This window comes from Nonomuraea sp. NPDC052116 (genome assembly GCF_040680035.1).
GTDB lineage: Bacteria > Actinomycetota > Actinomycetes > Streptosporangiales > Streptosporangiaceae > Nonomuraea > Nonomuraea angiospora_A.
Genome location: NZ_JBFAWA010000041.1, coordinates 1 through 111,763, shown reverse-complemented (window position 1 = coordinate 111,763; position 111,763 = coordinate 1). Strand labels below are relative to the sequence as shown.

107 protein-coding genes, 3 tRNA genes and 1 riboswitch (1 of these 111 cut by a window edge) are annotated in these 111,763 nt (G+C 70.4%); of the genes, 42 read left to right on the top strand and 68 right to left on the bottom strand.

The window, feature by feature from the left end:
- Both AB0L65_RS51625 and AB0L65_RS51620 read right to left on the bottom strand, forming a co-directional pair.
- On the bottom strand, positions 1–2,302 hold the 5' portion of the coding sequence (locus tag AB0L65_RS51625; RefSeq protein WP_364262635.1) for a LuxR C-terminal-related transcriptional regulator. It extends 149 nt beyond the left edge of the window; only the first 2,302 of its 2,451 coding nucleotides appear in the window; the start codon lies at positions 2,300–2,302; its stop codon lies off the left edge, out of view.
- Between the two features lie 52 nt (positions 2,303–2,354).
- Positions 2,355–3,098, bottom strand: a complete 744-nt coding sequence (locus AB0L65_RS51620) for an AMP-binding protein (RefSeq protein ID WP_364262632.1) — start codon at positions 3,096–3,098, stop codon at positions 2,355–2,357.
- A gap of 309 nt (positions 3,099–3,407) precedes the next feature.
- Between AB0L65_RS51620 and typA the strand changes: the two genes are divergently transcribed.
- The gene (gene typA, locus AB0L65_RS51615; RefSeq protein ID WP_364262629.1) at positions 3,408–5,258 is read left to right on the top strand and encodes a translational GTPase TypA; all 1,851 of its coding nucleotides are present in this window, start codon (positions 3,408–3,410) and stop codon (positions 5,256–5,258) included.
- A gap of 184 nt (positions 5,259–5,442) precedes the next feature.
- The gene (locus AB0L65_RS51610; RefSeq protein ID WP_364262626.1) at positions 5,443–7,956 is read left to right on the top strand and encodes a hypothetical protein; all 2,514 of its coding nucleotides are present in this window, start codon (positions 5,443–5,445) and stop codon (positions 7,954–7,956) included.
- 159 nt (positions 7,957–8,115) lie between these two features.
- Here the strand turns inward: AB0L65_RS51610 and AB0L65_RS51605 are convergent, their stop codons facing one another.
- The 3 genes from AB0L65_RS51605 to AB0L65_RS51595 form a co-directional block, all read right to left on the bottom strand.
- Positions 8,116–8,766: a DUF2461 domain-containing protein gene (locus tag AB0L65_RS51605; RefSeq protein ID WP_364262623.1), complete on the bottom strand. Its 651-nt coding sequence runs from the start codon at positions 8,764–8,766 to the stop codon at positions 8,116–8,118.
- Between the two features lie 36 nt (positions 8,767–8,802).
- The gene (locus AB0L65_RS51600) at positions 8,803–9,600 is read right to left on the bottom strand and encodes a polysaccharide deacetylase family protein (protein WP_364262620.1); all 798 of its coding nucleotides are present in this window, start codon (positions 9,598–9,600) and stop codon (positions 8,803–8,805) included.
- 640 nt (positions 9,601–10,240) lie between these two features.
- Positions 10,241–10,816: an XRE family transcriptional regulator gene (locus tag AB0L65_RS51595; RefSeq protein ID WP_350729761.1), complete on the bottom strand. Its 576-nt coding sequence runs from the start codon at positions 10,814–10,816 to the stop codon at positions 10,241–10,243.
- 91 nt (positions 10,817–10,907) lie between these two features.
- Between AB0L65_RS51595 and AB0L65_RS51590 the strand changes: the two genes are divergently transcribed.
- Both AB0L65_RS51590 and AB0L65_RS51585 read left to right on the top strand, forming a co-directional pair.
- Positions 10,908–11,747 (top strand): DMT family transporter, encoded by an 840-nt coding sequence (locus AB0L65_RS51590; protein WP_350729759.1) that lies wholly within the window; start codon positions 10,908–10,910, stop codon positions 11,745–11,747.
- A 19-nt stretch (positions 11,748–11,766) separates the two neighbouring features.
- Positions 11,767–12,711 carry a sensor histidine kinase gene (locus tag AB0L65_RS51585; RefSeq protein ID WP_364262617.1) on the top strand — a complete coding sequence of 315 codons (945 nt, stop codon included), beginning with the start codon at positions 11,767–11,769 and terminating at the stop codon, positions 12,709–12,711.
- Between the two features lie 6 nt (positions 12,712–12,717).
- Here the strand turns inward: AB0L65_RS51585 and AB0L65_RS51580 are convergent, their stop codons facing one another.
- Positions 12,718–13,302 carry a sigma-70 family RNA polymerase sigma factor gene (locus AB0L65_RS51580; RefSeq protein ID WP_350729756.1) on the bottom strand — a complete coding sequence of 195 codons (585 nt, stop codon included), beginning with the start codon at positions 13,300–13,302 and terminating at the stop codon, positions 12,718–12,720.
- Between the two features lie 247 nt (positions 13,303–13,549).
- Here AB0L65_RS51580 and AB0L65_RS51575 point away from each other — a divergent pair, with 247 nt between their 5' ends.
- Entirely contained in the window at positions 13,550–14,623 is a 1,074-nt protein-coding gene (locus tag AB0L65_RS51575; protein WP_357743451.1) for a PLP-dependent cysteine synthase family protein, read from the top strand.
- Positions 14,624–14,629: 6 nt separating this feature from the next.
- On the opposite strand, the gene AB0L65_RS51570 is transcribed toward AB0L65_RS51575, so the two are convergent.
- Positions 14,630–15,604 carry an iron-siderophore ABC transporter substrate-binding protein gene (locus AB0L65_RS51570; protein WP_364262614.1) on the bottom strand — a complete coding sequence of 325 codons (975 nt, stop codon included), beginning with the start codon at positions 15,602–15,604 and terminating at the stop codon, positions 14,630–14,632.
- A 105-nt stretch (positions 15,605–15,709) separates the two neighbouring features.
- Here AB0L65_RS51570 and AB0L65_RS51565 point away from each other — a divergent pair, with 105 nt between their 5' ends.
- Genes AB0L65_RS51565 through AB0L65_RS51555 form a run of 3 tightly spaced genes read left to right on the top strand, consistent with a single transcriptional unit; the run spans position 15,710 to position 18,587 of the window.
- Entirely contained in the window at positions 15,710–16,744 is a 1,035-nt protein-coding gene (locus tag AB0L65_RS51565; protein ID WP_364262611.1) for an iron ABC transporter permease, read from the top strand.
- Entirely contained in the window at positions 16,744–17,787 is a 1,044-nt protein-coding gene (locus AB0L65_RS51560; protein WP_364262608.1) for an iron chelate uptake ABC transporter family permease subunit, read from the top strand. Before AB0L65_RS51565 ends, AB0L65_RS51560 begins: the two co-directional genes overlap by 1 nt.
- Entirely contained in the window at positions 17,784–18,587 is an 804-nt protein-coding gene (locus AB0L65_RS51555) for an ABC transporter ATP-binding protein (RefSeq protein WP_364262605.1), read from the top strand. The genes AB0L65_RS51560 and AB0L65_RS51555 overlap by 4 nt, the downstream gene beginning before the upstream one ends.
- Position 18,588: 1 nt before the next feature.
- Here the strand turns inward: AB0L65_RS51555 and AB0L65_RS51550 are convergent, their stop codons facing one another.
- The 6 genes from AB0L65_RS51550 to AB0L65_RS51525 all read right to left on the bottom strand — a co-directional run bounded on the left by AB0L65_RS51550 (position 18,589) and on the right by AB0L65_RS51525 (position 27,267).
- Complete coding sequence (locus AB0L65_RS51550) at positions 18,589–20,265, bottom strand: tetratricopeptide repeat protein (RefSeq protein WP_364262602.1); 1,677 nt, start codon at positions 20,263–20,265, stop codon at positions 18,589–18,591.
- Positions 20,266–20,523: 258 nt separating this feature from the next.
- Positions 20,524–21,702 carry a signal recognition particle-docking protein FtsY gene (gene ftsY / locus AB0L65_RS51545; protein WP_355208933.1) on the bottom strand — a complete coding sequence of 393 codons (1,179 nt, stop codon included), beginning with the start codon at positions 21,700–21,702 and terminating at the stop codon, positions 20,524–20,526.
- A gap of 120 nt (positions 21,703–21,822) precedes the next feature.
- Entirely contained in the window at positions 21,823–25,503 is a 3,681-nt protein-coding gene (gene smc / locus AB0L65_RS51540) for a chromosome segregation protein SMC (RefSeq protein ID WP_364262599.1), read from the bottom strand.
- A gap of 176 nt (positions 25,504–25,679) precedes the next feature.
- Positions 25,680–25,874, bottom strand: a complete 195-nt coding sequence (locus AB0L65_RS51535) for a hypothetical protein (protein WP_090938435.1) — start codon at positions 25,872–25,874, stop codon at positions 25,680–25,682.
- Positions 25,875–26,065: 191 nt separating this feature from the next.
- Positions 26,066–26,353, bottom strand: coding sequence for an acylphosphatase (locus tag AB0L65_RS51530; protein ID WP_350729740.1), 288 nt, complete (start codon positions 26,351–26,353; stop codon positions 26,066–26,068).
- Positions 26,354–26,364: 11 nt separating this feature from the next.
- Complete coding sequence (locus AB0L65_RS51525) at positions 26,365–27,267, bottom strand: LysR family transcriptional regulator (protein ID WP_364262596.1); 903 nt, start codon at positions 27,265–27,267, stop codon at positions 26,365–26,367.
- A 91-nt stretch (positions 27,268–27,358) separates the two neighbouring features.
- On the opposite strand from AB0L65_RS51525, the gene AB0L65_RS51520 reads away from it, so the two are divergent.
- Positions 27,359–28,522, top strand: a complete 1,164-nt coding sequence (locus tag AB0L65_RS51520) for an MFS transporter (protein ID WP_364262593.1) — start codon at positions 27,359–27,361, stop codon at positions 28,520–28,522.
- On the opposite strand, the gene mutM is transcribed toward AB0L65_RS51520, so the two are convergent.
- The 8 genes from mutM to AB0L65_RS51480 all read right to left on the bottom strand — a co-directional run bounded on the left by mutM (position 28,470) and on the right by AB0L65_RS51480 (position 36,303).
- On the bottom strand, positions 28,470–29,315 hold the full coding sequence (mutM, locus tag AB0L65_RS51515; RefSeq protein WP_364262590.1) for a bifunctional DNA-formamidopyrimidine glycosylase/DNA-(apurinic or apyrimidinic site) lyase: 846 nt from the start codon (positions 29,313–29,315) through the stop codon (positions 28,470–28,472). The two genes, AB0L65_RS51520 and mutM, sit on opposite strands and share 53 nt — an antisense overlap.
- Before the next feature lie 36 nt (positions 29,316–29,351).
- Complete coding sequence (gene rnc, locus AB0L65_RS51510; protein WP_363976698.1) at positions 29,352–30,071, bottom strand: ribonuclease III; 720 nt, start codon at positions 30,069–30,071, stop codon at positions 29,352–29,354.
- Between the two features lie 216 nt (positions 30,072–30,287).
- Positions 30,288–30,467, bottom strand: coding sequence for a 50S ribosomal protein L32 (rpmF, locus tag AB0L65_RS51505; RefSeq protein ID WP_139632166.1), 180 nt, complete (start codon positions 30,465–30,467; stop codon positions 30,288–30,290).
- 1 nt (position 30,468) lies between these two features.
- Positions 30,469–31,020, bottom strand: a complete 552-nt coding sequence (locus AB0L65_RS51500; protein ID WP_364262587.1) for a YceD family protein — start codon at positions 31,018–31,020, stop codon at positions 30,469–30,471.
- A gap of 71 nt (positions 31,021–31,091) precedes the next feature.
- The gene (coaD, locus tag AB0L65_RS51495; RefSeq protein WP_364262584.1) at positions 31,092–31,568 is read right to left on the bottom strand and encodes a pantetheine-phosphate adenylyltransferase; all 477 of its coding nucleotides are present in this window, start codon (positions 31,566–31,568) and stop codon (positions 31,092–31,094) included.
- Positions 31,569–31,582: 14 nt separating this feature from the next.
- Positions 31,583–32,149 carry a 16S rRNA (guanine(966)-N(2))-methyltransferase RsmD gene (gene rsmD, locus AB0L65_RS51490; protein ID WP_350729731.1) on the bottom strand — a complete coding sequence of 189 codons (567 nt, stop codon included), beginning with the start codon at positions 32,147–32,149 and terminating at the stop codon, positions 31,583–31,585.
- 376 nt (positions 32,150–32,525) lie between these two features.
- Entirely contained in the window at positions 32,526–34,706 is a 2,181-nt protein-coding gene (recG, locus tag AB0L65_RS51485) for an ATP-dependent DNA helicase RecG (protein WP_364262581.1), read from the bottom strand.
- Positions 34,707–34,755: 49 nt separating this feature from the next.
- Positions 34,756–36,303, bottom strand: coding sequence for a DAK2 domain-containing protein (locus tag AB0L65_RS51480; RefSeq protein ID WP_364262578.1), 1,548 nt, complete (start codon positions 36,301–36,303; stop codon positions 34,756–34,758).
- Positions 36,304–36,510: 207 nt separating this feature from the next.
- Between AB0L65_RS51480 and rpmB the strand changes: the two genes are divergently transcribed.
- Positions 36,511–36,696, top strand: a complete 186-nt coding sequence (gene rpmB, locus AB0L65_RS51475; RefSeq protein ID WP_043618345.1) for a 50S ribosomal protein L28 — start codon at positions 36,511–36,513, stop codon at positions 36,694–36,696.
- Between the two features lie 79 nt (positions 36,697–36,775).
- Here the strand turns inward: rpmB and thiD are convergent, their stop codons facing one another.
- The 3 genes from thiD to AB0L65_RS51460 all read right to left on the bottom strand — a co-directional run bounded on the left by thiD (position 36,776) and on the right by AB0L65_RS51460 (position 40,433).
- Complete coding sequence (thiD, locus tag AB0L65_RS51470) at positions 36,776–37,579, bottom strand: bifunctional hydroxymethylpyrimidine kinase/phosphomethylpyrimidine kinase (RefSeq protein ID WP_364262575.1); 804 nt, start codon at positions 37,577–37,579, stop codon at positions 36,776–36,778.
- A gap of 8 nt (positions 37,580–37,587) precedes the next feature.
- Complete coding sequence (locus AB0L65_RS51465; RefSeq protein ID WP_364262572.1) at positions 37,588–39,198, bottom strand: hypothetical protein; 1,611 nt, start codon at positions 39,196–39,198, stop codon at positions 37,588–37,590.
- Between the two features lie 269 nt (positions 39,199–39,467).
- Positions 39,468–40,433 carry a thiamine-phosphate kinase gene (locus tag AB0L65_RS51460; protein WP_364262569.1) on the bottom strand — a complete coding sequence of 322 codons (966 nt, stop codon included), beginning with the start codon at positions 40,431–40,433 and terminating at the stop codon, positions 39,468–39,470.
- A gap of 47 nt (positions 40,434–40,480) precedes the next feature.
- Here AB0L65_RS51460 and AB0L65_RS51455 point away from each other — a divergent pair, with 47 nt between their 5' ends.
- Entirely contained in the window at positions 40,481–40,714 is a 234-nt protein-coding gene (locus AB0L65_RS51455) for an Lrp/AsnC ligand binding domain-containing protein (protein WP_106249262.1), read from the top strand.
- A gap of 13 nt (positions 40,715–40,727) precedes the next feature.
- Positions 40,728–41,156 carry a DUF3515 family protein gene (locus tag AB0L65_RS51450; protein WP_364262566.1) on the top strand — a complete coding sequence of 143 codons (429 nt, stop codon included), beginning with the start codon at positions 40,728–40,730 and terminating at the stop codon, positions 41,154–41,156.
- A 10-nt stretch (positions 41,157–41,166) separates the two neighbouring features.
- Here the strand turns inward: AB0L65_RS51450 and AB0L65_RS51445 are convergent, their stop codons facing one another.
- From AB0L65_RS51445 to AB0L65_RS51435, 3 genes are all read right to left on the bottom strand, one after another.
- A complete protein-coding gene (locus AB0L65_RS51445; RefSeq protein ID WP_363976018.1) occupies positions 41,167–42,261 on the bottom strand; it encodes a D-alanine--D-alanine ligase family protein in 1,095 nt (364 codons plus the stop codon).
- A 72-nt stretch (positions 42,262–42,333) separates the two neighbouring features.
- Complete coding sequence (locus AB0L65_RS51440; protein ID WP_350729715.1) at positions 42,334–43,344, bottom strand: NAD(P)H-dependent glycerol-3-phosphate dehydrogenase; 1,011 nt, start codon at positions 43,342–43,344, stop codon at positions 42,334–42,336.
- Between the two features lie 4 nt (positions 43,345–43,348).
- A complete protein-coding gene (locus AB0L65_RS51435) occupies positions 43,349–44,059 on the bottom strand; it encodes a lysophospholipid acyltransferase family protein (RefSeq protein ID WP_364262563.1) in 711 nt (236 codons plus the stop codon).
- An 80-nt stretch (positions 44,060–44,139) separates the two neighbouring features.
- On the opposite strand from AB0L65_RS51435, the gene cofC reads away from it, so the two are divergent.
- A complete protein-coding gene (cofC, locus tag AB0L65_RS51430) occupies positions 44,140–44,775 on the top strand; it encodes a 2-phospho-L-lactate guanylyltransferase (protein WP_364262560.1) in 636 nt (211 codons plus the stop codon).
- Positions 44,776–44,846: 71 nt separating this feature from the next.
- Here cofC and AB0L65_RS51425 read toward each other — a convergent pair whose 3' ends face one another.
- Positions 44,847–46,055, bottom strand: coding sequence for an MFS transporter (locus AB0L65_RS51425; protein WP_364262559.1), 1,209 nt, complete (start codon positions 46,053–46,055; stop codon positions 44,847–44,849).
- A 57-nt stretch (positions 46,056–46,112) separates the two neighbouring features.
- Between AB0L65_RS51425 and AB0L65_RS51420 the strand changes: the two genes are divergently transcribed.
- Complete coding sequence (locus AB0L65_RS51420) at positions 46,113–46,352, top strand: hypothetical protein (RefSeq protein WP_364262556.1); 240 nt, start codon at positions 46,113–46,115, stop codon at positions 46,350–46,352.
- Positions 46,353–46,443: 91 nt separating this feature from the next.
- Here AB0L65_RS51420 and AB0L65_RS51415 read toward each other — a convergent pair whose 3' ends face one another.
- From AB0L65_RS51415 to leuC, 4 genes are all read right to left on the bottom strand, one after another.
- Positions 46,444–46,743 carry an HU family DNA-binding protein gene (locus AB0L65_RS51415; protein WP_350729708.1) on the bottom strand — a complete coding sequence of 100 codons (300 nt, stop codon included), beginning with the start codon at positions 46,741–46,743 and terminating at the stop codon, positions 46,444–46,446.
- Between the two features lie 99 nt (positions 46,744–46,842).
- A complete protein-coding gene (locus tag AB0L65_RS51410) occupies positions 46,843–47,070 on the bottom strand; it encodes a hypothetical protein (RefSeq protein ID WP_355208881.1) in 228 nt (75 codons plus the stop codon).
- The gene (gene leuD, locus AB0L65_RS51405; protein WP_364262553.1) at positions 47,049–47,636 is read right to left on the bottom strand and encodes a 3-isopropylmalate dehydratase small subunit; all 588 of its coding nucleotides are present in this window, start codon (positions 47,634–47,636) and stop codon (positions 47,049–47,051) included. The genes AB0L65_RS51410 and leuD overlap by 22 nt, the downstream gene beginning before the upstream one ends.
- Positions 47,637–47,650: 14 nt before the next feature.
- The gene (gene leuC, locus AB0L65_RS51400; RefSeq protein ID WP_350729703.1) at positions 47,651–49,036 is read right to left on the bottom strand and encodes a 3-isopropylmalate dehydratase large subunit; all 1,386 of its coding nucleotides are present in this window, start codon (positions 49,034–49,036) and stop codon (positions 47,651–47,653) included.
- Positions 49,037–49,300: 264 nt separating this feature from the next.
- Here leuC and AB0L65_RS51395 point away from each other — a divergent pair, with 264 nt between their 5' ends.
- Positions 49,301–50,017, top strand: coding sequence for an IclR family transcriptional regulator (locus AB0L65_RS51395; RefSeq protein ID WP_350729701.1), 717 nt, complete (start codon positions 49,301–49,303; stop codon positions 50,015–50,017).
- Positions 50,018–50,075: 58 nt separating this feature from the next.
- Positions 50,076–51,788 (top strand): hypothetical protein, encoded by a 1,713-nt coding sequence (locus AB0L65_RS51390; protein ID WP_364262550.1) that lies wholly within the window; start codon positions 50,076–50,078, stop codon positions 51,786–51,788.
- Positions 51,789–52,107: 319 nt separating this feature from the next.
- On the opposite strand, the gene AB0L65_RS51385 is transcribed toward AB0L65_RS51390, so the two are convergent.
- The 5 genes from AB0L65_RS51385 to AB0L65_RS51365 form a co-directional block, all read right to left on the bottom strand.
- Positions 52,108–52,180, bottom strand: a tRNA-Glu gene (locus AB0L65_RS51385).
- A gap of 18 nt (positions 52,181–52,198) precedes the next feature.
- Positions 52,199–52,274: transfer RNA gene (locus AB0L65_RS51380), tRNA-Glu, on the bottom strand.
- Between the two features lie 80 nt (positions 52,275–52,354).
- Complete coding sequence (locus AB0L65_RS51375) at positions 52,355–52,936, bottom strand: hypothetical protein (RefSeq protein WP_364262547.1); 582 nt, start codon at positions 52,934–52,936, stop codon at positions 52,355–52,357.
- A 115-nt stretch (positions 52,937–53,051) separates the two neighbouring features.
- The gene (locus tag AB0L65_RS51370) at positions 53,052–53,666 is read right to left on the bottom strand and encodes a response regulator transcription factor (RefSeq protein ID WP_364262544.1); all 615 of its coding nucleotides are present in this window, start codon (positions 53,664–53,666) and stop codon (positions 53,052–53,054) included.
- Positions 53,667–53,850: 184 nt separating this feature from the next.
- On the bottom strand, positions 53,851–55,209 hold the full coding sequence (locus AB0L65_RS51365) for a sensor histidine kinase (RefSeq protein WP_364262541.1): 1,359 nt from the start codon (positions 55,207–55,209) through the stop codon (positions 53,851–53,853).
- 109 nt (positions 55,210–55,318) lie between these two features.
- On the opposite strand from AB0L65_RS51365, the gene AB0L65_RS51360 reads away from it, so the two are divergent.
- Positions 55,319–56,245 (top strand): alpha/beta fold hydrolase, encoded by a 927-nt coding sequence (locus AB0L65_RS51360; protein ID WP_364262538.1) that lies wholly within the window; start codon positions 55,319–55,321, stop codon positions 56,243–56,245.
- 5 nt (positions 56,246–56,250) lie between these two features.
- On the opposite strand, the gene AB0L65_RS51355 is transcribed toward AB0L65_RS51360, so the two are convergent.
- A tRNA-Gln gene (locus AB0L65_RS51355) sits at positions 56,251–56,322 on the bottom strand.
- A gap of 163 nt (positions 56,323–56,485) precedes the next feature.
- Between AB0L65_RS51355 and AB0L65_RS51350 the strand changes: the two genes are divergently transcribed.
- Positions 56,486–58,453 (top strand): M3 family metallopeptidase, encoded by a 1,968-nt coding sequence (locus AB0L65_RS51350; RefSeq protein ID WP_364262535.1) that lies wholly within the window; start codon positions 56,486–56,488, stop codon positions 58,451–58,453.
- 45 nt (positions 58,454–58,498) lie between these two features.
- Here the strand turns inward: AB0L65_RS51350 and gltX are convergent, their stop codons facing one another.
- Positions 58,499–59,872, bottom strand: coding sequence for a glutamate--tRNA ligase (gltX, locus tag AB0L65_RS51345; RefSeq protein ID WP_364262532.1), 1,374 nt, complete (start codon positions 59,870–59,872; stop codon positions 58,499–58,501).
- A complete protein-coding gene (locus AB0L65_RS51340) occupies positions 59,865–60,641 on the bottom strand; it encodes a fumarylacetoacetate hydrolase family protein (protein ID WP_185068095.1) in 777 nt (258 codons plus the stop codon). Before AB0L65_RS51340 ends, gltX begins: the two co-directional genes overlap by 8 nt.
- A 139-nt stretch (positions 60,642–60,780) precedes the next feature.
- Here AB0L65_RS51340 and AB0L65_RS51335 point away from each other — a divergent pair, with 139 nt between their 5' ends.
- Positions 60,781–61,137, top strand: coding sequence for an antibiotic biosynthesis monooxygenase (locus AB0L65_RS51335; protein ID WP_355208858.1), 357 nt, complete (start codon positions 60,781–60,783; stop codon positions 61,135–61,137).
- 30 nt (positions 61,138–61,167) lie between these two features.
- On the opposite strand, the gene AB0L65_RS51330 is transcribed toward AB0L65_RS51335, so the two are convergent.
- Positions 61,168–61,764: an HD domain-containing protein gene (locus AB0L65_RS51330; protein ID WP_350729687.1), complete on the bottom strand. Its 597-nt coding sequence runs from the start codon at positions 61,762–61,764 to the stop codon at positions 61,168–61,170.
- Between the two features lie 225 nt (positions 61,765–61,989).
- Between AB0L65_RS51330 and AB0L65_RS51325 the strand changes: the two genes are divergently transcribed.
- Positions 61,990–63,546, top strand: a complete 1,557-nt coding sequence (locus AB0L65_RS51325) for a heparinase II/III family protein (protein ID WP_364262529.1) — start codon at positions 61,990–61,992, stop codon at positions 63,544–63,546.
- 15 nt (positions 63,547–63,561) lie between these two features.
- Here AB0L65_RS51325 and AB0L65_RS51320 read toward each other — a convergent pair whose 3' ends face one another.
- The gene (locus tag AB0L65_RS51320; protein WP_364262526.1) at positions 63,562–64,317 is read right to left on the bottom strand and encodes an SDR family oxidoreductase; all 756 of its coding nucleotides are present in this window, start codon (positions 64,315–64,317) and stop codon (positions 63,562–63,564) included.
- A 73-nt stretch (positions 64,318–64,390) separates the two neighbouring features.
- Here AB0L65_RS51320 and AB0L65_RS51315 point away from each other — a divergent pair, with 73 nt between their 5' ends.
- Positions 64,391–65,011 (top strand): TetR/AcrR family transcriptional regulator C-terminal domain-containing protein, encoded by a 621-nt coding sequence (locus AB0L65_RS51315; RefSeq protein WP_364262523.1) that lies wholly within the window; start codon positions 64,391–64,393, stop codon positions 65,009–65,011.
- 65 nt (positions 65,012–65,076) lie between these two features.
- Here the strand turns inward: AB0L65_RS51315 and AB0L65_RS51310 are convergent, their stop codons facing one another.
- The 3 genes from AB0L65_RS51310 to AB0L65_RS51300 form a co-directional block, all read right to left on the bottom strand.
- Positions 65,077–65,457, bottom strand: a complete 381-nt coding sequence (locus tag AB0L65_RS51310; protein ID WP_364262520.1) for a nuclear transport factor 2 family protein — start codon at positions 65,455–65,457, stop codon at positions 65,077–65,079.
- A 93-nt stretch (positions 65,458–65,550) separates the two neighbouring features.
- Entirely contained in the window at positions 65,551–65,913 is a 363-nt protein-coding gene (locus AB0L65_RS51305; protein ID WP_364262517.1) for a VOC family protein, read from the bottom strand.
- A 121-nt stretch (positions 65,914–66,034) separates the two neighbouring features.
- Positions 66,035–66,877, bottom strand: a complete 843-nt coding sequence (locus AB0L65_RS51300) for an alpha/beta hydrolase (protein ID WP_364262514.1) — start codon at positions 66,875–66,877, stop codon at positions 66,035–66,037.
- A gap of 77 nt (positions 66,878–66,954) precedes the next feature.
- On the opposite strand from AB0L65_RS51300, the gene AB0L65_RS51295 reads away from it, so the two are divergent.
- Positions 66,955–67,818 carry a helix-turn-helix domain-containing protein gene (locus AB0L65_RS51295; RefSeq protein ID WP_364262512.1) on the top strand — a complete coding sequence of 288 codons (864 nt, stop codon included), beginning with the start codon at positions 66,955–66,957 and terminating at the stop codon, positions 67,816–67,818.
- Between the two features lie 101 nt (positions 67,819–67,919).
- On the opposite strand, the gene AB0L65_RS51290 is transcribed toward AB0L65_RS51295, so the two are convergent.
- Entirely contained in the window at positions 67,920–68,744 is an 825-nt protein-coding gene (locus AB0L65_RS51290; protein ID WP_364262509.1) for a sugar nucleotide-binding protein, read from the bottom strand.
- 78 nt (positions 68,745–68,822) lie between these two features.
- Between AB0L65_RS51290 and AB0L65_RS51285 the strand changes: the two genes are divergently transcribed.
- Together AB0L65_RS51285 and AB0L65_RS51280 are read left to right on the top strand one after the other, a co-directional pair.
- A complete protein-coding gene (locus AB0L65_RS51285; RefSeq protein WP_364262506.1) occupies positions 68,823–69,695 on the top strand; it encodes a helix-turn-helix transcriptional regulator in 873 nt (290 codons plus the stop codon).
- Positions 69,682–71,397, top strand: a complete 1,716-nt coding sequence (locus tag AB0L65_RS51280; protein WP_364262503.1) for an ATP-binding protein — start codon at positions 69,682–69,684, stop codon at positions 71,395–71,397. The genes AB0L65_RS51285 and AB0L65_RS51280 overlap by 14 nt, the downstream gene beginning before the upstream one ends.
- Positions 71,398–71,867: 470 nt before the next feature.
- Here AB0L65_RS51280 and cimA read toward each other — a convergent pair whose 3' ends face one another.
- Both cimA and AB0L65_RS51270 read right to left on the bottom strand, forming a co-directional pair.
- Complete coding sequence (cimA, locus tag AB0L65_RS51275; protein ID WP_364262500.1) at positions 71,868–73,445, bottom strand: citramalate synthase; 1,578 nt, start codon at positions 73,443–73,445, stop codon at positions 71,868–71,870.
- A gap of 192 nt (positions 73,446–73,637) precedes the next feature.
- Positions 73,638–74,282, bottom strand: a complete 645-nt coding sequence (locus AB0L65_RS51270; RefSeq protein WP_364262497.1) for a thioredoxin domain-containing protein — start codon at positions 74,280–74,282, stop codon at positions 73,638–73,640.
- A gap of 59 nt (positions 74,283–74,341) precedes the next feature.
- On the opposite strand from AB0L65_RS51270, the gene AB0L65_RS51265 reads away from it, so the two are divergent.
- On the top strand, positions 74,342–74,986 hold the full coding sequence (locus AB0L65_RS51265) for an O-methyltransferase (RefSeq protein ID WP_364262494.1): 645 nt from the start codon (positions 74,342–74,344) through the stop codon (positions 74,984–74,986).
- Positions 74,987–75,024: 38 nt separating this feature from the next.
- Here AB0L65_RS51265 and AB0L65_RS51260 read toward each other — a convergent pair whose 3' ends face one another.
- Complete coding sequence (locus AB0L65_RS51260) at positions 75,025–76,122, bottom strand: branched-chain amino acid aminotransferase (protein WP_364262491.1); 1,098 nt, start codon at positions 76,120–76,122, stop codon at positions 75,025–75,027.
- Positions 76,123–76,337: 215 nt separating this feature from the next.
- On the bottom strand, positions 76,338–77,384 hold the full coding sequence (locus AB0L65_RS51255) for a 3-isopropylmalate dehydrogenase (RefSeq protein ID WP_350729660.1): 1,047 nt from the start codon (positions 77,382–77,384) through the stop codon (positions 76,338–76,340).
- Between the two features lie 101 nt (positions 77,385–77,485).
- Positions 77,486–77,629: riboswitch (cyclic di-AMP (ydaO/yuaA leader) on the top strand.
- A 48-nt stretch (positions 77,630–77,677) separates the two neighbouring features.
- Here AB0L65_RS51255 and AB0L65_RS51250 point away from each other — a divergent pair.
- The gene (locus tag AB0L65_RS51250; protein ID WP_364262488.1) at positions 77,678–78,208 is read left to right on the top strand and encodes a C40 family peptidase; all 531 of its coding nucleotides are present in this window, start codon (positions 77,678–77,680) and stop codon (positions 78,206–78,208) included.
- 32 nt (positions 78,209–78,240) lie between these two features.
- On the opposite strand, the gene AB0L65_RS51245 is transcribed toward AB0L65_RS51250, so the two are convergent.
- A complete protein-coding gene (locus AB0L65_RS51245; RefSeq protein ID WP_364262485.1) occupies positions 78,241–79,407 on the bottom strand; it encodes an ROK family transcriptional regulator in 1,167 nt (388 codons plus the stop codon).
- Between the two features lie 101 nt (positions 79,408–79,508).
- Between AB0L65_RS51245 and AB0L65_RS51240 the strand changes: the two genes are divergently transcribed.
- From AB0L65_RS51240 to AB0L65_RS51220, 5 genes are read left to right on the top strand one after another with little or no spacing between them, the layout of a single operon-like run.
- Positions 79,509–80,606, top strand: coding sequence for a sugar ABC transporter substrate-binding protein (locus AB0L65_RS51240; RefSeq protein WP_364262482.1), 1,098 nt, complete (start codon positions 79,509–79,511; stop codon positions 80,604–80,606).
- Positions 80,607–81,326 (top strand): ATP-binding cassette domain-containing protein, encoded by a 720-nt coding sequence (locus AB0L65_RS51235; RefSeq protein ID WP_364262479.1) that lies wholly within the window; start codon positions 80,607–80,609, stop codon positions 81,324–81,326.
- Positions 81,323–82,507, top strand: a complete 1,185-nt coding sequence (locus AB0L65_RS51230; RefSeq protein WP_364262476.1) for a sugar ABC transporter permease — start codon at positions 81,323–81,325, stop codon at positions 82,505–82,507. The genes AB0L65_RS51235 and AB0L65_RS51230 overlap by 4 nt, the downstream gene beginning before the upstream one ends.
- Complete coding sequence (locus AB0L65_RS51225; protein WP_364262473.1) at positions 82,504–83,355, top strand: ROK family protein; 852 nt, start codon at positions 82,504–82,506, stop codon at positions 83,353–83,355. Before AB0L65_RS51230 ends, AB0L65_RS51225 begins: the two co-directional genes overlap by 4 nt.
- Positions 83,356–83,359: 4 nt before the next feature.
- Positions 83,360–84,175, top strand: coding sequence for a class I SAM-dependent methyltransferase (locus AB0L65_RS51220; RefSeq protein WP_364262470.1), 816 nt, complete (start codon positions 83,360–83,362; stop codon positions 84,173–84,175).
- 353 nt (positions 84,176–84,528) lie between these two features.
- Here AB0L65_RS51220 and serA read toward each other — a convergent pair whose 3' ends face one another.
- Complete coding sequence (serA, locus tag AB0L65_RS51215) at positions 84,529–86,118, bottom strand: phosphoglycerate dehydrogenase (RefSeq protein WP_355208807.1); 1,590 nt, start codon at positions 86,116–86,118, stop codon at positions 84,529–84,531.
- A 333-nt stretch (positions 86,119–86,451) separates the two neighbouring features.
- Here serA and AB0L65_RS51210 point away from each other — a divergent pair, with 333 nt between their 5' ends.
- Complete coding sequence (locus tag AB0L65_RS51210) at positions 86,452–87,213, top strand: hypothetical protein (protein ID WP_357743582.1); 762 nt, start codon at positions 86,452–86,454, stop codon at positions 87,211–87,213.
- Positions 87,214–87,310: 97 nt separating this feature from the next.
- The gene (locus tag AB0L65_RS51205) at positions 87,311–88,672 is read left to right on the top strand and encodes an MFS transporter (RefSeq protein ID WP_364262467.1); all 1,362 of its coding nucleotides are present in this window, start codon (positions 87,311–87,313) and stop codon (positions 88,670–88,672) included.
- On the opposite strand, the gene AB0L65_RS51200 is transcribed toward AB0L65_RS51205, so the two are convergent.
- The 3 genes from AB0L65_RS51200 to AB0L65_RS51190 are packed head-to-tail and all read right to left on the bottom strand — an operon-like array spanning position 88,632 to position 92,382.
- The gene (locus tag AB0L65_RS51200) at positions 88,632–91,187 is read right to left on the bottom strand and encodes an FtsX-like permease family protein (RefSeq protein ID WP_364262464.1); all 2,556 of its coding nucleotides are present in this window, start codon (positions 91,185–91,187) and stop codon (positions 88,632–88,634) included. The two genes, AB0L65_RS51205 and AB0L65_RS51200, sit on opposite strands and share 41 nt — an antisense overlap.
- Positions 91,184–91,864: an ABC transporter ATP-binding protein gene (locus AB0L65_RS51195; protein ID WP_364262461.1), complete on the bottom strand. Its 681-nt coding sequence runs from the start codon at positions 91,862–91,864 to the stop codon at positions 91,184–91,186. Before AB0L65_RS51195 ends, AB0L65_RS51200 begins: the two co-directional genes overlap by 4 nt.
- The gene (locus AB0L65_RS51190) at positions 91,861–92,382 is read right to left on the bottom strand and encodes a PadR family transcriptional regulator (RefSeq protein ID WP_355208797.1); all 522 of its coding nucleotides are present in this window, start codon (positions 92,380–92,382) and stop codon (positions 91,861–91,863) included. Before AB0L65_RS51190 ends, AB0L65_RS51195 begins: the two co-directional genes overlap by 4 nt.
- A gap of 88 nt (positions 92,383–92,470) precedes the next feature.
- On the opposite strand from AB0L65_RS51190, the gene AB0L65_RS51185 reads away from it, so the two are divergent.
- The 3 genes from AB0L65_RS51185 to AB0L65_RS51175 all read left to right on the top strand — a co-directional run bounded on the left by AB0L65_RS51185 (position 92,471) and on the right by AB0L65_RS51175 (position 95,635).
- Positions 92,471–93,022 carry a DUF1707 and FHA domain-containing protein gene (locus AB0L65_RS51185; protein ID WP_350729636.1) on the top strand — a complete coding sequence of 184 codons (552 nt, stop codon included), beginning with the start codon at positions 92,471–92,473 and terminating at the stop codon, positions 93,020–93,022.
- Between the two features lie 106 nt (positions 93,023–93,128).
- Positions 93,129–94,673: a D-alanyl-D-alanine carboxypeptidase/D-alanyl-D-alanine-endopeptidase gene (gene dacB / locus AB0L65_RS51180; protein ID WP_364262458.1), complete on the top strand. Its 1,545-nt coding sequence runs from the start codon at positions 93,129–93,131 to the stop codon at positions 94,671–94,673.
- A 179-nt stretch (positions 94,674–94,852) separates the two neighbouring features.
- Positions 94,853–95,635 carry a CAP domain-containing protein gene (locus AB0L65_RS51175; protein WP_364262455.1) on the top strand — a complete coding sequence of 261 codons (783 nt, stop codon included), beginning with the start codon at positions 94,853–94,855 and terminating at the stop codon, positions 95,633–95,635.
- A 133-nt stretch (positions 95,636–95,768) separates the two neighbouring features.
- Here AB0L65_RS51175 and AB0L65_RS51170 read toward each other — a convergent pair whose 3' ends face one another.
- The 4 genes from AB0L65_RS51170 to AB0L65_RS51155 are packed head-to-tail and all read right to left on the bottom strand — an operon-like array spanning position 95,769 to position 99,086.
- On the bottom strand, positions 95,769–96,542 hold the full coding sequence (locus tag AB0L65_RS51170; RefSeq protein WP_355208791.1) for an ABC transporter permease subunit: 774 nt from the start codon (positions 96,540–96,542) through the stop codon (positions 95,769–95,771).
- Positions 96,539–97,288: an ABC transporter permease subunit gene (locus tag AB0L65_RS51165; protein WP_350729629.1), complete on the bottom strand. Its 750-nt coding sequence runs from the start codon at positions 97,286–97,288 to the stop codon at positions 96,539–96,541. The genes AB0L65_RS51170 and AB0L65_RS51165 overlap by 4 nt, the downstream gene beginning before the upstream one ends.
- Positions 97,285–98,037 carry an ABC transporter ATP-binding protein gene (locus AB0L65_RS51160; RefSeq protein ID WP_364262452.1) on the bottom strand — a complete coding sequence of 251 codons (753 nt, stop codon included), beginning with the start codon at positions 98,035–98,037 and terminating at the stop codon, positions 97,285–97,287. Before AB0L65_RS51160 ends, AB0L65_RS51165 begins: the two co-directional genes overlap by 4 nt.
- Positions 98,034–99,086: an ABC transporter substrate-binding protein gene (locus AB0L65_RS51155; RefSeq protein WP_355208788.1), complete on the bottom strand. Its 1,053-nt coding sequence runs from the start codon at positions 99,084–99,086 to the stop codon at positions 98,034–98,036. Before AB0L65_RS51155 ends, AB0L65_RS51160 begins: the two co-directional genes overlap by 4 nt.
- 219 nt (positions 99,087–99,305) lie before the next feature.
- Here AB0L65_RS51155 and AB0L65_RS51150 point away from each other — a divergent pair, with 219 nt between their 5' ends.
- On the top strand, positions 99,306–100,499 hold the full coding sequence (locus AB0L65_RS51150; RefSeq protein WP_364262449.1) for an amidohydrolase family protein: 1,194 nt from the start codon (positions 99,306–99,308) through the stop codon (positions 100,497–100,499).
- Here AB0L65_RS51150 and AB0L65_RS51145 read toward each other — a convergent pair.
- The gene (locus tag AB0L65_RS51145) at positions 100,455–101,612 is read right to left on the bottom strand and encodes a helix-turn-helix domain-containing protein (protein ID WP_364262446.1); all 1,158 of its coding nucleotides are present in this window, start codon (positions 101,610–101,612) and stop codon (positions 100,455–100,457) included. The two genes, AB0L65_RS51150 and AB0L65_RS51145, sit on opposite strands and share 45 nt — an antisense overlap.
- A gap of 88 nt (positions 101,613–101,700) precedes the next feature.
- On the opposite strand from AB0L65_RS51145, the gene AB0L65_RS51140 reads away from it, so the two are divergent.
- Positions 101,701–102,627 (top strand): adenosine deaminase, encoded by a 927-nt coding sequence (locus tag AB0L65_RS51140; RefSeq protein WP_350729620.1) that lies wholly within the window; start codon positions 101,701–101,703, stop codon positions 102,625–102,627.
- A gap of 248 nt (positions 102,628–102,875) precedes the next feature.
- Here the strand turns inward: AB0L65_RS51140 and AB0L65_RS51135 are convergent, their stop codons facing one another.
- The 5 genes from AB0L65_RS51135 to AB0L65_RS51115 all read right to left on the bottom strand — a co-directional run bounded on the left by AB0L65_RS51135 (position 102,876) and on the right by AB0L65_RS51115 (position 106,217).
- Positions 102,876–103,139, bottom strand: a complete 264-nt coding sequence (locus AB0L65_RS51135) for a hypothetical protein (RefSeq protein WP_355208778.1) — start codon at positions 103,137–103,139, stop codon at positions 102,876–102,878.
- A gap of 205 nt (positions 103,140–103,344) precedes the next feature.
- Positions 103,345–103,608, bottom strand: coding sequence for a hypothetical protein (locus AB0L65_RS51130; RefSeq protein ID WP_192787646.1), 264 nt, complete (start codon positions 103,606–103,608; stop codon positions 103,345–103,347).
- Between the two features lie 515 nt (positions 103,609–104,123).
- Positions 104,124–104,891, bottom strand: a complete 768-nt coding sequence (gene map / locus AB0L65_RS51125; protein ID WP_363976157.1) for a type I methionyl aminopeptidase — start codon at positions 104,889–104,891, stop codon at positions 104,124–104,126.
- A 73-nt stretch (positions 104,892–104,964) separates the two neighbouring features.
- Entirely contained in the window at positions 104,965–105,687 is a 723-nt protein-coding gene (locus AB0L65_RS51120) for a siderophore-interacting protein (protein WP_364262443.1), read from the bottom strand.
- The gene (locus AB0L65_RS51115) at positions 105,684–106,217 is read right to left on the bottom strand and encodes a PadR family transcriptional regulator (protein ID WP_364262440.1); all 534 of its coding nucleotides are present in this window, start codon (positions 106,215–106,217) and stop codon (positions 105,684–105,686) included. Before AB0L65_RS51115 ends, AB0L65_RS51120 begins: the two co-directional genes overlap by 4 nt.
- Before the next feature lie 405 nt (positions 106,218–106,622).
- Here AB0L65_RS51115 and AB0L65_RS51110 point away from each other — a divergent pair, with 405 nt between their 5' ends.
- Complete coding sequence (locus tag AB0L65_RS51110; RefSeq protein WP_364262438.1) at positions 106,623–107,087, top strand: hypothetical protein; 465 nt, start codon at positions 106,623–106,625, stop codon at positions 107,085–107,087.
- A 129-nt stretch (positions 107,088–107,216) separates the two neighbouring features.
- Here the strand turns inward: AB0L65_RS51110 and AB0L65_RS51105 are convergent, their stop codons facing one another.
- The 3 genes from AB0L65_RS51105 to AB0L65_RS51095 form a co-directional block, all read right to left on the bottom strand.
- Positions 107,217–107,468 carry an HIT domain-containing protein gene (locus AB0L65_RS51105; RefSeq protein WP_364262668.1) on the bottom strand — a complete coding sequence of 84 codons (252 nt, stop codon included), beginning with the start codon at positions 107,466–107,468 and terminating at the stop codon, positions 107,217–107,219.
- A 93-nt stretch (positions 107,469–107,561) separates the two neighbouring features.
- Complete coding sequence (locus tag AB0L65_RS51100) at positions 107,562–108,209, bottom strand: class I SAM-dependent methyltransferase (protein ID WP_364262435.1); 648 nt, start codon at positions 108,207–108,209, stop codon at positions 107,562–107,564.
- Positions 108,210–108,247: 38 nt separating this feature from the next.
- Positions 108,248–109,225 (bottom strand): NAD(P)-dependent alcohol dehydrogenase, encoded by a 978-nt coding sequence (locus AB0L65_RS51095; RefSeq protein WP_364262433.1) that lies wholly within the window; start codon positions 109,223–109,225, stop codon positions 108,248–108,250.
- A 125-nt stretch (positions 109,226–109,350) separates the two neighbouring features.
- Between AB0L65_RS51095 and AB0L65_RS51090 the strand changes: the two genes are divergently transcribed.
- The 3 genes from AB0L65_RS51090 to AB0L65_RS51080 all read left to right on the top strand — a co-directional run.
- Positions 109,351–109,689, top strand: a complete 339-nt coding sequence (locus AB0L65_RS51090; RefSeq protein WP_364262430.1) for a hypothetical protein — start codon at positions 109,351–109,353, stop codon at positions 109,687–109,689.
- A complete protein-coding gene (locus AB0L65_RS51085) occupies positions 109,667–110,122 on the top strand; it encodes an acyl-CoA thioesterase (RefSeq protein ID WP_364262428.1) in 456 nt (151 codons plus the stop codon). The genes AB0L65_RS51090 and AB0L65_RS51085 overlap by 23 nt, the downstream gene beginning before the upstream one ends.
- A 142-nt stretch (positions 110,123–110,264) precedes the next feature.
- A partial coding sequence (locus AB0L65_RS51080) for a DNRLRE domain-containing protein (RefSeq protein WP_364262425.1) occupies positions 110,265–111,763 on the top strand: 1,499 nt, incomplete at its 3' end.

The window sequence follows — 111,763 nt, the reverse complement described above, 5'->3', positions numbered from 1 at the left end:
CCCTGGTGAGCAGGCCCGCGACCTCCTGCTCGCGGGCCGTCAGCAGCGAGTGTCTGACCGGCTTGGTCGCCACCGGCGCCTTCTGCGCGATGCGCTCGCCCTCCAGCACGTGGCGGGCGGCGTCGTCGGGGCTCATGGCCCGGCCCCGCGACCAGATCGAGGTGGTGCGGCCGTCGCCCAGCTTGGTGCGGGCCCGGCCGAGCAGCTCCTCGATCCTGAGCGTGGGCGACTTCTGCCCGATCGACTCGCGCAGCCTGACCGCCGCGCCCGCCGCCAGCACGGCGCCCTCCAGGTCACCCTCGCACTCCGCCAGCATCGACAGCCCGACCAGGCACAGGGCCACCCCGTGGCGTTGCCCGGTCTCCCGGCCCAGGGCGAGGCTGGCGGCCAGCCACTCCCGCGCGGCGGCGAACTCGTGCAGCATCGCCGTCACCCTGCCGACCCTGGCCAGGGCGCGCGACAGGTCGAGGTCGCTGCCCAGCTCGCGCAGCCACGGGACGACCATCTCGTAGTGGGCCTTGGCGGTCACCAGGTCGCCGCGGAACTCGGCCACCGAGCCGAGCTGGGTGGCGGTCCTGGCCATGATCCACCGGTGGCCGTGCTCGCGGGCCCGGGCGAGCGCCTCCTCGCCGTGCCGCTGCGCCTCGCGCAGCCGCCCGCGGGTCAGCGCCACGGCCGACAGCCCGGCCAGCCCCGCCGCCTGGTTCCACGCGTCTCCCGACCGCAGGGCCAGCGCCAGGCCCTCCTCCGCGTGGTGCACCGCGTCCTCGGGCCTGCCCATGCGCAGCAGCACGACGACGATGAGGCTGTGGATGACGCAGCGCGCGAACGTGTTGTCGGTGGTGAGCGCGGCCAGGCTCTCCTCGGCCAGCGCCAGGGAGCGGCTCAGCTCGTCCCTGGCCTCCAGGCCGTAGGCGAGGTATCCCCTGGCCTGCGCGATCTGCTCGACGGGCACCCCGGTCAGGTCGAGCGACAGCAGCCGCTCGATCCAGGTGACGATCTCCGTCAGGTTTCCGCAGAGCGGCAGCAGCCCGCTGCTGGCTGCGCAGAGGCGCAGGCCCAGCGGCACGTTGCCGGACTCCACGGACCAGTCGAGCGCCATCCGCTGGTCGTCGACGAGGCGCTTGCTCATGGTCAGCGCCTCGAGGCGGCGCGCCCACGGCACGCCCGGCTCGACCATCTCGGTGGTGAAGTGGCGCTCCTGCAGCTCGCAGACCACGTGCAGGTGACGCTCGCGCAGGACCTCGCGCTCGCCGGCCTTCTGGAGGCACCCCACCGCGTAGCGCTTGATGGTCTCCAGCAGCCAGTAGCGCCTGCGGCTCTCGTCGCACAGCACGAGGGACTTGTCGACCAGCCCGCCGAGCAGATCGACGATCTCCGACTCCGAGATGGGCCGCTCGGCGCAGACGTGCTCGGCCAGGTCGAGGTCGAAGTCCCCGGCGAACACCGACAGCCTGCGCAGCAGCACCTGCTCCTTCGCCGACAGCAGGTCGTAGCTCCACTCGACGGCCGCGACCAGCGTGCGCTGCCTGGCGGGAGCGGTGCGGCCGCCGGTGGTGAGCAGCGAGAACCGGTCGTCGATGCGGTCGGCGATCTGGCCCGGGCTGAGCAGGCTCGTGCGGGCCGCGGCCAGCTCCAGCGCCAGCGGCAGCCCGTCGAGTGCCCGGCACAGCCGCACCACGTCGGCCAGGCTGCCGGGGCCCAGCCTGGTGCCGGCGGCCGTCGCCCGGTCCAGGAAGAGCTGCACGGACTCCGCCTCGGGACCGCCCTGCTCGTGCTCGGGGCCGCCTTCCCTGGGAGCGCTCTCGTCGGGGAGGTCGAGCGGCGGGACCCGCCAGATCAGCTCGCCGGCGATGCGCAGCGGCTCCCTGCTGGTGGCCAGGACGCTCAGGCGCGGGCAACCCGCGATCAGCTCCGCGGCGACCTCGGCGCACCTGTCGATGAGATGCTCGCAGTTGTCGAGCAGCAGCAGGCAGTGCAGGTCGCGCAGCCGGTCGAGGACGGTGCCGAACACCGGGCGGCCCGCCTCCTCCCGCACGCCGAGCACCCGGCCGATCTCCTGGTCGACCAGCTCGGGGCGGCGCAGCCTGGCCAGCTCGACCAGCCAGACGCCGTCGGGGTACGCCGGCACCAGTCCGGCCGCGACCCGCAGGGCCAGGCGGGTCTTGCCGATGCCGCCCACCCCGCACAACGTGACCACGCGCGTCTCGCGGAACAGCCCGCGCAATTCGTCGAGATCGCGCTCGCGACCAACGAACCGGTTGGGCTCCGCCGGAAGATTGTGCCTGGGGGGCTCTGGCATGTGGTCACCCTGCGTCGCTGAAGGATCACACTCTCCCACAGTGTCGCACTTTTCACAGCCCAAGCGAGCTCACGATCGCCCTTTCGTCGACGACACGCAGGACGGGGTCGCCGAGCAGCCGTCTGGCCAGGTCGTACGGCGCGACGACCATGGTGGCCCGGCGCTCCTGGGCCAGCACGCGGCAGCCCACCAGGCTCGGCTCGTGGGCGATGACGACGTGCGCCCCCACCGTCATCGCCAGATCGATCACCCGCAGCCCCCGGAACGGCTCGCTCACCGCGCTGATCACCACGTCCTCCTTGCCGATCACCAGCCGGCCGGCCAGCCTGCGCAGGTCGCTCGCCAGCGTGTGGTGATCGAACACCCGCCCGCCGTCGACGGTGAGCGCCGGCCCCGCCAGCGGGCCGTACTCGAGGGCGCGGTCGCCGATGAGCGCGGTGAACGGCTTCGCCCCCGGCACGGACTGGAAGGAGAAGACCTGGTCGACCTTCACCGCGGCGGGGTCGTAGCGGCGTTGGGTGATCATGAAGCGCGCCGTCCCCGAGGCCGCGAGCACCGCCACCCCGCCCGCCCAGGCCACGGAGTGGACCGCCAGGGGCAACGACGTGCCGAGCGGGACGTCGACGATCACCTCGTCACCGAAACGCAGGCCCTGGCGCTGCAGACCCGCCGCGGCGCGGGTGACACGCCTGGTGAAAGCGGAGTACGACAGCACCTCGCCGGTCCTGACTTCGCTGACCGCCGGTTGGTCCCCCTGGGTCGGCGCGGCGGCCATAACCAGCTCTGTCCAGGTCATGCCGATAATCTAAGGACGGCGGCCCGGCTTGCCATGCGCACAATTGTGCAACCGGCTATGTACGTCGGGCTTAACGTCAGCTTGACATCGAGGATCGCGCTTGACATCGGGAATCCCTCGCGTCACGCCTGCCACCTGGGGGACTCCCGTATCCACACCCGTCCCCCTCGCGTCGCGCCCGCTTTCAGGGGACCCCATATCCACAACCGCCCCTCTCCTCAGTCGCGCCTGTCATCAGAGGGGATCAACTAGACTTATAAGGCCGCGACTTCGCGCGGCCGCCCCCACGACACAGAGCGAGACGTCATCATGCCTTTGAACAGCCGCGACGACCTGCGGAACATCGCGATCATCGCGCACGTCGACCATGGCAAGACCACGCTTGTGGATGCCATGCTCTGGCAGTCCGGGGCCTTCCGCGCCAACCAGGACGTCGACGACCGCGTCATGGACTCCAACGACCTCGAGCGCGAGAAGGGCATCACCATTCTCGCGAAGAACACCGCGGTCAAGCACGGCGGCATGACCATCAACATCATCGACACTCCCGGCCACGCCGACTTCGGCGGCGAGGTCGAGCGCGGCCTGTCGATGGTCGACGGCGTGGTGCTGCTGGTCGACGCCTCCGAGGGGCCGCTGCCGCAGACCCGCTTCGTGCTGCGCAAGGCGCTGGCCGCGAAGATGCCGGTCATCCTGTGCATCAACAAGGTCGACCGCCCCGACGCCCGCATCAAGGACGTCGTGGACGAGGTCTACGAGCTGTTCATGGACCTCGACGCCACGGAGGAGCAGATCGACTTCCCGATCGTCTACGCCTCCGCCAAGGCCGGCCGGGCCTCCATGGAGCGCCCCGAAGACGGCGGCATGCCCGACTCGACGGACCTCGAGCCGCTGTTCGACATCATCAAGTCGACCATCCCCGCGCCGACGTACGACCCGAGCGCGCCGCTCCAGGCCCACGTCACCAACCTCGACGCCTCCTCCTACCTCGGCCGCATCGCGCTGTGCCGCATCCACCAGGGCGTCATGCGCAAGGGCCAGCAGGTGGCCTGGTGCCGCACCGACGGCACGATCCAGCGCGTCAAGATCACCGAGCTGCTCATGACCGAGGCCCTGGAGCGCAAGCCGGCTGAGGAGGCGGGCCCCGGTGACATCATCGCCATCGCCGGCATCCCCGACATCATGATCGGTGAGACGCTGGCCGACCCCGAGGACCCGCGCCCGCTGCCGCTGATCACGGTGGACGAGCCGGCCATCTCGATGACCATCGGCACCAACACCTCGCCCCTGGTCGGCAAGGTCAAGGGGGCCAAGGTCACCGCCCGCATGGTGAAGGACCGCCTCGAAAAGGAGCTGGTCGGCAACGTGTCGCTGCGCGTGCTGCCCACCGACCGGCCCGACGCCTGGGAGGTGCAGGGCCGCGGCGAGCTGGCGCTGGCCATCCTGGTCGAGCAGATGCGCCGCGAGGGCTACGAGCTGACCGTCGGCAAGCCGCAGGTCGTCACCAAGACCATCGACGGCAAGGTGCACGAGCCGGTCGAGCGCCTGACGGTCGACTGCCCCGAGGAATACCTCGGCGCGGTCACCCAGCTCCTGGCCGTGCGCAAGGGCCGCATGGAGCACATGACCAACCACGGCACCGGCTGGATCCGGATGGAGTTCGTGGTCCCGGCGCGCGGCCTGATCGGCTTCCGCACCGAGTTCCTCACCGAGACGCGCGGCACCGGCCTGGTGCACCACGTGTTCGACTCGTACGAGCCCTGGTTCGGCGAGCTGCGCACCCGCAACAACGGCTCTCTGGTGGCCGACAGGTCCGGCCCGGTGACCGCGTTCGCGATGCTCAACCTGCAGGAGCGCGGCACGCTGTTCGTCTCGCCGACGACCGAGGTCTACGAAGGCATGATCGTCGGCGAGAACTCCCGGTCCGACGACATGGACGTGAACATCACCAAGGAGAAGAAGCTCACCAACATGCGCTCCTCCACCAGCGAGGAGACGGAGAAGGTGATCCCGCCGCGCGTCCTCTCGCTGGAGCAGGCGCTGGAGTTCATCCGCGAGGACGAGTGCGTGGAGATCACTCCGGAGCACGTGCGCATTCGCAAGGTCGTGCTCGACGCCGCCACGCGCGGTCGCGCCGCGGCCCGCGCCAAGCGCGCCTGAGCTTTTCCGTCGCTTTTTTCGGTGTAAGCCCAGCCGGTAAGGCTTCGGGCTTCGCCATGGGCGATGAATGAGCCAGCGGGTCAAGAAAAGGGGTCATGGTGAAAAGCTGTAATCACACCGTGACCCCGTGACATAGAACATTTTGCCATTCCGGAGAATCATCCAATTTGTGGGAACGCTCCGGATGGCAACTGCGTTCGGGCTGGCTCTGGTGTCGTTGGGGGCGATCGTTTGGTGCACCGTCGTAGCCAGACCGGTGGCGGCCCCCGTGCTGCCCAAGAGCACGGCGGTGCCCAACCCGTGGGTGGCGGCCGCCGCCCGCGCCGACCCTCTGGTGGGCTGGGCCCGCAAGGCCATCACCGAGGTGACGCTCACCAGGGCGGCTGAGCGCGACCTGGACCCGGTGCCCAAGGGGCGGATCGATCCCCGCCAGCGGCAGGTCAAGGTGACCGTCGTCCACCGGCTCCAGATGGCGCCCAAGGACCCGCTCACGGAGGCGCTGCGTCAGGGCAGCGGGTTCCCGGGCACACTTCAGCAGGTCACCGACGCCGCGTTCGGCGCGATCAAGGTGGGCGGGCCCGGGCTGGCGCCCACGACGCGCCTGGCGCCGATCCTGACCTCCGATTCCACGGGGACCACGGCCAGGTTCGCCGTGACGTTGCTGCGGCAGGTCAAGGCGGACGAGCTGCTGAAGCTCGACTTCACCGCGCCCAGCGCGGTCCCGCTGATCGTCACCTCGCGCTCGATCGCCGTGCTGCCCGGTGAGTGGACGGTGCTGCGGCTGGCGGGGATCACGCCGGAGCGGGAGCAGGAGGAGCGGCTGGAGTTCACCATCGGGGCGTACCCGGTGAGCATGACGCTGGCGCCGGACTCGTTCGGGTTCGCCGACACGGTCGTGGAGGACGACTTCTCGTGGGCCACCGCGCTCGGCGTGCTCACCGCGATCGCTCTCGTCGCCTTCCTGCTGCGCTCGCTCGGGCGCGGGTGGTGGGCGCGGCTGGCCAACAGGGAGCTGTTCGTCGGGCTCGTCCTGGCGGCGCCCACGCTGCTGATCCCGCTGTTCGCCGAGGACTGGTCGGCGGTCGCGTACGTGATCCTCTTCGTCGCGGTGCCCGCGTTCGCGCTGCGGCACGCGGGACGGGTGCTGCCCACCAGCCCGCCGTGGAACACGCGCGACCTGCTGGTCGTGACCGGGCTGGGCGTGGTGGTCGGGCTCGGCATGCTGGCCTGGTCGTGGCTGCACGGGCAGCTGCCGGGGCAGACGCTGCTGGCCGGAGGGGCGGTGGCGGCCGTGGCCGCGGCCGGCTCCGCCGTGGCGTTCAGCGTGGACCTGGGGGTCAGGCCGGTGATCGTACGGCTGGCCGTGCTGTCGGCCGAGGCCGCGATCGGGCTGCTCGCGCTGGCGCTGTGGCTGCGGGCGCTGCTGACCGGGGTGTACCCGCCGGACAGCGTCCGGTTGGTGCTGGCGCTGGGCTGGGCGATGATCCCGGTCGCCGCCCTCGCCGTGGCCACCAAGCAGTGGACGCGCGGCGCGGTGGCCGGCGCGGTGATCGTGAGCCTGCTGGTCCAGGGCTGGCCGACCGAATGGCTGGACTCGGGGTCGTGGAGCCTGGCGGTGTCGCAACCCGAGCCCCGGATCGGCAGCCTGGTGCTCACCCCGCTCGTGCGCGGGGTGCTCGGACTGCTGCTGCTGGGGTTCCTGATGCTGGTGCTGCGGCTGCGGCGGCTCGGCGACGAGCTCTCCGCGATCGACAACCCGGTCGCCGAGTCGACCATGATCGCCGTACTGATGGTGCTGTACATCACGCCCGGCGGCAGCACGACCCTGGCGGACATCGACGTGCCGCTGCCGCTGCTGGCGATCACCTCGATCGTCGCCTGGGCGAGCGCGCGCTGGCTGCTCTCCGGGCCGCGCCCCGTACTCGCCGAGCCCGCCTCGCAGGAGGAGCACCGCCGGCTCGTCAGGGCCGCCCTGCACAAGCGGCTGCTGCTGGTGGCCGAGCAGGAGCTGTACCGCGTCGGACGCGGCAGCATCGGCTCGGGCGAGATGTCGATGACGGACTTCGACGAGCGGCGGGACGCCCTGGAGGAGGCGCTGCGGCAGCACGGCCGACACCCGGAGACCGCCTTCGCCACGGCCGCCGGCTGCACGCCCTGGCACAACGGCGTGCACGCCTTCGCCGTGAGCCTGCTGCTGAGCCTGCCTTTCGCGATCGTGTACGGGTGGCCGGACGGGGCCGACCTGACCAGCTTCATCTTCGACGCGCGCTACCTGATCACGCTGCCGGCCTTCGGCTTCCTGTTCGGCTACTTCTACCCGCGCCTGCGCGGCACCCAGCCGATGACCAAGGCCCTCCACCTGATCGCCGCGGCCCTGCTCACGGAGCTGTCCGGCTACCTGTCCACCTTGGTGGAGCCGGACATCGGGGCCTTCGACAAGGTGCAGGTGGTGGGAATCGTGGTGGGTCAGGTGACCATGGTCTGCGTCGGGCTGGGGCTGTACTGGGAGTGGCGCCTCATGCACCTGGCCGGGGAACCGTGGGCCCGGGTCCGCAACCTCCGCAGCATCCGCAGCTTGGCGGCCCCCACGCTGGCCATCGTCGTTGCGGCCGGCACCACCGCCGCCACCTCCGCGGCCGGCCAAACCGTCGACCGCATCCTCAAGGGCGACCAGATCACCACCACCGCCCCCCGCTAACCGCATGGCTCCGGGGCCCACACCCCGCCGCCCCCGGGCCAAGGTGCACGCCACTCGCCACGCGACGGCCCGAGTGCCGACCGCATAGCGCCGAACACCACCGCACAACACCCCGCCGACCCGGCACCCGGCGGGGTGGGCGGGCCGGGGGCGGAAGGGTTAGCGGCGGGGGAGTTCGCTGCCGCGGACGTGGGTGCAGAGCCAGTCGACCAGCGGACCGTACGCGCGCCACGTACGAGACACGCGCTCGCGCACCTCCGCCGTGTGCACCCACGGCTCCGGCTCCCAGCGCACCCCCGCGTAGAGCGACTTGTGCCGCAGCAGCTCGATCCGCGGATGGTCCTCCGAGAAGCCCCGCGGCTTGGTCTTGAGGCGCTCCCCGCCCAGCTCGTAACCGGCGGACACCAGCTCCCCCGTCATCGACTCCAGGGGCTTGCCGGCCAGGTCCTCGTCCACCGCGGCCCGGAAGCGGGCCACCTGGTCGGACGCCTGGGTGTAGAAGCCCCCGGCCGTGTAGATCCCGGCCGCGCTCAGCTCCACGTAGAGCCCGATCCCCGGCTGGAGGTCCACGAACGCGCCCTGATGGGTCTTGTACGGCGATTTGTCCTTGGAGAAGCGCACATCACGGTAGGGCCGGAAGAGCTGCGCCGCCCCGAACTCGGCGGCCAGCTCGTCCGTGAGCGCGAGCATCGGCTCCCGCACCGCCTCCTCGTAGAGGTGCTTGTGCCGCGTGAAGTAGGTCTTCGAGTTGTCCGCCTCGAGCCCCTCGTAGAACAGGAAAGCCTCATCAGGGAAGCCGCTGAAACCCATGCTCCCAAGGGTGCCACGCCGCACCGACACCTCGGGTCACCGCTCGGTGTACGTCCGGCCCGGCGACGGCGTCCTGCCGTAGAGCTCCGAAACCGTGACGAACGTGAAGCCCTTCCGGTCAAGGATGTCGAGTATGGCGGGCACGGCCTCCACCGTCGTGCGGTGGATGTCGTGCATGAGGACGATCGATCCGGACTTGGCCTCACCGGCCCGCCGGGCCACGGCCGCGGGGACCCGGTGCAGCCAGTCGAGGGTGTCCACGCTCCAGAGGATCTCCGCCAGCCCCTCGTCGCGCGCCTCCGCGGCGACGGCGGCGTTGGTCGACCCGTACGGCGGCCGCATGAGGTGCATCCGCACCCCGGTCAGCTTGAACACGAGGTCGTTGGTGTGCCGGAGCTGCCGCCGCACGTCGTCGTGCGACAGCCCGGCGAGCGCGGGGTGGCTCCAGGAGTGGTTGCCGAGCTCGTGGCCGTCCTCGACGATGCGCCGGACGAGCCGGCCGCCCTTGTCGGCCGCCACCATCTGCCCGATGACGAAGAACGTGGCCTTGACGTCACGCTTGCGCAGCATGTCGAGCAGCCGCCCGGTGTACTCGCCGGGCCCGTCGTCGAAGGTCAGGGCCACACACTTGAGCTTCGCGCAGTCGAACTTGCGGCTGCGCGGCCAGCCGGACCCGTACTGCATCGACACCAGCCGCTTGGCGAGTACCGCCGGATCGACGACGGCTGCCTTGTACGGCACGATCGGCGCCTCGGTCTGATGGCGGTTCGCCACCGAGCAGGTGGCGCAGACCGCCAGAGCGAGCAGGGCCAGCGGCAAAGCCCATACACGCATGGTTCCCCCCGAAGCGCCGCGCGCGGGGGCTTATGGATAGTCCTGGACCGGTTTCCCCCGCAATTCCCTGGCCAGGTCGTCCCACCAGAGTGGGATATCGGCCTGCAGTTCCTTGTAGCGGCGCGCCACGCGCATGGCACATCCGACCGGATCCGTACCCAGATGCCGACGTTTCACCGGTCCTTCCTGCCAACGGTAAAAACCATCTCTATACCGAACGACCAGGCCTATCCATACCGAGATAGTCGCTCCGTCCCCTACCTCGTACGCGCTGGTGACGCCCAGAGCGCGAAGCTCCGACTGGAGCTTCTCCGTCGCCGCGAGGGCCTCACTCACACGCCACCCCCTGCCCACATTCCGCCACACCAGGGATGTACCCAACAACGGACATCAGCCGTCCAAAGCATGAGGTACTCGTCAACGACCGCTGGGTGAAGCCGGTGGTCTGCTCCGAGGGTCCCGTCCGGCCGTGGGGAGGCCGGTCATCGGACCCGGCCGGCGGGAGGCCACGGCCCGGTCACCGGGCGCGCGTCACAGGGCACCGCCATCGCACGCCTCCTGTCACGTAAGCCTCACCGATCGCAAACATTACTGGCTGTTACCAAGGTTTTCCATGCCGTCCCGGAAGGAGAAGCAGCGGTTATTGATCCTGGGTGTCGCGTGGCTCCGCGACGACCATCACGAACCTGAGGTCCTCGGTGCCCCGGTTGGCATAGCGGTGGGGCCGGTCGGCCGTGAACAGCACCGCGTCGTCCTTGCCGATCACGTGGCTCTTGCCGTACACGGTGAGTGTCAGCTCCCCGTCGAGGACGGTCAGCATCTCGCGGGTGCCCGGCGGGTGGGCGTCGCCGTCGTGGTGCTCGCCGGGCGGCATCCGCCAGTCCCACAGCTCCAGGATCATCGGCACGTCGGCGCCAACCAGCAGCCGCGCCCGCACGTCCCCCTGGTCGAACGTGACCACGTCGGCCTTGCTCACGATCCGCACCGTCGGCACGTCGGCGACCTCGACGAGCCGGGCCACGGTGACGCCCAGGGCGGAGGCGATCCGGGTGAGGGTGGAGACGCTCGGGTTCGTCCTGCCCTGCTCCACCTGGACCAGCATGCCCCTGCTCACCCCCGACCTGGCGGCGAGGGCGTCGAGCGTCAGCCCCCGGTGCGCCCGCTGGGCCCGGACGTTGCTGGCGATGGCCTGGTTGATCAGGTCGGGATCTTCCACGCAGTGCAGTCTAGTGAATCCGATTTGCAATGGAATGTACTCTATGTGTTGTACTGACAGTGCAACCTGTTGAACCAAGGGGGGAATACCGGTGACGGTGATCCTGGCGACCGCCTGCGCGGTGGTGTACGGCACGGCCGACTTCTTCGGCGGCCTGGCCACCCGCCGATCCCAGGTGCTGTCGGTCGTCGTGCTGTCGCAGATCGCGGGCCTGGTGCTGATCCTCGCCCTGCTGCCGGTGCTGCCCGGCACGGCCGGCGCCGCCGCCCTGTCGTGGGGCCTGGCGGCGGGCCTGGCGGGCGCGGCCGGGCTGGTGCTGTTCTACCGGGCGCTGGCCACGGGCGTCATGTCGGTGGTCGCCCCGACGACCGCGGTCACCTCGGCGGCGTTGCCGGTGGTGTTCGGGCTGGCGACGGGCGAGCGGCCGGCGTTCTGGGCGCTGGTGGGCATCGCGCTGGCGCTCTGCTCGGTGCTGCTGGTCAGCCAGGACAGGTCCACGGACCGGCAGGGCTCCCTGGCCTCGGTGCTGACCGCGCTGGCGGCCGGGGCCGGGTTCGGCGGGTTCTTCATCCTGCTGGCCATGGCGCCGGACGATGCCGGGCTGTGGCCGCTGGTCGGCGCCAGAGTGTCGTCGATCACGACAGTGGCGCTGCTGGCCCTGGTCACGCGGCGCGCGCTCAGGCCCGGCCCGGGCTCCCTGCACATCATCGTGGCGGCGGGCGTGCTCGACATGGCGGCCAATGTCCTCTACCTGCTGGCCCAGCAGGACGGCCTGCTCAGCCTGGTCGCCGTGCTGGTGTCGCTGTACCCCGCGAGCACCCTGCTGCTGGCCAGACAGGTGCTGGGAGAGCGGCTGCGGGCCATCCAGGTGGCCGGTGTGGCCTGCGCGCTCGGGGCGGTGGCGCTGATAGCCGTTGCGCAGCACCTCTAGCGCTTGCTACGTTTCGCCCGTGCGCCCTGACCGGGCACCTTCGGACGGCGAGTCGCTACGGCACATCGCGGTGCCGCACGACTCGGACGAGACCTTCGTGAGGCTCGCCACCCCGCGCGTGCGTTCCGCCCTCGACGAGGGCAGGCACGTGCTGGTGATCACGTGCGCGGACAAGCTCGCCCTGCTGCACGACGCCCTCGGCCGCGACGCCGGGCGCATCGACAGCCGGGTCTCGACCGGCTGGTACGGCCACCCGTACCGCACCCTGGCCGCCTATCACGAGTACACCCGTGACCGCCGCACCCTCGTCATCGGCGAGCCCGACTGGGAGGGCAGGAGCGAGCGCGACATCCGGGAGCTGATCCGCTACGAGTCGGTGGTCAACGCCGCGCTCCGCCCGGCGGCGGCGATCATGCTGTGCCTGTACGACGTGCGCCACGCCCCCAGGACCGCGCTCGACTTCGGCCCGGTCAGCCACCCGTTCCTGCTGGGCGCGGACGGCGAGGCGGCCAGCACCCGCTTCGTCGAGCCCCACGAGCTGGTCCTGAACGGCGACCGCGCGCCCCTGCCCGCACCGGCCGACGGCGCCGAGAGCATCCCCTTCACGGCCCGGGAGCTGAAGCGGCTGCGCCAGAGCGTGGGCGACTACGCCAGAGCGGCCGGCATGGACCGCAACCTGATCACCTCGCTCGTGATCAGCGTGTCCGAGATCGCCGCGAACAGCATCGAGCACGGCGCCGGGCACGGCATGATCACGATGTGGGTGAGCGACGGGGAGCTGGTCTGCGAGGTCGCCGACCCGGGCGGCGCCCTGGACGACCCGTTACCCGGCTACATACCACCTGAGCCCGAATCCCCTCGGGGATACGGGCTCTGGATCAGCCGGCAGCTCTGCGATCTCGTGCAGCTGCGCAATGAAGGCGGCGTGTTACGCGTCCGCCTTCATTTCATGATGGGGTCGTAGGGGTCTTCACGCGGCGCGCTGGGCGGGGAGCCGTACGGCGCCTTCCTCGCGGGCGTACTCCTCGAGCATGCCGCGCAGCTGGCGGCGGCCCCGGTGGAGGCGGGACATGACCGTGCCGATGGGCGTGCCCATGCGGTCGGCGATCTCCTTGTACGCGAACCCCTCCACGTCGGCCAGGTAGACGGCCACGCGGAAGTCCTCGGGCAGCGAACGCAGGGCGTTCATCACGACGTTGTCGGGCAGCCGGTCGAGCGCCTCGGTCTCGGCCGAGCGCAGGCCCGTCGAGCTGTGCGACTCGGCGGCGTGCAGCTGCCAGTCCTCGATGTCCTCGGCGGCCGACAACTTGGGCGAACGCTGCTTCTTGCGGTAGTCGTTGATGAAGTTGTTGGTGAGGATCCGGTGCAGCCACGCCTTGAGGTTGGTGCCCTCCCGGAACTGGTGGTAGGAGGTGTACGCCTTGGCCACCGTCTCCTGCACCAGGTCCTCCGCGTCAGCGGCGTTACGGGTGAGGCGCATGGCGGAGGCGAACAGCTGCGACGTCACGGGCACGACATCGCGCTCGAACCAGTCCTGACGCTGCTCATCGGTCATAGTGATCAATTCATTCCCCCTTGCGCTATCCCCCGTTTCGGCACAAGCCGCCTGCGGGCGGTTTCCATCATGGCAAGTCCCAGGTAAGGGACGCGTTAGAGGTTCCGCCTTGGTCAGAGGGGGTTTCCGTCCATCTGCTCGCGGCGTGTGTCGTCACGTCCACGGCCGGACAAGTCTCAGTATCATAACACTACCCACCCAATTTTGCAGTAATAGTGGCAAGAGTCACATGGGATAGCGTATGGGCATGAGTTTTGTGGACCGTCACGACCTTGCTTCGCGCCACTGGGTGACAGACGCCATACGCAAGGTCGAGGCCGATGCCAACCGTAGCTGCGACACACATCTGCACGTCTTTCCGCTTCCCTCGCACTGGGGTGTAAACCTCTACTTGAAAGACGAGTCGGTACACCCAACGGGTTCACTCAAACATCGACTTGCTCGATCCTTGTTCCTGTACGGCCTGGCGAACGGCTGGATCGGGCCCGCCACGACGATCGTGGAGGCGTCGAGCGGATCCACGGCCGTCAGTGAGGCGTACTTCGCCCGGCTGCTGGGCCTGCCGTTCATCGCGGTCATGCCGGCGTCCACGTCGCCGGAGAAGTGTCACCTCATCGAGTTCTACGGCGGGAAGTGTCACCTTGTGACCGACCCTCGCGCGATCTATGACGAATCTCACCGTCTGGCCGCCGAGACCGGCGGCCATTTCATGGACCAGTTCACCTACGCGGAGCGGGCGACCGACTGGCGCGGGAACAATAACATCGCCGAGTCCATCTATTCCCAGATGTCCATGGAGCCCCACCCGGAGCCCTCCTGGATCGTGGTGGGCGCCGGCACCGGCGGCACGTCGTCGACCATCGGCCGCTACATCCGCTACCGCCGCCACCCCACCCGCCTGGCCGTCGTCGACCCGGAGGGCTCGGCCTTCTACCCGAGCTGGGTCTCCGGCGACGCCTCGGTCACCACACGGGGCTCCCGCGTCGAGGGCATCGGCCGCCCGCGCGTGGAGCCCTCGTTCCAGCCGTCCGTCATCGACCGCATGATCGCCGTCCCCGACGCCCGCTCGATCGCCGCCATGCACTGGACGCGCGAGGTCACGGGCCTGGATGTCGGCGGCTCCACGGGCACGAACATGGCGGCCTGCGTGGACCTCATCCAGGAGATGCGCTCGGCGGGCGAGCAGGGCAGCATCGTCACCCTGGTCTGCGACAGCGGCGACCGCTACCGGGGCACCTACGGCAACCCGGGGTGGCTGGCCGACCAGGGCCTGGACGTCGAACCCCACCTGGACGAGCTCCGCGCGTTCCTGCCGGACTGAGCGGGCTCAGGCCTTGGCCGGGTCCACCTCGAAGAGCTTGGCCACGTCGTCCAGGATCGCGTGCGCCCCCTGGATGCCCACCGCGGTCATCCAGGTCAGGTCAGCGACATCGTGCTTCTCGCCCTTGAGCTTGCCCCAGAGCGGGTTGTTCACGAACTTCTCTTTGGGCCCCTCCGCCGACGGATCCTGATACGTCGAGACGAAGATGTGGTCGGCGTCCAGGTCCGCGATCCGCTCCTGGCTGATGTCCACCGCGATGGCGTCCTGCTCGGTCGGCTGCCCCTCGGGCCGCGGGAACCCGACATCCTTCAACACCAGCCCGGAATAGGACTTCTCAACATAAAGCCTGACTGTCGGCTCGCCGGCGAACCGCACGATCGAGATCGTCGGCAGCTCGCCGTCCTTCGCCTTGACGGCCGCGCCGATCTTGGCCGCTCGTCCCTCATACTCCTTGATCCTGGTGTCGGCGAGCTGCTCCTTGCCCAGGGCCTGTCCCATGAGCCGGATGTTCTCCTTCCAGATGGCCCCGGTGGTCTCGCTGAAGACGGTTGGCGCGATCTTGGACAGCTTGTCGTACAGGGCCTCGTGCCGGACCTTCGCCGAGACGATCAGGTCGGGCTTCAGCGCCATGATCTTCTCCAGGCTCGGCTGCTCCAGCGAGCCGACCGGGGTGGCCTCCTTGCCGTACTGCTCGGCGACGGCCCCCAGGTAGGCGGGCAGCTTGTCGTCGAGCGACCGGTACGTGGTATACCCCACCACCGGCGTCTCCAGCGTGAGCACCGCGTCGACGAAGCTCTGGTCGAGCGCCACCACCCGCTTCGGCTGGGCCGGGATCACGGTCTCGCCCATCGCGTGTTTGACGGTCCTGAACGGGGCACCGGAGGCGGGAGCCGCCGCGCTCCCCCCGGAAGCGCCGGAGGAGCCACAGGCCGCGAGCCCCGCCACAAGGAGAGCCCCGACCAGCATGCGCAACGGTCTCATAAGATCCCTTTCCCGAATCCCAAAGTAAGGTAACCCTAAATTAGGTTAGCCCTGCCTAAGCTGGCATACTTCACCGTGATCGGGCAAATGTTGAGGAGGACGTGGGTGAGTGCGACCGCTGTGGCCCCGCGCCTCCATGGCATCCGGCACAGGCGGCTCACCGTTCTCCTCGCGCTGCTGGCCGCCGTGCTGGTCGCGATCGTGCTGAGCATCACGGTCGGCTCCAAGTCCGTGCCGCTCGCCGACGCCTGGCACGCCCTCACGGCCCCCACCGGGACCGAGAACGACATCGTCATCCGCTCGCTGCGCCTCCCCAGGACCGCCTTGGGCGTCCTCGCCGGGATCGCGCTCGGCGTGGCGGGCGCGCTCATGCAGGGTCACACCCGCAACCCGCTCGCCGACCCGGGGCTGCTCGGCGTCACGCAGGGAGCGGCGTTCGCGATGGTGTCCTCGATCATCCTGCTCGGCGCCTCCAGCCTGCTCGCCTACATCTGGTTCGGCCTGGCGGGCGCCCTGGTCGCCAGCGTCGGGGTGTTCGCGCTGGGCATGGTGGGCGGCAGGGGCGGCCCGACCCCGGTCACGCTGGCGCTGGCGGGCACCGCCGTGAGCGCCCTGCTGTACGCGCTGACCTCGGCCATCGTGCTGCTCGACGAGCAGGCGATGGACGTCTTCCGCTTCTGGCAGGCCGGCTCGATCGCGTCCAGGGGCTCGGACGTGGTCTGGCAGGTGCTGCCGTTCATCCTCGTGGGCCTGGTGCTCGCGATGGTCAACGCGCCGGGCCTGAACGCGCTCTCCCTCGGCGAGGACGTGGCCAGGAGCCTCGGCCAGAACATCGCCACGACCCGCACCGTCGGCGTCGCCGCGGTCACCCTGCTGTCGGGCGCGGCCGTCGCGGCCTGCGGCTCGCTGGCGTTCGTGGGCCTGATCGTGCCCCATCTCGCCCGCCCGCTGTCGGGCACCGACCACCGGTGGCTGCTGCCGTTCTCGGGGCTGATCGGCGCGGCGCTGCTGCTGCTCGCCGACGTGATCGGCCGCGTGGTGGCCCCGCCGGGAGAGCTGGAGGTGGGCGTGGTGCTCGCGCTGCTCGGCGCGCCGTTCTTCGTCGCGCTCGTCAGGCGCAGGAAGCCAGTGCGACTGTGATGACCGCTCTTTCCCTCCGCGTCGGCGCCGTGTCCTGGCGGGTACGGCTGCGCGGCGTCGCCGTCTCCCTGCTCGGCCTGGTCCTGATCGTCCTGCTCATGGCCATGAACATGCGCATCGGCGAGATCCGGATGACGCTGCCGGAGGTGATCTCCGGCACGTTCGACGTCAACAGCGCCGCCCACTTCGTCATCATGGAGCTGCGCCTGCCGCGCGCCCTCACCGGCGCCCTCGTCGGCGCGGCGCTCGCGCTGTCCGGCGCGATCATCCAGTCCATCGCGCGCAACCCGCTCGCCAGCCCCGAGATCCTCGGCGTCACCACCGGCGCCTCGGTCACGGTCGTGGCCGGCGTCGTGGCCAGCGGCAGCGCGTACGGCGGCGCCAGCGGCCTGCTGGCCACCGCCGGCATCCCCGCGCTGGCCCTGCTCGGCGGCCTGGTCGGCGCGGCCGTCGTGTACGGGCTGGCGTGGCGGCGCGGTCTGGACGGCTACCGGCTGGTCCTGGTCGGCATCGGCGTGGCCGCCGTGTTCACGAACATCAAGTTCTGGCTCCTGACCGTCGGCGACGTCAACGACACCGGCCGCGCCATGGTCTGGATCAGCGGCTCGCTCAACGGCCGCGGCTGGGAGCACGTGCTGCCCACCGCGCTGGCCCTGGCGGTGCTGGTGCCGCTGACCCTGCTCGGCACCCGCTCCCTCGACGCGCTGCGCTTCGGCGACGACACGGTGACCGCGCTCGGCGTCCGCACCAACGTGTCCCGCGCCCTGATGATCCTGGCGGCCGTGCTGCTGGCCGCCGTGGCCACCGCCTCCGCCGGCCCGATCGCGTTCGTGGCCCTGGCCTCGCCGCAGATCGCGCTCAGGCTCACCCGCTCCGCCCAGCCGCCACTGCTGTGCTCGGCGGTCGTGGGCGCCGTGCTCACCACCGCCGCCGACCTGATCGCCAGAACCGCGTTCTCCCCGCTGGAGCTGCCGGTCGGCATCGTCACGGCCGTGCTGGGCGCCCCTTACCTGATCCACCTGATCTGGAGGTCACGCAAATGAGGCTGCAGGCCGCCGGCGTCAAGCTCGGATACGGCGAACGCCTGGTCGTCGACGGGCTCGACCTCGGCATCGAGGCGGGCACGGTGACCACGATCATCGGTCCGAACGGCTGCGGCAAGTCGACGCTGCTGCGCGCGCTCGGCCGCCTGCTCAAGCCACAGGGCGGCGAGGTGCTGCTGGACGGCAAGCGCATCGACAAGATCCCCACCCGCGAGGTGGCCAAGATCCTCGGCGTGCTCCCCCAGGCGCCGAGCGCCCCGGAAGGGCTGACCGTGGCCGACCTGGTGGCCAGGGGCAGGCATCCGCACCAGACGTGGTACCGGCAGTGGTCCTCGGACGACGAGGGCGCCGTCGCGGCCGCCCTGGACATGACGGGCCTGGCCGACCTGGCGGAACGGCCGCTGGACGAGCTGTCGGGCGGGCAGCGGCAGCGGGCGTGGATCTCCATGGCCCTGGCCCAGGGCACGGACCTGCTGCTGCTCGACGAGCCGACCACGTTCCTGGACCTGGCGCACCAGGTGGAGGTGCTGGAGCTCGTACGGCACCTGCACCAGGAGGCGGGCCGCACGGTCGTCATGGTCCTGCACGACCTCAACCTGGCCGCCCGTTACGCCGACCGGCTGGTGGCCATGCGCGCCGGGCGGGTGGTCGCCGCGGGCACCCCGCACGAGGTGCTGACCGAGGACCTGCTGGGCGAGGTGTTCGAGCTGGACGCCAAGGTCATCGAGGACCCGGTGGCGGGGACGCCGCTGGTGGTGCCGATCCGGCCGCGTTCGCATCCCACGCAGCCGCGAGCCTGAGTCACAGCTCAGCCAGCGCGCGCCCGACCTCCTCGTCCCCGGGAGCCAGCTCCGCGGCTCTGAGCAGGTCGTCCCTGGCCTTGTCCGCCAGCCCCGCGGCCCGGTAGAGCACGGACCTGTTGAACAGCAGCTCGGCCGTCTCCGCCAGCTTCAGCGCGTGGGTCAGGTCGGCCAGCGCCGCGTCGTGGTCGCCGCTCTCGAAGGCCAGCTCGGCCCGGCCCGCCCAGGCCGCCACCAGCTCGGGGTCCGCCTCCAGCGCCCCGTCGAACGCGGTCCGCGCCTCCGGGCGCCTGCCCTCGGCCAGCTCCACCTGCCCGAGCACGCACAGCAGGTGGGGGTCGCGGGGCGTCAGCCCCAGCCCGCGCACCACGTCCTCCCTGGCCCTCGCGTAGTCCCCCATCACCACATCGATACCGCTGCGGTTCACGTACGCGGGCGCGAACTCGGGGTCCAGCTCCAGCGTGTGGTCCAGGTCGGCGCGGGCCCCGTCGAGGTCGCCCGCCGCGAACCGGACCTCGGCCCGGTTGTAGTACGCCTCGGGGAAGGGCGGGCTGAGCCGCATGACCGCCTCGTAGTCGGCCAGCGCCTCCTGCGTCCGGCCGAGCCGGTGCAGCAGGTTGCCGCGTTCGAGGTAGTAGTCGGGGTAGCCGGGATCGGCCTCGACGGCCCGCGTGTAGCCGGCCAGCGCCTCCTCCGTCCGGCCCGCCATGGCCAGGAGCTGCGCCCTGTTGGCGTGCAGCACGAGCCGGTGGATCGGGTGCTCGCCGGCCAGGTCCTTCTCGGCCAGGTCGATGGCCTCCTGGACGAGCTCCATCGCCGCCTCGTGACGGCCCCTGCGCACCTCGACCAGAGCCTTGCCGTTGAGGTCGAACCCGAGGTGGAAGGCCCGCTCGCGGCGGTCAGGCAGCAGCGACGTGATCGTGATCGCCTCGTTGATCCAGGCCAGCGCCTGCTCGGGGTCGCGCCGGGCGGGGTCGTGGTGGCGTACGAGGATCATGGCGGTCGCGTACGCGACCGTGGCGCGGTGCTTGGGGTCGGTGCTCACGCGCCTGGCCCGGTCGTAGAGCTCGCGGGCCTCGTCCTCGCGCTCGATGGCCTCCAGAGCGCCGGCGACGCGCTGCAGGAGGTGTTGCCAGCCCTCCGGGTCGTCCTCGTACGCCATCCCGCGCAGCACGGCCAGGCCCGACTCGGCCATGGCGTGATGGAAGCCCTCGTCGCGGTAGCGGTCGAAGTCCGCGCACAGCGGTCCGGTGCTCGGGGCCGGCGGGCCCTCGTCGATGCGCAGCAGCCCCGGGTCGAGCCTGCGCCGCAGCACGGCCACCAGCTCGGTGTCGGTGTGGTCGGCCGCGCCCAGGTTCGTCACGGTGAGCGCGAGCGGGCCCGCGTCGCGCAGGTGGTCGCGGACGAACTCGGCCAGCCCGTTCGCGATCCTGAGGCTGCGCCGGGCGCCGGGCACGAGGATGCGCTGCCCCGTCGGCAGGCGGCCGGCCAGCGAGCTCCTGCGCTCGGGGACGGACTCGCGCAGCTGCGGCGCGGCGGTGCGGATCTCGATGTCGTGCGCGGCGACCAGCTCCGGCTGGCGCTCCAGCGCCCGGGGGACGAGATGGCCGAGGAGCCCGGCCGCGAAAGTGTAGGGGCCGCCGATCCGGCGGTCGGCGTCAAGGGAGATCGTGTCCACGAACGGCCTTTCCGTGCTGGCCGGCGCCCCACGAGACGCCGGCCGGGCGGCTCAGGCGCTGTGCCTCGGCGCGGCCGCGGCGGTCGGCTTCACGGTTCCTGGCCGATGAACGACGATCTTCTTCATGGCGCCCCTTTGCGCGGAACGAGCGATCATTGATGACCGCTACATGTCAGCACGGAGAAAGCCCTCGAACAATTGTTTATCTGGTAATGGCTATTCCCTCGTCAATTACCGCGCGCCCGAATCGTGTTCGCCTCACTCCCCCAGGATCGCGTCCACGAACACCTCGGGGTCGAACGGCGCCAGGTCGTCGGGCCCCTCGCCGAGCCCCGCGAGCTTGACCGGCACCCCCAGCTCCCGCTGCACGGAGATCACGATGCCGCCCTTGGCGGTGCCGTCGAGCTTGGTCAGCGCGATGCCGGTGATGTTGACCACCTCGGCGAACACCTGGGCCTGGCGCATGCCGTTCTGGCCCGTGGTGGCGTCGAGGACGAGCAGCACCTCGTCGACCGTGGCCTTCTTCTCGATGACCCGCTTGACCTTGCCCAGCTCGTCCATGAGGCCGGTCTTGGTGTGAAGGCGGCCCGCGGTGTCGACGATGACCACGTCGACCTTCTCCTCGATCCCCTTGGCGACGGCGTCGAACGCCACGGAGGCCGGGTCGCCGCCCTCAGGGCCGCGAACGACGTCGGCGCCCACCCGCTCGCCCCAGGTCTGGAGCTGGTCGGCGGCGGCCGCCCGGAACGTGTCGGCCGCGCCGAGCACGACCTTCTTGCCGTCGCCGACGAGCGAGCGGGCGAGCTTGCCGGTGGTGGTGGTCTTGCCGGTGCCGTTGACGCCCACGATGAGGGCCACCGCGGGCCGCTCGCCGTGCTTCTGGACGTGCAGCGTGCGGTCGAGGTCGGGGTTGACCTGGGCCAGCAGCTCCTCGCGCAGCAGGCCGCGCAGCTCCTCGGGGGTGCGGCTGCCCAGCACCTTGACCTTGGTGCGCAGGTCGTCGACGATCACCCGGGTCGGCGCGACGCCGACGTCGGCGGTGATCAGCTTCTCCTCGACCTCGTCCCACACGTCGTCGTCGAGGCGGTCGCGGGAGAGCAGCTCCAGCAGGCCGCGCCCGAGGGCGCTCTGCGAGCGTGCCAGCCGCGAGCGCAGCCGCACCATCCGGCCCGCGGACGGCGGCGGCACCTCGATCTCGGGCGTGACGACGGCCGGCTCGGCGGGCTTGACCGGTGGCGGCAGCGTGGTGGTCGCGCCTTCGCCCTCCTCGCCCGCCACTCCCGCGGGCTTCTCCTCCTGCTCGGGGAGCACGGGCGTCTCTGGCGGTTTGACCGGCGGGGCCGCCTTGCGACCCGGCTTGAAGTACAGCAGAAGGCCGCCGGCCGCCAGCAGGGCGACGACGGCCACGATCACTATGACGCCGAGGTAACCATCCACAAGATGTCAGTTTTCCAGATCGACCGGCATGGTCATGCCCAAGGCACCACCGATCAGGCCCAACTCACGCCCTCAGACCGGCTGTCCGGCGCGCCGCCACCACTCGGTGAGCAGCAGGTGTCAGGCCGGTTCGCGTTCGCGGAGCCGCTGGCTGACGACCTGCGTCACGCCGTCCCCGCGCATCGAGACGCCGTAGAGCGCGTCGGCGATCTCCATCGTGCGCTTGTTGTGGGTGATGACGATCAGCTGCGAGCTCTGCCGCAGCTCCTCGAAAAGCGTCAGCAGCCGCTGCGTGTTCGTGTCGTCGAGCGCCGCCTCGACCTCGTCCATCACATAGAACGGCGAGGGCCGCGCCTTGAAGATGGAGATCAGGAACGCCACGGCGGTCAGCGAGCGCTCCCCGCCCGACAGCAGCGACAGCCGCTTGACCTTCTTGCCCGGCGGCCTCGCCTCGACCTCGATGCCGGTGGTCAGCATGTCGGCCGGCTCGGTCAGCACCAGCCGTCCGTCGCCGCCCGGGAACACCCTGGTGAAGATCTGCTCGAACTCCCTGGCCACGTCCTCGTACGCCGAGGCGAACATCTGCTCCACCCGGTCGTCGACCTCCTTGACCACGAGCAGCAGGTCGCGCCTGGTCTTCTTGAGGTCCTCCAGCTGGGAGGTGAGGAACGCGTGCCGCTCCTCCAGCGCCGCGAACTCCTCCAGGGCGAGGGGGTTGACCTTGCCGAGCTGGTTCATCTGCCGCTCGGCGGCCCTGGCCCGCTTCTCCTGCTCCTCGCGCACGTACGGCACGGGCGGGTCGCCGGGGACCGGGACCTCGGGCCCGTACTCGGAGATCAGGGCCTCGATCTCGACCCCGAACTCCTCCAGCGCCCGCTGCTCCATCTGCTCCAGCCGCAGCCGCTGCTCGGTGCGGGCGACCTCGCTGCCGTGCACCCGGTTGACCAGCTTGTCCAGCTCCTGGCCGAGCTCGCGGACGCGCAGGCGCACCTGCTTGAGCTCGGCGTCGACAGCCACCCTGGCGAGGTCGGCCTCGTCGCGCTCTTTCGACGCGAGCCGGACGGAGGACTCGAGCTCCCTGAGCACCTGCTTGGCGCCCTTGCTGACGGCCTCCGCCACGGCGGCCTGCTGGCGGCGCCTGGCGCGCTGGGCCGCGGCCTGGGCGCGGTCCTGGCGCTCGCGCTGGGCGGCCCGGACGAGCCCGTCGGCGCGGCCCTCGATGCCCTTGACCCGCTCCTCGGCGGTGCGGACCTGGAGCCGGGTGTCCATCTCGCGCTGCCGGGCGACCTCGCAGGCGCCGGCCAGGTCGTCGCGGAGGTCGGTGGTGGGCTCGGACTCCAGCTCCTGGGCGTATTCGGCCTCGGCCAGGCGGATCTCCAGCTCGGCCACCTCCTCCAGCCCCTCGGCGCGGGCCTCCTCCGCCTTGGTGACGCTCACGGCCAGGCGCTCGGCCTCGTCGTGGGCGGCGTTGGCGGCGGCCTCGAGCTGGGCCAGGCGCTTGGCGGCGGCGGCGGTGCGCTGGTCGGCCTCCCGCTGGCGGCCCCTGACCTGGTCGAGGGTCCCCTGGACGGCGCTCACGCCGGCCTGCGCGGTGCTGACGGCGGTCTGGGCCTCGTTGGCCTTCGCCTGGGCGGCCTCCAGCGCCGCCTGCGCCGCCTGCTCCTGCTCGGCCGCCTGGTCGAGGGCGACGGCCGTCTCCTCGGCCCGGCCCTCGGCCTCCTCCAGATCCCTGACGGCCTCGTCGAACGCGGCCCGTACCTGCAGCACGGAGGTGCCGCCCTCGGAGCCGCCGCTGGCCAGGTGCGCGCTCACCAGGTCGCCCGCCTTGGTGACCGCCCTGAGCTCGGGGTGGCTCTCGACGACCGCGCGGGCGGCTTCGAGGTCGGCCACGAGCACGACGTCCGCGAGGACGTGGTCGAGGGCGGGCCGCAGGTGGTCGGGGACCGTGACGAGGTCGGCGGCCCACTGGCCGCCCTCGGGAGCCGCAGTACGGGTGCGCCGGGCCCTGTCGTCGTCCGCCCCCACCAGGAGGGTCGCCTGGCCCGAGCCCTGGGTGCGCAGCAGGTCAAGGGCCTCGACGGCCGTGTCGAGGGACTTGACCGCGATGGCCTCGGCAACCGGGCCCAGCACGGCCGCCACCGCCGGCTCCGCGCCGGGCGTGACCTGCATCGAGGCGGCCAGCGGCCCCAGCACCCCGGCCAGGTCGGCGTCCAGCAGGGCCGCGCCGCCGTCGCCCTTGGCGAGCCCCAGCTCCAGGGCGTCACGGCGGGCGATCAGCGCGGCCACGGATCGCTGGGCCTCCTGGTCGGCGGCGCGCGCGGTGGTCATCCCGGACTTGGCGGCCTGCACGGCGGCGCGCGGCGCGTCGAGGCCCGCCTTGGCCTCCTCGGCCGCCGCGCGCGCCTCGTCGGCGACCGCCCTGGCCTCCTCCACCAGCGCCTGCGCCGTGGCCAGCTCCTCGGCGAGCGCGGGATCGACCGCGGGCTCCTCCAGCCGCTGCGCCTCCAGGTCCTCCCTGGCCCGCCGCTCGCGCCCGGCCGCGTCGGCCACGGACTGCTGGAGCCGTCCGATCTCCTCCTCGGCGGCCCGCGTCCGGCTCCGTACGGAATCGACCTGGCCGCGCAGCTTGGCCAGCCCCTCGCGGCGGTCGGCGGCGGCCCGGGCGGCCAGGGCGAGGCGGTGCTCCTCGGCGCTCAGCTCGGCCTCGGCCTCGGCCCGCCGCTGAACGGCCTCCTCCAGCAGCTCCTGAGCCTGCTCCAGCTCGGCACCGAGGATCAGCTCCCGCTCGCGCACCTCGGCGGCCTCGCGCTCGAGGTCTTCGGGGTCGCGGCCGCGGCGCTCGATGGCGGCGGCGTCGAGCGCGTGCCGGTGGCGCTCGGCGGCGAGCTGCGCCAGGCCGGTGATGCGCTCGCGCAGCGACGAGAGCCGGAAGTACGTCTCCTGCGCGGCGCTCAACCGCGGCTGGGTCTCGGCCTCGGCCGTCTCCAGGGCCGCCTCGCGCTGCTGGCCCTCGGCCAGCTCGGCCTCGACCTGGTTGCGCCTGGCCGTGATCGCGGCCTCGTCGGCGGCCTCGCGCTGGAGCGTCGTACGCAGGATGCACACGTCGTCGGCCAGCAGCCGCAACCGGGCGTCGCGCAGGTCGGCCTGGATGACGGCGGCCTTACGGGCGATCTCCGCCTGCCGGCCCAGCGGCTTGAGCTGGCGGCGCAGCTCGGTGGTGAGGTCCTGCACGCGGGTCAGGTTGGCCTGCATGGAGTCGAGCTTGCGCAGCGCCTTTTCCTTGCGCTTGCGGTGCTTGAGCACGCCCGCGGCCTCTTCGATGAACGCCCGCCGGTCCTCGGGCCCCGCGTGCAGGACGGCGTCGAGCTGGCCCTGGCCGACGATCACGTGCATCTCGCGGCCGATGCCGGAGTCGGACAGCAACTCCTGGATGTCGAGCAGGCGGCAGGTGTCGCCGTTGATCGCGTATTCGCTCTGCCCCGACCTGAACATCAGCCGGCTGATCGTGACCTCGGTGTAGTCGATCGGCAGCGCGCCGTCGGTGTTGTCGATGGTCAGCGTCACCTCGGCGCGCCCGAGCGGCGGCCTGGAGGAGGTGCCGGCGAAGATGACGTCCTCCATCTTGCCGCCGCGCAGCGACTTGGCGCTGTGCTCGCCCATGACCCAGGCGAGGGCGTCGACGACGTTGGACTTTCCCGAGCCGTTGGGGCCGACGACGCAGGTGATGCCCGGTTCGAGACGCAGGGCGGTCGCTGAGGCGAAAGACTTGAAGCCGCGCAGGGTGAGGGTCTTCAAATACAAGCGCGACCCCCTTCTCCCTGATGCGGACTTCGGAAAGCCTACTGGTCCTCACTGCCCCACGCGGGCCGGTACAGTCCACGACTGCCCGGCCTGCGTAAAGGAAGCTTTCCGAATATGCGCAAATAACAAGGGACGCCTCTCCGAGACGTCCCTGGGGTCTTGCGCTCCGATCACTCTCAGGTGAGTGCCGGCTCGCGCTCTTGCATGCGGCTTAGTGCCTCATCGCGGGTTTGCGCCGCAAGAGCGTCATTGGTGGCCTGAAGTCGGATGAGTTCTGCCTCCAGATCCCGGATACGCTGCTGCAGGCGGCGCATCTCCGAGACCATCCGAGGGTCAGGACCGCCGACGTGGCCGAGTAGAGCCTTCGCCATGGTAAAGGGTCCTCCACGCTGAGTGACCAGACTGGTTCGCGCACTTCTTATTCCGCGGGAGGGGTGCGCGTGGTACCTAACAAGAGTCGCACCGGCAGTGTGGGCGGTCAAGTCGAACGAACCGCTGAGCCCTACTGATGGGCACTCCCGACATACAACTATACCCTATTTGGGCGGTTTAACGGAAGTCGCTACCGCTCCACAAATCCACCCAAACTACCTCGGGGTTCACTCCAACGTTCCACTACTCCATCGACCCTGCCCGGCGTGTCGCAACCTCTGAGCAGCGCCAGCAGCTTGACGCACGCCTCGCGCGGGCCCTCCACGACCACCTCCACCCGTCCGTCCTCGGTGTTGCGCGCCCATCCCACGAGCCCCAGCTCCAGTGCGCGCGCCCGGGTCCACCAGCGGAACCCCACCCCTTGGACCCTGCCCCGTACCCAGGCGGTCAGCCGTGAATTGTCATTGTTTTCCTGCATTTCATCTCCCGTCAGGCCACAAGGGACTCCATCCGGTGTGCGTGCCCGACCGCCGCCTCGTCGAACGCCAGCACGGCCGCGGTCTCGGCCGCCTTCACCCAGGCCAGGCCCATGATCGACGGGCTCAGCCCGGTGACGGGGACGAAGCTCACGTCGGGCCGCCGGTGGTGGGCCGCCGTCGGGGTGCAGAACAGCATGCCACCCCGGTCGAGCGCCACCTGGGTCAGGCCCTCCTGGCTGGTCGTCACGGTGCCGGCCCGGGGAATCGGACGTCCGGAAGGGGTTACGGACGGTGCGATCCGCTCGCGATAGGCGCGCGGGGCGGGGCCGTCCAGGCTGATCAGGGGGACGTTCACCAGCTCTTCCGCGGCGATGCCGGGGCGGGCGGCCAGCGGATGGCGGGTGGAGACGCCCAGTTGGTAGGAGACCTCGTTCAGCCCCTCGCCGGTCGCCAGGTCCGGCTCGTTCACCGGGAGTAGCGTGAACGTGAGATCCACCTGCCCGGCCCGCAGCTTGCCGAAGGGGTCCGAGAGCGGGATCTCGACCAGCTCCACCTCGCATTCCGGATACCGGCGCTCGAAGGCCCGCACGCTGCCGGTGACGACCTCCGTGGGCGTGGCCAGGAAACCGACCCTGAGCCGGCCGGTCACCTCGCGGGCGGCGGTCTTGGCCCGGCGCACCGCGTTCGCCAGGCCGTCGTAGGAGGGGCGCAGGTCGGCCAGGAAGCGCTCGCCCAGCGGCGTGAGGCGCACCCTGCGGCTGGTGCGCTCGAAGAGCCTGCCGCCGATCCTGGTCTCCAGCGAGCGCATGAGCTGGCTCACCCTGCCGGGCGACAGGTAGAGGCGCTCGGCCGTGCGCGCGAAGTGCAACTCCTCGCTGAGCACCACGAAGCACTCCAGCTCCCTGAACTCCATCCCCATCACCTCGGATCGCTTAGCCTGCCTAAACCAAGCCTTCGGACTTCGTCATTGTTCCCGTCCACCGCCAGACCCGAGGCTGAGGGGCATGACCACTACTGATGTCTCCCCCGCCATCCGGGCGCGCTGGCTCGCCGTGTCGTCGGTGGCGGTGGGCACCTTCACCGTCGTGACCAGCGAGATGCTGCCCGTCGGCCTGCTGACCTCGATCGCCGCCACCCTTGGGGTGTCCGACGGGACGGCCGGCCTGATGATGTCGGCCCCTGGGCTGGTCGCGGCCGTGTCCGCGCCGGTGCTGGCGCTCACCGCCCGCCGGCTGGACCGGCGGGCGATCTTGATCGGGCTGATGGCGCTGCTGGCGGTGGCCAACCTGGTGGGCGCGTTCGCGCCGAGCTATCCCGTCATCCTGGCCGCCCGGGTGCTGACGGGGGTGAGCATCGGCGGGTTCTGGGCGTTCGCGGCCGGCCTCGGGACGCGGCTGGTGCCGGAACGGTCCGTCGGGCGGGCCACGTCGATCATCCTGGCCGGGGTCTCCGTGGCGTCGGTGCTGGGGGTGCCCGCGGCGACGTTCGTGTCGTCGTTCGCGGGGTGGCGCAGCGCGTTCGTCGCGATGGGGGTGGTGGCGCTGGCCCTGACCGCCGTCCTGTACGCGACCCTGCCGCCCCTTCCGGGTGAGGCCCCTGCCCGGACCGCGGGATCCCGGCGCGGATGGCTCTCGGGGCCGCTCAAGACCGTCCTCGTCCTGACCGTGCTCGTCGTGTCCGGCCACTTCGCGGCCTACACCTACGTCCGGCCGTTCCTGGAGCAGGTCTCGAACGCCGGCCCTGCCCTCGTCAGCACGCTCCTGCTCCTGTACGGCGCCGCGGGCGTGGCGGGCAACTTCGCCGCCGGGGCATGGGCGGCCAGGAACCCCAAGCCGGTCCTGATCGCTCTGGCCGCCCTCATCGCGCTCGCCACGGCGGCCCTGGCCTCGATCGGCCTGCCGCTGGTCGTGCTGCTGGTGTGGGGCTTCGGTTACGGAGGCGTCGGGGTGACCCTGCAGCTGTGGATCATGCGCGCGGGCGGCGGGGAGCTCGGCACGGCGCTCTTCGTCGGCGCCTTCAACGTCTCCATCGCACTCGGCGCGTTCGCCGGCGGCCGGGTGGTGGACGGCGTCTCGATCTCCGCGGTGATGTGGCTGGGCTCCGGGCTCGCCGTTCTCACCGCGGCCGTCGCTGGCATCTGGGGCAGGAGTAGGACGAGCGGTTCATGAACGACTCGCGCCTGATCGCGGTGCCGCAGCGGGAGCAGGGCAGGTCGCGCCGGCCGTAGACCTCCAGCGAGCGCTCGAAGTAGCCGCTCTCGCCGTTGACGTTGACGTACAGGCTGTCGAACGAGGTGCCGCCCTGCTGCAGCGCGGAGGACATGACGGCGCGGACCCCGGCCAGCAGCTCGGCGATCTTGGGACGCGTGAGCGTCTGCGTCTGCCGGGCCCCGTGCAGGCGGGCGATCCACAGGGCCTCGTCGGCGTAGATGTTGCCGACACCGCTGATCAGCGACTGGTCGAGCAGCGCGCGCTTGATCTCCGTGTGCCTGGCCCTGAGCCTGCCGGCGAACTCCGCGTCGTCGAACACCGGCTCGAACGGGTCGGGGGCGATGTGGGCGATCGGCTCGGGGACACCCTCGGACAGGCCGGTCAGCATGACGTGACCGAAGGTCCGCTGGTCGACGAAGCGCAGGTCGGGGCCGCCGTCCTCGAAGCGGAGGCGTACCCGCAGGTGCTTCTCCGGCGGCGAGTCGGGCTCGACGACCAGCAGCTGGCCGCTCATCCCCAGGTGGGCCAGGAGGGCCTCCTCGGCGCCCGACAGCGGGAGCCACAGGTATTTGCCGCGCCGCTCGGCGGACAGCACCGCGCGGCCCTTGAGGCGCGCGGCGAACTCGTCGGCTCCTGGCGCGTGCCGCCTGATGGCGCGGGGATGCAGCACCTCCGCCGAGGCGATCTCGCGCCCGGTGACCCACTGCGCGAGGCCGCGCCTGACGACCTCGACCTCCGGTAGCTCAGGCACCTCAGACCCTTTCGTGTGGCTCGCCCGGGCGGGCGTTCAGCCCGCGGGCTGGCTCTCGCGCTGCTCGCGCCGGGCCCTGATCCGGGTCCAGGCCGCCTCGGCCGCCTGCTGCTCGGCCTCCTTCTTGCTGCGCCCGGTGCCCGAACCGTACGACTCACCGCCGACCCGCACCATCGCCGTGAACGACTTGGCGTGGTCGGGGCCGCTCTCCTCGACGTGGTACTCAGGCACGCCGAGCGCCTCGGAGGCCGTCAGCTCCTGCAAGGAGGTCTTCCAGTCGAGCCCGGCGCCGAGCGAGGCCGAACGGACGATCAGCGGGTCGAACAGCAGATGCACCACCCGGAACGCCTCGTCGAGCCCCTTGTCGACGTAGATCGCGCCGATCAGCGCCTCGAGGGTGTCGGCCAGGATGGACGACTTGTCGCGCCCGCCGGTGCCCTCCTCGCCCCTGCCGAGCCGCAGGAACCGGCCCAGGCCCAGGTTGCGGGCCACGTCGGCCAGCGCGCGCATGTTGACCACCGCGGCGCGCAGCTTCGCCAGCTGGCCCTCGGGGAGGTCGGGGTGGTTGCGGTAGAGGGTGTCGGTGACCACCAGGCCCAGCACCGAGTCGCCCAGGAACTCCAGGCGCTCGTTGGTGGGCAGGCCGCCGTTCTCGTACGCGTAGGAGCGGTGCGTCAGCGCCCGCTCCAGGATGTCGGAGTCGAGGCCGACCGCCAGGACCCGCTCCAGCTCGTCTCGGGCGACCTCTACGGCCACCGGCTTAGGACCTGTGCCCACGTGCTTTCCTCCTCGGACATCTTCGCATGGTGTGGCGACTGCGGAAGATGCCCGAAAACGTGGTGGGCGTCGGGGTAACGCGTAGCCCCGGCGTCCACCACGGCCGCGGGCGAACCGCCGCCGCACGCATCTGAGACGGTAACGCCGACCGAGGCACCATCGCACCCGGTCGGCATCACGTCAACTGCTGACGGATCAGGCGGAAGGCTCGATGACCTGACGCCGGTTGTAGGTGCCGCAGGTGGGGCACGCGATGTGCGGCTGCTTGGGCGAACGGCACTGCGGGCAGCTCACCAGGGCGACAGCAGTCGTCTTCCACTGGGAGCGACGGTGGCGGGTGTTACTCCGCGACATCTTTCGCTTCGGGACGGCCACGTCACTTCTCCTGATCGTTATCTTTGTCGGTAATCAGACCTTGCAACGACGCCCAGCGGGCATCGACCTTCTCGTGCCGGTGATCCTCGCCGGCCTCGGCCAGCTTGATCCCACACTCCGTGCAGAGCCCTTCGCAGTCCTCACGGCAGACGGGGCTCAACGGCAGTGCGAGCACCACCGCGTCGCGGAACGCCGGCTCGAGGTCGAGCAGCTCGCCGTCGAGCAGCGAATCCTCGTCCGAGGCGTCCTCGTCGGAGTAGAAGAACAGCTCCTGCAGGTCAACCTCGATGTCCGAGGTGACGGGGTCGAGACAGCGAGCGCACTCCCCGGCGAGCGGGGCCTGCGCCGTGCCCGACACGAGCACGCCTTCCATCACTGCTTCGAGCCGGAGGTCCAGCTCGACTTCGGCGTCTTTGGGGACACCGATCATGTCGACGCCGAGATTCGCCGGTGCCGGGAGGGTCAGAGTCATCTGCCGCATCGTGCCCGGCCGCTTTCCCAGGTCATGGGTTGAGATCACCCACGGGGAGCGGGGGTCGAGGTGCTGAGTCATCCTGCTCTCGCTAGGCATGGCGAGACGATCGCCGTCGTACAAGGCCGAAATGAAAGGATAGCAGGTCGCGCTCAGCCCCTGAGCCGCTCGATGAGCAGCTTGTGCACGAGATCGGGCACAAGGCCCGAGACGTCCCCACCATACCTGGCGATCTCCTTCACCCTGCTGGAGGACAGGAACGAGTATTCGGGGTTCGTCGGCATGAACAGCGTCTCGACCCCCGACAGGCGGTAGTTGAGCTGCGCCATCTGCAACTCGTAGTCGAAGTCGCTGACCACCCTGATGCCTTTGACGATGGCGGGGATGTCGTTCTGCCTGCAGAAGTCGACCAGCAGTCCGTGGAATTTCCGCACCTTGACGTTCGGATATTCCTTGGTCACGGTCTGCAGGACCTCAATTCGTTCGTCCACCGTGAACAGGCTGCTTTTCTCGACGTTGATGAGGACTGCCACGGTCACCTCGTCATAGAGCCGGGCGGACCGGCCGATGATGTCGAGGTGGCCATTGGTGATGGGGTCGAACGACCCCGGGCAGACTACGCGGCGCAAGACGCCTCCCAGGTCTACGGGTTCCCGGCGGCGCGACCGTACCAAACGGATGCTTCGCCATAACGACGGACCCTCTCCTCAACGTAGCCTTCCGGCCACATCAGTGCCTTTCCCCTGCTTTCCCTCTCGAATGCCACCAAAGCCTCATCCAACAGCCAGCCGTTGTCGCGCAGCGACTCCAGCGTCCGCCGGACCTCCTCGTCGGACACGGCGTAGGGCGGGTCGGCGAAGACGATGTCGTACGGCTCGGCGGGCGGGTTGCCGAGCACGCGCTCGACCTTGTCCGCGATCACCCTGGCGCCGTCGAGGCCGAGCGACTGGACGTTCGCCTTGATCGTCCGCACGGCCTTGGGGTCCGACTCCACCAGCACGGCCTCCTTGGCGCCCCTGGACAGCGCCTCCAGGCCGATCGCGCCGGACCCGGCGTACAGGTCGAGCAGGCGGGCGCCGGTGAGGCCGTACAGGGAGTCGAGCGTCAAGAAGATCCCTTCTCTGGCCCTGTCGCTGGTCGGTCTCGTCCCCCGCCCCGGCGGCACCGCCAACCGCCTGCCACCTGCGCTGCCTGCGATGATCCGCGTCATGTGACCCATTGTTCCGCATGTTCGCGCAGGTCAAGAGTGGACAAGTGTCTGCCTCGAGTGCGCAAGGGTGATTCACATCGGCGCGACGGGCCCGCATGATGAGTTCTGCGGCCTTCAAGGTGACCCACATGAAGGCCGACCGGCGTGATCGTGAGCCCTTCCGCACGCCGGTTCCCTCGGCACCTGACCCGAGGGTGGGCCCAGCCGGGGACGGCATTCGGGGGGAGGCCGTCCCCGCGGCTGGGCTTTTCCACTGCCGGCAGGCCGCCCACCGCGCCACCGAAGCACCCCACGCCACCCCGCCGCACCGGCACGGCCGTGAGCGGCACACGCTGCCCCCGCCCGGGGGTTGCTCAGGCGGCCACGGCCATAGGGGTCAGGTTTTCTCCAAGTACTCCGCGCGTTCGTCCGCCAGCAGCCGGGCGATCTCCGCCCGCAACCCCTCGTACGCCGTCAGGTCCGGGTCCTCCTCCAGAAGGGCGGCGGCCTCGTCGCGGGCCGTGGCGATCACGTCCTCGTCCCGCAGGAGCTGCAGCAGCTTCAGCGACGACCGCTTGCCCGACTGCGCCGCCCCCAGGACGTCGCCCTCCCGCCGTTGCTCCAGGTCCACGCGCGACAGCTCGAAGCCGTCCAGGGTGGTGGCGACCGCGTCGAGGCGGGCGCGGGCGGGCGTGCCCTCGGAGAAGTCGGAGACCAGGAGGCACAGCCCCGGGAGGCCGCCGCGGCCGACGCGGCCGCGGAGCTGGTGGAGCTGGGAGACGCCGAAGCGGTCGGCGTCCATGATGATCATGACGGAGGAGTTGGGGACGTCGACCCCGACCTCGATGACGGTGGTGGCCACCAGGACGTCGAGCTCGCCCCGCGTGAAGGAGCGCATGATCGCGTCCTTCTCCTCCGGCGGGAGCTTGCCGTGGAGCGTGCCGACCCGCAGGTCGTGGAAGGGGCCGCTCTTCAGGAGCTCGGCCACGTCGAGGACCGCCAGCGGCGGCCGGCGGTCGTCGTCGCCGCTCGCAGCGGCCGCCAGGTCGCCCTCGTCGCCCTCCAGGTCGCCGATGCGCGGGCACACGATGTACGCCTGCCGCCCCAGCGCCACCTCCTCCCGCACCCGCTGCCAGGTGCGTTCGAGGTAGTGGGGCTTCTCGGCGGCCGGGACGACGTGCGTGGTGATGGGGGCGCGGCCCGACGGGAGCTGGGACAGCGTCGAGATCTCCAGGTCGCCGAAGACGGTCATGGCGACCGTGCGCGGGATCGGCGTGGCCGTCATGACCAGCACGTGCGGACGGCCGCCGGCCGCCTTCTCGCGCAGGGCGTCGCGCTGCTCCACCCCGAACCGGTGCTGCTCGTCCACCACGACCAGCCCCAGGTCGGCGAACTGCACGTGCTCCTGCAGCAGCGCGTGCGTGCCCACGACGATCCCCGCCGTGCCGGAGGCCGCGTCCAGCAGGGCCGCGCGGCGGGCGGCGGCGCCCATGGAGCCGGTCAGCAGCGTGACCGACGTGCCCCCGAACATGCCCCCCTGCGCCAGATCCCCGAGCATGCCGGTGATCGAGCGATGGTGCTGCTGGGCCAGCACCTCCGTGGGGGCCAGCAGCGCCGCCTGGCCGCCCGCGTCGACCACCTGGAGCATCGCCCGCAGCGCCACCACCGTCTTGCCCGCGCCGACCTCTCCCTGCAGCAGCCGGTGCATCGGGTGCTCGAGCGCGAGGTCGGCGGCGATCTCCTCGCCGACCTGCGCCTGCCCCTCCGTCAGCGAGAACGGCAGCCGCCCGTCGAAGTCGGTCAGCAGGCCGTCGCCGCGCCTGGGCCTGGGCTTGGCGGGCAGCGCGGTGGCGGCCCGGCGCCGCCGCAGCAGCACGGCCTGCAGCACGAACGCCTCGTCGAACTTCAGCCGCTTGCGCGCCCGCCCCATCTCGGCGAAGTCCTTCGGCCGGTGGATGCCCACCAGCGCCTCGCCCAGATCCTGCAGCCCGTGGCGGGCCCGCAGCTCGGCGGGCAGCGGGTCGTCGAGCGGGCCCAGCGTGTCGAGCACGACGCCGACCGCGCGCCTGATCGCCCACGGCGTGACGTCCTTGCCCGCGGGATAGATCGGCACCGGCGCCGCCGCGAACTCCTCCGCGTTCGCCTCGCCCTCCTCGAACAGCTCGAACTCCGGGTGCGCGAGCTGCCAGCGCGGCTTCGACCGCGCCCCGAACAGCCCCACCTTGCCCGCGAACATGCCCCGCTGCCCGGGCTTGAGCCGCGACTCGGCCACGTGGGAGCCCTTGCCGAAGAACGACAGGTAGAGCCTGTTGCCGTTGCCGTCGACGACCTCGACCTCCAGCCAGGTGCCGCCGCGGTTGCGCATGGGCTTGCGCATGAGCCTGGTCACCTCGCCGACCACGGTGACGTGCTCGTCGACCTCCAGCGCGTCGAGCGTGGTCAGCTCGCCGCGCTCGGCGTAACGCCGGGGATAGTGGCGCAGCAGGTCGCCGACCGTCTCCAGGTCGAGCACGCTGTGCAGCAACTTGGCGGTCTTCGGGTCGAGCGCCTTCGTCAGAGGCTCGTCGAAACGGCTCACGGCATTAAGTTCTACCGCGTCGGCCCGACAGGAATCCCGTTCATCGGTGTCACTCCACGCCGATCAGGAGCGGATAGCCGCCCTGCTCGCCGTCGTACACGACCAGATCCACGTCGGGCCGCGTACCGCGCAACTGCTCCTCCAGCCGCGCGGCGAGCCCCGGCGGCGCCTGCGCGCCCGTGACCAAGGTCACCAGCTCGCCGCCGCCGGCCACCATCCGGTCCACGACCACGGTGGCCACGCGGTCGAGCGAGCCGCCGATCACCGCGACGTCCCCGTCGATCATGCCGAGCACGTCCCCGGGACGGCACAGGCCCGCGCTGGTCATCGCCTCGCGGTCCGCCACCGTCACGTGTCCGTACCGCGTGTGCCCGGCCGCGTCCGTCATCGCCACCACGTCGTCGTCGAAACGGCGCAGCGGATCGTGTACGGCCAGCGCCGCCAGCCCCTGCACGGTCGCCTTCGTCGGCAGCACGCTGACCACGGCCCCGTCCTCGCGGGCGATCTCCGCGGCCGCGGCGGCGACCGACCTGACGCCCTCGTCGTTCGGCAGGACCGCGACCTCGCCGCCCGCCTGCCTGATCGCGGCCAGCATGGCGGGCAGGCTGGGCCGGGTGCCGGGCTCCCGGCGTACCACGACCGCGCCGCACTCCTCGAACAGCGCCGCGATCCCGTCCCCCGCGGCCACCGCCACGACGCCCCGGCCCGCGCTGCCGCGGTGGGTGCGTTCGGCCAGGTACGTGATCCTGATCCGGTGCGGCCGCCCGGCCCGCAGCCCGGCCTCCACGGCGGGACCGGCCTCGGCCACGTGGACGTGCACGTTCCACAGCCCGCCGCCGCCGACCACGACCAGCGAGTCGCCCATGGCGTCGAGCTCCTCGCGCAGCGCGGCCACCGCGGCGTCGTCGGCGTCCAGCAGGTACATCACCTCGTACCCCGCCCCCACCTCGGCCATCGGCGCGACGCGCGAGGTCGGCGCGGGCACGTCGTAGTGATCGCTGTAGGAGTCGGTGATCACGGAGGCCAGGGTCTCCAGCACGATCGCCGCGCCCGCGCCGCCCGCGTCCACGACGCCGCTGCGGGCCAGCACGTCCAGCTGGGAAGGCGTACGGCGCAGCGCGGCGCGGGCCTCACCCGCCGCCTGCCGCGCCACCACCCGCAGATCGCCCCCGTCCACGTCCTGTACGGCTCGCGCGGCCGACTCCAGCACGCTCAGCACCGTGCCCTCCACCGGCCTGGCCACCGCCTCCCTGGCCAGCACGGCGGCCCTGAGCAGACCGGCCCGCAGGTCGGAGCCGTCCTTCAGCACCTCGGCGAGGCCGCGTAACGCCTGGCTGACGATCACGCCGGAGTTGCCGCGGGCCCCGACGAGCGCGCCGTACGAGAGCGTCTGCCACACCACGGCCGCGTCCACGTCGTCGGGCAGCGACTCGACGGCCTCGGCCGCGGACAGCATGGTCAGGTGCAGGTTGGTGCCGGTGTCGCCGTCGGCCACGGGGAACACGTTCAGCGCGTCGATCTCGGTCCTGGCCCGGCCGAGCGCGTCGGCGGCCAGGCGGGCCCAGCGGCGCACCGCCGGCGGGTCGAGGATCTTCATCTGCACCCTCCCGGCTCCCGGCGTGGCCCGGATGCGCTACGGTTGTCGATGGAGAATATCGCCGCCGGACCACCGGTCCAGCGTTCCAGTTCGCGCCCATCGGTGTGGATCGGATATTCTCGTCTGGCTGGCCGGTTGTCCCGGCATGCCCTCCGCCCGGAAAGCATCAGCGGACAGGGCTACATCGACTGTTTTAAGGAGCGAACCGTGGCTTCCGTCTGCGATGTCTGCCGCAAGGGCCCGACCTTCGGCAACAACGTGTCCCACTCCCACCGCCGTACCCGTCGTCGTTGGAACCCCAACATCCAGACGGTCCGCGCGGTCGTCGGCGGCACGCCGAAGAAGCTCAACGTGTGCACCTCGTGCATCAAGGCGGGCAAGGTCACCCGCTAGGTCCCACACTTTCACGTAAGCCCGTAGCTCCCGAGGGAGCCGCGGGCTTACGTGTTTTCCGGCCTCTGAGGCCCGGGCGTCAGCGCCAGCGCCAGGCGTGGTCCACCGGGCCGATGCCGCTTCCCAGGGGGAAACCGCGCGCGATCGCGCCCGTCACGTACTCCTTCGCCTTCCCCACCGCCTCCGGCACGTCGTCGCCCAGCGCGAGCCGGGAGGCGATCGCCGAGGCCAGCGTGCAGCCCGTGCCGTGGGTGTGACGGTTGTCGAGGCGCTCGGCGGCGAAGCGGTATTCGGCCGTGCCGTCCGTGAGCAGGTCCACGGGCGCGCCCGGCAGATGGCCGCCCTTGATCAGCGCCCACCTGGGCCCGAGCTCCAGAACGGCCTCGGCCGCCGCCCGCAGCCCGCCCTCGTCCTCCACCTTGACGGAGGTGAGCTGCTCCACCTCCCACAGGTTCGGCGTCACCACGGTGGCCACGGGCAGCAGCCGCGTCCGCAGCGTGTCGACGGCCTCGGGCGCGAGCAGCGAGTCGCCGTGCTTCGACACCCCCACGGGGTCCACGATCACCGGCGCGTCGTACGAGCCGAGCGCGTCGGCCACGACCTCGACCAGCGCGGGGGAGGCCAGCATGCCGGTCTTCACCGCCTGGGCGCCGATGTCGCCCAGGACCGAGTCGAGCTGCGCTCGTACGGCCTCGGGCGGCAGCTCCCAGTAGCCCTGGACGCCCAGGGAGTTCTGAGCCGTCACCGCGGCGATGACGCTCATGCCGTGGACGCCCATGGCCAGCATGGTCTTCAGGTCGGCCTGGATGCCCGCGCCGCCCCCGGAGTCGGAGCCGGCGACGGTCAGCACGCGTGGAGGGGTCGAAACCGTCATGTCCCCCATCCAACCACTCAGCTGATGGCGCAGTCCCCGCTGACCAGCCCGCAGTTGGCGGCCTTCTGGCCCTCGCCCGTGGCGGTGAACGAGACGTTCACCGAGTCACCGGCCGACAGCGACGCCGACAGGTCGAGGATCAGCAGATCGCCGTCCTGCGTCCATTGGGCGCCGGTCACGGCCATGACCCTGCCCTCGACCGGGACGGAGACCGTCGGGTTCTCCAGCGTCTCCCGAGAGGTGTTCGAGAGCGTCATGTCGGCCTGGTAGCTGAGCACCTGCTGCTTGATGGTCTGCTTGATGTTCATCGCGCCACCCTGGCCGGACCCGAACGTGTTCGTGCTGGTCGGGAGCGGGGTGCTGCCGCCGCTGGTCCCCCCGCCGGTGTCGGAGTCGTCCAGCGTCGAAGGCTCCTCGGTCGGCGTCTCGGTGGCGAGCTCCTCGACGGGCGGCGTCGGCTCCTTCGTCGGCTTCGCGGACGTCTTCACCTTGGTCTTGGTGGGCGTCGGCGTCGCGGAGGCGGTGCGGCGCGGGGGTGTACGGGCGCTGTACGAGGCCGTCGGCGCCGGGGTCTTGGACGTCGTCGGCTCGTCCGCCGACTCCTCCTCGGACGGCTCCTCCTCCGGCGTGGTCTCCTCCTCGGTCGGCTGGGAGGCCGCGGGACCCGGCTGGTTGTTCGTCGCCTGGACGGCGGCGCAGGTCGCGCCCGCGCACTTGTCGGGCGTCCCCGACGAGCTCATGAACTTGACGCCCGCCACGGTGCCGCCGAGCACGACGGCGACCGCCGCGACCGACAGCAGCGCGACCTTGCCCTTGCCGCCACCCGACGACGGGGGCGCGGTGAGCACGTCGTCACCGCCGCCGCGTCCGCCCTTACGGCGCCCGCGGCGGCCCTTGGGCTCGGACGGCCCGTCGAGGCCGGGGTCGGCCGCCCAGTCGGAGGCGAGGAAGCCGGTCTCGGCGTTCGCCCAGGCGGGCGCCTGCACGGCCGTGGGCTCCCCGGCCACCTTGACGTCCCCGGGCTCGGGCGGGCCGGCCGACATGGGCACCGCGCCGGTACGGTCACCGGGCCCATCGAACGGCCCGTCGAACGGCCCGGGCCGGTCGCCGGGAGGTGGTCCGCCGAAGGCGCCACCCGGCACGTCGGGGCCGTCGAAGAAGGCCGTACGCTCCATGGGCCCGTCAAAGGGGCCAGGCGCCTCAAAGGGGCCTCGACCGCCCTGGCCCGGACCTCCAGGGCCGGGCGGCGCGTCCGGGCCGCCGAAGAAGGCCGTACGCTCGGCGGGCCCCTCCATGGGAGCCGCCGCGTCGAAAGGGCCCCGCCCGGCGGGCGCGCCCGGATTGTCGGGGCCGTCGAAGAAGGCCGTACGCTCCATGGGCCCGTCGAAGGGACCGGGAGCGTCAAAAGGGCGGTCGCCCGGCGGGCCCCACTCCGGCGGCCGGGCGAAGGCGCCCGTCGTCTCGAACGGCCCGGCCTCCCCAGGACCCGGCGGCGGGAAGCCATGCACGGGTTCGTTGGCCGGGGGGAAGCCGCCGTCGGAGTTGTTGGGCAGCGCGAAGGCACCGGTGGTCTCGAACGGCTCGGACTGCGGTCCGCGCGGAGGCGGTCCGTCAGTGCGCCGCGGCATGGGAGCCCACTGGCCCGTCACCTCGGGTTCGTCCGGCAGCGAAGGCCAGCCGGGCGCCTCGGCCTGCTCGTCAGGACCCCAGAATGCGCTGTTGTTCCCCCGTTCATCCCCGTCGTCGGATCCACCTGTGCCGTGGCGGCCCATGGCTGCCCTTTCTCGCGGTTACAGTGGCCGCCAATCTTCATAACACCTTTGCGACACCGTTGTCACAGCAATCCCCGGAGTCCCACCACAAATCCGGAAATTGTCACTCAAATCGGGACAAGTCATCACCGAAAGTGATCCCATCCGCGCCGGCCGATCTCGCGCCCATGAACCAGCGCACCTTCACCCTCGGCCACTCGGCCCACGACCTGCCACGACGGCGGCAAACTCACCTCTGCGGGGAAGACCGCCGCGAGCGCGTGATCCTCACCACCCGTGAGCACCCACTCCAGCGGGTCGACCCCGAGTTCCTTGGCCGCGACCGCCACCGGCTCCCCCACGGTGAAGGCCCGCGGATCCAGCTCGATGCGCACGCCGCTGGCCTCGGCGACGTGGCCGAGGTCCTGCAGCAGCCCGTCGCTGACGTCCAGCATCGCGCTCGCGCCCAGCTCGGCCGCCCCCGGCCCCATCGCGTACGGAGGGCTGGGTCGCCGATGCGCGACCACGACCTCCTCCAGGACGGGGTTCTCCGGCACGCCCGCCTCCAGCAGCGCCCATCCGGCGGCGGCGTACCCCAGCCGCCCGGTCACCGCCACGACCTGCCCGGGCCGGGCGCCGGAGCGCGTCACGGGAGCCCGCCCGCCCAGGTCGCCCAGCGCGGTCACGCCGATGACCACCAGGTCGCACCGCGTGATGTCGCCCCCGGCGACGCTCGCCCCGACCACCGCGCACTCGTCGCGGAACCCGTCCGTCAGCCCGTCGAGCCACACCAGCGGCAGGTCGGCGGGCATGCCCAGCCCGACCACGAGGGACGTCGGCACGGCGCCCATGGCGGCCACGTCGGCGAGGTTCTGGGCGGCGGCCTTACGACCCACGTCGTAACCGCTGGACCAATCCCGCCGAAAATGTCTACCCTCGATCAGCAAATCCGTTGAGACCACGACCCGGCCGTCAGGCGCGCTGACCACGGCGGCGTCGTCCCCCGGACCGAGCATTACCGCCGCACCCTGGGGCAGACGACCAGTAATCCGATTTATCACTCCGAATTCGCCGAGATCTCCGACTGTGATGACGCACCTCCTGACGCACACAGGGTACGGTGGCCCTTCGGCGTGATCCAATCGCCCGGGAGGACGTGATGGTGCAGGCCTACATCCTTATCCAGACCGAGGTCGGCAAGGCCGCTGCCGTGGCTCGCGAGATTTCCGGGATTCCCGGGGTCACTCAGGCGGAAGACGTGACGGGGCCCTACGACGTGATCGTGCGCGCGGAGGCCAACAACGTCGACGAGCTGGGCAAGCTCGTGGTGGCACAGATTCAGGCGGTGGAAGGGATCACGCGTACTCTTACGTGTCCGATCGTCCACATTTAAAGGTAGTCGTCGCATGCGTGCCGCCGCCCTGCTCGTTCTCCTCGCGCTCGCCGGTTGCGGCGGCACCGTACAGGTCGAGCCGCCCGAGCCGACGGGCGAGGCGGTGACGGCCTGCGGGAAGCTGGCGACGCTGCTGCCCCAGACGCTCGACGGCGACCGGCGTGGCACGTCCACGCCCGAGTCGCCGTACGTGGCCGTCTGGGGCGACGGGGTCATCGCGCTGCGCTGCGGCGTGCCCAGGCCGGCCAGGATGGCACCCACCGACCAGCTCCAGGAGATCGGCGGGGTGGGCTGGTTCGCCGACCCCGACAGGCCCACGTTGTTCACCGCGGTCACGGACGCGGCCTACGTGGAGGTCACGGTCGGCGGCGAGCACGTGGCCGCCGAGGTGCTGGCGGACCTGTCGAAGCCGATCGCCCAGGTCTCGCCCCCGTCCCAGTGATCGCGCGATCTCAACGCAGGCCCGCCGAGCGCGACAGCGCGAGCTGGATGAGCCGGTCGACCAGCGCCGGGTAGTCCAGCCCCGAGGCGGCCCAGAGCTGCGGCGCCACCGACAGCGACGTGAACCCGGGCATGGTGTTGATCTCGTTGAAGATCAGGTGGCCCTCGGGCGTGTAGAAGAAGTCGACCCGCGCGAGCCCCTCGCAGTCGAGCGCCTCGAACGCGCGCACCGCCATGGCCCGCAACTGCTCGGCCGCCTCCTCGGGGAGGTCGGCGGGCACGGTGAGCGACATCTGGTCCGGGTAGTACTTCGCCTCGAAGTCGAAGAACTCCTGGCCGCCCTCGACCTTCACCTCGCCGGGCCGCGACGCGACCGCGGGCTCGTCGCCGAGCGACTCCAGCACCGCGCACTCGATCTCGCGGCCGACGATGGCGGCCTCGATGAGCACCTTGGGGTCGTGCTGCCTGGCGACCTCCACGGCCGCCTCCAGCTCGCCCAGGTCGTGGGCCTTGGAGATGCCCTGCGAGGACCCGGCCCTGGCGGGCTTGACGAACACCGGCCAGCCGAGCCCCTCCGCCTCCTTCAGCACGCGGTCGCGGTCGAGCCGCCAGTCGCGGTCGCGTACGACGACGTGGCGGCCGATCGGCAGCCCGGCGGCGGCCATGACGGTCTTCATGTGGGCCTTGTCCATGCCCACCGCGCTGGCCAGCACGCCCGAGCCGACATAGCGCACCCCGGCCATCTCGAGCAGCCCCTGGATGGTGCCGTCCTCGGCGAACGGGCCGTGCATCACGGGGAACACCACGTCCACCGAGCCGAGCTCCACGGGGATGCTGCCGGGGTCGTACGCCACCAGCGAACTCCCACCGGACGGCAGCGCCAGCGCCGCGCCCGAGGTGTCGACGACCGGCAGCTCGCCCGACTCGATGGCGAACCGCTGGTCCGAAGCCGCCAGCACCCACCTGCCGTCCTGGGCGATCCCGATGGGGATCACCTCGTACTTGCTCCTGTCGATCGCATCCAGCACACTGCCCGCGCCCATCAGGGACACGGCGTGCTCCGAATTGCGGCCTCCGAAAACAACGGCGACGCGTGGCTTGCTCATGGTGTCCGAATCTACCGGGGTGTCCGGGTCACAGCGAGCCGAGCACGCCGTAATCAGGACTTTCTCCCATCCTTACACGCCGTACCGCTCCGGTTTGGGCGATCGGGACATGAGCAACATGCCCGCCTCCGCCGGGGACATGCCGTCGTGCACGACCCCGACGACGACCTCGGTGATCGGCATCTCGACGTCGTGCTTCCTAGCCAGCTCCAGCACGGACTCGCAGGACTTCACGCCCTCGGCGGTCTGCTTGGTGGCGGCCACGACCTCGGCGAGGGTCATGCCCCTGCCCAGGTTCTCGCCGAAGGTGCGGTTGCGCGACAGCGGCGACGTGCAGGTCGCCACGAGGTCTCCCATGCCCGCGAGCCCCGCGAACGTGTGCTGGTCGGCCCCCAGGGCCGCGCCCAGGCGGGAGATCTCGGCCAGCCCCCTGGTGATGAGCATGGCGCCGACGTTGTCGCCCATGCCCATGCCCGCGGAGACGCCCACGGCCAGGGCGATCACGTTCTTCACCGCGCCGCCCAGCTCCACGCCGACCACGTCGTGGTTGGTGTACGGGCGGAACCACGGCGGCAGGTGGCAGATCGCCTGCAGCCGGGCGGCGACCGACTCGTCGGTGCAGGCGACGACGGTGGCGGCGGGCTGGCGTTCGGCGATCTCCTTGGCCAGGTTGGGGCCCGAGACGACCGCGACCCGCTCCTCGGGCACCTCGGCGACCTCGCGGATCACCTCGCTCATCCGCTTGGTCGTGCCCAGCTCGATGCCCTTCATCAGGCTCACCAGGACGGCGTTCGGCGGGATGTGCTCGCGCCAGGCGGCCAGGTTGGGCCGCAACTGCTGCGACGGCACCGCCAGCACCACGAACTCGGCCCCTTCGAGCGCCCGGGCCGGGTCGGTCGTGGCGCGCAGCTTCTCCGGGAGGGGGAGGCCCGGCAGGTAGTCGGGGTTGACGTGGTCGCGGTCGATCGCCTCGACCAGCTCCCGCCTGCGCCCCCAGAGCGTGACCTCGTTGCCTGCCTCGGCCAGGATCGTCGCGAACGTGGTCCCCCACGAGCCCGTCCCGAAAACGGCCACCTTTGTCATGCCATCACTCCTTGGCCGGATCGTAGGGAGTCTCGGGGGCCTTCTCGCCACGCAGCTCGGCGAGCTGCTGGGTGATCGCGGCCGTGATGTCGGCCGTCGCCGCGCGCAACACCTCCGCCTGCAGGGGCCGGCCCTGGTACTTCGACAGGTCCACCGGTGGGCCCACCGTCACGCGGAACGTCTTGCGCGGGAACAGCCTGGGCTTCTTCTCCCCGTACGGCAGCAACTCATGCGCGCCCCAGTGGGCCACCGGGATGACCGGCGCGCCGCTCTCCAGCGCCAGCCGGGCCGCGCCCGTCTTGCCCACCATGGGCCACAGATCGGGATCGCGGGTGCAGGTGCCCTCGGGGTAGAACAGGATCGCGCCGCCGTCCTCGAGCCGCTGGGCCGAGATGTGCAGGGACTTCGCCGCCTCGGCGCTGCCCCGGTCGACGGGGATGGCCAGGAGCCCCGTCACCGCCCTGCCCAGGAACGGCACCTTGAACAGAGCGGACTTGGCCAGGATTACCGGCCAGCGCCCGTTGTTGTAGAGGAAGTGCGACAGCAGGACCGGATCGGCCCAGGAGAGGTGATTGGTCGCGATGATCACACCACCGGTGCGCGGGATGCGCTCCCCACGACGCCAGTCCCTCTTGACCAGGAGCCAGGACAGCGGTTTCACGATGACGACTGCCAGGGTTTCCCAGAAACGCGATGGTCGCGCGGGGCGGCTCATGGTCTCCTCCAACACGTACGGGATGCGCCCCAAGTCTCCCGGTTGGCCGCGCGGGATGTCGAGGCGGGATGCTTAAGACTATGAGCATCCGCTGGTCCCTGGTCATCCCGGTGAAGACGCTGGTCGCGGCGAAGACGAGGCTGGCGGCGGCCACCGGCCCGCACCGGACCAGGCTGGCCGTGGCCGTGGCGAGTGACACGGTGGCGGCGGCGCTCTCGTGCGCGCGGGTCGCCCGGGTGATCGTGGTGACGGCCGATCCGGCCGCGGCCGGGCCCCTGGGCGCGCTGGGGGCCGAGGTGGTGCCCGACCCGGATCGCGGCCTGAACACCGCCCTGCGCACCGGGGCCGCCCATGCCGTACGCGTCGCGCCGGACGACGCGGTGGGGGCGCTCCAGGCGGACCTGCCCGCCCTGCGGTCGTCGGAGCTGGGGACGGCGCTGGAGGCCGCCGCCGAGTTCGACCAGTCCTTCGTGCCGGACGCGCTCGACGTCGGGACGACCTTCTACGGGGTGCGGCCCCGGATGCCGTTCACGCCGAGGTTCGGCGGCGAGTCGCGGGCCAAACACCTGGCGGGCGGGGCGAAGGAGCTGTGCCTGACGGGGATCGACTCGGTGCGGCGGGACGTGGACACGCCCGACGACCTGCGCGCGGCGATCCCGCTGGGCCTCGGCCGCCACACGGCCGCGGTGGTCGCCGAGCTGTGGCCCGGCTCATGAGACGGCTGGGTCCGGTCTTCTCCTGCCGAGGGCTCATGAGACGGCTGGGTTCCGGTCTCCCTGCCGAGGGCTCATGAAGTGGTCGCGGAGGTCTTCATGATGGCGGGCGAGGTCGCCACCGCCAGGTGCGCCAGGCTCATCAGGGCCACGGCCGCGGCGAAGGCCGCGTAGCCGCCGAGCCACTCCCCCAGCGCGCCCCCGGCCAGCCCGCCCAGCGGGTACGCCCCCCACATCAGGAAGCGCATGCTGGCGTTGACCCGGCCCATCAGGTGGTCGGGCGTGATGCGCTGGCGGTAGCTGAGCTGGGCCACGCCGAAGATCGAGCTGACCGCGCCGAACAGCGACGAGGCCACCGGGAAGATCAGCAGCCGCCAGCCGGGGCCGGTCGCCAGCGCGGGCAGGTAGAGCACGGCCGCCAGGACGGCGGCGCCGTACAGAGTGGGGCCGCTGCCGAAGCGCGCGGTGAGGCGGGCCACCAGCGCGGCGCCCACGAGGGAGCCGACGGCGGCGGCCGACAGCAGCAGCCCGTACTGGGCGGAGCCGACCCCCAGCTCCTTGACCAGGTAGAGCGGCAGTCCGACGGCCGCGATGCCGTTGGCCGCCATGACGAGCGCGCCCACGATCGCGACCCTGCGCAGCACCCGCTCTCCCGCGACGAACCTGATGCCCTCCGCCACCTCCTGGCGCAACCTCCGCTCGCCGCGCCGCGGGCTCTCCTCGGCGCGCACGCCCCACAGCAGGAACGCGGAGAGGAGGTAGCTGACGGCGTCGGCGAGCAGCGCGATCGGCGCGGTGAACACGGCCACCGCCCAGCCGCCGACGCCCGGTCCGGCGAGCAGCGAGGTGTTCCTGGTGACCTCCAGGACGCCGTTGCCGCGTTCGAGGCGCTCCTTGGTCACGATGGCGGGCAGGAAGCTCATGTGGGCGACGTCGAAGAAGACCGTGCCCACGCCCAGCACCAGTGCGACCGCGTACAGCTGCGGCAGCGTCAGCACGTCGAGCCAGGCCGCCACCGGGACCGACAGCAGCGCCACGCCACGCGCGAGGTCGGACCAGATGAGGATCGGGCGGCGCCGCGACCGGTCCACCCACACGCCCGCGGGCAGCCCGATCAGCAGGAAGGCGAGCATCTGGGCCGCCGACAGCAGGCCGAGCTGGAAGGCTCCGGCGTCCAGGGCGAGGAGCGCCGCCAAGGGCAGGGCCACGACCGTGACCTGCGTGCCCAGCTGCGTGATGGCGTTCGCCCACGCGAACCGCCAGAAATCGCCCGTACGTCCCATGTCTCTCGATCTTTGCCGCCTGGCCGGGCAAGGGGCAAACGAATTACGCTGATCAGCGTGCAGGGAACGGTACGCAGCTTCGACGAGGCCACGCGCTCGGGGACGGTGTTCCTCGACGACGGGACCGTGCTGGAGTTCGGCACGTCCGCCTTCGACGCGGGGCCGCTGCGGCTGCTGCGCACGGGCCAGCGGGTCAACATCGGGATGTCCGGCGACGAGATCGCCTACATCACGCTCTCGACCTTCCCGGTCCCGGACGCCTTCCGCGGCCGCCCGCCGGCGGGCGATTCCGAGTAACGGGCCCTTTTGCCGGGTCGCGGCCCGGCCGATTGCGGGCCGAAATGCGAAACGCCCGGGCCGATGGCCCGGGCGGAAGCGCGTGCTGGGTTTACTTCTTCTTTCCGGCTTTCTTGCCGCCCTGGTTGACCAGTTCCTTGAAGTCGGATCCCGGGCGGAACTTCGGCCCCCAGCTCTCGGGGACGTTGATTTCCGCGCCGGTCGACGGGTTCCTGGCCGTGCGGGCGGGCTTGTTCACCATCTCGAATGCGCCGAAGCCCGTGATCGAGACCTTGTCGCCGCTCGCCACGGCCTTCTGGATGGTGTCGATGACCGCGTTCACGGCCTCGGTGGCCGTCTTCCTGTCGCCAACCCGATCAGCGATGGCCTCGACGAGTTCTCGCTTGTTCATGAAAGTCCTGCTCCCCCAGTTACGGCTCGGGGTTCCAGCTCACGAGTTCGCCCTAGAAACCCCTTACGGGCTTGAAAGTAGGCGGGATCGCCGGTGAACTCAATCACCTAGCGCGTTTTCCTCACTACGTGGCGTGTCGAGAGAGGCCAGAAAGGCGTCGAGGCGGGCGGCGGCCCTTTCCGGGTCACGCTTCGCCAGATCGCAAATCGCGAGGTAGCGGCGGGCCAGCCGGTCCTTCTCGGCTGGGGGGAGCATGCGGACGCGGCGGTGCGCCTCGCGCAACCGCCGCGCCAGTTCGTCGTCTTCTAGACGGTCGTCGGCAGCCATGGCTGCCGACCATTCTCGTACGCCGCCACATCGTCGGCGTGACGCAGGGTCAGCCCGATGTCGTCGAGGCCCTCCATGAGCCTCCAGCGGGTGTAGTCGTCGATCTCGAACGACACGGCCTCATCGGCCCAGCGGACCTGGCGTTCGACCAGGTCGACGGTGATCTCGAGCTTCGGGTCCGCCTCGACGGCCGACTGCAGCGCCTCGACCTTGTCGCCCGGCAGGATGACCGGCAGCAGGCCCATCTTCGTGGAGTTGTTGCGGAAGATGTCGCCGAAGCGGGTGGCGATCACGGCGCGGAACCCGTACTGCTGCAGCGCCCAGACCGCGTGCTCGCGCGAGGAGCCGGTGCCGAAGTCGGGGCCGGAGACGAGGATCGAGCCGCCCTCGTAGGACGGGTCGTTCAGCACGAACGTCGGGTCCTCGCGCCAGGCCGCGAACAGGCCCTTCTCGAACCCGGTGCGGCTGACCTGCTTGAGCCAGACGGCCGGGATGATCTGGTCGGTGTCGACGTTGCTGCGGCGCAGCGGCACCGCCGTACCGGTGTGGGTGGTGAATGCTTCCATCGGTCCAGGTCTCCTTACAGGTCGGCGGGCGCGGTCAGACGGCCGGTGACGGCGGTCGCGGCGGCGACCTGCGGCGACACCAGGTGGGTGCGGCCACCCTTGCCCTGGCGGCCCTCGAAGTTGCGGTTGGAGGTGGAGGCGCTGCGCTCGCCGGGCTGGAGCGTGTCGGGGTTCATGCCCAGGCACATCGAGCAGCCGGCCTCGCGCCACTCGGCGCCGGCGGCCTTGAACACCTCGTGCAGGCCCTCCTGCTCGGCCTGCAGCTTGACCAGCATCGAGCCGGGGACGATCAGCGTGCGGGTCTTCACCTGGCGGCCGCGCAGGATCTCGGCGGCCGAGCGCAGGTCCTCGATGCGGCCGTTGGTGCACGAGCCGACGAAGACGGTGTCGACCTCGATCTCGCGCAGCGGCGTGCCGGCGGTCAGGCCCATGTACTCCAGCGCCCGCTCGGCGGCCGAGCGCTCGACCGGGTCGGAGAAGCTCTCCGGGGACGGAACGGACTCGCCCAGCGGCAGGCCCTGGCCCGGGTTGGTGCCCCACGTGACGTACGGGGTCAGTGTCGTGGCGTCGATCTCCACGACCTTGTCGAACACGGCGTCGTCGTCGGTGCGCAGCGTCTTCCAGTACGCGACGGCCTGGTCCCACGCCTCGCCCTCGGGCGCGTGCGGGCGGCCCTTCAGGTACTCGAACGTGGTCTCGTCCGGCGCGATCATGCCGGCGCGGGCGCCCGCCTCGATCGACATGTTGCAGACCGTCATGCGGCCCTCCATGGAGAGCTTGCGGACGGCCTCGCCGCGGTACTCCACGATGTAACCCTGGCCGCCGCCGGTGCCGATCTTGGCGATGATGGCCAGGATCAGGTCCTTGGCGGTCACGCCGGCGGGCAGCTCGCCGGAGACCTCGATCGCCATCGTCTTCGGCCGGTACGCGGGCAGCGTCTGCGTGGCCAGCACGTGCTCGACCTCGGAGGTGCCGATGCCGAACGCGATGCCGCCGAACGCGCCGTGCGTCGAGGTGTGGGAGTCACCGCACACGATCGTCATGCCCGGCTGCGTCAGCCCGAACTGCGGGCCGATGATGTGCACCACACCCTGACCGGCGTCGCCCATCGGATGGAGCCTGATGCCGAACTCGGCGGCGTTCTTGCGCAGCGTCTCGACCTGCGTCTTGGACACCGGGTCGGAGATCGGGCCGAGCACGGTCGGCACGTTGTGGTCCTCGGTGGCGATCGTGAGATCGGGCCGCCGCACCTTCCGGCCGGCGAGACGGAGCCCGTCGAACGCCTGCGGGCTGGTCACCTCGTGGATGAGGTGCAGGTCGATATAGAGCAGGTCCGGTTCGCCCTCGGCACGCCGGACTACGTGCTGCTCCCAGACCTTCTCGGCCAGTGTGCGGCCCATGATCTCCTCCTGTTTGTTCGCGGTGCGCCATCGCACCGCTTGCTCAGGCCCGGTCCCGCCGGTCGCCGCTCCGGGGGACCAGCGCTCCCTCCGTGCCTTCTACGATGCTTCGCATCGCGGCCCGGTCGCTCAGGTCCGGTCTCTTCCCTCGTCACTCCGGTCGCTACGCTCCCTTCGTTCCTCAGTCCAGAGACCGGCGCTCCCTCGCGGCGGGAGTTTGCCTCCGACTTGCCTTCTCATATGTCGAGACGGCAGTATCGGTGTATGGACAACTCTAGCGGAGTCGGAGTACTCGACAAGGCAGTTCTTGTACTCAATGCCCTCGAAGCGGGACCCGCTTCACTGGCGCAGCTCGTCCAGGCCACCGGTCTGGCCCGCCCCACGGCCCATCGGCTGGCCGTCGCACTTGAGCACCACCGCATTGTGAGTCGTGACACACAGGGCAGGTTCGTCCTGGGTCCCCGGCTTTCCGAGTTGTCCACCGCGGCCGGCGAGGACCGGCTGCTGGCGGTGGCCGCCCCCGTGCTGATGCAGCTCCGGGACCTCACCGGGGAGAGCGCGCAACTCTATCGCCGGCAGGGCGACGAGCGCGTGTGCGTCGCGGCCGCCGAACGTGCGAGCGGCCTGCGGGACACCGTGCCGGTGGGCTCCGCGCTGCCCATGTCCGCGGGCTCGGCCGCGCAGATACTGCTGGCGTGGGAGGAGCCGGACCGGCTGCACCGCGGCCTGCGCGGCGCCAAGTTCAGCGCCGCCACCCTCGCCTCCGTACGACGCCGTGGCTGGGCCCACAGCGTCGGCGAGCGCGAGCAGGGGGTGGCCAGCGTGTCGGCGCCCATAAGGGGCAGCGGCGGCAAGGTGATCGCGGCCGTGTCGGTCTCCGGCCCCATCGAACGGCTCACGAGGGCGCCGGGCCGGCTCCACGCGGTGCCCGTTATGGCGGCGGCCGAACGTATAACAGAGGCAATGCGTCGCACGTCATGATCGGCGAAAGCAGGTATTTGGGGAGCCGAGTGCCTCGTGGGCGCACTAGCCTGAGTGCGTGACAGATCGCATCGAGGTAGCCGCCACTGAGCTGCGACCCCTGCTCGAAGAGTTCATCATGTGGGCGCGTGCGAACGCGCCCGGAAGCGACCCCGAGCTCGTGGGGCCCGCCGCACTGTGGCACCGTCTCGCCTTCTCGCAGGACCTCGGCACGTGGAAGCGTGCTGACCTGCGCAACCTGCTGCTCGACCGCATGCCCAAGGTCGTGGAGGATCCCGACGCCGCCGCCGACGGGATGCTCCCGGCCGTGGACGCGTACCTGACGTTCCTCTCCCAGACCGGCAGGCTGGCCGAGGGCTCGGACTCCCTCGCCGATCTGCAGGCTGAGCTCGACGACGTCGAGGACGAGTTCGTCGACCTCATGGAAGAGCTGCTCGACGACGCCGAAGGCGACGACGACGGGGAGGACGAGGTCGGCGACCTGGGCGATTTCGAGCCGTTCGCGGACGACCTCGCCGAACTCGACACGATCAGGCTGCGGCCCGACTCGGAGCTCGCCGCGGCGGCCCGTCAGGCGCCGCTGGTGGCCAAGGCCCGCGACCTCGCCCTCTGGGTGGGTTCCGGCCGCCGGGTGGGCGAGGACACCCTGCTCACCGACGCCGAGGTGGAGGAGGCGCTGGCGGCCGTCGGGCTGCCCAGGCCCGACACCGACGGCCCGATCGCCGAGGTCGTCCCGCAGCTCTGGAACATCTGGAACCTGGCCGTGGACCTGGAGTTCCTCCAGCCCGGCGAGGGCAACACGGTCGCGGTGCAGGACGACACCTCCGAGTGGCCGTTCGACGACGACGAGGACGTGCTCGACGCCTGGATGCTCGGGCTCCACTCCGTCGACTACGGCGACCCGGAGCTGAGCGACGAAGACCTCACGATGGCGCTGGCGGGCCTGACCCGGGGCCTGCTGGTCAGGCTGCTGCTGGCGGGCGGCTCGCGCGAGCTCGACGACCTGGCGCAGGACCTGGCCGAGTCCGCCGCCGACCTCGACGAGCTGGGCTCGGACGCGTGGGAGGCGGCAGGCGAACCGCTGGCCCCCGCGATCGACTGGCTCGTCGGGTACGGCATGGTCGAGGTCGACGGCAGCACCATCCGCCTCACGCCGCTCGGCACCGAGGGGGTCGTCCACCTGGTGGACGACGCCGACATCGAAGTGGACGCGCGGCCCGCGATCGAGTCCATGAGCGCTCACGAGCTGCTGGCGCTCAGCGCCGAGCTGCCCGAGGAGGAGGCCGACGCGGAGTTCGCGGCCTGGATGCGGCTCCGGGAGCCGGGCAAGGCGGCCGAGGAGCTGCTGGAGGCTGCCGCCGAGGACGAGAGCGACGCGCTGATCAGGGTGCAGGCGGCCAGCGTGGTCGGCACCCTGGGCGAGGCCGCCATCCCGGCCTGGCAGGCGGCACTCAAACAGCCCTCGCTCCGACCCTACGCGGCCACGCACCTGAGCCAGCTGGAGGTCGAGGGGGCGCCCGAGCCCACCCAGGACGACACCCACTGGCTGATCCTGGACATGTGGACGATCTCGGCCGGGCTGGGGCGTTCCGAGTTCGTGAGCAGCCTGCGGGACATCGGGCCGGAGATGGTCAACAACCTGCTCGAGGCGATCTGGCGGATTCCGCACGCGCACGTGGAGGAGCTGCTGGACCTGATCTCCCAGGTCCACCCGGACAAGCAGGTCGCCAAGGCGGCCCGCCGCGCCCTCTTCAAGGCCCGCTCCGTGTAACCACCGCTCCATGGAGGCCCTCGCCACTCGGCGGGGGCCTTTCCACTCCCCTCTCTTCTCAGGCGAGCCACCCACTACAGCGGCCTGGCCTCCTGGGCTTCGCACGCTCGCGAGGAGCACCCCACAGCCGGCCGCCTCGGGGCGGCGACCCACCGAACGGGGCCGGAAGCTTGGGGTCGGCAGCCACCGCACGCGGCCGGACGCCTCGGGTCGGCGGGCCGCTGCACGTGGGTGGGTCCAGGGAGACGGTTGCGTGGCAGGCGGGCCCGGAAAACAGAAACGCTCCGGGCTGTGAGCGCCGGAGCGAGAGTGATAGACGTAGTCCCGACCGGATTCGAACCGGCGCTACCGCCTTGAGAGGGCGGCGTCCTGGGCCACTAGACGACGGGACCTTCGCGGGCTTGTGACAGTGGTAGTCCCGACCGGATTCGAACCGGCGCTACCGCCTTGAGAGGGCGGCGTCCTGGGCCACTAGACGACGGGACCCTGTCCACAAGCTGCTGGTGCCGGGATCTCCCCGGCAACGCAGGTAACTCTACCGCACCCCGGAGACCACTCCAAACTGCTTAACGGCCCATCAGGTCGGGCCTGTGGCGGCGTACCCAAGCCCCCATCGCCCCGCCCTCCCACAGCGGGTCGAACTCCCCGAGCGGGATCGCCACCTCCGGCCGGCCGGTGACCGGGTCCACGGGGACACGCGCCAGCCGCTCGCGCATCCAGCCCGGCACGCGCGGCGGCACCGTACGCTCGCCCCACCCGACGAGCCCCGCCGAACGCAGCGGCTCCACCCGTACCCGCACGCCGCCCGGACGGCCGATGCGCCTGGGGCTGGCCAGTTGGGTGTCCACGACGTCGATCCTGGTGATGTCGGGCCAGCGGAGGCGGACGCGGAAGCCGTACGAGTCGGTCAGTTCCACGCCGTCGGCGGAGAAGCGGACGACGGTGCCGTTGGTCAGGCGGCGGTGCTTGGCCACGAGCACGGCCAGGAGGGCGGCGGTGGCCAGCGCCCCGATGACGGCGCCCAGCGGGGTGCTGCCGGTGAAGATGGCGCCGAGGAGCAGGCAGACGACGAAGAAGAGGGCGAGCGGAGCGACGAACGGGGCGACGACGCGCGGGAAGTTGCCCGCGCGAATACGAAACTCATCCATAAGTCGGGCGGACTCTACCCAAACCACTGCCGTGACTCCACCCTCACGCCCCTCGCCCACTGTCAGCCGGTGGGTCAAACCCTGGCCGGGGAGGCGCTCATCTCCATCACCACTGTCAGTCGGTGAGGAGGCCGCGGCGGTAGGCCTCGGCCACGGCGGAGGCGCGGTCGCGGACGTCGAGCTTGGCGTAGATGTGCAGGAGGTGAGTCTTGACGCTGGCCTCGCTGATGAACAGGCTCGCCGCCGCCACCTTGTTCGTCGCTCCCCCGGCCACCAGGCGCAGCACCTCCAGCTCCCGATTGCTGAGCCTGCCCCTGGTGGGCTTGCGGAGGGCCGCCGCGAGCCGGCCGGCCACGGCGGGGGCGAGGACGGTCTCGCCCCGGTGGGTGGCGCGGACGGCGCGCACCAGCTCCTCCGGCGGGGCGTCCTTCAGCAGGTAGCCCGTGGCGCCCGCTTCGAGGGCGGGCAGGACGTCGGTGTCGAACGTGGTCAGGACCAGCACCCGCGGGCCCGTGCCGCTGAGGCAGCGGATGGCGGTGACGCCGTCCATCCCGGGCATGCGCAGGTCCATGAGGACGATGTCGGGCTCGAGCTCGGCGGCCAGGCGTACGGCCTCCGCTCCGTTGGCCGCCTCGCCGACGATCTCAAGGTCGGGCTCGCCACCGAGTGCCGCGCGCAGGCCGTCGCGCACGATGGGGTGATCGTCCGCTATCAGCAGCCTCAGCCGCATCTCTCCCCTTCCGGCCGGCACCCGTCGTCCCTCGTCAGGGTCTCATCCATCGCCCCTCCTTGGGTCGACTGACCACACGTCCGATGATCAGGGCGCGAGGCTCCTCTTCCGCCTTTGGGAAAGGGGTGGAGGGGGAGCAGGGGCGGCGGCCGCTCCCGGGTGGCGGCCGTGGCCGGCTCGCGGATCATGGAAGGTCGTCTTCGGCGGGGATCGCAGGGATGGCGGCGGCTACGGCGGTGCCCTGGCCGGGGGTGGACTCGAGGCGGAGGGTGCCGCCGACGGCGCGGACGCGTTGGCGCATTCCGTCGACGCCGAAGCCGTCAGCGGGCTCCTGCGAGGCGAAACCGGCGCCGTCGTCTCGAATGTCGAGGAGGACGGTTTCGTCCGTGTACGACAGGGTCAGGCCCGTCCTGGAGGCTCTGGCGTGCTTGGCGACGTTGGCCAGGGCCTCCTGGGCCACGCGGAACAGCGTGTCCTCGATGGGGGCGGCCAGGGCGACCGGGGTGCCGGTGATCTCGAGGGTCAGGTCGACGCCGGCCGACCGCGACCACGACTCGGCCAGGTCGGTGATCGCGTCCGGGAGCTTCGAGGTCTCCAGCGGCTCCGGGCGCAGGGCGCGTACGGACCGGCGGGCCTCGGAGAGGCTGCGGCGGGCCAGCTCGGCGGCCTGGTCGAGGTGGCGGCGGCGGGTCTCGGCCCGGGAGGTGCGGTCGGCGGCGTTGAGCTGGCCGATCAGGGCGACGAGGTCCTGGGCGACCGTGTCGTGGATCTCGCCCGCCACGCGGTGCCGCTCGTCGAGCACGCCCGCCCGCCTGGCCTGGTCGAGGAGCCGGGCGTTGAGGGAGGCGTTCTCGGTCATGGCGGCGCGCAGGCGCTCGACCAGGCGGCGGCGCTTGTCGTGCTCGCCGGAGACGTACCAGCCGGCCGCAACCAGCGGCAGCGCCACGCCCGCGATCACGGTGAGCAGGGTGCCCCGGGCGCCCGGCCCCGCCTGGGCCGTCACGATGACGATGGCGGTGAGTGTCACGCCCGCCATGGTCAGCCGGGCCGGGAGCAGGGCGCTGGCCAGCGGGTAGCCGATCGAGGCGAACACGATGAAGGCGGGGCTCGCGGCCGTCAGCGCGGCGGCGAGCGCGATCAGCACGAGGAAGTGGCCCACGACGAGCGCGCGGCGCGTGTCCCGGCGGGGGTGGAGCCAGCCGATCGGCGCCACCCACACCGCCGCGGCCAGCGCGACCGCCGGCCACCACGGCGCGAACGCCGCCGGGCCGGGGCCGAAGTCGGCGGCCGGCCCGCCGGACCACGACCCGGCGACCGCCGTCCACGCCGCCGCAGGACCGCCGCCCGTCGCCGTCGGGAGGCCGCCCGTCGCGGCCCACCCCGGGCCTGCCGTTGCGGCGAGCCAGGCCGGCAAGGGGCCGGCCAGCCAGCGAAGGAGGGGCCAGGGCACGTCCGCGAGGGCGGCCGCGGTCGAGGAGATCCCGAGCAGTCCGTAGGCGAGGCACAGAAAGGCCCCGCGTTCGCGCCCGTCGAGCCAGCTCATGGGGTCAAGCCTGGCATGGCGTCAACCGATCGGTGGATGCCGGACGTCCACCGCACGACGAGCCGGGCAGGCGATGCGCACCCGCCCTGAGCTGGGCGAACATCGAGTCATGAGCTTTCCGACCCGTAGGGACATGTTTCAGTACGCCGCCGTCGCGGGCGCGGGCGCCGTGGGCGCCCAGGCCGCCAAGCCGAGGCGGGAGGTGACCACGTACGTCTTCGTGACCGGCGCGAACGGCTCGGCCAGCGGCGACTCCGAGCTGACGCTGCGCGGCCACCGCACCGTGGGCGTGGCACTGCCGGGGCACGGCCCCGAGGAGCAGTTTCGCCTCGCCTACCAGACCCCGCAGGACCTGGAGAAGCTGGCCACGCTGCCGTCGCCGGTGGCGGGGGTCACGCTCGACGACTATGTCGAGGCCACGGTGGACGCCGTGCGCCGGGTCTCCGGCTACGGCCCGGTGATCCTGGTGGGTGGCAGCCTGGGCGGCGCGACCATCACGAAGGCGGCCGACGCGGTGCCCGACCTGATCGACCTGCTCGTCTACGACACCGCGTTCTGCTGCACGAAGCTGAGCTCGCCCAACGACTATCTGGGGACGCCGGAGGGCAAGGAGAGCCTGGCGGGCAGCGTGGCGGCGGGCATCATCGCCGACCCGAGGGTGATCGGCGCGATCCGCATGAACTGGCGGACCGGCGACAGGAAGTTTCTGGACGCGGTCAAGGCGGCGTTCATGGCGGAGGCGAGCGAAGGCGAGCTCCTGGCCATGCTGAACACGTTGCTGCCGGATGAGAGTCTCCTGGTGGGGAGCGCCGACGCTCGGGGGCGCAAGGAGGCGTGGGGACGGGTGCCGCGCGTCTACATCAGGCACACGCGGGACAGAGTGATCCCGCTCGCGCTGCAGGACCGGATGATCAAGGAAGCGGATGCGGCCACGCCAGGCAACAAGTTCAAGGTCTACTCGGTGGAGGCTTCGCATGCGCCGACGGCGAGAACGTACCGGCTGATTACCGAAATCCTGCACAAACTGGCGAAATGATAAAGCTGGGGTACCAGGACTCGAACCTAGACTAACTGAACCAGAATCAGTCGTGCTGCCAATTACACCATACCCCACCGCTTGCGACCCCTGGGGGCGCTCTCGGCGACGTCCGAAAGAATAGCCCAGCTCTGGGGTTAAGACCAAAACGAATAGCCAACGAACCCTCCAGCGCCCACAGCAGCCGCCCTCACGTGCCAAGCTGAAGAGGACAAAACACCACGTGGAGGAGCCCCACCGTTGGCCGGTAACCCGTTCTTCACCCCTAGCGACCTGCCGTACGAACTGCCGCCCTTCGCCGACGTCCGCGAGGAGCACTACCTGCCCGCGTTCGAGCGCGGCATGGCGGAGCAGCTGGCGGAGGTCGGCGCGATCGCAGGCAGCACCGAGGCGCCGACGTTCGACAACACGATCGCCGCGCTCGAGCGGTCGGGACGGATTCTCGACCGCACGGCCACGGTCTTCTTCAGCATCGCCGCCTCCGACACCACCGACGGCATCATGGAGATCGAGAAGGAGATCTCTCCCCAGCTGACCAGGCACGGCGACGCGATCCGGCTCAACCGGGCGCTGTGGGCGCGCATCAAGCAGGTGTCCACGGAGGAGCCCGAGGAGGCCTGGCTGCTGGAGAAGTACCGGGAGGACTTCATCAGGGCGGGCGCCGACCTGTCGGAGCCGGACCAGGACCGGCTCCGGCAGCTCAACGAGGAGCTGTCGAAGCTCTCGACGGAGTTCGCGCAGACGCTGCTGAAGGCCTCGACGGAGTCGGCCCTGGTGGTGTCGGACCCCAAGGAGCTCGACGGCTTCGACCAGGCCAAGATCGAGTCGCTGCTCAAGGACGGCAAGTACGTCCTGCCGCTGCTCAACTTCACCGTCCAGCCGGGCCTGGCCCAGCTCACCGACCGCGACGTGCGCCGCAGGCTGTACGAGCTGAGCGTCGGGCGGGCGCCGGGCAACTTCGAGCTGGCGGCCAGGATGGCGGCGCTGCGGGCCGAGCGGGCGGAGCTGCTCGGGTTCTCCAGCCACGCGGCGTACGTGGTGGCCGACCAGACGGCCAAGACCGTCGAGGCGGTCGAGGAGATGCTCGGCCAGCTCGTCGCCCCCGCCGTGCGCAACGCGCGCAAGGAGGCCGAGGCGCTGTCGGAGCAGGCCGGGTTCGACATCGAGCCGTGGGACTGGTCGTACTACTCCGAGAAGGTGCGCCAGGCCCGCTACGACTTCGACGCCGCCGAGATGCGGCCGTACTTCGAGCTCGACCGCGTCTACCGTGACGGCATCTTCTTCGCGGCCGGGAAGCTGTACGGCCTCACCTTCACCGAGCGGCCCGACCTGGGCGGATACCACCCCGACGTGACGGTGTACGAGGTGTTCGACGAGGACGGGAGCCGGCTGGGGCTGTTCGTGCTCGACCCGTACGCGAGGGAGACCAAGCGCGGCGGCGCGTGGATGAACAACCTGGTCGACCAGTCGTTCCTGTTCGGGCAGCTGCCGGTGGTCATCAACAACCTCAACGTCACCAAGCCGGCCTCGGGGCCGACGCTGCTGACGTACGACGAGGTCAACACGGCCTTCCACGAGTTCGGGCACGCGCTGCACGGGCTGTTCTCCCAGGTGCGCTTCCCGCGCGTGTCGGGCACCCACGTGCCGCGCGACTTCGTCGAGTACCCGTCACAGGTCAACGAGATGTGGGTGACCTGGCCCGAGGTGCTGGCCAACTACGCCAAGCACCACGAGACGGGCGAGCCGATGCCGGCCGAGCTGGTGGAGAAGCTGCAGGCGGCGGAGAAGTTCAACCAGGGCTTCAAGACCGTCGAATATCTCGCCGCGACCCTGCTCGACTGGGCCTGGCACAAGCTGGCGTCCGGGGAGACGGTGGCCGACCCCGAGGCGTTCGAGTCCGCGGCCCTGGAGGCCGCCCAGATCGCCGTGCCACAGGTCGGGCCGCGTTACAGGACCAACTACTTCGCCCACATCTTCTCCGGCGGCTACAGCGCCGGCTACTACTCCTACATCTGGAGCGAGGTGCTCGACGCGGAGAGCGTGGAGTGGTTCAAGGAGAACGGCGGGCTCACCAGGGCCAACGGTGACCACTTCCGCCGCGAGCTGCTCTCCCGCGGCGGCAGCCTCGACCCGCTGACCGCGTTCCGCAACTTCCGCGGGCGCGAGCCCAGCATCCGGCCGCTGCTCGTCCGCCGCGGCCTCGACTGAGCCTGTGCGGCCGGCGGCCCGCCCTGCGGGCCGCCGGCCGCCGGATCAGCCCTTCAGGCGGGCCAGCGAGGCGCGCAGGCGCTCCTGTGCCCGGGCGCGGCCGAGCACCTCGATCGACTCGAACAGCGGCAGGCCCACCGTCCGGCCGGTGATCGCCACGCGGACCGGCGCCTGGGCCTTGCCGAGCTTGAGCCCGTACGCGGTCCCGACCTCCTCCAGCGCCTCCTTGAGCGACTCGGGGTCCCAGCTGACCGTCTCCAGCCGCGACAGGTAGTCGGTGAGGATCTCCACCGGCGAGTTCTTCATCGCCTTGTCCCAGGAGGCCTGGTCGAAGACCGGCTCGTCGAGGAAGAGGAAGTCGACGTTCTGCCGGATCTCCGACAGCACCGCGATGCGGGTCTGGGCCAGCGCCGCGACCTTGCTGAACAGCTCGCGGTCCCAGGACGGGTCGAGGTAGGGCTCGCAGCGGTGCTCGAACGTCTCCAGCGGCAGCGCCCGGATGTACTCGCCGTTGAACGCGCGCAGCTTCTTCTCGTCGAAGAACGCGCTGGCGGAGTTGACGTCCTCCAGCCGGAACAGCGGCATCATCTCGGACCACGGCATGATCTCGCGGTCCTCGCCCGGCCCCCAGCCCAGCAGCATCAGGTAGTTGACCGTGGACTCCGCGAGGTAGCCCTCCGCGCGGTAGTCCTCCAGGGCCACCTTGTCGCGGCGCTTGGACAGCTTCTTGCGCTGCTCGTTGACGATCACCGGGAGGTGCGCCCAGACCGGCGGCGTGGCGCCCAGCGCCGGCCACAGCAGCATCTGCTTGGCGGCGTTGCCCAGGTGCTCCTCGCCGCGGACGACGTGGGTGATGTTCTGGGTGATGTCGTCGACCGCGTTGGCCAGCACGTAGAGCGGCGAGCCGTCGGTGCGGGCGATGACGAAGTCCTCCTGCGCCTCGTTGGGGAACTCCACGTTGCCCCGGATGAGGTCCTCGACGACCGTGACGCCGTCGTCGGGGGTGCGGAAGCGGACCGCGCCCTCGGTCAGGCCGCGGTCGCGGCAATGGCCGTCGTAGCCCCGGTGCTCGGAGCCGGTGCGGGCCACCAGCAGCTCACGCGTGCAGTCGCAGTAGTAGGCCCGGCCGTCGGCCAGCAGCTTCGCCACCGCCTCGCGGTGCTGGGCCTCGTACGCCGACTGGAAGTAGGGGCCCTCGAACGCCGGGTTGCCGCCGTTGATGCCGATCCAGTCGAGGGCGGAGATGATGCCCTCGGTCCACTCCGGACGGTTTCGCGACGCGTCGGTGTCCTCGATGCGCAGCACGAAGCGGCCGCCGGACTGCTCGGCCAGCGCCCAGTTGAACAGCGCCGTGCGGGCACCGCCCACATGGAACATGCCGGTTGGGGACGGGGCGAACCGCACCCGTACTTCAGTCACGGGAGACCACCTTGTTCGTGAGTGTGCCGATGCCTTCGATGCCGACGCTGACCTCGTCGCCGATCTCGAGCGGGCCGACACCCGCGGGGGTGCCGGTCAGGATGACGTCGCCGGGGATCAGGGTCATGACCGCGCTGACGTAGGCCACCAGCGCGGGGATGTCGTTGATGAGCTGGCTGGTGCGGCCGCTCTGCCGGATCTCGCCGTTGACCGTGGTCGTCAGCGCCAGGTCGCTCGCGTCGAGGTCGGTCTGGATCCACGGCCCCAGCGGGCAGAACGTGTCGAACCCCTTGGCCCGGGTGAACTGCACGTCCTTCTTCTGGAGATCGCGGGCGGTGACGTCGTTGGCGCAGGTGTAGCCGAAGATGACGTCCTTGACCCGCTCGACCGGCACCTCGCGGCACAGCCTGCCGATCACCACGGCCAGCTCCCCCTCGTAGTCGACGCGGTCGGACAGCGTCGTGGGGTACGCGATGTTCTCGCCGTGGCCGATCACCGACGTGGACGGCTTCATGAAGATCAGCGGTTCCTCGGGCACCTCGTTGCCCAGCTCGGCCGCGTGCTCGGCGTAGTTTCTGCCGATGGCGACCACTTTGCTCGGCAGCATCGGGGCCAGCAGTTTCACCTGGGACAGCGGGTGCCGCTCGCCGGTGAACTGCACCTGGCCGAACGGGTGACCGGCGACCGCGGAGATGACCTCCTCGCCCGGGCCGCCCTCGACCACGCCGAACGACACGCCTTCGCCTGTGGAGAACCTCGCTATACGCACCTGACAAGGCTATCGCCGCCACCGCCAGGCTCCGCCCAACGCGTACCTCGTGCCGCGCCGGACCAGGAGCAGGACCCTGAGGCCGCCCGCGTTAGCCTGGATCTCTCAGCAGGTGGTGTCGCCGACGAGAGGGGCCCCGTTGTCCGTCGTGAAGATCAACGTCCTGAACGTGCCCGCCGACATGCGCGAGGAGCTCGAACGGCGCTTCGCCAACCGGGCGGGCATGGTGGAGTCGGCCGACGGGTTCGAGTGGTTCGAGCTGCTCAGGCCGGTGGAGGGCACCGAGCGTTACCTCGTCTACACGCGCTGGCGCAGCGAGGAGGACTTCCAGAACTGGCAGCAGGGTGAGGCCTTCCGGCGCGGGCACGCGCAGGCCGCCCAGGCCGCCCAGGAACAGGGCCACGGCCACGGTCACGGGCACGGGCAGGGGCCCGCGGCGACCGGCTCGGAGGTGTGGACCTTCGAGGTCGCCGAGAGCACCGGCCCCAAGTCATAGCCGATCCGGCTTCCAAGACCCTTTTCGGGGTCAGGCGTCCAGCGGGTTGCGCGCGATCCGGTCCACGATGCCGGCGCGGACGAACTGGCCGGCGATGCTGGACGGCTTGCGCGCGCCCTGCTCCGAGATGCACGCCCCGAACTCCTTGGCGATCTCCAGCCTCGGGTAGCGCTCCAGGACCTCGCGCCTGATCGCCTCGGGGATCTCCTCCGTACGGCGGCCCGAGATGTCCATGCCGGTCGAGAGCTCCAGCAGGTGGCCCTCCGGGTCCTCCTCCAGGGGCACCTCGTCCCACATGTGCCGGATGATCACCTCGCGGGCGCGTACCCTCCGCTCGGGCGACCAGCCGGCGCCGGCGCAGAAGACCCAGGCCACGTCGCCGCCCGCCTCCTCGAACGGCACCGAGTGGCTGTCGAACTCGGCCACCAGCCCGAGGTCGTGCAGCATGGCCGACACGTAGAGCAGCTCCGCGTCGAACGCGATGCCGTGCTCACGCGCGTACGCGGCCGCCCACAGGTAGGCCCTGATCGAGTGGTTGAGCAGCGAGGGCGTGTGGTAGCGGGCGGCCACCTCCAGCGCCCCGCGGCAGGCGGGTGTGTCCGGGATCACGAGGTCGTCGAATGTCACCGCACCAGCATGTCGCGCCAGGTACGGCTACGCCATGCGGGACACCGGTGGCGCATCGAGCATCTAACGAATCCGCCACTCAACTTGACCCATTGATCGCGATTCGGAAAGCATGTTCCACCTTCACTTTTTGTCCCGAAAGGAACTGGCGTGCGCCGGCTCGCGATACCTCTTGCCCTTATGCTGGCGCTCGGCGGGTTAGGCAGCCCCGCGCATGCCGACAAGGTGACCCGGACCGCGGAGTGCCAGGGCGACTGGCTGCCCGGCACCCCCACGGCCGACGACGTCATGAAGGGCGAGATCTCGCTGGTCGGGCTGCCCGCGTACAAGCTCGGCAAGAAGATCAACTGGAGCGCGAGCCCGTACGGGAACCGTTCGTGGGAGTTCGTGTTCCAGTCGCTGCGCTGGATGGGCACGCTGGTCGTCGCGTACGAGAACAGCGGTGACCGCAGCTATTTGGATCGCGCCACCGAGATCACCAAGGACTGGGTCGCGAACAACAAGCCCGGGGCGCGCGGCACCAAGCCGTACACGTGGAAGGACCACCCGGTCTCGCTGCGCACGCAGCCGCTGCTCTGCCTGAGCATGCACGTCAAGGAGAGCTGGCTGAAGGACAGCCTCGCCGACCACGCCAGGCTCCTGTCGGACTCGCGGCTCTACAAGAAGGGCCACAACCACGGCATCGACCAGGACATCGCGCTCATGGGCATCGGCTGCAGGTACGGCCGCAAGGACTGGTCGGACCTGGCCTCCCGCCGGCTGACCGGCACGGTGAAGCTCGACGTCGACTCGCAGGGCGCGCTCATGGAGCAGGCCCCGCGCTATGCCGTGTACGTCTACAGCCGGCTGCAGGTCGCGATCACCAACATGAAGGCGTGCGGCAGGAAGGTGCCCGGCGAGATCGCCAAGCGGGCCGAGGCGATGAAGGACTTCATCGCCCACGCCACCATGCCGACCGGCTACATGGTGCCCATCGGCGACGGCACCGCCGAGACCGAGCCGAAGATCGAGACGGGGACGCCGAAGCAGGAGGTCAAGACTTACCGGGCGGGCTACGTCTTCGGCCGCACGGCCTGGGGCAAGCCGGACTCGGCGTACTACTCGATCAGGTTCGGGCCCGGGCTGAAGTTCCACGGCCACGAGGACCACCTGGGCGTCACGTACTACGCCCAGGGCCGCAACCTCCTGGTGGACGGCGGCTTCCACTCCTACGAGAAGAGCGCCTACCGCTACTGGACGCTCTCCCCCGAGGCCCACAACGTGCCGACGGTGGTCGGGGCCCGCTTCAAGCCGCGGACGTCCTCGAAGCTCGTGGCGTCGAAGTACGGCAAGGACCGGCAGTCGTTCAAGCTGACCGACAAGGCGTACGGGGTGAGCCGCACCAGGTCGGTCCTGGTGAACCACGGCGAGGACCTGATGGCGGTGCTGGACACGGCCTCGGGCGGCAAGAAGATAAGCAACCTCTGGCGGTTCGACCCGTCGCTCAAGCTGGTGTCCAACGGCGGGGGCAAGGTCGTGCTCGGGGACGGCAAGTTCAAGGTCACCCTGCTGCAGTTCTCGTCGTCGTGCGACCGGGTCGGCGGGCAGAAGGTGGAGCGCGGCGGGAAGGTGGGCTGGGTCTCGCCCACGTACCTGTCGAAGCTGCCGACCAATGTGGTGGTGTCACCGGCGGCGCAGTCGCTGTTGACGGTGATCGTGCCCGGGACGGACTCGCCCAAGGTGTCCTGCTCGGGCGGAAAGGTCACGGTGGACGGCACCTCGTTCTCCGCCAAGGCGTTCTAACCTCGCCTCCTGCCGTCAGCCCAGGAAAGAGCCGCCTCCATCCACCATGATCGAGCAGCCGGTGATGAATGAGGCGTCCGGCCCGGCCAGGAAGACGGCGGCGCGGCCGATGTCGGCCTCCGCGTCACCGGTGCGGCGCAGCGACAGGCCGGACAGCGCCGCGTCCAGCTCGTCCGGCCGCGTGTCGAAGTAGGACTTCGCCCCTTCGCTGAGCGCGAAGGGGCAGATCGCGTTGACCGTGATGTCGTGGGCACCCCACTCGCGGGCCGCGGTCCTGGTGAGGCCGCCGACGGCGGCCTTCGCCGACACGTACGCGCCGTAACCGACCAGCCCCTGGATCTCGGAGCCGGAGCGCAGGTTGATGACGCGCCCGCCGCCCTTGAGGTGGGGGAAGCAGGCCCGCATGAAGTACGTGCTGGCCATGGGGCCGGTGCGGAACGCCAGCTCGAGATCCTCGTCGGTGATCTCCTCCAGCGGCACCCCGACGCGGGCCGCCATCGCGTTGTTGACCAGGATGTCCACGGTGCCGAACCGCTCGACCACCGCGGCCACCGCGGCGCCGACGGCGGCGGAGTCGCGGATGTCGCAGGTCAGCGGGATCGCCGCCGCGCCGAGGCGCTCGATCTCGCCGGCCGTCCCGGCCGCCGCCTCGCCGTTGAGGTCGACGACGGCGATCGAGGCGCCCTCCTTGGCCATGGCCATGGCGATGCCGCGCCCGATCCCCTGCCCGGCGCCGGTCACTATCGCGACCTTGCCCTCCAACGAACCCATGACGGCTCCTTCCCTTCGCGCTATCCAACACCTGTCGGCTAAACAACGGGTGTCGTCAAAGTACACTGAGCCTGTGCCCGAAGAGAAGCCCCCGCTCACCGGCCGCGTCCAGGCCGACCCCCGCGCGCGGCGATCCCTGGCCGCGCTGCAGCAGGCGCTGCTGGATCTGGTCCTGGACAAGGAGCTGGGGCAGATCACGGTGGCCGACGTCACCAAGCGGGCCGGCCTGAACCGCTCGACCTTCTACGACCACTTCCCCGACGTCCACGCCCTCGCCGAGTCGGCCTGCGCGGCGATGTTCGACGGCCTGGTCGCCGCCGCGCCGAAGCTGGGCCGGTACGTGGTGGCCCGGAGCGAGCCGCCCGTCGAGACCACGCGGTTGTTCGCGCACGTCGCCGAGCACGCGCACCTGTACCGGGCGCTGCTGGGCCCCGACGGCAGCGCCCGACTCCAGGACCACCTGCGGCACCGCATGACCGTCGCCATCCACGTCAGCGGACAGCGCACCTCACCGGACGACGGCGGCTCCACCCACGTCGATGATCCTGCGGACATCCCTCATGACGTTCCGGCGGCGTTCGTCGCGGGGGCGCTGCTGTCGGTGGCGGCGGACTGGGTGCGGCGGGGGTGCCCGGGCACCCCCGAGGAGCTCTCCGCGGCGGTCTGGCCCCTGATGGTCGGCGCCTCACCCTGATCCGGCGCCTCACCCTGATCCGGGCGCCTCATCGTGAACCGGCGGCGAAATCGGCGCCTTCGCCGTCAGAACATCCCGTACGGGATCTCGCCAGGATCGGGCACCGGCTGCACCACATCCCAGTGCTCGACGATCTGCCCGTCCACCATCCGCCATATGTCGACGACCGCGATCCCGCGCCCGTCCCCTGGCGGGACCATGTGATAGTGCAGCATCACGTGGTCGTCCTCGGCGATGACCCGCTTGAGGTCGAGCTTCGCCCCGGCGACCGGGGCGCTCGCGATGAACTCGATGAACGCGTCTCTGCCTGACGGATTTCCCGGGCTGTGCTCGATGAAATCCTCCCGGAGCAGGTCGCGAAGTATCTCCACGTTCCCCGCCGCGAACTCCGAGAAGCCGCGCAGGACGATCTCCTTGTTGCGTTCGGCAATGCCGTTCTCACTCATGCGCCCACCATGCGGCGCCCCGGCCCGGCCCGTCGATTACATCCCATGTAATGGACAACCGGCTACCAGGGGGTCAGGGGAGCCCCTGGTCCGTCATTTCTTGGAGATCATGACCTCGTGGCCGTCCGGGTCGGTGGCCTTGATGTAAGTGCCCCAGGCCTCCTCTACCGGGTCGGTCACGGTGACGCCGCGCTCGCGCAACTGACGCACCGTCTCGTCGATGTCATCACAGGCGAAGGTGAGAAAGGCACCCTCGCCCGGCTTCTTGTCGAACGCCTCCGCGCTGTGCAAGGTGATCGAGGTCTGTCCGCTCGGCGGCTTGACCTCCACCCAGCGCGCGCCCGGCCACATCTCGGCATCGACGGTCTTGGTGAAGCCGAGCTTGTCGACGTAGAAATCCACCGACCGCTGCTGATCGGCTACGTACATGACGGCGACGTTGATGTGGGTGATCATGGATATCCCTTTGTCTTGTCGGCTCGACCGCATCGGTTGTCAGCGATGCCCGCACTGCCCTCTCTGCGCAGCGCGGCATAGCAGCAGCCTATGTGAGCCGACCTTGCCGAACCCGCCGGCGTCACCTCCCATGTGATCGACGGTGGATCGCGGTGAAGGCCAGGAGCAGTTCGGCGGTCCGCGGCGGATCTTCCACGATGGGCGAGTGGCCGGAACCGGGCAGCAGCTCGATCTTCGCGCCCGGAACGACGCCGTAGTCGGCCGCGGACGAGGATCGCCACCTCCGGTCCTCCACACCGAAGATCACCAGCAGCGGCTTGCCGAGGTCCTTCAGCCGATCGGGGAGCGCCCGCTCCTCCAGGTATTCGCGGGGCGCCTGCATGATCGCGACGAACGCAGGGAAGCTCATACCGCGCAGCTCGTCCACGAACGCCTGCGGGATCGGGTGGTCCGCCCGCCTGAAACCGGTGCTCGAGAACTGGCGGATCAGCTCGTCGCTCGGCGGCCACTGCGAGGGCCCGATCGCAGCGGACTCCTGTGCGATGAAGGCGTCCATGCTGGGTCCGGTGTTGATGAGCGCGAGCGCGGTCACCAGGTCGGGTCGTCGCTCGGCGAGGGCGGTGGCGACCGCGCCGCCGCTGGAATGGCCGGCGACCACGGCGTGCTCGACGCCGAGCCGGTCCAGCGCCGCACCAGCCCGGCGTGCCTGGTCCGCGACCGCGTAACTACCGTCGGCCGGTTGGCCCGACCGGCCGTGACCGAGCAGGTCGATCCGGATGACGCGGTGGGATCTGGTCAGCAGCGGAACCAGCAGGTCCCACCACATGGCCGAGGATGCCGTCCCGTGGATGAGCAGGAGTGGGGGCGCGTCGCGGGGGCCGTCCTGGCACACGTGGATGTCGCCGTCGTCCAGGGACAGGGTCGAGCTCTCGGTGGCTTCGGTTCCGCCGTCAGAAATGGTCATGAGGCCACTGTCGCCGCCGGTACGCGCCGGTGGATTGGACAAATGTTCCCCCCGATCGGCCCGCGTAGCATGAAACGGTGCGGACATTCGTGCACGGCGCGGCTGTGTGGGACGTGGCATGCCCGCGGCGGCCCAGCCGGGTGGCCGGTGTCACCATGGCCGGGTTCCGGGTCCGTGACCTGGACACGCTCCGGATGGTTCCGCATCCGGCCGTGACGCTGCTGGTGGAGTTCGGTGTCGGTTCGGCCGTCATGGAGTACGCCGCCGGACGGCAGCAGCGGGGAAGCATCGTCGCCGGGCCCGGGCTCGGGTCCGGAGGCGCGGTCCGGGCGCGGGGTGAGAACGTCGAGTGCGTGCAGGTGCGCCTGTCCCCGGCGATCGCACGCGCGGTTCTGGACATCTCCCCCGCCGACCTCGACGGCGCCGTGGTGGCCCTCGACGACCTGTGGGGCCGCGAGGCGTCACGGATCCGCGAGCGGCTGAGCGAGGTCTCGTCGTGGCAGGAACGCTTCGCGTTGACGGACGCGCTGCTCGCCCGCCGGCACGAGGCAGGGCCGCCGGTGGACCCGGAGGTGGCCTGGGCCTGGCAGCGGATCGTCGCCGGCCGCGGCCGGGTCCGGGTCGACGGCCTGGCGGCCGAGGTCGGGTGGAGCCGTAAGCGCCTGTGGTCCCGGTTCCGCTCGCAGATCGGCCTGCCGCCCAAACGCGCCGTGAAGCTGGTCCGCTTCGATCATGCCGCCCATCGCCTGGTCGCGGGTGAGGGCGCGGCCCGGGTCGCGGCGGATGCCGGTTATGCCGACCAGTCCCACCTGCATCGGGACGTCGTGGCGTTCACCGGGGTGACGCCGGCGACCGTGGCCGGCGAACCGTTTCTGGCGGTCGACGACATCGCCTGGCCCAGCCAGGCGACACCCGCCGGTTCGCCGGCCAACCGCACGTGAGACGGTCACCGCTTCGGTTGCCGACCGCACGTGAGACGGTCGCCGCTTCGGTCGCCGACCGCACGTGAGACGGTCGCCGGACAGATGTGAGGTGGCCACCGCTACCGGGTGGTCACGAACTCCCGCGCACCGCGCAGCCTGGTCCGCAGCTGCCGCTGGGTCAGGGTGCAGTCCAACCGCACATCGAGCGGCCCAGGCAGGTCGGTGTCGGCACGCCGGCCGGACGGCAACCGAGCCGGATCCAGTCCATCGCGCCGGGCGACGAGGCAGCCCAGCTCATACCGGCTCACCGCATCCGCCCCGGCCACGTGATGGATCCCGGCGCGATCGGAGTTCGCGAGCTCCAGGAGGGCTGCCGCCAGATCACCGACATGCACCGGACAGCGCACGTCGTCGGTGAACAACACCCCGTGCGTGCCGCCTGTGGCCAGCGCGTGCACGAAGTCCTCGTGTGGAGAGCCGCCGTCGCCGATGATCAGAGACGTCCGTACGACCACCGCCGCAGGATCGATCGCCTGCACGGCCACCTCCGCGGCCGCCTTCGCCGCTCCGTACGGACTGACCGGGTCGGGCACGCAGTCCTCGGCATAGGTGATCGCCCTGCCCGAAAAGACGGCGTCGCTGGACACGTGCACCAAACGTGCGCCGTTCCCGGAGGCCGCGACGGCCACGTGAGCGGCGCCCATGGCCGTCGCCACCCAGTCCGACTGGCGGTAGGCCGCGTTGATGACGACGTCAGGGCTGAACCCGCCGATCAGGTCGACCACGGCCGTACGGTCGCGAACATCGAGCGGCAGCCAGTCGACTCCCGCTGCCGTTCCCGGCCGGGTCAGATAGGTCGCCGCCACGACGTCGCCGGCCGTCGCGGACTGCCGCACGAGTTCGTTGCCGAGGAAGCCGCTGCCGCCCACGACGAGGATTCTCATGAGCTGCGACCGTAGCGGACTGTGCCGGTAGTGGTAGGTCCCGCCCGGCTCACCACGGCGGCCCGGTAGAACTGGAGCATGCATCGCGATCGCGCGGTCGGCGAGCTGCTGCGGGAGTGGCGCCGGCGGCGCCGGCTGAGCCAGCTCGACCTGGCCGTACAGGCGGACGTGTCCAGCCGGCACATCAGCTTCGTCGAGACCGGCCGTACGGTCCCCAGCCGCCGGATGCTCCTGCACCTGGCCCAGCACCTGGACGTCCCCCTGCGCGAACGCAACCGGCTCCTGGTCGCCGCCGGGTACGCCCCCGCCTACGAGCGGCGCCCGCTGGAGGACCCGGAGCTGGCGCAGGCGTACGAGGCCATCCAGGGCGTGCTGCGCGGCCACGAGCCGTTCCCCGCCGTCGCCGTGGACCACCACTGGAACGTGCTGCTCAGCAACCCGGCCATGGAGATCTTCCTGGACGGCGTCGACCCGGAGCTCCTGAAATCGCCGGTCAACATGATGCGGCTGGGCCTGGACCCGCGCGGATTCGCACCCCGGCTGCAGAATCTGGGACAGGTACGGGCGTACCTGCTGCCCCGGCTCGCCCGCCAGGCCGCCCGCACGGGAGACCCCGAACTGAGCGCGCTGTACGAGGAACTCCGGTCCTACGGCACCGAGGACGACCCGCCCACCGCCGGGGCCGCCGACATCGCCATGCCCATCCGGCTCCGGCACGACGGGGTCGAATTGAGCTTCTTCAGCACGATCACGACGTTCGGCGCGGCCTTCGACATCACCCTCGAAGAGATCGCCATCGAAACCCTCTTCCCCGCCGACCCCACGACCACCGCCTACCTGCGGCGTCCTGACCCACTCGTAGCGCCGCATCCAGCGCTCGACAAGGGCCCACCCACGGCACAGGAGCAGCGGTCCTGCCACTGCGACGACACTGAGGGTGGATCACGCTGAAGCAGAAGCGGCGCTCGCCATCCTCGGACAAGGGGTCACAGCGGACTCCCTGGAGACGGACACGCTGGATTTCAAGCTTGTCGCCGACTCCCTCGAGGCAACGCTCAATCTGCTTGCCGACGCCCTCGTCTGCTTCGTCAATGCACGCGGCGGCACCGTGGTGCTGGGCGTCGACGACAAGGCGACCGACCGCGAGGGCGCACTTCGCGGAGTTCCGGCGAATTACTCGGTCGATCTCATACGCAAAGGGATATTCGATCGTACGAGCCCGCCTATCACAGCGTTCGTTGACGAGAGAGACGTCGATGGCGTCCGTATAGTGCTCGTCACCGTCCCTCAGGGGGTCATGCCGCACAGCAACGCGGCCGGGCTCGCGACGCGTCGCCTCGGAAAAGAGTGCCTTCCGTTTCCTCCCCATCAACAACGAGAGGTCCTGATCGCACGCGGCCAGGTGGACTGGTCGGCAGATGCGTCCAGCATCGGCATCGGCCAGCTCGGTGGCGTCGAGATCGAGAGACTGCGTCGCCTTCTGGAAGCCGCCGGCCGCGATCACCTGGCCGATTTGACGGATCGGGCACTTCTTGAGTCCCTCCGGCTGATCACCTCCAACGGGAGCGTCACCAACGCAGGTGTGCTACTGCTCGCCGACGAATCACTGATCACCGAGATCGTGCCCGGCTATGGATACTCATACCAATTCCGTCCCACATCCGGGAGCGAAGCCACGGGGCGGATGCGAGGAAATCGTCCGATCATCGCGGCGATCCAAGCCTTGACTGATGCCATTGAGAGCCGTACGGAGATTCATCCACTCAATCTCGCCGGCGGAATACAGCTTCAGCTCACCGACTATCCCAGCGTCGCGGTGCGGGAGATCGTCGTGAACGCCCTGATTCACCGATCGTACGAGACCGGCGGCACGGTCGATGTCGAGCACTCTCCCAAACGTCTGGTGATCACAAGCCCCGGGGGCCTGGTCTCCGGCGTGACCCCATCCAATATCCTCACCTATCCTTCGACACCCAGGAACCGGCTGCTCACGGAAACGGTGTCCATCCTCCAACTGGCAGAGAGAACGGGGCAGGGAGTAGACAGGGCCTATCGGGAGATGCTGCGAGTCGGCAAGGAACCGCCGCTGTTCGAGGACAGCGGAACACTCGTTCGCGCCACCTTGGCCGGCGGCATAGGAAACGACATATTCGTACGCTTCATCAATGACCTGCCCACCAAAGTGGGCAGGGACCTGAACGTACTGCTTGCCATGTCCCACCTCCGCCACAACAGTGGCATCGAAGCCTACAAGCTCGCCGGAATAATCCAAAGAACTCCGGTCGAGGCGCAAGAAGTCCTGCTTGCCATGGCTGACGAATATCATTTGATCGAGCCGACCAAACGAACGGCTAAGAAGCCCTTCCCGACATACCGCCTACGATCAGACGTAATTGCGGCGATGTCTCGGTCCGTCTCATATCGACGCCTCTCTATCGACGACACCGATCAGAAGATCATCGATCATGTGCGAGAGTACGGTTTTGTCACCAATCAGACAATACGCCGTCTCTTCGATGTTCACGTCTATGCCGCTAGGGACCTGCTCAACAGCCTGCGGGAGCGGCAAATCATCGAGAAGATAGGGGATGCGCGAGGAGGGACCGGGGTCAAATACGGTCCGGGACCGAAGTTCCCCAAGAGCAGATCCTGATTTGGCTGCTACGTTCAGCGACTGCGCAAAAGGGAGTCGCCGTTCTGTCCCTCTTGGGGCTGCTCGGCTGTTAACCGCCCGGTCAGCAAACCATGGCCGTGTCCGCCCAGGATGTACTCAGCTCAGTCAACAAATGGCGGCTGCCGTACCAGCCAGGGCGGGGAGCGCGAGGGGCCGGCAGGCGGCCGACAGGCTCCTCGCCCGGTGACGGAGCCCCGATGAGGCCGCCCGAGCGTGAGCGAGGACCGCTCAGGGTGGGCTCCAGCAGGCCAACCCGGTAACAGGGCGACGGGCGGGGTCGGCGAGCGAAGCGAGCGGGGGTTTCGGGGGGTCGAAGGGGGGCGTGAGCCCTCCTGGGGAACGCTGTCTGGAACTCCCCCATCGTGGAAGGCCATGCCTTTCTGGGAGGCGCTGGCCGAAGCTCCCCCGCGCGCAGCGCCCCTATCGCGGAGGACCGGGCGGTTTCCCGCTCAGGCGGTCTTGTGGCCGGCGCGGAGGAGGCCGTAGGTGACTGCCTGCTCCAGGGCCTGCCACGACGCGTCGATGATGTTCTCCGCCACCCCGACCGTGGCCCACTCGGACGTGTCGTCGCTGGAGGTGATGAGGACGCGGGTGATGGCGTCCGTGCCGTGGGTGCCCTCGAGTATGCGGACCTTGTAGTCCACCAGCTCCAGCTTCGCCAGCTCGGGGTACAGCTGCTCCAGCCCCAGCCGCACGGCCTTGTCCAGGGCGTTGACGGGGCCGTTGCCCTCGCCCGTGGCGACGATGCGCTCGCCCTTGGCGTGGAGCTTGACGGTGGCCTCGCTGACCAGTTCGCCGCCCTTCGTGCGCTCCACGATCACGCGCCACGACTCGACCTCGAAGTGGCGCTTGCGCTTCCCCTCCACGGTGTCGCGCAGCAGCAGCTCGAACGACGCGTCCGCGGCCTCGAAGGTGAATCCGCGCGACTCCAGGTCCTTGACGCGTTCGACCAGGGTCTTGGTGTGTTCCGGGGTGAGGTCGTAGCCGAGTTCGCGGCCCTTGAGCTCGACCGAGGCGCGGCCGGCCATGTCGGAGACGAGCATGCGCATGTCGTTGCCGACGGCGGCGGGGTCGATGTGCTGGTAGAGGTTGGGGTCGACCTTGATGGCGCTGGCGTGCAGGCCTGCCTTGTGGGCGAAGGCGGAGGTGCCGACGTACGGGGCGTGGGAGTTGGGGGTGACGTTGGTGACCTCGGTGATCGCGTGGGCGATGCGGGTCATTTCGCCGAGGGCGGTCGTGGGGACGAGGTCGAAGCCGCGCTTGAGCTGGAGGTTCGCCACGACCGTGAAGAGGTTGGCGTTGCCGGAGCGCTCGCCGTAGCCGTTCGCGCAGCCCTGTACGTGCGTGGCCCCGGCCTTGACGGCGGCCAGGGTGTTGGCGACGGCGCAGCCGGTGTCGTCGTGGCAGTGGATGCCGACGCGGGCGCTGGTCAGAACGGCCTCGTGGACGATCTCGGCCAGCTCGTCGGGGAGCATGCCGCCGTTCGTGTCGCACAGCGCGATGACGTCCGCCCCGGCTTCGGCGGCGGTCCTGAGGACTTCGAGCGCGTAGGCTGGGTTGGACTTGTAACCATCGAAGAAGTGCTCGGCGTCGAGGAAGACTCGCTGTCCCTCCGCACGAAGGTGAGAGACCGTGTCGCGGATCATCGCGAGGTTCTCCTGGAGAGTCGTGCGGAGGGCCAGCTCCACGTGCCGGTCGTGGCTCTTGGCGACAAGGGTCACGACCGGCGCGCCGGATTCGCGCAATGCGGCCACCAACGGGTCGTCGGCTGCCTTCACACCGGCTCGGCGGGTCGCACCGAACGCGGCGAGCTGCGCGTGCTTCAGGTCCAGCTCTGTTTGAGCCCGCCTGAAGAACTCTGTGTCCTTGGGGTTGGCGCCCGGCCAGCCCCCTTCGATGAAACCGACGCCCAGGCTGTCCAGGTGGCGCGCGACGGCGAGCTTGTCGGCGACGGTGAGGCTGAGCCCCTCCTGCTGAGCGCCGTCACGCAGCGTCGTGTCGTATACGTGGAAGCGGTCGTCGGCCATGAGTCTCTCTTCTCTGGAAGCCTCTGGAAAGCAAAAAGACCCCTCACGGACGTGAGAGGTCTGCGCGCTGGCGGTGTCCCTTGTCAGCCAGCGCGCCTGCTGATAATGAGCAGACCGTAGAACATGGTGCCGCCCAGTCTGCCATATGCATTCAGCATCTGGCACATCGATCTCAGCTTCTGGGACAAGCCTTTACACGGTGACGCCGTCACCACCTGTGATGACGCGCTCGAGCGCGGCCGGGTCGAACGCCTCGTTGCCCAGCAGCTTCCCGTCGAGCAGCACCGTGGGCGTGCCCTGGAGGCGCACCTTCGCGGTCTCCGCCAGATGGGCCTGGGCGTACGACTGTGACCTGACGCACTCGTCCACCGACGCCCCCGCCTGCCTGGCGGCCTTGACCAGGTCCTCGACGGCGAATCCGGACGCCTCGCCGTGCGGCGCGGGCTGCATGGCGTACAGCTCGTCCCTGAAGCTGAGCCAGTTCTCCTCGGGGACGCAGCGGGCGGCAGCGGCGGCGCGGATGGAGTTGGAGCGCATGGGCTCGTCCTGGAAGATCGTCACCGGGTGGAAGACGACCTTGACCTTGCCCTCCATGGCGAGTTTCCTGATGGTGCCGTCCACCTTGGCGTGCATGTCCTTGCAGATCGGGCAGTCGAAGTCCTCGTACACGTCCAGCACGGGGGCGTCCCCGCCCCGGTCGGCCAGGACCATCGATCCGTCCATCTGCCGGGTCAGCCGCACCCCGTCGGACGACCGGCCCGGCTCCGAGAACGACACCACCCCGAGTATGGCGATGGCCACGCACGCGAGCGCCACCGCCAGCAACCGCTTCATCATCAGCCCACTCTCACCTCATTGATCGCGCAGACCCTACCCGATGCCGGGAGAATGGATATATGAAGGCATACCTCCTAGATCCCGCCGTAGCACAGTACGTCCTCGCGCACACGACCCCGCCCGACGCCCTGCTGGACGAGCTGGCGAAGGAGACGCTCAGCGCCACCGGGGACGCCGCCGGCATGCAGATCTCGCCCGACCAGGGCACCTTCCTGACCATGATCACTCAGCTCGTGGCGCCCCAGGTCGTCGTCGAGGTGGGGACGTTCACCGGCTACTCGTCCGTGTGCATCGCCAGGGGCCTGTCCGGCGGGCGGCTGCACTGCTTCGACGTGAGCGACGAGTGGACCTCCGTCGCCCGCCGCTACTGGCGCGAGGCCGGGGTGGAGGACCGCGTGACGCTCACGCTCGGCCCCGCGCTGGAGACGCTCGCCGCCTTCGACCAGACCGTCGACCTGGCCTTCCTCGACGCCGACAAGGGCAACTACCCCGGCTACTACGAGCTGCTCATGGAGCGCCTGCGGCCCGGCGGCCTGATCGTGGCGGACAACACGCTGCGCCGGGGCCACGTGGCGGACCCGGCGCACGAGGAGCAGACCACCGTGGACATCCGGCAGTTCAACGACCTGGTGATGGAGGATCCGCGGGTGACGGTCCTCTTGCTGCCGGTCGCGGACGGGATGACCCTGATCAGGAAGAACTAGGCGCCGCGGCCGGGCCCTCGCGGACCCGGCCGTCCCCACTAGACGATCTTGTGGATCCAGTTGTGGGCGTCGGGGCGGGCGCCGTACTGGATGCCCACCAGCTCCTCACGCACCCGCATCGTCACGGGGCCGGGGTTGCCGTCGGCGACGCTCCAGGAGCGGTCGGCGCCCTTCACGGTGCCCACCGGCGTGACCACGGCCGCCGTGCCGCACGCGAACACCTCGGTGAGCTCCCCGGACTCGCATCCGGCCTGCCACTCGTCGATCGAGATGAGGCGCTCCTCGGTCTCCAGGCCCAGGTCGCCGGCCAGCTCCAGGATGGAGTCCCTGGTGATGCCGGGCAGCAGGGTGCCGGTCAACGCGGGGGTGACGAGCTTGCCGCCGAGGACGAAGAACAGGTTCATCCCGCCCATCTCCTCGACGTACTTGTGCTCGTGGGCGTCCAGCCACACCACCTGGTCGCAGCCGTTCTCCACGGCCTGCCGCTGCGCGACGAACGCGGCCGCGTAGTTGCCGCCGCACTTCGCGAAGCCCGTGCCGCCGGGGGCGGCCCGCGTGTACTCGGTGGACAGCCAGACGGAGACGGGCTTGAGCCCACCCGTGAAGTACGAGGCCGCCGGGGAGGCGATGACCATGTACTTGTACGACTTCGACGGGTAGTTGACGCCGAGCCCCGCCTGGGTGGCGATCATGAAGGGCCGCAGGTAGAGGCTGTGACCCTCGGTCGTGGGCACCCATTCCTTGTCGGTCTGGACGAGGAGTTCGAGCGACTCCACGAAAGCCTCCTCCGGCAGCTCCGGCATGGCCATCCGGAGCGCGGAGCGGTTGAAGCGGGCGGCGTTCGCGTACGGGCGGAACGCGACGATCGAGCCGTTGGCCTGGCGGTAGGCCTTGAGCCCCTCGAACAGCTCCTGCGCGTAGTGGAAGACCGAGGTCGCCGGGTCGAGCGAGAGCGGGCCGTAGGGAAGGAGCTTGGCGTCGTGCCAGCCCTGCCCCTCGGTGTAGTCGATCGAGACCATGTGATCCGTGAAGGTCTGCCCGAAGCCGGGGTTCGCCAGTACCTGCTCCCGCTCGGCCGCGGTGCGAGCGTGGTCGGATAGCTGCACGTCGAAGCTGAGCTTCTGAGCGATGGTCATGACGTCGGTCCTTCTCTCTGCGAATCTGCCCAAATCTACAGAAATCTGCGGATCGGTGCTGGTGAGCGGGCGCTGCCCGGAAGGCAGTCCCGGTACTTCCTATTGTCTCGCTATATGGGATGGCAAGCGGCCAATGCGGCGATCAGCCCTTTTGGACGCAAAAAAGCGCCTGGCGGCCCTCGTCGGACCACCAGGCGCGTTGGGGCTAGGCGGTCCTAGCCGGATACTCGCGCGGTGATGTCGTCACCGATCTCGTGGGTGGTGCGACCCGCCCAGCCGGCCAGCCGCTCGAGGATGTCATCGGCGACCGCCTGCTCGACCTTGGCCGCCTCGGCGTGCAGGCCGAGGTGGTCGAGGAGCATGGCGACGGACAGGATGGTCGCGGTGGGGTCGGCCTTGCCCTGGCCGGCGATGTCCGGGGCACTGCCGTGCACCGGCTCGAACATGCTCGGCGCGGACCGCTCGGGGTTGATGTTGCCGCTGGCGGCCAGGCCGATGCCGCCCGCGATGGCGGCACCCAGGTCGGTGATGATGTCGCCGAACAGGTTGTCGGTGACGACCACGTCGAACCGCTCCGGCTGGCTCACGAAGAACATCGAGGCCGCGTCGATGTGGCAGTAGTCGGTCGTGACGTCGGGGTATTCCGCCGCCAGGCGGTTGACCGTGCGCTGCCACAGGTCACCGGCGAAGGTGAGGACGTTGGTCTTGTGGACGAGCGTCAGCTTCTTGCGCGGCCGCGTGACGGCCTTCTCGAACGCGTAGCGCACCACGCGCTCGACACCGTAGGCGGTGTTGAGCGACTCCTGGGTGGCGATCTCGTGCGGGGTGCCGCGCCGCATGGCGCCACCGGTGCCCGCGTAGAGGCCCTCGGTGCCCTCGCGGACGACGATCATGTCGATGTTCTCCGGCGGCGTGTCGGCCAGCGGGGTCTCCACGCCGGGGAACAGCTTGACCGGGCGCAGGTTGACGTAGTGGTCGAACTCGAAGCGGAGCCGCAGCAGCAGATCGCGCTCAAGGATGCCCGGCGGCACGCTGGGGTCGCCCACGGCGCCGAGCAGGATCGCGTCGTAGCCGCGCAGCTCTTCGAGCACGGCGTCGGGCAGCGTCTCGCCGGTACGGTGATAGCGTGCGGCTCCCAGGTCGTAGTGAGTGGGCTCGATCTTCGTGCCCACTGCCTCCAGGACCTTGAGCCCTTCGGCCACGACCTCGGTGCCGATCCCATCGCCGGGGATGACGGCCAGACGGATGTTACGCGACTCCATGGGCGGTACCTTACCGCGTCGTCTCGGCTGACGAACACTTCATCTCATCTTTCGGACGCCCCCTTTGTCCGGTATTGCGGTTCTTTGACCGTTTCGTTAAAGTCACGGACCAGCCTAATCCGCGCGCCGTTGCGTGGAGTCGGGGACCCACATTCCCCCTGGGGCGAGTCGGCATCCCCATGCCGTAGGGCTACTTCCAGGCCCGAGCCCGTCAGCTAACCCGGCCGGCCGTATGGAAGGACAGACCCCTGTCTCGAATCGCCATCGTCCTGGCGGCGGGCGCCGCCGGGCTCATGCTGGCTCCCCCCGCCCATGCCTCGACCAAGATCGACGACCTCACCACCCTGACCGGCGGCCAGATCAAGGAAATCCAGGAGAAACAGGCTCCGAAGCCCGCCTGGAAGATCGCCATCAAGTTCGCCATGAGCAAGCGCGGCACCCCGTACGTGTGGGGCGGTGCCAGCCCGAGCGGCTACGACTGCTCCGGACTCATGCTCAGGGCGTACGAGCACGCCGGAATCGAACTCCCCCGCACCGCCGCCGAACAGTACGGCGCGTTCACCAAGAAGATCGCCTGGCAGGACCTCAAACCCGGCGATCTGGTCTTCTTCCACGGCCTCGGGCATGTCGGGATGATCTCCCGGCCCGGCTACATGGTCCACTCGCCGCACACGGGTGACGTGGTCAAGGAAGAGCGCCTGACCTCCTGGCGCAGAGACTCCTTCGTGGGTGGCGTCCGCCCCGACCGCAAGGGCGTACGGCTCTGGTCCGAGCTCCAGAAGCAGCGCGACGAAACGCCCACCACCCTCACGGCCACCCTGTAGGAGGCTGCGGCGTCCGCCTCCCCACGCGACGGTCAGGGGAGGCGGGCGTCGAAGATGAGGTCCCAGGCACGGGTCCTGGCGTGGGCCACCGCGCCCAGCAGGACGCCGCTGTCCCCCAGCGTGCTGGCCACCACCGACGGCCGCAGCGGGCCGAGCTCGGCGATGCGGGCCTCGATGGCCTCCCCCAGGAGGTCCAGGTTGCGGCCCACGCCGCCGCTGAGCACGATCACCTCCGGATCCAGCACGGCGGCCACCGCCACCAGCAGGCCGCCGATGCGGCGCCCCTCGGCCTCCACCACCGAGCGGGCCACGCCGTCGCCGGAGGCCGCCGCGGCGAAGACCTTCTTGGCCGTCTCCAGGCCCAGGCCGGCGGCGCGGGCCGCGCGGACCACTCCGGGCGCGGCGGCGACCGCCTCCGTGGCGCCGTGGGCCAGGGCGTCGCCCGCCGGCGGCGCCGGGTCCTCGGTCGCGGGCACGTACGAGACCTCCCCCGCCGCTCCCCGGGCGCCCACGTACAGCTCACCGTTGATCACGATGCCCATCCCGACGCCGGTGCCGACGGACACCAGCGCGAAGTTGGACTTGCCGCGCCCCGCCCCGTGCGTGTGCTCGCCGACGGCGGCCAGGTTGATGTCGTTCTCGATGACGAGGTCGACCTCCATCTCGGCGCGCAGGCGCTCGGCCAGGTCGGAGCCGGGCAGGTTGGGGGCGAACTCCAGGCGGCCCAGCTCCGGGTCGTACACGCCGGGCGTGCCGACGACGGCGCAGGCGATGTCGGGCCAGTCGACGACGGCCTCGCGGGCGGCGGCCCGGCACAGCTGTCCGACCAGGACGGCCAGTTCGGCGGAGGTGAGGGCGGTGTTGCGCCCGTCCCTCCGGCCGGCGAATTTCCCGCGCAGGTCGGCGACGGCGACCCTGATCCAGTCACGCCCGATGTCGACGCCGGCGACGTGGGTGGCGGCGGCGTTGACGTCGTACAGGGACGTGACCGGCCCCGGGCGGCCGGAGACCTCGCCGACGAGGTGAACGAGCCCGTCCACCTCCAGCCCGGCCAGGGCCGCGGACACCGTGGGCTTCGACAGGCCGGTGATCTTGGCGAGGTCGGTGCGCGAGGCGGGGCCGTGCTCCTGAAGATGGTCGAGCAGGCGGCGCTCGTTCAGCACTCGCAGCAGCCGCGGATTACCCAGGTCGCCCCGCATCTCACCCTCCCTTGAGGAAACAGAGCCTAGCCAACGTGCCTGATAGTAAATTACCTTTCTTACCAAGCACAGGGGCGGCACATCCGGAAGGACGAAGTGCGATGCACCGAGCATGGCGATCAATCCCTGTCGCGGCGGTCCTCCTGGCCGCCGCCTGTGGAAACACCGGCAACGGCACCGGCGCCACCACCACGACCACGCAGGGCCAGGGCAAGGGCGGCAAGACGATCGCGCTGTTCCTGCCCGAGTCCAAGACCACCCGGTACGAGGCGTTCGACCGCCCGCTGTTCGAGGCGAAGGTCAAGTCGCTCTGCCCCGACTGCAAGATCCTCTACAGCAACGCCGAGCAGGACGCCCCCAAGCAGCAGCAACAGGTGGAGGCCGCGCTCACCCAGCAGGCCGACGTGCTCGTGCTCGACGCCGTGGACGCCAACGCCGTGGCTCCCCTGGTGAACCAGGCCAAGCAGAAGAAGGTCCCGGTCATCGCCTACGACCGGCTGATCTCGGGCATCGACTACGCGTACTACGTCTCGTTCAACAACGTACGGGTGGGCGAGATGCAGGGCCAGGCCCTGCTCGACGCCATGACCGCCAGGGGCACGGCGGCGAAGGGCCAGATCGTGATGATCCACGGCTCCCCCACCGACCCCAGCTCGGCCGACTACAAGAAGGGCGCCAAGAGCGTGCTGGACGGGAAGGTGAAGGTCGGCAGGGAGTTCGACACGCCGGACTGGAGCCCCGACAAGGCGCAGCAGGAGATGGAGCAGGCCATCACCGCGCTGGGCAAGGACACCATCACGGGCGTGCTGTCCGCGAACGACGGCATGGCGGGCGGCGCGATCGCGGCCATGAAGCGCGCGGGCTACAAGCAGCTCCCGCCGATCACCGGCCAGGACGCCGAGCTGGCCGCCGTCCAGCGCATCCTCACCGGCGAGCAGTACATGACCATATATCTGAATATCAGGGCGGAGGCGGAGAAGTCCGCCGAGCTCGCCGTCGCCGTCGCCAAGGGCGAGCAGCCCACCGCGCCCGCCAAGGTCAACAACGGCGCGGCCGACATCCCGGCGTTCCTCCTCGACCCCATCCCCGTCACGGCCGACAAGGTCAAGGACACGATCGTGAAGGACGGCTTCTACACCGCCGCCCAGCTCTGCACGGGCGAGGTCAAGGCCGCCTGCGAGAAGCAGGGCATCGAGTAGATGCTCTCGGCGACAGACATCTCCAAACGGTACGGGGCGGTCCAGGCGCTCGACGGGGCCCGCCTGGACCTGCGCCCCGGCGAGGTCGTGGCCCTCATGGGCGACAACGGCGCGGGCAAGTCCACGCTGGTCAAGGCCATCTCGGGGGTCGTGACGCCGGACGCCGGCACGATCACCGTGGACGGCTCGCCGGTCAGGATCGCCAACCCTCACGACGCGCAGACCCTCGGCGTCTCGACCGTCTACCAGGACCTCGCGCTCTGCGAGAACCTCGACGTCGTGGCCAACCTCTTCCTGGGCACCGAGCGCCGCCGCGGCTCGCTGCTGCGCCACATCGCCATGGAACGCGCGACCCGCGACCTCCTCGGCCAGCTCGACGTGCGCATCAGGGACATCAGGGTGCCGGTCGCCATGCTGTCGGGCGGCCAGCGGCAGTCGGTGGCCATCGCCAGGGCGCTCATCGGCGAGCCGCGGCTGGTCATCCTCGACGAGCCCACGGCGGCCCTGGGGGTCGAGCAGACGGCGCAGGTGCTGGCGCTGATCGGGCGGCTGCGCGAGCGCGGGCTCGCGGTGCTGGTCATCTCGCACAACCTCGCCGACGTGCGCGCGGTGAGCGACCGCGTGGTGGTGCTGCGGCTGGGCCGCAACGCCGGTGAGTTCACCACGGCCACCGCCTCCCAGGAGGAGATCGTGGCCGCGATCACGGGGGCAGGGACATGACCGACACGCTGGTACGCAGCCCGTACACGCCGAAGGTCGCCGTCGAGCGGCTGCGCCAGGGGGACGTCGGCGCGTGGCCGGTGGTCGGCGGGCTGGTCGCGATCGCGATCGTGTTCAGCACGCTCAACGACCGCTTCCTGTCCCCCGAGAACCTCACCAACCTCGTGCTCCAGATGGCCGCCACCGGCACGATCGCGCTCGGCATCATCATGGTGCTGCTGCTCGGCGAGATCGACCTGTCGGCCGGCTCGGTCAGCGGCCTGTGCGCCACGATCATGACGATCGTCCACGTCAAGCAGGGCTGGAACCCGCTGCTCGCCATCCTCCTGGCGCTCGCCGTCGGCGCGGCGATCGGGTTCCTGCACGGCCTGATGCTGACCAAGCTGCGGATGCCGTCGTTCGTCGTGACGCTGGCCGGGCTGATGGGCTGGCTCGGCCTGCTGCTCTACCTGCTGCGGCAGGGTGGGACGATCAACCTGCCGTTCACCGGGTTCATCTCCAAGCTGAGCGACACCTGGCTGCCGGGCTGGCTCGCGTGGACGGTCGCGGCGGCCCTGGTGGCCGTGTCGGCGGGCGCGTCGCTCGCGGTCAGGAGGCTGCGGCTGGCGGCCGCGCTGCCGGTGACGCCGCTGTGGTGGTCACTGGCCAAGGCGGGCGGGCTGGCGGTGCTGCTCGCCGCGGCCGTGATCGTCATGTCGGCGGACCGCGGCGTGCCGCTCCTGCTGATCATCTTCGGGGCGCTGGTGGTGCTGCTCGACCTCATGCTGAGGCACACCACGTTCGGGCGGCACCTGTACGCCGTCGGCGGCAACGCCGAGGCCGCCAGGCGCGCCGGCATCAACGTCACCAGGATCAGGATCCTCGCGTTCATGCTGGCCTCCACGCTGGCGGCGGCCGGGGGCATCCTCGCCGCCAGCCGCCTGTCGGCCGTCAACCAGGGCTCGGGCGGCAGCGACATCCTCCTCATGGCGATCGCCACCGCGGTCATCGGCGGCACCTCGCTGTTCGGCGGGCGCGGCCGGGCCTACGACGCGCTGCTCGGCGTCCTGGTCATCCAGGCCATCTCCAACGGCATGTACCTGCTCAGCGTGGACTCCTCGGTGCGGTTCATGGTGACCGCCGCGGTGCTGGCGCTGGCCGTGGCCATCGACTCGCTCGCCCGCAGGGGCGCCGCCCGGTGACCCGGGTCCTGGGCATCGACGTGGGCGGGACGAAGGTGGCCATCGGGGTGTCCACGGCCGACGGCCCCACGCTGTCCGCCCACGTCCGCCTGGACACCGGGCCTGACACGCTCGCGCGGGCGCTCGCGGCGGCCCGGGCCCTGGACGGCGCGCCCACCGCCGTGGGCTTCTCGACGTGCGGGGTGATCCGCGATGGCGTGGTACGACTCGCCCCGAACGTCCCCGGCTGGGAGGGCCTCGAACTGCCGAGGCTGCTCCAGGAGGCGTACGGCGCCACTCCGGTGTCCATCGACAACGACGTGAACGCGGCGGCCGCCGCGGAGCTGCGCTGGGGCGCTCTGCGCGGGGTCTCCACGGGCGTCTACCTGAACCTGGGCACCGGCCTGGCGGCGGCCCTGGTGGTGGACGGCCGGGTGGTGCCGGGCGCCCACGGCGCGGCAGGCGAGATCGGCTACCTCCAGGTGACGCCGGGCGAGCCCGCCTTCGCCGACGGCCGGGTGCCCCTGGAGGAGCGCGTCGCGGGCGGCGCGCTGGCCGCCCGCGGCACCGCCCTCCTGGGCCGCCCCGTCACGGCGGCCGAGCTCCTCAGCGGGGGTCACGCGCGGGAGCTGGTGGACGAGGCGCTGCGGACGCTGGCCATGAGCGTGGCGAACCTGTGCGTGGTCCTCGATCCCGAGCGCCTGGTGGTCGGCGGCGGCATGATGGGCGCGGCGGAGCTGATCCTGCCGAGACTGACGGCCGAGGTCGGCCGGGCGGTGCCGTTCCCGCCGGAGGTGCGCCCGGCCCGCTTCGCGGACGACGCGCCTCTGCTGGGCGCGCTGGCGCTGGCCCGCGCGGCGGTAGCGTAGGGGTATGGCACTGGAGCGGGTGCATCTCACCGGGGAGAAGGCCACCCTGCTCGCCACCCTGTACGGGCGGGCGCTGGACGCGCGGTCCCCGGATCCGATCCTCGGCGACGACCTGGCCGCCGAGGCGGTCGAACGCATCGACCACGACTTCACCGAGACCGGGATGAACGCCGGCCTGGCCGTCTCGGTCGCGATCAGGGCGCGGTTCATCGACCGGTGGGCGGCCGGGTTCCTGGCCACCCATCCCGAGGCCACCGTGCTCCACCTGGGCTGCGGCCTCGACACCCGCGTCCACCGGCTGGACCCGCCGCCCAGCGTCCGCTGGTACGACGTGGACTACCCCGACGTGATCGAGCTGCGGCGGCGCCTGTTCCCCGAGCGGCCCGGCTACCGCCTGATCGGCTCGTCGGTCACCGAGCTGAAGTGGCTGGAGCAGGTCCCGGGCCACGCCCCTGTGCTGGTCGTGGCCGAGGGCCTGCTCTACTATCTCGACCCCGGCGAGGGCCGGGCCCTCATCAGGGCGATCGTCGAGCGCTTCCCCGGCGGTCAGTTCGTCTTCGACGCGGTGAGCCCGCTGGGGCTCAAGACGCAGAAGCTCAACAGGCCGGTGCGCAAGGCGGACGCCCACCTGGTCTGGGGCATCGACGGGCCGGGCGAGCTACTGGCGATCCATCCGAGGTTGCGTTGCCTGAGCGCGGTGAGCGCGTTCGACATCGAGGGGTTCGACCGCCTGCCGACGCCGCACCGCGTCGCGGCCCGGATCGCCGGGCTGCTGCCGGGGGTGAAGCGGGCGGCGGTGTTCTACCGGCTCGGGTTCTGAGGGGCGCCGCCGTTGTCCCTGCGGTCCAGGGCGGTCTGCAGGGCCTGCGCGGCCTCGTCCTCATGCTCCTCGGCACGGATCCAGGCATACATCTCGTACATGTGACTCATCTCATTTCGCGAGCCGTTCGGCGGACGAATGGGACTTATTGGCCGACACACCACGACGCCCCGCGGCGAGTCGTCGACCTGCCCTAACAGGCCCCGCCGCGGCAGGTAATAAGTACGAGCACCTGGCGCATTACCAGCAACAGTACCCCAGCAATCTCATTGGATGTCCTAGTATCTTGCATGCTGAGACAACAAAGGCCGCCACCCGGAACCGGGTGGCGGCCTTCAGGCCGGGAAGGAGGCTCAGCCCTCCAGGTCCACGGAGCGGCCGCTCTCGGCGCCGATCTCGTTCCCGATCTGGTCGATCACGTCGGCCGGGATCGCCGAGTCGACGGTCAGGGCGATGAGCGCGTTGCCGCCCTTGGTGGAGCGGGCCACCTGCATCGAGGCGATGTTGACGCTGTGCTCGCCGAGGAGGCGGCCGACCACGCCGACGATGCCGGGACGGTCGGTGTAGGTGAAGAAGGCCAGGTGGGCCGTCGGCTCGATCTCCATCTCGTAGCCGTTGACCTCGACGATCTTCGTGATCTGGCGCGGGCCGGAGAGCGTGCCGGACACCGAGACCTGGCGGCCGTCGGCGAGCACGCCGCGCACGGTCACCACGTTGCGCCAGTCGGGGCTCTCCGAGCTGGTCACCAGCTCCACGTTGAGACCGCGGTCCTTGGCCAGCAGCGGCGCGTTGACGTACGTGACCTGCTCCTCGATCACGTCGGTGAACACGCCCTTGAGGGCGGCCAGCTCGATCACCCGCACGTCCTCGGAGGCGATCTCACCGCGCACCTCGACGTCGAGCTTGGTGGCCACCTCGCCGGCCAGCGCGGTGAACACGCGGCCGAGCTTCTCGGCCAGCGGCAGGCCCGGCTTGACGTCCTCGGCCACCACGCCGCCCTGGACGTTGACCGCGTCCGGCACGAACTCGCCCGCGAGCGCCAGCTTCACGCTCCGCGCGACCTGGGTGCCGGCCTTCTCCTGGGCCTCGTGCGTGGAGGCGCCCAGGTGCGGCGTGATGACGACCTGGTCGAGCTCGAACAGCGGGCTGTCGGTGCACGGCTCCTTGGAGAACACGTCAAGGCCGGCGCCGGCGACGCGGCCCTCCTTGATCGCGGCGTAGAGCGCGCCCTCGTCGATGATGCCGCCGCGGGCGACGTTGATGATGCGCACGGACGGCTTGACCTGGTGCAGCTCCCGCTCACCGATGAGACCGACGGTCTCCTTGGTCTTCGGCGGGTGCAGCGTGATGAAGTCCGACCGCTTGAGCAGCTCCTCGAAGCTGACCAGCTGGGCGCCGAGCTGGGCGGCGCGGGCCGGAGGCAGGTACGGGTCGAAGGCGATGATCTCGACGCCGAACGGCTGCAGCCGCTGGGCCACGAGCTGACCGATCTTGCCGAAGCCGACGATGCCGACGACCTTCTCGTCGAGCTCGACACCGGTGTACTTGGAGCGCTTCCACTCCCCGTTCTTCAGCGCGGAGTGAGCCTGGGCCGTGTTGCGGGCGCTGGCCAGGATCAGGGCGACCGTCTGCTCGGCGGCGCTGGTGATGTTGGAGGTCGGCGCGTTGACGACCATGACACCGGCCTTGGTGGCGGCTTCGACGTCGACGTTGTCGAGGCCGACGCCCGCACGGGCGACCACGCGCAGCTTCGGCGCGGCGGCGATGGCCTCGGCGTCGACCTGCGTGGCGGAGCGCACGATCAGGGCGTCCACCCCGGCGAGGGCGGGCAGCAGCTGGGAACGGTCGGCGCCGTCGGTGTGGCGGACCTCGAAATCAGCGCCGAGTACGGCGAGGCCAGCCTCGGACAGCTCCTCTGCGACCAGAACGACGGGCTTGTTCACTGGTGTGGATCCTTAACGGCACGGCGGGCATTCGGGGGACACGTCCACGGATCCCCCGACGGTCCCACAGATTCTATCCGGCGCTTGTGAACGCGTTCACGAGGCACCCACGATGTGAGACAGCTCCGCTCTACCCCCGGAGGAAGAAACTCATCCACTCCGCTCACATCTTTGTCTTGATCGGGAGATTTATTCGCCATTAGCCTGATAAGCCGTGGCCGAGTACCTAGGGTTCGTCTTATGAGCATCGGGAATCCTGCGCTTGCCGACGCGCTCGCTCAGCATGGCACTCCGCATCGCCTGCTGAGCGCTCTCGCCGACGGTGGAGTCCTGGTGGCAGTGCGGTCAGACCGCTCGGTCGTCCTCGGGACGACCCAGGCCGGAGACCGGGTGTTGCTCGGTTACACCGGCTCTGTCACCTATGCCAGGCACCGCGGCAGTCATTCCCTATCGGCGTGCGACGCCGACACCATCCTGGACATCCAGCGCGTCACGGGCGTGCGGGAGATCGTCATCGACGCGGCCGGACCAGCCGCCGCGGCCGTGCCCATCGACGACCTCCAGCGCTTCATGTCCTCGTCGCGTTCGGGGCCGATGCCCGTCCTCTCGGGGGCGGTGCCTGCCGCGTACGCGACGGGGGCGATGGCGACCGTGTCACGCGGTGCCGCGCTGGCCCAGGTGGCACCTCCGACTCCGCAGGCGCCGACGCTGCCGTGGGTGCCCGCGCCCCGGCCGCACCTGTCGGGGCCCATGCAGCAGGTGGACCCCGGCTACCGGCGGTGCGCGCATCCGATCCTGCCCGCGCTGCGGCAGGCCATCGGGCTGCTGCTCATGGACTTCCCGCTGGTGCACCACGTCTGGATCTCCGAGGCGCGCACGGCGTCCGGGGCTCCGGGGATCATGCTGCACGTGAAGGTGCACATGTCGGCCGCCGAGGACGTCGTACGCGACCTGCACCGCCTGGTACGCGCCCGGCTGCCGCAGTTCGCGGCCTCCGGGGCGCCGATCCTCATGGCGAGGGTGGCGGACGCGCGCAGCGAGCAGCGGATGATCGAGATCGGCGCGCACGTGGTGTGCGCGAACGTCATCGACTGACGCGAGCCATGTGCCGCGGAGCCCGGGTGACCGGGCCCTGCGGCATGGGAAAAAGTGGGCCCTCCCGAACAAGCCCTCGCTCGGGTTCAATGAGTAAATGATCACACCGGCGGTGCGCGCGTCCACGGTCTCCAGGGGCGTGCGCCTCGGCTACGGCGTCGGGTCCTTCTGCACGGCCACGGTCTCCACCGTGCCCGGCCTGCTCCTGCTGTACTACATGACCAATTTCCTGGCCGTGCCCGCCTGGCTGGCCGGGGTCGTGGTGACCGCGCCCAAGGTCTGGGACCTGATCGTCAACCCGCTGATCGGCCGCTGGTCGGACCGGACCCGGTCGCGGCTGGGCCCCCGGCGCCCCTGGCTGCTGGCGGGCGCCTGCACGCTGCCGATCGCGTTCTTCCTGGTGTTCGCGGGGCCGCCGCTGACGGGCGTGCCCGCCGCGCTCTACGTGGGGGTGTGCTTCCTCGTGACGGCGACGGCGTACGCGCTGTTCGAGGTGCCGTACAAGGCGATGCCCGGCGAGATGACCCACGACTACCACGAGCGCACCTCGCTGCTGCAGTGGCGCATGATCTTCATCGGCGCGGCCACCGCGGTCAGCGGCGTGCTCGCCCCGGCCATCGTCACGAGCCAGGGTGAGCACGGCACGCTGGACAGCTACCGGCTGATGGCCACGGTGATCGCGGTCATCCTGCTCCTCGCCATGCTGGGCTCCTTCTTCGGCACCGCCCGCGCGCCCATGACCGGCGCGCCGGAGGCGGACCGGGGAGGGTGGCGCGAGCAGTTCGCCGCGATCAAGGGCAACCGGCCGTTCCTGTGGCTGACCATGCTGGCCTGCACGCAGATGCTCGCCGTGAGCATGATGCTGGCCGCCGCGCCGTACTTCGCCGCGTACACGCTCGGCTCGCCGAAGGCCACGCAGACGCTCTTCGCCGCGCTGGTCGGCCCGATCCTGCTGACGATGCCGCTGTGGGTGCGCCTGGCCAAGCGCTTCGACAAGCGGGGCGCGATGATCCTGGCGGCGCTCCTGTACGCCGGCGGCACCACGGCGGCCCTGGCCACGCCGGTCCTCGGCATCGTGTGGGCGCACGTGACGATCCTGGTGGTCGGCGTCGGCTACGCGGGGGTGCAGCTGCTGCAGTTCTCGATGCTGGCGGACGTGATCGCGGCGGACGCGGCCGAGACCGGCAAGCGGCGGGCGGGCGTGCTGACCGGGCTGTGGACGGCCATCGAGAGCGGCGTCAGCGCGTTCGGCGCGCTGATCTTCGGGGTGATCCTGTCGATCGGCGGTTTCATCGAGTCCGAGCCGAGCAGGCCGGTAGAGCAGCCGGACAGCGCGGTGACCGCGGTCCTGATCGGGCAGACCGCGGTCCCGGCACTGATCATCTTCCTGTCGGTGCTGATGACGCTGAAGTACCGCCTCACGCCACCCGGCGCACCGGCACCAGACGCGTCCGCGTGAACAACCCCGCCGTCAGCGCCGCCAGCAGGGGCAGCCCCACCACGACCCCGGCCAGGAAGAGCCAGGGGACGGCGATCGTCGTGGCTCCCGGGTTGAACAGGTCCATGGTCCCGTAAGCCCTCCGGGTCAGCGGCCAGGTCAGCGCAATGCCGCTGACGGTGCCCGCCACCAGGCCCACCAGGGCGCCGAGGCCGGAGATGTAGGCGGCCTGGGCCGCCACCACGAGCCTGCGGACCCGCGCCGTCCCGCCGACCGCGGACAGGGTGTCGAGGTCCGGGCGCATGTCGGCGGCGGCCAGCCCCGTGGCCGCGAACGTGCCGCCGAGCACCAGGACCAGCGCGGCCGCGAGCAGGACCAGCAGGGTGACGAAGCGGCTCTCGGCGTTGCCCCGCACCGCGATGGCGTAGGCCTGATCGCCGATGAGGACCCTGATCTCCGTGCTCAGCCGCTGATCGTCGACATCTGTGTACGCCGCGTAGAAGGTCCGCTGCAACACCTTGAACCCCGCCTGGGTCAGCACGGACGGCGGGATCAGCGCGCCGGTCTGACCGACGTCGGCCGGCGCCGCCGCCACGGCGGGAACCCGGAGGGTCGTGACCGGCTTCCCTTCCCCGTCCTCGACTCCGATCCTGATCACGCCGTCGCGCACGGCGCCCGGGCTGAACGCCACGGCCCTGCCCGCCGCCAGTGCCGCCGCCGCCTGCGGATCCCTGCGTTTCTGGAGGAAGGCGAGCACCTCCTCGTCGGCCACCTCCACTGAGCCGAAGTCATAGGCGCCAGGGTCACACCTGGACGTGCAGTCCTCCGGCAGGGCGACGTCCAGATCGAGGGGCTCGCCCTGCGCGTCCTTCACGTCCAGCCCGTTGACCAGGCCCACCCCCGGCAGCTTCTGCTGGACGAGCGCCCGCACCCGCGCCCACCCCTGATCGTCCGTCTTCCAGGCACGGACCACCATGGTGCCCACGGGGACGATCGAGTTGCGTTTCGCCTCCTGGTCGACATAGTCGCTGTTGAGGCCGATGCCCAGCGTGACGACCCCCATCGTGGCCGCCATGACCGCGGCGGTGGCGGAGGCCGTACGGACGCGGTGGCGGGAGGCGTCGCGTACGGACAGGCGCAGCGGGAGCGGCAGCCGCCCGGCGAGCCGCCCCGTGGCCTGGACCAGCCACGGCATCAGCGCGACCAGCCCGAACACCACCAGCATCGAGGCCAGCGCGACCGACAGCAGGCCCCGATGCAGGGCGACCCCCGTCGCGGCCAGCCCGAGCAGCACCAGCGCGGCCCCGAGCACGGGACGGCCCGCGCGGCCCGACGTGTCCACGGCGGCGCGCCCGGCCAGCACGTGCACAGGGCTCTGCCGGCTCGCCTGGATCGCGGGCACGATCGCCGCGGTCAGCGCGCTCACCACGCCCAACGCGGCCACGCCGAGCACCTGCGCCCACGGCACGTCCGCCGGACCGTGCGTCCAGTCCAGCCAGCGGGCCGCGAACCACTCCGCCACCAGCCCGGCGCCGATGCCCAGGGCGGCGCCGAGCAGGGCCGCCGCGCCGCCGAGCACCAGGCCGTCGGCCAGCACGATGATCTTGAGGTGCCGCCCGGAGCCGCCCTGCGCGGCGATCACGGCGAGCTCCCTGCGCCTGCGGCGCAGCCCGACCGCGAAGGCGGGGCCCGCGAGCAGGACGGTCTCGGTCACGATGAGCACGACGGCGACACCCAGCTCGACCAGCCCGTGCAGGTCCCGGGGCCCGGAGTCGCCGGCGACGGAGCGCTCGATGATGACCCGGGACATGACGGCCAGCCCTACCTTGTTGAGCCTCCGCACGTCCGGCCACTGGACGGGGGCGGCTGAGTCGATGAGCCAGCCGCTGCTGTTTCCGTCGTTCTGGTGCGGGAGCAGCCCGTCCGGCAGGGCGAGCATCTCGCGCACGCCGGGCCGGTTCGGGTGCTCGGCGACCCCGACCACCCGCACGGTGCGGTCCGGCCGCCACGTCTTGATCGTGTCGCCGATCCGGACCCCGCTGTCGATCAGCGCGGGGGTCACGGCGACCTCGCCGGGTGCGGCGGCGAACCTGCCCTCGACCAGGCGGCGCATCCCCCTGGTCAAGGGGTCGCGCAGATCGGCCTCGAACACGTCGACGCTGCTGTAGCCGTCCGCCAGGCGGGCCTGGACGACGTTCGACTGGTAGCGGAGCAGGCGGCCCTGGAGCAGGGTGCCGATCTCGGCGGGCGTCCACGGCTCCCCGCCACCCTGCGGGCCGTTCTGGGAGGTGGACCCTCCGTCCGCACTCTGCTCGACCGGGATGCGGAACGGAAGCGTGTTGATGCGGGCGTCGGCCGCGCCCAGTTGCGAGTCCAGTTGGTCGCGGAGGGTGATGCTCGTGGTGGCGGCGCCGGTGAGCACCGCCGTGATGACCAGGACGGGCAGTCCGATCATCACCATGATCAGCGCGGTGCGGCCCTTGAAGCGCAGGGCGTCCCTGCGGGAGATGCGCAGCGCGGCGCGGAACGCGCTCATCGGGCGCTCTCCAGCCGCACGGCGCTCGACTCCACGATGGCGCCGTCACGCAGGTAGACCACCCGGTCGGCCCAGCCCGCGTACCGCGGTTCGTGGGTGACCAGCAGGACCGCCGCGCCGGCGTCGCAACGGGTGCGCAGCAGCTGCAGGATCTCGTCCCCGGTGGCGGTGTCGAGCGCGCCGGTCGGCTCGTCGGCCAGCAGCAGCCGCCGCTCGCCGACCAGCGCCCTGGCGATGGCCACGCGCTGGCGCTGCCCGCCGGACAGCTCCTCGGGGAAACGGCCGGCGACCTCCCCGGCCCCCACCTCGGCGAGCACGGCCAGCGCCTCCTCGCGGGCGATCCCGGAGCGCACGCCGTCGAGCTCCCTCGGCAGCATCACGTTCTCGGCGGCCGTCAGGGACGGGATCAGGTTCAGGTCCTGGAAGACATACCCGACGCTGGTGCGCCTGAGCGCGGCCAGGTCCTTCACCCTGGTCAGGTCCTCGCCCTCGATGGTCACGGTCCCCGAGGTGGGCCGGTCGAGACCGCCCGCCACGTTGAGCAAGGTCGACTTGCCTGAGCCCGACGGGCCCATGACCGCGACCAGCTCCCCCGCCGCCACCTCCAGGCTCACACCCTTCAGGGCCTGCACCTGGCCGTGCTCGCGGGTCACGTCCCGCAAACTCACCACAGTCATCGCTCTTGCTCCTTGGACATCTGCTTGGAAACGGCCTCGCAGTGGTCCAGCCAGCGCTGCTCCGCCTCGGCCTTGAAAATCAGCGAGTCGAGGACCAGCCGCTGTGCGAACCCACCTGCCGCGGCCCGTTTGGCCCGGGTCAGCTCCTGCAGCCCGCGCATGGTGGCCACGCGCTGGGTCTGGATGACCTCGGCCACGTCCAGGCCACCGGCCACGGCCATCGCGATCTTGATGGCCAGCTCGTCCCGAGGCCGGTCGGACTGGGCGACGGGGGTGCTGAACCATCGCTCCAGCTCCTCCCGGCCGGCCTCGGTGATCGTGTAGACCGCGCGGCCCTGCTCGTCGGCTCCCCCTGGGGCCACCAGGCCATCGCGCTCAAGCCGGGAGAGCGTCGTGTAGACCTGGCCGATGTTCAGCGGCCAGGTCGCCCCTGTGGACGTCTCGAACTCAACCCTGAGCTGATAGCCGTAACGCGGTCCGCTGCTCAGCAACGCGAGCAGTCCGTGTCTTATCGACATGGATACTGAGTATGCATACTGAGTATGCCCATCGCAAGCGATCCGTGTTTTCTGGACAGCGAGCGCCCTTCGGTCCGATACTCGCTACATGAGCTCGACGCAGCCGCCTTTTCGCGCATCAGACGGGGAACGCGACCGCGCGATCGGTGAGCTCAGGGACCAGGCCGTGGAGGGCCGGATCTCCCATGACACGTTCGTAGGCCGGGTTGACCAGGCGCTGCGCGCACAGAACCGGCACGAGCTCGACAAACTGGTCGCGGACCTGCCGCGCAAGCCGACGATCAGGCAGCGGCTGACCGACGCCGTCGCGTCGGTCTCCGAGTTCACCACCCGGGTGCAGTCCGCGTGGCGGCGGCCCCGGCTGCCCAAGCTGGCGCTGCCCGACGACGACCGGCTGCGTTACGTGGTGGGGCGCGGGTCTGCGTGCGACCTCGTCCTGTCGGACTTAACCGTCTCCCGGGTCCACGCCGAGCTGCGCCGCGAGGACGACGGCGAGTGGATGCTGGTGGACCTGGGCTCGCTCAACGGCACCCGGCTCAACGGGTGGCGGCTGGTGGGGCCGGCGCGGGTACGGTCGGGCGACGAGATCTCGTTCGGCGACTGCGGTTTCATGGTGAGCTCGGGCCAGCCGTCCTTCTGACGCGTCCGCCCAGAGTCGCCCGACAAATACGGATATTTGCGGATTACAGCTGGCTTGCGGTGATCCACGCTGGCATGGCGATTCCCCATGCACTTGGAGACCCCCCATGCGGCGCACCTCAGCATCCCTCGTCGCGGGCACGCTCGTCGCGGCCCTCGCGTGGGCGTCCAGCCCCTCCTCCCCAGCCGTCGCCCTGGAGCCCTCCGCCGGTGTGGCGGACCTCAACCAGGACATCAACAAGATCCTCAGCGACTCCCGGCTCACGATCGCCAGAGCGGGCGTGGTCGTCAAGAGCGCCGCCACCGGCGAAGAGCTGTACGCCACGGACGCGGGCAAGCTCCTGACCCCCGCCTCCAACACCAAGCTGTTCACCTCCGCCGCGGCCGCCGAGACCCTCGGGCTCGACTACCGCTTCTCCACCACCGTGCTCTCCTCGGGCCGCAAGGCCGGGTCGCTGCTGGCCGGGGACCTGGTGCTGCGCGGGACCGGCGACCCGACCATGCTGGCCGAGGACTACGACGCGCTGGCCGCCAAGGTCGCCGCCGCGGGCGTCAAGGTCGTGACGGGCAAGCTGGTGACCGACGACACCTGGTTCGACTCGCAGCGGCTCGGCAACGACTGGTCGTGGGACGACGAGACCGCCTACTACGCGGCGCCCATCTCCGCGCTGACCGCCTCGCCCGACAGGGACTACGACGCCGGCTCGGTGATCGTCTCCGTGGCCGCCGACGGTGACAAGGTCAAGGTGTCCACCACCCCGGAGACCGGCTACCTGAAGATCGTCAACAAGGCCACGGTGGGCTCGGAGACCGACGTGCTCATCGAGCGGCAGCACAACAGCCGCACCGTCGTGATCACCGGCACGGTGAAGGACCCGTACCAGGAGTGGGTGGCCGTGGACGACCCCACGGCGTACGTCGCGTCGCTGTTCCGCACGTCGCTGACCAAGCACGGCGTCAAGGTGCTCGGGCCGACCGTCACGGGCGCGGCCCCGGCCGAGGCCAAGGAACTGGCCGGGCACCAGTCGATGACGCTGGGCGAGCTGCTGGTCCCGTTCCTGAAGCTGAGCAACAACATCCACGCCGAGATCCTCACCAAGGCCATGGGCCGCAAGGTCGCGAACCAGGGCACGTGGTCGGCCGGGCTCAAGGTCAGCACCGACTTCGCCAAGGCGAACGGGGTGCAGGTGATCAACATGCGGGACGGCTCCGGCCTGTCGCGCCGTGACGGCTTCTCGCCGGGCTCGATCGTGCAGCTGCTGACGGCGGTGCGGGGCAAGCCCTGGTTCACCACCTGGTACGAGTCCCTGCCCATCGCGGGCAATGCCGAGCGCTTCGTGGGCGGCACCCTGCGCAGCCGGATGCGGAACACGCCGGCCGCGAACAACGTCCACGCCAAGACGGGCTCGCTGACCGGGGTGACCTCGCTGTCCGGGTACGTCACGAGCGCCGAGGGCGAGCCGCTGATCTTCTCGATCATGCTGAACCAGTACCTGTCCGGCTCCCCCAAGGACATCGAGGACAAGATCGCCATCCGGCTCGCCCAGTTCACGCGGGCCACCGCGACCGCCGACGCCACGCAGCTCCGCGCCACGGAGCAGGGCGAGGCGGGAGATCTCGAATGCTCCTGGCTGAAGCCCGTGCAGTGCTAGCCGGCACCTGAAACCGCGCGGCCCTCTGACGCTCAGGGGGCCGCTGTGGTTTACCGGGCTGGATCACGATTCAGCCACTTGGAGCTCCAAGTTAGGTCTGAAATTTCGGTACATGGTCGACTCGGGAGCGCCAGAATGCGGGTTCGACGCAAATGTCGAGCCCTGAACCGGAGGAAAGAATGCGCGGACAGCTCCAGGCACTCGTCTGCCTCGGGAGTCTGGCGGCGTTGAGCTTCCCCGCGACCGCCGCGCAGGCGGCCACCCAGGCCGCCCAGGCCACCTCGGCGCAGGCGTGCCGTGTGGTCGCGGCCAAGCCGGTCGCGACCAGGGGCGTGGTCCGAGGCACCGCCACCAGGACGGGCTGCACCGACCAGGCCCGGCTCAGGGTACGCATCCACGTCGTCGCGTCGGGCCTCGACCGGGTCCTCAAGAGCGGCTCGAAGACGGTCGGCACCGGGCGGATCACCGCAGGCGTGCAGTGCTCCCCCACCCCGCGCAGCTACTACGTGGTCGCGGTCGACTCGAAGGGGCGCAGCAGCCGGTCGCTCCCGGTGAGGCTGTCGTGCGCGTCGGGCGGTGGCTTCGCGTCCCCGATCGAGACGGAGGTCGTCAAGATCACGAACAGGGCCAGGGCGAAGAAGGGCTGCCGTCCCCTCATCCACGACCCCAGGCTGCACCTCGCCGCCGAACGCCATTCGGCCGACATGGGGGAGAACAACTACTTCTCGCACGACTCACGCGACGGCCGCACGTTCGACCGGCGCATCAGGGCCGCCGGTTTCTCCTTCAGCTCAGCCGCCGAGAACATCGCCATGGGCCAGCCCACCGCGGCCTCCGTGATGAGCGGCTGGCTCAAGAGCTCAGGAAACCGGGCCAACATCCTCAACTGCTCCTTCACCCACATCGGTGTCGGGCACAACGCCAAGGGACCAACCTGGACCCAGGTCCTCGCCACCCACTGAGCCACGGGAGCGTCGGGCCTCCACCGGCCACACCCGCCGGTATCCCACCGCACGCCCACGCGCTCCCTTCCGAGCGGGTCCGGCCGCGTCTCCCCCGCACACAGGACCGCGGCCGGGCCCGCAAACTCCCCGCTTACGAGCGGTCGGAGAAGCGGGCCAGGACCAACGACTCGACCACGCCGACGACCGCGTACGCCAGGATCGACACGGCGGTGACCACCACGATGTCCGCCCACACCTCGTCGTAGCGGAAGCCGCCGATCGCCCGCAGGATCTCGGCGCCGATCCCCCGGCCCGTGGCCAGCCACTCCGCGATGAGCGCCCCGATGATCGAGGCGGGCACGGAGATCCGGGCCGAGGCGAAGACGGAGGGCATCGCGGTCGGCACGGCCACCTTGCGCAGGACGGTCAGGCGCGTCCCGCCGTACGCCATGATCAGGTCGGTGGCCTGCGGCGAGGCGGAGCGCAGCCCGAAGGCGATGTTCACCAGCGCGGGGAAGAAGACCACGATGCCGCCGATCACGGCCACGCCCAGCAGGTCGCGACCGAAGATCAGGGTGATCAGCGGCGTCATCACCACGAGCGGCACCGACCGCAGCAGCATCGCGACCGGCATGAACGTCTGCTCGACGGTCCTGAACAGCACGAACGCGACCGCCACGACCATGGCGGCGATCATCCCGGTGGCGAACCCGATGGCCGCGTCCCTGATCGTGATGCCCAGCGCGCCGAACACGGCCTCGCGGTGGGCGGCCGACGAGGTCAGGTACTCCCAGACCTGCGGCGGGCGCTTGCCGACGAGCGGGCTGATCCCGAACGCCTCCAGGGCCACCCACCACGCGGCCACGACGATGACCACGGAAGGAACCAGCGGCCCGACGATCCTCAGCACGGTGCGGCCGATCACTGTGACTCGCCTCTCGACCAGGGGGTGACCACGCGCGCGAGGAGGGCGACGATCGCGTACCCGAGCCCGGCGATCAGCCCGGACACGAGCGCGAGCCCCCACGTGCGCGGCACCTGGAACTGCTGCTGGGAGATCATCAGGGAGACGCCCAGCCCGGAGTCGTTGCTGCCGAGGTACTCGCCGATGATCGCGCCGAGCAGCGCGGAGGGCGCGGAGATCTTCAGGCCCGCGAACGTGCTGGGCAGGGCGGAGATGATCTGCACGTAGCGGAGCCTGGCCAGCCGGCCGCCGCCGTACACGGTGACGACGTCCAGGCTGGCCCGGTCGGCGGAGCGCAGCCCGAGCAGGGCGCCGATGAGCGTGGTGAAGAAGACGGAGATGGCGGCGAGGAAGACCACGGTGGCGTCGCCGCCGAAGACCACCAGCACGATGGGGCCGATGGCGAGCAGCGGGATGCAGTAGCTGATGACGGCGAGCTGGGTGGCGACGGCCTCCAGCCGGGGCACGAGCAGCACCAGCAGCGCCACGCCGATGGCCAGCCCGTTGCCCCACAGGAAGCCCTGGACCGCCGCGCCGAGCGTGGCCGAGACGTTCGGGCCGTAGAAGGCCCAGCCGTCGGCGCCCATGGCGGCCAGCACCGCCCACGGGGTGGGCACCGCGCCGCCGCCGGCGAACACGGTGACGGCGAGCAGCCACCACAGCGCGACGAGCGCGACGACGCCGAGCAGCCCCTGGACGCGCCTCATGCGCCGTGCCCGAACAGCAGGTCGCTGAGGTGGTCGTGGATCGCGTGGAACTCGGGCGTACGCATCATCTCGGGGGTGCGGGGCCGGGGCAGCCCGATCTCCACCATCTCGATGACCCGTCCCGGGCGCGGGCTCATGACGGCGACCACGTCCGAGAGGAAGATGGCCTCGCCGATGCCGTGGGTGACCATGAGCGTCGTGGCGGGCTTCTCGGTCCAGATGCGCAGCAGCTCCAGGTTGAGCCGCTGCCTGGTCATGTCGTCCAGCGCACCGAACGGCTCGTCGAGCAGCAGCACGCTGGGCTTGACCACGAGCGCGCGGGCGATGGACACGCGCTGCCGCATGCCGCCGGACAGCTCGGCGGGCCGGGCCTTCTCGAACCCGTCCAGCCCGACCAGCTTGATCAGGTCCTCGATCACGCCGGGCTCCGGCTTGAGCCCGGCGACCTCCAGCGGCAGCCGGATGTTGGCCGCGACGCTGCGCCAGGGCAGCAGCGCGGAGTCCTGGAAGGCGATGCCGAGGTGGTGGCTCCTGCGCAGCTCCTCGGGCGTCTCGCCGTTCACCCGGATCTCGCCCGACGTGGGCTCCTCCAGCCCGGCGAGGATGCGCAGCACCGTGGACTTGCCGCAGCCGGAGGGGCCGAGCAGCGACAGGAACGAGCCCTTCGGCGTCTGGATGTCGACGCCCTGCAGCGCGGTCACTCCCTTGCCGAAGGACTTGCTCAGCCCCGCGATGCTGATCCCCGTCATGACAGCTTCAGGCTCGGGTCGGCCTTGTAGATCTCGTCCAGGATCGTCAGGTCGAAGAGCTGCTCGGCCTTGATGGTCAGGCCGGCCTTGGCGAGCGAGGCGATGTTCTGCTCGATCAGCTCCGGCGTCATCGTGAACAGGCCGTTGGCCTTGACGTCAGGGGTTACCACGAGCTCGTTCTGCATCTTGGCCTCCTCGGTCTGCTCCTTGACGTCGAGGTTCTGGTCCTTGCCGTAGACGGTGGCGGCCAGCTCGGCGGACTTGGCCGGGTCGGCGACGGCGTCCCTCCAGCCCTTGATCTCGGCGGTCAGGAACGCCTTGAGCTTGTCGCGCTCCTTGTCGATCGTCTCCTGCGTCACCGTGAACGTCTCGGCGACCAGCGGCAGGCCCGCGTCGGCGAACAGCAGGTAGGCGGGGTCGTGGCCCTGCATCCGCAGCCGTACGGGACCGCTGGTGACGTAGCCGACGTAACCGTCGAGCTGCCCGGAGGTGAGCATCGAGGGGTCCGACTGGAACGGCACGCGGGTCACGCTCGACGGGTCGAGGTTGTTGGCCTTGAGCAGCGCGTTCCAGACCAGCTCGTTGGAGTCCTGGACGCCGATCTTCTTGCCGACGAGGTCCTTGGCGTCCTTGATCGGGTTCTTGTTGAGCGAGACGATCGCGAACGGGTTCTTCTGGAAGGTCGCGCCGACGATCTTCAGCTGGGCACCCTGCAGGACGGCCGGGGCGGTGATCGTGGGCGCGGACAGGCCCGCCCAGCAGCGGCCCGTGGCCAGGCCCGACTCGACCGAGGTGCCGGAGCCGCCACCCGACAGGAGCTCGACCTGCGAGAACCCGGCGGCCTTGAAGTAGCCCTTGGTGTCCGCGAAGTACTCGCCGGCGAACTCGACGTTCTTCTTCCAGGAGAGCTGGAGCTTGACCGAGCCCAGCCCGCTCGTTTCTCCGCCGCCGCCGGCGGCCGTGGTCTCGCCGCAGGCGGCCAGGCCGAGCGCCAGACCGGCCAGACCTGTTGTCCGCAGGAACGCGCGGCGATCGAGAGAAATAGCCATAATTCATCCTTGAGCGGCGGTGAACGTGCAGGTCAGGACGGTATCCATTGATTATTACCATCGTGTGACGGTGGTTTTGGACGCCCGGGCACCGGAAGCCGTCACGCAGGGAGAATGCGGGAAAACCGCTGGCGAGCCCTGTAGGTCCCTACGAGAGCGCCACCCCAGGACCGTAGATCCCTCCAGCCACCCGGCGGCTCCGGTAGCGTCGTGCCTGAAATGAGACTCGACGGAATCCCCCTTTGGGACGGTACCGAATATCGCGGCCCAGTCGATCTGAGCTGGGAGCCGGACCGGATCATCAGCGTGCAGCCGGACGCCTTGCCCGGCCACGACGGTCTGTGCGTGCTCCCCGGTCTGGTGGACACGCACGTGCACCTGGTCGGCTACGCGGGACCCGGCGACCCGCCGGACTTCGCGACCTGGCCGCTGGTGACCACCCGGGACGAGCAGGTGCTGCACGGCGCCGCCCACGCCCAGCGGGCCATGCGGCACGGCGTGACGACCCTGCGCGACTTGGCGGGCGACGAGGCTCAGATCGCGTTGCGCCGGGTGTTCGACGCCGGGGTCCTGCCCGGGCCGCGCGTCCAGGTGCACGGCGTGGTGGGGATGACGGCCGGGCACAACGACCTGTTCGTGCCGCCCGCGTTCCCCGTGCGCAAGCCCACGGCGGACGGCCCCGACGAGTGCCGCAAGCTCGTACGCGCCTGGGCCCGCGCCGGCATGGACGGCATCAAGCTCACGACCAGCGGCGGCGTGCTGTCGATCGGCGACAAGAACGCCTGGCGCAACTACACCCGCGACGAGATCAGGGCGGTCGTGGACGAGGCGCACGCGCTCGGCATGCTGGTGGCCTCGCACGCCCACTCCGAGGACGGCATCCGCGTGGCCGTCGAGGAGGGTGTCGACTCGATCGAGCACGGCACGCTCATGAGCAAGGACCTGGCCGAGACGCTGGCCGCCCGGGGCACGCCAGTCGCGCCGACGCTGCTGATCAACGAGGCCATCGCCGAAGGCCGCGTCCCCGTCACGCCCGAGGCCAGTGCCAAGGCCGCCGAGCTGATCGCCCGCCGCGACGTGCTGCTGGCCCAGGCCGCCGCGCTGGGCGTGCGGTTCGTGCTCGGCACCGACGCGAACGGCCACCACGTGCAGTTCGGCGACCAGTTCGCCGAGGTCGTCCACATGACGCGGGTGCTCGGCATGGACGCCGAGTCCGCGCTGCGCGCGGCCACCTCCGACGCGGCCGACTCGATCGGCATGCCCGTGGGGCGGATCGCGCCGGGGCTGGGCGCCGACTTCGTCGTGCTGCGCGGGCGTCCGTGGGAGCGCATCGAGGACCTGGCCACGGAGAACATCGTGACCGTGGTCTCACGGGGCCGCGTCGTCGCGGGCCGCCTGCCCGTCTCTCCCTGACCGCAGCGCCAGGTAGAGGTCGGTACGGTCGCGCATCGACGACATGCGCCGCCCGGTCAGCTCCTCGATCCGCTGCATCCGGTAGCGCAACGTGTTGACGTGCACGTACAGCTCGTCGGCGGTGCGCTGCCAGGAGCCGCACGTCTCCAGGAAGATGTCGAGCGTGCGCAGCAGCTCGGAGCCGTGCCGCGCGTCGTACTCCTCCACCGGCCCCAGCAGGTGATCGCGGAAGGACCGGCGCACGCTGGCCGGCAGCGCGGCCATCAGCAGGTCGAAGCTGTCGATGTCGGCCACCGACATGATCGACACCGGCCCCGGGCCGCCCCGCGCCGATTCCATGCCCCGCCTGGCCGTCTCCAGCGCCTCGCCGAGCTGTGACACGCTGGCCGCCATCTCGCTGATCCCGGCGGCGATGCTCAGCCCGGGGCGCTCGGCCACCAGGCCGCGCAGCTCGTCGGCCAGGCTCTTGCGTGACGCCCGGCCGTTGACCAGCACGATCGCCTCCTGCGAGGTACCGCCGACGATCAGGTGCCGGCCCCTCCTGGCCAGGCCCTCGTGCAGGACCTCAGGCAGGTCGTACTCGTCATTCGCCGGTCCTGTCCGCGTGATCGCCATGGCGGCCGTCGGCAGGCCCGGGTCGGCGCCGAGCAGCCGCAGGTGCGCGGAGACCTCGCCCGGCGGGATGTGGCCCAGCACGTCGAGCAGCGTCTGCGCCCTCACCCGTTCGGCCCTGCGCTGCTCGGCCGCGAACCCCTCGGCCGTCACGACCTGCGTGATCACGCCGAACGACTGGTCGGGAGCGGCCAAAAGCAGCGGCAGCCGGCGCCGTTCGCACGCCTTGACCAGCTCCTCGGGCAGCTCTCCCAGCACGATCAGCCCCACGACCAGGCCGGCGGCGTCGGTGGCCCACAGCGCGTCGGCGAAGCGCTCGCAGTCGGCCGGCTCGCCGTACCAGACGCCGCTGGTGAGCACGAGGTCGCCGGACTGCAGGTAGCGTCGGGGGTCGGGCAGGTCCGTGGGGTACGCGCGCCGAACCTCGCGGTCGACCTCCTCGTGACCTGTCACCAGCGTCAGCCGCAGGTCGTCGCGCGCGAGCAGGTCCGACAGCCTCATGAAATCTGATGTTATGCCAGCTCAATAGCCAAGAGTTCAGAGGTTCGCACGATACTCCGACCTCGCGGGGTCGGGTTTACTCGTGGTCATGCGTCCCAAAGCAGAGCTCCATCTGCACATCGAAGGCACTCTCGAGCCCGAGCTCGTCGTCGAGCTGGCCCGGCGTAACCGGATCGACCTGCCGACCTTCGACGTGGACGCCATCCGCTCCCGCTACTCCTTCACCGATCTGCAGTCCTTCCTGGACCTCTACTACGAGCACATGGCGGTCCTGCGCACCGAGGAGGACTTCTACGACCTCGCCGCCGCCTACCTGCGACGGGCCAAGGAGCAGGGTGTGCGGCACGCGGAGATCTTCTTCGACCCGCAGGCGCACCTGAGCCGGGGCGTGCCGCTGGAGGTGGTGTTCGGCGGGTTGTCGGCGGCCCTGAAGGACGGCGACGTGTCGGCCGCGCTGATCCTGTGTTTCCTGCGTGACCAGGGGGCGGACGAGGCCGAGCAGGTGCTGCGGGCGGCGCTGCCGTACCGGGAGTCGTTCATCGGGGTGGGGCTGGACTCGGCGGAGGTGGGCTACCCGCCGTCGCTGTTCAGGCGGGTCTTCGAGATCGCGGCCGCCGAAGGGCTGCACCGGGTGGCGCACGCGGGCGAGGAGGGTGGGCCGGACTACGTGTGGGAGGCGCTGGACATCCTGCGCGTCGAGCGGGTGGACCACGGGATCAGGGCCATGGAGGACCCGCAGCTCGTGGCCAGGCTCAGGGACGAGCGGATCCCGCTGACGGTGTGTCCGCTGTCGAACGTACGGCTGCGCGCCGTGCCGTCCCTGCGTGACCACATCCTGCCCGCGATGCTGGACGAAGGGCTCGTCGTGACCGTCAACTCGGACGACCCCGCGTACTTCGGCGGTTACGTCGAGGACAACTACGCGGCGCTCCAGCGGGAGCTGGGGATGACGGACGAGCAGCTCGACCGGATCGCCCGCAACTCCTTCGACGCGTCGTTCGCGTACGAAGGGTGAGACTACGGGGACCTGCCCCTCGGCATCGGCCGCCGAGGAGCAGGTCCGGTAGCGGCATCGCTGTTCTGGCGAGGTGTTCGCAACCACCGCCTCCGAGTGGCCCTGCGTAGGGTGACGGACGCGGATTCGAAGTGCGGGCCGACCACCTGCGCGAGGTCTCTCTCACAGACGAGACTGGGCGAGACCGTGAGGCCCGACCCTGCGGGCGGGCCCCGTGGTCACGTTTTCTCAACCGCCGAAGAGACTACTTAGGCGAGCGTGCACTTCCGGTTGTCGTTCTCGTCGTGACGGCTGAGGATGTCGAGGATGTCGCCGGTCTTGACACTCAGCAGGCTGTTCTCGTTCGTGTTGATGTCGCCACCGGCGATGAGGTTGTCGTCGCCACAGACGAACAGGATCTTCCTGTTGTCGTCGTGGTCCTTCGGGAAACCGGTGGTGGCCGCGAACGCGGAGCCGCCGAACACGGCCATCCCGGCGACGAGGCCGGCCAGAACGAGTCCATGTCTGTACATGTCGATTCCTCTCTGATGCATTTCAACTACTCTCCGTAGCTGTCGGAGGGAGATGTCCCCGACCCTCGACTGCGACAAACGCCCACAATTTTCACTTTTGACCCTGTGGGCGCTTCTCTCACAGGCGAGTGGTTGAGCAAGACCAAGGGGCCCGGCCTGACAGGCGGGCCCCGTGGTTACGTTTCTCAACCGCTGAGGAGACTGCTTAAGCGAGCGTGCACTTCCGGTTGTCGTCCTCGCTGTGGGCGCTGAGGATGCCGAGGATGTCGCCGGTCTCGATGTTCAGCAGCTTGTTCTCGTTCTTGTTGATGTCGCCACCGGCGATGTAGTTGTCGTCGCCACAGACGAACAGGATCTTCCTGTTGTCGTCGTGGTCCTTCGGAAAGCCGGTGGTGGCCGCGAACGCGGAGCCGCCGAACACAGCCATCCCGGCGACGAGGCCGGCCAGAACGAGCCCATGTCTGTACATATCGATTCCTCTCTGGTACATGTCCACTACTCTCCGTAGCTGCCGAGAGTGAATGTCCCCGGCCCCCAACTTCGACAAACGCCCACAATTTCGCTCTTGACCTGGCGAAATGGCGCGCATGGCCGAACCGATATGTAGATCGTCGATCTTGACGTGGCAGTGCTTCCCCGTGGTGACTCCTGTACCTTTTCCCACCTCGCCACAGACCTTGGCGCGGGCGCATTCGGGGCCTCAGACTGGTACATACGGGCGGTGATCATGACCAGGCGTAACGACCCGCCCCTTCCGACCGCCCCCGAACGGCGCTCCGATGGTGGTCGGGCTGGTGTTCTGCCACGCGTCGCCGGTGTTCGGCTCCCAGGACGACTTCCACGGATCACGTTCGTCGTCGCGGCAGTCCGCGCGATCTGGGCCGCTCACGTTCTCGCGGCTGGTCGCGCCGCCGGTGCGTCACGTGCCGCATGAGCCCGCCCGCCGGATCCGCGACCGGCTCGCCCCGTTCGGGAGGCGGGGGCCTACGGCACGGTGAGGATGACCGGGCCGTCCGCGGTGATGGCGACCGTGTGCTCGACGTGCACGCTCCTGCTGCCGTCTCCCGAGCACACCGACCAGCCGTCCTCGGACATGTAGTACTCGTCGTCGCCCCCGGCCATCAGGCTCGGCTCGATCGCGATCACCAGGCCGGGACGCAGCCGCATCCCGCGTCCCGCGCGGGCCTCGTTGGGCACGAACGGCGACTCGTGCATGGCGCGCCCGATGCCATGGCCGCCGAAGTCGTTCTGCATGCCGTATCCCGCGCCGCGCCCGACCGTGGACATGGCGTGGCCGATGTCTCCCATCCGGCCGCCGGGCACGGCCGCCTCGATGCCGGCGGCCAGCGTCTCCTCGGCGACCCTGATGAGCTTGAGGTCCTCCGCGCGCTGCTCGCCGACCGCGAAGCTGACCGTGCCGTCGGCATGCCACCCGTCCACGAACGCGCCGCAGTCGACGCTGATCAGGTCGCCGTCACGCAGCCGGTACGGGCTCGGCAGGCCGTGCAGCATGACCCCGTTCACGGACGTGCAGATCACCCCCGGGTACGGGGTCGCGCCGAACGACGGGTGGTAGCCGAGGAACGACGCTCCCGCCTTCGCGTCCTCGATGACCGTCCGGGCCACCTCGTCGAGCGCTTTCAGCGAGACGCCGACGGCGGCCCGCTCGCGCACCGCGGCGTGGACGGCGGCGACGACCCGCCCCGCCTCCCGCATCGCGTCGATCTCTCCGGCACTCTTCAGCTCGATCATGGCCCCTCCTCGCGTGCGCTACCAATAACTATACCGGTATTACTATCACGCTACGAGGGCCTGTCGCACCGCTCTAGTCGAGCCCCTTTCTGCCGGGCGTCCAGAAGGGCTTCGTACGGACGTCCCTGCGCTGCCAGCCGCGCTCGTTGACCAGATGGGCACGGATGGCCTGGATCGTGCGCGCCTCCCCGGCCAGGTAGGCCACGCCGGGCTCATCCGGCAGGTCCAGCTCCCTGACGGCGTTGACCAGGACCTCCGACCTGGCCGCCGGCTTGCCGCCCCGGCACACCTTGACCAGCTCCTCGGGCAGCTCCAGATGGTCGCCCGGCCCCTCGGCCTCCACCGCGCCGTATGCCGCGACGCCTTCCGGGAGCACCCGCAACATCGCGCCGAACGCCACCGAGGCCGTCTCCTCACCCGCGAACAGGTGGTAACGGGCTTCCTGCGTGACGAAACTGCCGTCCGGCCTGGTGAAGGAGATCTCCATGCCGGGCTCGGCGGTCCTGATCCAGGAGGCGCCCGGCGAGTCGCCGCCGTGGTCGTAGCCGATCAGGTCGAGGGCCTCCCAGTCCGGGTCGTGCCGCCAGATCGAGTAGGTGCGCAGGACGCCGCCCAGCAGGCCGCCGCCGTCGCCGATGAAGAGGCGTACGTGCTGGCCGGGCGTCCATTCCAGGTCGGCGAGCGCCTCTCCCCCGATCCTGACCCGCCGCATGCGGGCGGTCACCTCCTCGACCTCGACCACCTCGCCGGTGAGGAACATCCGGTCGAGTAACCGCCGTGCGACGCTCCGCCTCATGGCGCCTCCTTCCATGGCCGTCTCCTGGTGTCCAGCTCCTCGATCCTGCGGCGGGCCTCCACGAAGACCTCCTGGATGCGCTCGACCACGGCCGGGTCGCCGTGCGCGTGGGCCAGCGCCTTCACGGCGGCTTTGACCAGGCGCAACGCCGGCCCGACGATCTCGGCGGCCTCGGGCTCGCGGAACATCCCCCACTCGCCCCTGCTGGCCGCCCGCCCCCACAGCCGCTCGATCACGTCGGCCTGCTCCTCGGCCGCCCGCCTGCCGTCCTCGGTGACGTGGTAGACCTTGCGGCCGTCTGCCTGCTCGACGCGTACGAGTCCTTCGTCCTCGAGCAGCTGGAGGGTGGGGTAGATGGAGCCGGCGCTGGGCTCGTAGGTGCCGTTGAAGCGGTCTGCGAGGCGGCCCATGACCTCGTAACCGTGACCGGGCCGCTCGACAATCAGGGCCAGGATGGCCAGGCGAAGCTCGCCAGGACCGAAGAAGCGCCCGGTGGGACCCCGCTCGGGGCCGCGACGTGCGTGCATCATGGCTCGGATGCTATATCGAACGATATAGCTAAGCAACTGTCGATCGAGCCCACCGAGGCCCGGCCACCCGGCAAAGCCGCAGGACAGGGCTCTTCTTCGGAGATTGTGGTGGCGGTTGGTGATGCCACTGTCGGGGGTATGGAGGCTAACGGTGCTGTTGTGGAAGGTGTGGAGTCGTTTGTTGCCGGAGGGCGTGTGCGCACCGTACGCCCCTCTTCCGTCCACGCTCGCTATGACGGACGCCTGAAAACAAGGCTATGGCCTGTCCTATGCCCGGCTCCTCGGCGAACATGGCAAAACCACAGAACGTGTCTCCGCTTCGTCACAGGAGCGCGGCCGTCGTGGCGCCGTACTCATCCAAGGTCCCGGACACGCGGGGCGAGCCATCCAACACAGGGGGAATTGATGAGTACACGGGGGAACGGCAAGCGGCCGCGGATCAGCGCTCTGCGCGCGCACGGCGTGCGGGCGCTGGCCGTGGGAGGGACGCTGGCCGCCTCGCTGCTGGCCGTCGCCGGGCCGGCGCACGCCACGACCGACGTGAGCGTGTCCGGTTCGGAACTGTACGTCTACGGGGGCGACGCGTCCGACAACATCGACCTGTCCCTGTCCGGCCGCTGGGTGATCGTTTCGAACGCCGGCGACAGGATCGAAGCGTCCGCGCCGTGCAGGCGGGAGAGTTCCAGCCGGGTGGCCTGCCCGGCCGACGAGATCGAGTCGATCGTGGTGGTTACCGGGCCGGGCGACGACACGGTGCGGAACCGTACGCGCCTGCCGATGCGGGCGAACCTGGCGCCGGGGCGGGACAACCTCATCTCGGGGGACGGGGCCGCCACCATCGGCGGCTCCGGCAACGTGATCGAGATGTAGTCGGGCGACGACCTGCTTTCCGGCAACGGGGACATCGACCTGGCCGGCGTGGGCGATGGCATGGACAGGTACGACGCCGGGGCCGGGAAGCTCGGCGAGAACTGATTGACGGGTGAGTGCCCCGCCGCTTCAGGAGAGGCGGCGGGGCCCTGACCGGAACCGGCGGATCTCCGCCCCCAGCGCGCCCGTGAGCCGGCGCCCCACCTCCACGGTGGCCCGCATGACGTGGGCCGCCTCGTCGAACGGGATGTCCGTCAGGTCCCGGTGATGCGCTCTCGGCACGACGAGCGTGTGCCCTTTGGCGGCCTGGGCGAGGTTGAGGAAAGCGATCGTGTGGTCGTCTTCGTGGATCGTCTGTGAGGGCTCGACGCCTTCGACGATCCGGCTTCCTCGGGGCTGTAGTCCACGTGCCGGAACACGAGCAGCCTGTCATCCCGGACGATGTAACAGAGGGCCGTGTCGCGGATCGTTCTGTCAGGCATAGGCGATGATCGCATAGCGCTCGTCGTGCACGGGACCGCCCCAAAGGTCGATGTCGTCGCTGAGCGGCTCGACGCGCAGGTCGGCGACCAGCGGGCGGACAGCGGCGGCCAGGTCGGCGGCGCCGAGGCCGCCGTTCCAGGGCAGCGATCCGGCTCCCTCCACGTAGGGCTGCCCGGTCTCCCGCCAGCGTCCCTCCACGAGCACGAGCCTGCCGGACGGGCGCAGTCGGCCGGCCCACTCGCGCAGCGCCGCCTCGGGGTCGGGCAGGGTCCACACCAGGTGCCGGCAGAGCACCACGTCGAAGCGGTCGTCGCCGGTGGGCGGGGCGGCGGCGTCGCCGACCAGGAACCGCCCCGCGAGCCCGGCGGACGACAGCTTGGCGCGGGCCTGCTCGACCATCCGTGGCGCCACGTCCACGCCGGTCACCCGGTGCCCGGCCGCGGCCAGCAGCATGGACAGGGACCCGGTGCCGCAGCCGACGTCGAGGACGTCGGCCGGGTGGGCCGGGGTCCAGGCGCGCAGGCGGCGGTCCCAGGCGGCACGCGTGCGGTCGGCTCGCAGGCCGTGGTCCGGCTCCTCGTCGAAGGTGGGGGCGGCGGCGTCCCAGTAGCCGGTGATCGCGGAGGTGAGATCGGACATGGGCCCGATCCTTTCAACCGCCACCGACAATCCCGCCGTCATGCCATGGTGATGACGACTTTGCCCCGGGCGTGGCCGCGCTCGATGTAGCCGATCGCCTCGGGGACCTCGCTCAGCGGGTGGGTCCGGTCGATGACCGGCCTGATCTTCCCCGCTTCGAGCAGGTCGCGCAGGGCCACGAGATCGTCCGTGTTCTCGTCGGCCACGTATCCGGCGAGCAGGCTCTGCCGTACGAACAGGGACGACACCATCACATGGATGATGCGGGTCATGACCCCCACCCAGCGCCCGCCCCTGTCGCCGCTGTTGTGCAGATAGATCCCCTGAGGGGCGAGCACGCGCCGGCAGTCCGCCAGGGAGCGGTTGGCCACGTTGTCGAGGATGACGTCGAAGCGCTCGCGGCTCCGCGTGAAGTCCTCCTTGGTGTAGTCGACGACGTGATCGGCCCCGATCGAGCGTACGATCTCCACGTTCCCGGGCCCGCACACGCCGGTCACCTCGGCACCCAGGGTCTTGGCGATCTGCACCGCGAACGGCCCCACCCCGCCCCCCGCGCCGTTGACCAGCACCTTCTGCCCGGCCCTGACCCGCGCTTTGTCACGGAGGGCCTGTAACGCGGTGACGGCCGCCACCGGCACGGCCGCCGCCTCCTCGAACGTCAGCCCGGCGGGTTTCCGCACCACGAACCCCTCCGCCGGAACGGCCACGTACTCGGCGAACGCGCCGCGGCAGAAGCCGTACACCTCGTCGCCGGGCCGCAGCGCGGTGACGTTCTTGCCGGCCGCCACGACCTCCCCGGCCAGGTCGCCGCCCAGCAGGTGGGCCTTGGGGCGGGTCAGCCCGGCCTGCGCCCTGAAGATGTAGGGCAGGCCGCGCAGGAGGTGCCAGTCCCCCGCGTTGACGGAGGCCGCCCGGACGCGGACCAGCACGTCATCGTCGCCGATCTCGGGTTTGTCGACGTCCAGGAGCTTGATGACGTCGGGCGAGCCGTAGGAGTGGTAGCGGACGGCCTTCATGGCGATGCTCCCTGGTCAGAGTCTTCGGTCATGTGTAAGATTCTTCTTACACGTGAAAGACGGTAACACTCACCGATCGCCATCGACAATGCTCACCAATCGGTAGCAATTGCTAACCTATGGACATGGAGCCATGGCCGCAGAAAGATCAGATAGCCGCGGCGCTACGCCAGATCAGCGCCGGATTCGCGGCGCTGGCGGATGCGATCTCGGCCGATCCGGCTCGACCCCCAGCAGACAGCCGGCATCGAGCACTCATCGCCGAATGGGGGCGCGATGGCCTGACCAGGGCTGAAGCCAGCGCGTTGTTCCGCAAGCACGGCTTCTCCCCCCAGGCCGCCGGCGGCTGGGTTCGCGGCGACTGGCTGGAGGTCCGCGAGGACGGTCGCCGCTATCTCACCGAACGTTCGCTGGACTGGCTGGCCGGACAAGGAGCCCCCGATGACGCACAGCCCCGTGACTGAACCCTTCAGCGTCCGCCTCGAGGTCCGCATCTACGAGATCGACCCGCAGCTCCACCTCAACGGCGGCTTCTACATCCAGTACGCCGACCACGCCCGCTTCGCCTGCGTCCGGGCCGCCGGGGTGTCGGTCGAGGAGCTGCTCGACAGCGGCCTCGGCCCCGTCAACCTCGAGACCGTCATCAAATACCACCGCGAGCTGCGCGGCGGCGACGAGGTGGACGTCACCTGCGACTGGGAGTGGAGCGGCGGGAAGACCTACCGGGTGCACCATCTCCTGCGGCGCGCGGACGGCACCGTGGCCGCCGAGGTGAGCCACGTGAGCGGCCTGCTCGACCTGAAGACCCGCCGGCTGGTGCCCGATCCCGACCGCGAGTGGCACACGAGAGCCGCCAAACCCGAGCTCCTCGGCCTCACCCGCAGATTCGGCCCCTGAAGAAATATTCGAGCAGAATGCACAAAACCCTGGACTCCCGGTTCGGGGGCGGGTGAAAATCCGATCGTCCATCCGAAGATCGTGGAAACGCCGGGCAGCTCTTGTTCCGCGCGTAACCCCTGCTCAACACGGGCGAGGACGTATGCGGGTAGTGCATGGGCTGCTCACGGCGGCGCTGATCTTAACCATCTCTCCGGCGGTCGCCGCCCAGGCCGACGAGGTGCCGGAACCACCGAAGGCCGTCCAGGAGCCGCCGAAAGCCGAGGAGTCCGCGGTCGCGGCCGCTCGGAGCGCCGGCCGGCCGGTGGAGATCGAATCGATGCGTACGGAGACCCGCCAGGTCTTCGCCAAACCGGACGGCACGCTCTCGATGGAGCTGAACGTCCGCCCGGTGCGCGTCCGGCAGGCGGGCGGCTGGGTCCCCGTCGACACCACGCTCCGCCTCAACCCCGACGGCTCTGTCAGCCCGGCCGCGACGGCGATCGGGCTGAGGTTCTCCGGCGGCGGCAATGCCCCGCTGGCCAAGCTGTCGCGCGGCGCCAAGTCCCTGGAGCTGGGCTGGCAGGGCACGCTCCCCAAGCCCACACTGAACGGCGACACCGCCACCTACCCCGAGGTCATGCCGGGCGTGGACCTCCAGGTCACCGCGGACGTGGACGGCTTCTCCCACATCCTGGTGGTCAAGTCCCGGGCCGCCGCGGAGAGCATGACGGAGCTGACGTTCCCGCTGTCGGCCTCCGGCCTGTCGGTCGAGTCGGACAAGGCGGGCAACATCGAGGCCGTCGACAAGAACGAGGGCACGATCTTCACCGCGCCCACCCCGAAGATGTGGGACTCCAAGGGCATCACGAGCCCGCAGGCGCTCAAGGAGGGCCGCTCCCCGGAGGCGCGCGAGGCGACGATGGGCGTGGAACTGGCGGGTAAGCAACTGCGGCTCAAGCCCGACAGAAAGATGATGACGGACCCGAACACCAAGTTCCCCGTCTATCTCGACCCGTACTTCTCGGCCGCCCGCAACGCCTGGACGGCGGTCTGGAGCAACTGGCCCAACTCCAACTACCTCAACTCCAGCGACGTCGCCCGGGTCGGCCACGTCGAGTCGCAGAAGAACCGCACGTTCTTCCAGATGAACACCGGCGCGACCATCCACGGCAAGCAGATCATCAAGGCCACGCTGCGCACGTACGAGACGTGGTCGTACTCCTGCAGCGCCCGCAAGGTCGAGGCCTGGGCCACCAACACCATCAGCAAGGCCACGACCTGGAACAAGCAGCCCTCGTGGGTCAGGCTGCTCTCCACGGTGAACGTGGCCAAGGGCTGGGGCTCGTCCTGCCTGCCCGGCGGCGTGGAGTTCGACGTCACCTCGCAGGTCGTGGACGCCGCCGCCAAGAAGTGGCCCAACGTCACGATCGGTCTGCGGGCCACCAGCGAGACCGACGTGTACGCGTGGAAGAAGTTCAAGAACAACCCGAGCCTGGTCATCGAGTACAACTCGATCCCGTCCGACCCGGTGGCCGCCGACGCCTGGTCGGACCCGGGCGGTCCCTGCGTCTCCGGTGACGGGCGGCCGGTCATCAGCACGGCCACCCCCAAGCTGTGGGCCAAGCTCAAGGACACCGACAACTCGGTCAAGGGCCGTTT

Bases quoted from the DNA above. Each gene is read 5' to 3' on its own strand.
- AB0L65_RS51415 (WP_350729708.1), bottom strand. From the start codon at position 46,743: ATGAACAAGCGAGAACTCGTCGAGGCCATCGCTGATCGGGTTGGCGAC.
- AB0L65_RS51115 (WP_364262440.1), bottom strand. From the start codon at position 106,217: ATGATGCACGCACGTCGCGGCCCCGAGCGGGGTCCCACCGGGCGCTTC.
- AB0L65_RS51185 (WP_350729636.1), top strand. From the start codon at position 92,471: ATGAGCTCGACGCAGCCGCCTTTTCGCGCATCAGACGGGGAACGCGAC.
- AB0L65_RS51605 (WP_364262623.1), bottom strand. From the start codon at position 8,766: ATGGGTTTCAGCGGCTTCCCTGATGAGGCTTTCCTGTTCTACGAGGGG.
- dacB (WP_364262458.1), top strand. From the start codon at position 93,129: ATGCGGCGCACCTCAGCATCCCTCGTCGCGGGCACGCTCGTCGCGGCC.
- AB0L65_RS51600 (WP_364262620.1), bottom strand. From the start codon at position 9,600: ATGCGTGTATGGGCTTTGCCGCTGGCCCTGCTCGCTCTGGCGGTCTGC.
- AB0L65_RS51085 (WP_364262428.1), top strand. From the start codon at position 109,667: ATGACGCACAGCCCCGTGACTGAACCCTTCAGCGTCCGCCTCGAGGTC.
- leuC (WP_350729703.1), bottom strand. From the start codon at position 49,036: ATGGGCCGCACACTGGCCGAGAAGGTCTGGGAGCAGCACGTAGTCCGG.
- AB0L65_RS51285 (WP_364262506.1), top strand. From the start codon at position 68,823: ATGCATCGCGATCGCGCGGTCGGCGAGCTGCTGCGGGAGTGGCGCCGG.
- AB0L65_RS51500 (WP_364262587.1), bottom strand. From the start codon at position 31,020: ATGACTCAGCACCTCGACCCCCGCTCCCCGTGGGTGATCTCAACCCAT.
- AB0L65_RS51130 (WP_192787646.1), bottom strand. From the start codon at position 103,608: ATGTACAGACATGGGCTCGTTCTGGCCGGCCTCGTCGCCGGGATGGCT.
- AB0L65_RS51320 (WP_364262526.1), bottom strand. From the start codon at position 64,317: ATGGGTTCGTTGGAGGGCAAGGTCGCGATAGTGACCGGCGCCGGGCAG.
- AB0L65_RS51100 (WP_364262435.1), bottom strand. From the start codon at position 108,209: ATGTCCGATCTCACCTCCGCGATCACCGGCTACTGGGACGCCGCCGCC.
- AB0L65_RS51120 (WP_364262443.1), bottom strand. From the start codon at position 105,687: ATGAGGCGGAGCGTCGCACGGCGGTTACTCGACCGGATGTTCCTCACC.
- AB0L65_RS51395 (WP_350729701.1), top strand. From the start codon at position 49,301: ATGGACAACTCTAGCGGAGTCGGAGTACTCGACAAGGCAGTTCTTGTA.
- AB0L65_RS51375 (WP_364262547.1), bottom strand. From the start codon at position 52,936: ATGGATGAGTTTCGTATTCGCGCGGGCAACTTCCCGCGCGTCGTCGCC.
- AB0L65_RS51155 (WP_355208788.1), bottom strand. From the start codon at position 99,086: ATGGCTATTTCTCTCGATCGCCGCGCGTTCCTGCGGACAACAGGTCTG.
- cofC (WP_364262560.1), top strand. From the start codon at position 44,140: ATGAGCATCCGCTGGTCCCTGGTCATCCCGGTGAAGACGCTGGTCGCG.
- AB0L65_RS51410 (WP_355208881.1), bottom strand. From the start codon at position 47,070: ATGGCTGCCGACGACCGTCTAGAAGACGACGAACTGGCGCGGCGGTTG.
- AB0L65_RS51440 (WP_350729715.1), bottom strand. From the start codon at position 43,344: ATGACAAAGGTGGCCGTTTTCGGGACGGGCTCGTGGGGGACCACGTTC.
- AB0L65_RS51265 (WP_364262494.1), top strand. From the start codon at position 74,342: ATGAAGGCATACCTCCTAGATCCCGCCGTAGCACAGTACGTCCTCGCG.
- AB0L65_RS51425 (WP_364262559.1), bottom strand. From the start codon at position 46,055: ATGGGACGTACGGGCGATTTCTGGCGGTTCGCGTGGGCGAACGCCATC.
- AB0L65_RS51530 (WP_350729740.1), bottom strand. From the start codon at position 26,353: ATGCAGGAAAACAATGACAATTCACGGCTGACCGCCTGGGTACGGGGC.
- AB0L65_RS51220 (WP_364262470.1), top strand. From the start codon at position 83,360: ATGGCACTGGAGCGGGTGCATCTCACCGGGGAGAAGGCCACCCTGCTC.
- AB0L65_RS51610 (WP_364262626.1), top strand. From the start codon at position 5,443: ATGGCAACTGCGTTCGGGCTGGCTCTGGTGTCGTTGGGGGCGATCGTT.
- map (WP_363976157.1), bottom strand. From the start codon at position 104,891: ATGATCGAGCTGAAGAGTGCCGGAGAGATCGACGCGATGCGGGAGGCG.
- AB0L65_RS51240 (WP_364262482.1), top strand. From the start codon at position 79,509: ATGCACCGAGCATGGCGATCAATCCCTGTCGCGGCGGTCCTCCTGGCC.
- AB0L65_RS51245 (WP_364262485.1), bottom strand. From the start codon at position 79,407: ATGCGGGGCGACCTGGGTAATCCGCGGCTGCTGCGAGTGCTGAACGAG.
- AB0L65_RS51555 (WP_364262605.1), top strand. From the start codon at position 17,784: ATGAGGCTGCAGGCCGCCGGCGTCAAGCTCGGATACGGCGAACGCCTG.
- AB0L65_RS51360 (WP_364262538.1), top strand. From the start codon at position 55,319: ATGAGCTTTCCGACCCGTAGGGACATGTTTCAGTACGCCGCCGTCGCG.
- AB0L65_RS51520 (WP_364262593.1), top strand. From the start codon at position 27,359: ATGACCACTACTGATGTCTCCCCCGCCATCCGGGCGCGCTGGCTCGCC.
- AB0L65_RS51535 (WP_090938435.1), bottom strand. From the start codon at position 25,874: ATGGCGAAGGCTCTACTCGGCCACGTCGGCGGTCCTGACCCTCGGATG.
- AB0L65_RS51205 (WP_364262467.1), top strand. From the start codon at position 87,311: ATGATCACACCGGCGGTGCGCGCGTCCACGGTCTCCAGGGGCGTGCGC.
- AB0L65_RS51525 (WP_364262596.1), bottom strand. From the start codon at position 27,267: ATGGAGTTCAGGGAGCTGGAGTGCTTCGTGGTGCTCAGCGAGGAGTTG.
- AB0L65_RS51435 (WP_364262563.1), bottom strand. From the start codon at position 44,059: ATGAGCCGCCCCGCGCGACCATCGCGTTTCTGGGAAACCCTGGCAGTC.
- AB0L65_RS51450 (WP_364262566.1), top strand. From the start codon at position 40,728: ATGCGTGCCGCCGCCCTGCTCGTTCTCCTCGCGCTCGCCGGTTGCGGC.
- AB0L65_RS51230 (WP_364262476.1), top strand. From the start codon at position 81,323: ATGACCGACACGCTGGTACGCAGCCCGTACACGCCGAAGGTCGCCGTC.
- AB0L65_RS51305 (WP_364262517.1), bottom strand. From the start codon at position 65,913: ATGATCACCCACATCAACGTCGCCGTCATGTACGTAGCCGATCAGCAG.
- AB0L65_RS51140 (WP_350729620.1), top strand. From the start codon at position 101,701: ATGCGTCCCAAAGCAGAGCTCCATCTGCACATCGAAGGCACTCTCGAG.
- AB0L65_RS51200 (WP_364262464.1), bottom strand. From the start codon at position 91,187: ATGAGCGCGTTCCGCGCCGCGCTGCGCATCTCCCGCAGGGACGCCCTG.
- leuD (WP_364262553.1), bottom strand. From the start codon at position 47,636: ATGGAAGCATTCACCACCCACACCGGTACGGCGGTGCCGCTGCGCCGC.
- rsmD (WP_350729731.1), bottom strand. From the start codon at position 32,149: ATGACGCGGATCATCGCAGGCAGCGCAGGTGGCAGGCGGTTGGCGGTG.
- AB0L65_RS51480 (WP_364262578.1), bottom strand. From the start codon at position 36,303: ATGAAGATCCTCGACCCGCCGGCGGTGCGCCGCTGGGCCCGCCTGGCC.
- AB0L65_RS51310 (WP_364262520.1), bottom strand. From the start codon at position 65,457: ATGAGTGAGAACGGCATTGCCGAACGCAACAAGGAGATCGTCCTGCGC.
- cimA (WP_364262500.1), bottom strand. From the start codon at position 73,445: ATGGCCGACGACCGCTTCCACGTATACGACACGACGCTGCGTGACGGC.
- AB0L65_RS51235 (WP_364262479.1), top strand. From the start codon at position 80,607: ATGCTCTCGGCGACAGACATCTCCAAACGGTACGGGGCGGTCCAGGCG.
- AB0L65_RS51195 (WP_364262461.1), bottom strand. From the start codon at position 91,864: ATGACTGTGGTGAGTTTGCGGGACGTGACCCGCGAGCACGGCCAGGTG.
- AB0L65_RS51465 (WP_364262572.1), bottom strand. From the start codon at position 39,198: ATGCCGCGGCGCACTGACGGACCGCCTCCGCGCGGACCGCAGTCCGAG.
- AB0L65_RS51290 (WP_364262509.1), bottom strand. From the start codon at position 68,744: ATGAGAATCCTCGTCGTGGGCGGCAGCGGCTTCCTCGGCAACGAACTC.
- AB0L65_RS51175 (WP_364262455.1), top strand. From the start codon at position 94,853: ATGCGCGGACAGCTCCAGGCACTCGTCTGCCTCGGGAGTCTGGCGGCG.
- AB0L65_RS51445 (WP_363976018.1), bottom strand. From the start codon at position 42,261: ATGAGCAAGCCACGCGTCGCCGTTGTTTTCGGAGGCCGCAATTCGGAG.
- AB0L65_RS51165 (WP_350729629.1), bottom strand. From the start codon at position 97,288: ATGAGGCGCGTCCAGGGGCTGCTCGGCGTCGTCGCGCTCGTCGCGCTG.
- AB0L65_RS51260 (WP_364262491.1), bottom strand. From the start codon at position 76,122: ATGACCATCGCTCAGAAGCTCAGCTTCGACGTGCAGCTATCCGACCAC.
- AB0L65_RS51270 (WP_364262497.1), bottom strand. From the start codon at position 74,282: ATGATGAAGCGGTTGCTGGCGGTGGCGCTCGCGTGCGTGGCCATCGCC.
- AB0L65_RS51300 (WP_364262514.1), bottom strand. From the start codon at position 66,877: ATGACCATTTCTGACGGCGGAACCGAAGCCACCGAGAGCTCGACCCTG.
- thiD (WP_364262575.1), bottom strand. From the start codon at position 37,579: ATGGGGGACATGACGGTTTCGACCCCTCCACGCGTGCTGACCGTCGCC.
- AB0L65_RS51150 (WP_364262449.1), top strand. From the start codon at position 99,306: ATGAGACTCGACGGAATCCCCCTTTGGGACGGTACCGAATATCGCGGC.
- AB0L65_RS51620 (WP_364262632.1), bottom strand. From the start codon at position 3,098: ATGACCTGGACAGAGCTGGTTATGGCCGCCGCGCCGACCCAGGGGGAC.
- AB0L65_RS51190 (WP_355208797.1), bottom strand. From the start codon at position 92,382: ATGTCGATAAGACACGGACTGCTCGCGTTGCTGAGCAGCGGACCGCGT.
- AB0L65_RS51110 (WP_364262438.1), top strand. From the start codon at position 106,623: ATGAGTACACGGGGGAACGGCAAGCGGCCGCGGATCAGCGCTCTGCGC.
- AB0L65_RS51250 (WP_364262488.1), top strand. From the start codon at position 77,678: ATGCTGGCTCCCCCCGCCCATGCCTCGACCAAGATCGACGACCTCACC.
- AB0L65_RS51365 (WP_364262541.1), bottom strand. From the start codon at position 55,209: ATGAGCTGGCTCGACGGGCGCGAACGCGGGGCCTTTCTGTGCCTCGCC.
- AB0L65_RS51255 (WP_350729660.1), bottom strand. From the start codon at position 77,384: ATGGAGTCGCGTAACATCCGTCTGGCCGTCATCCCCGGCGATGGGATC.
- AB0L65_RS51090 (WP_364262430.1), top strand. From the start codon at position 109,351: ATGGAGCCATGGCCGCAGAAAGATCAGATAGCCGCGGCGCTACGCCAG.
- AB0L65_RS51560 (WP_364262608.1), top strand. From the start codon at position 16,744: ATGACCGCTCTTTCCCTCCGCGTCGGCGCCGTGTCCTGGCGGGTACGG.
- AB0L65_RS51160 (WP_364262452.1), bottom strand. From the start codon at position 98,037: ATGACGGGGATCAGCATCGCGGGGCTGAGCAAGTCCTTCGGCAAGGGA.
- AB0L65_RS51095 (WP_364262433.1), bottom strand. From the start codon at position 109,225: ATGAAGGCCGTCCGCTACCACTCCTACGGCTCGCCCGACGTCATCAAG.
- AB0L65_RS51575 (WP_357743451.1), top strand. From the start codon at position 13,550: ATGAGTTTTGTGGACCGTCACGACCTTGCTTCGCGCCACTGGGTGACA.
- AB0L65_RS51455 (WP_106249262.1), top strand. From the start codon at position 40,481: ATGGTGCAGGCCTACATCCTTATCCAGACCGAGGTCGGCAAGGCCGCT.
- AB0L65_RS51370 (WP_364262544.1), bottom strand. From the start codon at position 53,666: ATGCGGCTGAGGCTGCTGATAGCGGACGATCACCCCATCGTGCGCGAC.
- AB0L65_RS51580 (WP_350729756.1), bottom strand. From the start codon at position 13,302: ATGACCGATGAGCAGCGTCAGGACTGGTTCGAGCGCGATGTCGTGCCC.
- AB0L65_RS51570 (WP_364262614.1), bottom strand. From the start codon at position 15,604: ATGAGACCGTTGCGCATGCTGGTCGGGGCTCTCCTTGTGGCGGGGCTC.
- AB0L65_RS51135 (WP_355208778.1), bottom strand. From the start codon at position 103,139: ATGTACAGACATGGACTCGTTCTGGCCGGCCTCGTCGCCGGGATGGCC.
- AB0L65_RS51145 (WP_364262446.1), bottom strand. From the start codon at position 101,612: ATGAGGCTGTCGGACCTGCTCGCGCGCGACGACCTGCGGCTGACGCTG.
- typA (WP_364262629.1), top strand. From the start codon at position 3,408: ATGCCTTTGAACAGCCGCGACGACCTGCGGAACATCGCGATCATCGCG.